General features: G+C 33.0%; 113 protein-coding genes, 1 tRNA gene and 1 other RNA gene (1 of these 115 running past the window's edge). 66 read left to right on the top strand and 49 right to left on the bottom strand.

The window, feature by feature from the left end:
- Positions 1-768, bottom strand: the start of a protein-coding gene (locus tag IWX84_RS11095; protein ID WP_196850821.1) for an LTA synthase family protein. Its footprint begins 1,332 nt before the window's first position; 768 of the gene's 2,100 nt are visible here — the first part of the coding sequence; the start codon lies at positions 766-768; its stop codon lies off the left edge, out of view.
- A 176-nt stretch (positions 769-944) separates the two neighbouring features.
- Here IWX84_RS11095 and IWX84_RS11090 point away from each other — a divergent pair, with 176 nt between their 5' ends.
- The 22 genes from IWX84_RS11090 to IWX84_RS10985 all read left to right on the top strand — a co-directional run bounded on the left by IWX84_RS11090 (position 945) and on the right by IWX84_RS10985 (position 22,459).
- A complete protein-coding gene (locus IWX84_RS11090) occupies positions 945-1,376 on the top strand; it encodes a ubiquinol-cytochrome c reductase iron-sulfur subunit (protein WP_196850820.1) in 432 nt (143 codons plus the stop codon).
- 20 nt (positions 1,377-1,396) lie between these two features.
- Positions 1,397-1,831 (top strand): thioredoxin family protein, encoded by a 435-nt coding sequence (locus tag IWX84_RS11085; protein WP_196850819.1) that lies wholly within the window; start codon positions 1,397-1,399, stop codon positions 1,829-1,831.
- 5 nt (positions 1,832-1,836) lie between these two features.
- A complete protein-coding gene (locus tag IWX84_RS11080; RefSeq protein WP_231385471.1) occupies positions 1,837-2,826 on the top strand; it encodes an FAD:protein FMN transferase in 990 nt (329 codons plus the stop codon).
- A complete protein-coding gene (locus IWX84_RS11075; RefSeq protein ID WP_196850817.1) occupies positions 2,819-3,028 on the top strand; it encodes a DUF4266 domain-containing protein in 210 nt (69 codons plus the stop codon). Before IWX84_RS11080 ends, IWX84_RS11075 begins: the two co-directional genes overlap by 8 nt.
- An 8-nt stretch (positions 3,029-3,036) precedes the next feature.
- Positions 3,037-4,479 carry a DUF3570 domain-containing protein gene (locus IWX84_RS11070; RefSeq protein ID WP_196850816.1) on the top strand — a complete coding sequence of 481 codons (1,443 nt, stop codon included), beginning with the start codon at positions 3,037-3,039 and terminating at the stop codon, positions 4,477-4,479.
- Between the two features lie 3 nt (positions 4,480-4,482).
- A complete protein-coding gene (locus IWX84_RS11065) occupies positions 4,483-5,151 on the top strand; it encodes a response regulator transcription factor (protein ID WP_196850815.1) in 669 nt (222 codons plus the stop codon).
- Positions 5,152-5,209: 58 nt separating this feature from the next.
- On the top strand, positions 5,210-6,535 hold the full coding sequence (locus IWX84_RS11060) for a sensor histidine kinase (RefSeq protein WP_231385470.1): 1,326 nt from the start codon (positions 5,210-5,212) through the stop codon (positions 6,533-6,535).
- A gap of 194 nt (positions 6,536-6,729) precedes the next feature.
- Positions 6,730-7,848 (top strand): VIT1/CCC1 transporter family protein, encoded by a 1,119-nt coding sequence (locus IWX84_RS11055; protein WP_196850813.1) that lies wholly within the window; start codon positions 6,730-6,732, stop codon positions 7,846-7,848.
- An 82-nt stretch (positions 7,849-7,930) separates the two neighbouring features.
- Positions 7,931-8,443, top strand: a complete 513-nt coding sequence (locus IWX84_RS11050; RefSeq protein WP_196850812.1) for a hypothetical protein — start codon at positions 7,931-7,933, stop codon at positions 8,441-8,443.
- 275 nt (positions 8,444-8,718) lie between these two features.
- Entirely contained in the window at positions 8,719-9,576 is an 858-nt protein-coding gene (gene hisG, locus IWX84_RS11045; RefSeq protein WP_196850811.1) for an ATP phosphoribosyltransferase, read from the top strand.
- Positions 9,577-9,662: 86 nt separating this feature from the next.
- Complete coding sequence (gene hisD, locus IWX84_RS11040; RefSeq protein WP_196850810.1) at positions 9,663-10,955, top strand: histidinol dehydrogenase; 1,293 nt, start codon at positions 9,663-9,665, stop codon at positions 10,953-10,955.
- A complete protein-coding gene (hisC, locus tag IWX84_RS11035; RefSeq protein ID WP_196850809.1) occupies positions 10,945-11,994 on the top strand; it encodes a histidinol-phosphate transaminase in 1,050 nt (349 codons plus the stop codon). The genes hisD and hisC overlap by 11 nt, the downstream gene beginning before the upstream one ends.
- Positions 11,995-12,171: 177 nt before the next feature.
- Complete coding sequence (gene hisB / locus IWX84_RS11030; protein WP_196850808.1) at positions 12,172-13,308, top strand: bifunctional histidinol-phosphatase/imidazoleglycerol-phosphate dehydratase HisB; 1,137 nt, start codon at positions 12,172-12,174, stop codon at positions 13,306-13,308.
- Between the two features lie 78 nt (positions 13,309-13,386).
- Positions 13,387-13,974: an imidazole glycerol phosphate synthase subunit HisH gene (gene hisH, locus IWX84_RS11025; protein ID WP_196850807.1), complete on the top strand. Its 588-nt coding sequence runs from the start codon at positions 13,387-13,389 to the stop codon at positions 13,972-13,974.
- A gap of 95 nt (positions 13,975-14,069) precedes the next feature.
- Positions 14,070-14,801: a 1-(5-phosphoribosyl)-5-[(5-phosphoribosylamino)methylideneamino]imidazole-4-carboxamide isomerase gene (gene hisA / locus IWX84_RS11020; RefSeq protein ID WP_196850806.1), complete on the top strand. Its 732-nt coding sequence runs from the start codon at positions 14,070-14,072 to the stop codon at positions 14,799-14,801.
- A 17-nt stretch (positions 14,802-14,818) separates the two neighbouring features.
- Positions 14,819-15,178, top strand: coding sequence for a four helix bundle protein (locus IWX84_RS11015; protein ID WP_196850805.1), 360 nt, complete (start codon positions 14,819-14,821; stop codon positions 15,176-15,178).
- A gap of 33 nt (positions 15,179-15,211) precedes the next feature.
- The gene (hisF, locus tag IWX84_RS11010) at positions 15,212-15,967 is read left to right on the top strand and encodes an imidazole glycerol phosphate synthase subunit HisF (RefSeq protein ID WP_196850804.1); all 756 of its coding nucleotides are present in this window, start codon (positions 15,212-15,214) and stop codon (positions 15,965-15,967) included.
- A gap of 35 nt (positions 15,968-16,002) precedes the next feature.
- A complete protein-coding gene (gene hisIE / locus IWX84_RS11005; protein WP_196850803.1) occupies positions 16,003-16,602 on the top strand; it encodes a bifunctional phosphoribosyl-AMP cyclohydrolase/phosphoribosyl-ATP diphosphatase HisIE in 600 nt (199 codons plus the stop codon).
- 138 nt (positions 16,603-16,740) lie between these two features.
- Entirely contained in the window at positions 16,741-17,871 is a 1,131-nt protein-coding gene (locus IWX84_RS11000) for an alpha/beta hydrolase (protein ID WP_196850802.1), read from the top strand.
- 60 nt (positions 17,872-17,931) lie between these two features.
- Positions 17,932-19,365 carry a leucyl aminopeptidase family protein gene (locus IWX84_RS10995; protein ID WP_196850801.1) on the top strand — a complete coding sequence of 478 codons (1,434 nt, stop codon included), beginning with the start codon at positions 17,932-17,934 and terminating at the stop codon, positions 19,363-19,365.
- A gap of 3 nt (positions 19,366-19,368) precedes the next feature.
- Positions 19,369-20,583: an acetyl-CoA carboxylase biotin carboxylase subunit family protein gene (locus tag IWX84_RS10990; protein ID WP_196850800.1), complete on the top strand. Its 1,215-nt coding sequence runs from the start codon at positions 19,369-19,371 to the stop codon at positions 20,581-20,583.
- A gap of 220 nt (positions 20,584-20,803) precedes the next feature.
- Positions 20,804-22,459, top strand: coding sequence for a M1 family metallopeptidase (locus tag IWX84_RS10985; protein WP_196850799.1), 1,656 nt, complete (start codon positions 20,804-20,806; stop codon positions 22,457-22,459).
- Positions 22,460-22,525: 66 nt separating this feature from the next.
- On the opposite strand, the gene IWX84_RS10980 is transcribed toward IWX84_RS10985, so the two are convergent.
- The 9 genes from IWX84_RS10980 to IWX84_RS10940 all read right to left on the bottom strand — a co-directional run bounded on the left by IWX84_RS10980 (position 22,526) and on the right by IWX84_RS10940 (position 30,114).
- Positions 22,526-23,716: a hypothetical protein gene (locus IWX84_RS10980; RefSeq protein WP_196850798.1), complete on the bottom strand. Its 1,191-nt coding sequence runs from the start codon at positions 23,714-23,716 to the stop codon at positions 22,526-22,528.
- 15 nt (positions 23,717-23,731) lie between these two features.
- Positions 23,732-24,562 carry a type 1 glutamine amidotransferase gene (locus tag IWX84_RS10975; protein WP_196850797.1) on the bottom strand — a complete coding sequence of 277 codons (831 nt, stop codon included), beginning with the start codon at positions 24,560-24,562 and terminating at the stop codon, positions 23,732-23,734.
- 42 nt (positions 24,563-24,604) lie between these two features.
- A complete protein-coding gene (locus IWX84_RS10970) occupies positions 24,605-25,714 on the bottom strand; it encodes a carboxylate-amine ligase (RefSeq protein WP_196850796.1) in 1,110 nt (369 codons plus the stop codon).
- Positions 25,715-25,782: 68 nt separating this feature from the next.
- Positions 25,783-26,724 (bottom strand): RimK family alpha-L-glutamate ligase, encoded by a 942-nt coding sequence (locus tag IWX84_RS10965; protein ID WP_196850795.1) that lies wholly within the window; start codon positions 26,722-26,724, stop codon positions 25,783-25,785.
- Positions 26,725-26,773: 49 nt separating this feature from the next.
- Entirely contained in the window at positions 26,774-27,487 is a 714-nt protein-coding gene (locus IWX84_RS10960) for an esterase family protein (protein ID WP_196850794.1), read from the bottom strand.
- A gap of 299 nt (positions 27,488-27,786) precedes the next feature.
- Positions 27,787-28,191, bottom strand: coding sequence for a glyoxalase (locus tag IWX84_RS10955; protein WP_196850793.1), 405 nt, complete (start codon positions 28,189-28,191; stop codon positions 27,787-27,789).
- Positions 28,192-28,302: 111 nt separating this feature from the next.
- The gene (locus tag IWX84_RS10950; protein ID WP_196850792.1) at positions 28,303-28,542 is read right to left on the bottom strand and encodes a CBU_0592 family membrane protein; all 240 of its coding nucleotides are present in this window, start codon (positions 28,540-28,542) and stop codon (positions 28,303-28,305) included.
- The gene (locus IWX84_RS10945) at positions 28,542-29,837 is read right to left on the bottom strand and encodes a mechanosensitive ion channel family protein (RefSeq protein WP_196850791.1); all 1,296 of its coding nucleotides are present in this window, start codon (positions 29,835-29,837) and stop codon (positions 28,542-28,544) included. Before IWX84_RS10945 ends, IWX84_RS10950 begins: the two co-directional genes overlap by 1 nt.
- The gene (locus IWX84_RS10940) at positions 29,830-30,114 is read right to left on the bottom strand and encodes a DUF3817 domain-containing protein (RefSeq protein ID WP_196850790.1); all 285 of its coding nucleotides are present in this window, start codon (positions 30,112-30,114) and stop codon (positions 29,830-29,832) included. Before IWX84_RS10940 ends, IWX84_RS10945 begins: the two co-directional genes overlap by 8 nt.
- A 102-nt stretch (positions 30,115-30,216) precedes the next feature.
- On the opposite strand from IWX84_RS10940, the gene IWX84_RS10935 reads away from it, so the two are divergent.
- From IWX84_RS10935 to IWX84_RS10885, 11 genes are all read left to right on the top strand, one after another.
- Complete coding sequence (locus tag IWX84_RS10935; RefSeq protein ID WP_196850789.1) at positions 30,217-30,744, top strand: DUF6155 family protein; 528 nt, start codon at positions 30,217-30,219, stop codon at positions 30,742-30,744.
- Positions 30,745-31,113: 369 nt separating this feature from the next.
- Positions 31,114-32,658: a DEAD/DEAH box helicase gene (locus IWX84_RS10930; protein WP_196850788.1), complete on the top strand. Its 1,545-nt coding sequence runs from the start codon at positions 31,114-31,116 to the stop codon at positions 32,656-32,658.
- A 222-nt stretch (positions 32,659-32,880) separates the two neighbouring features.
- The gene (locus IWX84_RS10925) at positions 32,881-34,218 is read left to right on the top strand and encodes a DEAD/DEAH box helicase (protein WP_196850787.1); all 1,338 of its coding nucleotides are present in this window, start codon (positions 32,881-32,883) and stop codon (positions 34,216-34,218) included.
- 222 nt (positions 34,219-34,440) lie between these two features.
- Positions 34,441-35,085: a hypothetical protein gene (locus tag IWX84_RS10920; RefSeq protein WP_196850786.1), complete on the top strand. Its 645-nt coding sequence runs from the start codon at positions 34,441-34,443 to the stop codon at positions 35,083-35,085.
- Positions 35,086-35,153: 68 nt separating this feature from the next.
- Positions 35,154-35,948 carry a hypothetical protein gene (locus IWX84_RS10915; protein ID WP_231385469.1) on the top strand — a complete coding sequence of 265 codons (795 nt, stop codon included), beginning with the start codon at positions 35,154-35,156 and terminating at the stop codon, positions 35,946-35,948.
- A 183-nt stretch (positions 35,949-36,131) separates the two neighbouring features.
- Complete coding sequence (locus IWX84_RS10910) at positions 36,132-36,992, top strand: RES domain-containing protein (protein WP_196850784.1); 861 nt, start codon at positions 36,132-36,134, stop codon at positions 36,990-36,992.
- A 330-nt stretch (positions 36,993-37,322) separates the two neighbouring features.
- Positions 37,323-37,877 (top strand): REP-associated tyrosine transposase, encoded by a 555-nt coding sequence (locus IWX84_RS10905; RefSeq protein WP_196850783.1) that lies wholly within the window; start codon positions 37,323-37,325, stop codon positions 37,875-37,877.
- Positions 37,878-38,294: 417 nt separating this feature from the next.
- Positions 38,295-38,633: a type II toxin-antitoxin system RelE/ParE family toxin gene (locus tag IWX84_RS10900; RefSeq protein WP_196850782.1), complete on the top strand. Its 339-nt coding sequence runs from the start codon at positions 38,295-38,297 to the stop codon at positions 38,631-38,633.
- The gene (locus tag IWX84_RS10895; protein ID WP_196850781.1) at positions 38,617-38,922 is read left to right on the top strand and encodes a helix-turn-helix domain-containing protein; all 306 of its coding nucleotides are present in this window, start codon (positions 38,617-38,619) and stop codon (positions 38,920-38,922) included. Before IWX84_RS10900 ends, IWX84_RS10895 begins: the two co-directional genes overlap by 17 nt.
- Before the next feature lie 71 nt (positions 38,923-38,993).
- A complete protein-coding gene (locus IWX84_RS10890) occupies positions 38,994-39,359 on the top strand; it encodes a glyoxalase (protein ID WP_196850780.1) in 366 nt (121 codons plus the stop codon).
- Positions 39,360-39,499: 140 nt separating this feature from the next.
- A complete protein-coding gene (locus IWX84_RS10885) occupies positions 39,500-40,756 on the top strand; it encodes an NAD(P)/FAD-dependent oxidoreductase (RefSeq protein WP_196850779.1) in 1,257 nt (418 codons plus the stop codon).
- Between the two features lie 8 nt (positions 40,757-40,764).
- On the opposite strand, the gene IWX84_RS10880 is transcribed toward IWX84_RS10885, so the two are convergent.
- Positions 40,765-41,994: a multidrug effflux MFS transporter gene (locus IWX84_RS10880; RefSeq protein ID WP_196850842.1), complete on the bottom strand. Its 1,230-nt coding sequence runs from the start codon at positions 41,992-41,994 to the stop codon at positions 40,765-40,767.
- Positions 41,995-42,111: 117 nt separating this feature from the next.
- Entirely contained in the window at positions 42,112-42,831 is a 720-nt protein-coding gene (locus IWX84_RS10875) for a sulfite exporter TauE/SafE family protein (protein ID WP_196850778.1), read from the bottom strand.
- A 105-nt stretch (positions 42,832-42,936) separates the two neighbouring features.
- On the opposite strand from IWX84_RS10875, the gene IWX84_RS10870 reads away from it, so the two are divergent.
- From IWX84_RS10870 to IWX84_RS10850, 5 genes are all read left to right on the top strand, one after another.
- Positions 42,937-43,359: an Lrp/AsnC family transcriptional regulator gene (locus IWX84_RS10870; protein ID WP_196850777.1), complete on the top strand. Its 423-nt coding sequence runs from the start codon at positions 42,937-42,939 to the stop codon at positions 43,357-43,359.
- A gap of 253 nt (positions 43,360-43,612) precedes the next feature.
- Entirely contained in the window at positions 43,613-44,980 is a 1,368-nt protein-coding gene (locus IWX84_RS10865; RefSeq protein ID WP_196850776.1) for an NAD-dependent succinate-semialdehyde dehydrogenase, read from the top strand.
- A gap of 101 nt (positions 44,981-45,081) precedes the next feature.
- On the top strand, positions 45,082-46,137 hold the full coding sequence (locus IWX84_RS10860) for an NAD(P)-dependent alcohol dehydrogenase (protein WP_196850775.1): 1,056 nt from the start codon (positions 45,082-45,084) through the stop codon (positions 46,135-46,137).
- Between the two features lie 357 nt (positions 46,138-46,494).
- On the top strand, positions 46,495-48,411 hold the full coding sequence (locus tag IWX84_RS10855) for a DUF294 nucleotidyltransferase-like domain-containing protein (protein WP_196850774.1): 1,917 nt from the start codon (positions 46,495-46,497) through the stop codon (positions 48,409-48,411).
- Between the two features lies 1 nt (position 48,412).
- On the top strand, positions 48,413-49,009 hold the full coding sequence (locus IWX84_RS10850; RefSeq protein ID WP_196850773.1) for a PolC-type DNA polymerase III: 597 nt from the start codon (positions 48,413-48,415) through the stop codon (positions 49,007-49,009).
- Positions 49,010-49,025: 16 nt separating this feature from the next.
- On the opposite strand, the gene IWX84_RS10845 is transcribed toward IWX84_RS10850, so the two are convergent.
- The 14 genes from IWX84_RS10845 to IWX84_RS10780 all read right to left on the bottom strand — a co-directional run bounded on the left by IWX84_RS10845 (position 49,026) and on the right by IWX84_RS10780 (position 65,340).
- Complete coding sequence (locus IWX84_RS10845; RefSeq protein ID WP_196850772.1) at positions 49,026-49,511, bottom strand: 4'-phosphopantetheinyl transferase superfamily protein; 486 nt, start codon at positions 49,509-49,511, stop codon at positions 49,026-49,028.
- A 91-nt stretch (positions 49,512-49,602) separates the two neighbouring features.
- Positions 49,603-49,869 carry an acyl carrier protein gene (locus IWX84_RS10840; protein ID WP_196850771.1) on the bottom strand — a complete coding sequence of 89 codons (267 nt, stop codon included), beginning with the start codon at positions 49,867-49,869 and terminating at the stop codon, positions 49,603-49,605.
- A 22-nt stretch (positions 49,870-49,891) separates the two neighbouring features.
- On the bottom strand, positions 49,892-51,241 hold the full coding sequence (locus IWX84_RS10835; protein ID WP_196850770.1) for a beta-ketoacyl-[acyl-carrier-protein] synthase family protein: 1,350 nt from the start codon (positions 51,239-51,241) through the stop codon (positions 49,892-49,894).
- A 39-nt stretch (positions 51,242-51,280) separates the two neighbouring features.
- Positions 51,281-51,727: a 3-hydroxyacyl-ACP dehydratase FabZ family protein gene (locus tag IWX84_RS10830; RefSeq protein ID WP_196850769.1), complete on the bottom strand. Its 447-nt coding sequence runs from the start codon at positions 51,725-51,727 to the stop codon at positions 51,281-51,283.
- Positions 51,728-52,780 carry a type III polyketide synthase gene (locus tag IWX84_RS10825; protein ID WP_196850841.1) on the bottom strand — a complete coding sequence of 351 codons (1,053 nt, stop codon included), beginning with the start codon at positions 52,778-52,780 and terminating at the stop codon, positions 51,728-51,730.
- Positions 52,777-53,490 (bottom strand): methyltransferase domain-containing protein, encoded by a 714-nt coding sequence (locus IWX84_RS10820; RefSeq protein ID WP_196850768.1) that lies wholly within the window; start codon positions 53,488-53,490, stop codon positions 52,777-52,779. The genes IWX84_RS10825 and IWX84_RS10820 overlap by 4 nt, the downstream gene beginning before the upstream one ends.
- Entirely contained in the window at positions 53,491-54,621 is a 1,131-nt protein-coding gene (locus IWX84_RS10815) for an NAD(P)/FAD-dependent oxidoreductase (RefSeq protein WP_196850767.1), read from the bottom strand. It lies immediately after the preceding gene.
- A gap of 206 nt (positions 54,622-54,827) precedes the next feature.
- Positions 54,828-56,735, bottom strand: a complete 1,908-nt coding sequence (gene acs, locus IWX84_RS10810) for an acetate--CoA ligase (RefSeq protein WP_196850766.1) — start codon at positions 56,733-56,735, stop codon at positions 54,828-54,830.
- Positions 56,736-57,278: 543 nt separating this feature from the next.
- Complete coding sequence (gene ilvC / locus IWX84_RS10805) at positions 57,279-58,748, bottom strand: ketol-acid reductoisomerase (protein ID WP_196850765.1); 1,470 nt, start codon at positions 58,746-58,748, stop codon at positions 57,279-57,281.
- Positions 58,749-58,846: 98 nt separating this feature from the next.
- Positions 58,847-59,371 carry an acetolactate synthase small subunit gene (gene ilvN, locus IWX84_RS10800; RefSeq protein ID WP_196850764.1) on the bottom strand — a complete coding sequence of 175 codons (525 nt, stop codon included), beginning with the start codon at positions 59,369-59,371 and terminating at the stop codon, positions 58,847-58,849.
- A gap of 108 nt (positions 59,372-59,479) precedes the next feature.
- Complete coding sequence (ilvB, locus tag IWX84_RS10795) at positions 59,480-61,177, bottom strand: biosynthetic-type acetolactate synthase large subunit (RefSeq protein WP_196850763.1); 1,698 nt, start codon at positions 61,175-61,177, stop codon at positions 59,480-59,482.
- Positions 61,178-61,267: 90 nt separating this feature from the next.
- Entirely contained in the window at positions 61,268-62,941 is a 1,674-nt protein-coding gene (gene ilvD, locus IWX84_RS10790) for a dihydroxy-acid dehydratase (protein ID WP_196850762.1), read from the bottom strand.
- A gap of 53 nt (positions 62,942-62,994) precedes the next feature.
- Positions 62,995-64,110: a 3-isopropylmalate dehydrogenase gene (gene leuB, locus IWX84_RS10785; RefSeq protein WP_196850761.1), complete on the bottom strand. Its 1,116-nt coding sequence runs from the start codon at positions 64,108-64,110 to the stop codon at positions 62,995-62,997.
- A 54-nt stretch (positions 64,111-64,164) separates the two neighbouring features.
- Entirely contained in the window at positions 64,165-65,340 is a 1,176-nt protein-coding gene (locus IWX84_RS10780; RefSeq protein WP_196850760.1) for a 2-isopropylmalate synthase, read from the bottom strand.
- 155 nt (positions 65,341-65,495) lie between these two features.
- On the opposite strand from IWX84_RS10780, the gene IWX84_RS10775 reads away from it, so the two are divergent.
- From IWX84_RS10775 to IWX84_RS10765, 3 genes are all read left to right on the top strand, one after another.
- Complete coding sequence (locus tag IWX84_RS10775; RefSeq protein ID WP_196850759.1) at positions 65,496-67,040, top strand: hypothetical protein; 1,545 nt, start codon at positions 65,496-65,498, stop codon at positions 67,038-67,040.
- Between the two features lie 596 nt (positions 67,041-67,636).
- On the top strand, positions 67,637-67,942 hold the full coding sequence (locus tag IWX84_RS10770; RefSeq protein WP_196850758.1) for a DUF4160 domain-containing protein: 306 nt from the start codon (positions 67,637-67,639) through the stop codon (positions 67,940-67,942).
- Positions 67,939-68,223, top strand: a complete 285-nt coding sequence (locus IWX84_RS10765; protein ID WP_196850757.1) for a DUF2442 domain-containing protein — start codon at positions 67,939-67,941, stop codon at positions 68,221-68,223. The genes IWX84_RS10770 and IWX84_RS10765 overlap by 4 nt, the downstream gene beginning before the upstream one ends.
- A 113-nt stretch (positions 68,224-68,336) precedes the next feature.
- On the opposite strand, the gene IWX84_RS10760 is transcribed toward IWX84_RS10765, so the two are convergent.
- Complete coding sequence (locus tag IWX84_RS10760) at positions 68,337-70,313, bottom strand: thiamine pyrophosphate-dependent enzyme (RefSeq protein WP_196850756.1); 1,977 nt, start codon at positions 70,311-70,313, stop codon at positions 68,337-68,339.
- 167 nt (positions 70,314-70,480) lie between these two features.
- Here IWX84_RS10760 and IWX84_RS10755 point away from each other — a divergent pair, with 167 nt between their 5' ends.
- From IWX84_RS10755 to IWX84_RS10745, 3 genes are all read left to right on the top strand, one after another.
- Complete coding sequence (locus IWX84_RS10755; protein WP_196850755.1) at positions 70,481-71,431, top strand: isopenicillin N synthase family dioxygenase; 951 nt, start codon at positions 70,481-70,483, stop codon at positions 71,429-71,431.
- A gap of 129 nt (positions 71,432-71,560) precedes the next feature.
- Positions 71,561-71,890, top strand: coding sequence for a translation initiation factor (locus IWX84_RS10750; protein ID WP_196850754.1), 330 nt, complete (start codon positions 71,561-71,563; stop codon positions 71,888-71,890).
- Between the two features lie 73 nt (positions 71,891-71,963).
- Positions 71,964-72,833, top strand: a complete 870-nt coding sequence (locus tag IWX84_RS10745) for a nucleoside phosphorylase (protein WP_196850753.1) — start codon at positions 71,964-71,966, stop codon at positions 72,831-72,833.
- Here the strand turns inward: IWX84_RS10745 and IWX84_RS15455 are convergent.
- A complete protein-coding gene (locus IWX84_RS15455; RefSeq protein WP_255549321.1) occupies positions 72,823-72,954 on the bottom strand; it encodes a hypothetical protein in 132 nt (43 codons plus the stop codon). The genes IWX84_RS10745 and IWX84_RS15455 overlap by 11 nt on opposite strands.
- Here IWX84_RS15455 and IWX84_RS10740 point away from each other — a divergent pair.
- The 3 genes from IWX84_RS10740 to IWX84_RS10730 are packed head-to-tail and all read left to right on the top strand — an operon-like array spanning position 72,953 to position 75,313.
- Complete coding sequence (locus tag IWX84_RS10740) at positions 72,953-73,471, top strand: GNAT family N-acetyltransferase (RefSeq protein ID WP_196850752.1); 519 nt, start codon at positions 72,953-72,955, stop codon at positions 73,469-73,471. The genes IWX84_RS15455 and IWX84_RS10740 overlap by 2 nt on opposite strands.
- 35 nt (positions 73,472-73,506) lie before the next feature.
- Positions 73,507-74,358: a substrate-binding domain-containing protein gene (locus IWX84_RS10735; RefSeq protein WP_196850751.1), complete on the top strand. Its 852-nt coding sequence runs from the start codon at positions 73,507-73,509 to the stop codon at positions 74,356-74,358.
- A gap of 22 nt (positions 74,359-74,380) precedes the next feature.
- Positions 74,381-75,313: a transglutaminase gene (locus tag IWX84_RS10730; protein ID WP_196850750.1), complete on the top strand. Its 933-nt coding sequence runs from the start codon at positions 74,381-74,383 to the stop codon at positions 75,311-75,313.
- Positions 75,314-75,329: 16 nt separating this feature from the next.
- On the opposite strand, the gene IWX84_RS10725 is transcribed toward IWX84_RS10730, so the two are convergent.
- Positions 75,330-76,331 (bottom strand): LLM class flavin-dependent oxidoreductase, encoded by a 1,002-nt coding sequence (locus IWX84_RS10725; RefSeq protein WP_196850749.1) that lies wholly within the window; start codon positions 76,329-76,331, stop codon positions 75,330-75,332.
- Between the two features lie 220 nt (positions 76,332-76,551).
- Here IWX84_RS10725 and IWX84_RS10720 point away from each other — a divergent pair, with 220 nt between their 5' ends.
- Complete coding sequence (locus IWX84_RS10720) at positions 76,552-78,810, top strand: acyl-CoA dehydrogenase (RefSeq protein ID WP_196850748.1); 2,259 nt, start codon at positions 76,552-76,554, stop codon at positions 78,808-78,810.
- Between the two features lie 48 nt (positions 78,811-78,858).
- Here the strand turns inward: IWX84_RS10720 and IWX84_RS10715 are convergent, their stop codons facing one another.
- Positions 78,859-79,776, bottom strand: coding sequence for a bestrophin family protein (locus IWX84_RS10715; RefSeq protein WP_196850747.1), 918 nt, complete (start codon positions 79,774-79,776; stop codon positions 78,859-78,861).
- A gap of 590 nt (positions 79,777-80,366) precedes the next feature.
- Here IWX84_RS10715 and IWX84_RS10710 point away from each other — a divergent pair.
- Entirely contained in the window at positions 80,367-81,824 is a 1,458-nt protein-coding gene (locus tag IWX84_RS10710; protein ID WP_196850746.1) for an FAD-dependent oxidoreductase, read from the top strand.
- Positions 81,825-82,081: 257 nt separating this feature from the next.
- Here IWX84_RS10710 and IWX84_RS10705 read toward each other — a convergent pair.
- Positions 82,082-82,156: transfer RNA gene (locus IWX84_RS10705), tRNA-Val, on the bottom strand.
- Positions 82,157-82,369: 213 nt separating this feature from the next.
- On the opposite strand from IWX84_RS10705, the gene IWX84_RS10700 reads away from it, so the two are divergent.
- Entirely contained in the window at positions 82,370-84,154 is a 1,785-nt protein-coding gene (locus IWX84_RS10700) for an ABC transporter ATP-binding protein (RefSeq protein WP_196850745.1), read from the top strand.
- Between the two features lie 104 nt (positions 84,155-84,258).
- Here the strand turns inward: IWX84_RS10700 and IWX84_RS10695 are convergent, their stop codons facing one another.
- Positions 84,259-85,428, bottom strand: coding sequence for a proline dehydrogenase family protein (locus IWX84_RS10695; protein ID WP_196850744.1), 1,170 nt, complete (start codon positions 85,426-85,428; stop codon positions 84,259-84,261).
- Between the two features lie 174 nt (positions 85,429-85,602).
- On the opposite strand from IWX84_RS10695, the gene IWX84_RS10690 reads away from it, so the two are divergent.
- The 8 genes from IWX84_RS10690 to IWX84_RS10655 all read left to right on the top strand — a co-directional run bounded on the left by IWX84_RS10690 (position 85,603) and on the right by IWX84_RS10655 (position 95,057).
- Complete coding sequence (locus IWX84_RS10690) at positions 85,603-87,921, top strand: O-antigen ligase family protein (RefSeq protein ID WP_196850743.1); 2,319 nt, start codon at positions 85,603-85,605, stop codon at positions 87,919-87,921.
- Positions 87,922-88,142: 221 nt separating this feature from the next.
- A complete protein-coding gene (gene aroB, locus IWX84_RS10685) occupies positions 88,143-89,210 on the top strand; it encodes a 3-dehydroquinate synthase (protein WP_196850840.1) in 1,068 nt (355 codons plus the stop codon).
- Positions 89,211-89,268: 58 nt separating this feature from the next.
- Positions 89,269-89,448: a hypothetical protein gene (locus IWX84_RS10680; protein ID WP_196850742.1), complete on the top strand. Its 180-nt coding sequence runs from the start codon at positions 89,269-89,271 to the stop codon at positions 89,446-89,448.
- A gap of 54 nt (positions 89,449-89,502) precedes the next feature.
- On the top strand, positions 89,503-90,903 hold the full coding sequence (locus tag IWX84_RS10675) for an arginine decarboxylase (protein ID WP_196850741.1): 1,401 nt from the start codon (positions 89,503-89,505) through the stop codon (positions 90,901-90,903).
- A gap of 92 nt (positions 90,904-90,995) precedes the next feature.
- Positions 90,996-91,967 carry a deoxyhypusine synthase family protein gene (locus IWX84_RS10670; RefSeq protein ID WP_196850740.1) on the top strand — a complete coding sequence of 324 codons (972 nt, stop codon included), beginning with the start codon at positions 90,996-90,998 and terminating at the stop codon, positions 91,965-91,967.
- Positions 91,968-91,976: 9 nt separating this feature from the next.
- On the top strand, positions 91,977-92,384 hold the full coding sequence (locus IWX84_RS10665; protein ID WP_196850739.1) for a DNA primase: 408 nt from the start codon (positions 91,977-91,979) through the stop codon (positions 92,382-92,384).
- 80 nt (positions 92,385-92,464) lie between these two features.
- Entirely contained in the window at positions 92,465-94,579 is a 2,115-nt protein-coding gene (recQ, locus tag IWX84_RS10660) for a DNA helicase RecQ (RefSeq protein ID WP_196850738.1), read from the top strand.
- Between the two features lies 1 nt (position 94,580).
- Positions 94,581-95,057, top strand: a complete 477-nt coding sequence (locus tag IWX84_RS10655) for a DNA-deoxyinosine glycosylase (RefSeq protein ID WP_196850737.1) — start codon at positions 94,581-94,583, stop codon at positions 95,055-95,057.
- A 1-nt stretch (position 95,058) separates the two neighbouring features.
- On the opposite strand, the gene IWX84_RS10650 is transcribed toward IWX84_RS10655, so the two are convergent.
- The 4 genes from IWX84_RS10650 to IWX84_RS10635 all read right to left on the bottom strand — a co-directional run bounded on the left by IWX84_RS10650 (position 95,059) and on the right by IWX84_RS10635 (position 99,980).
- Positions 95,059-95,574: a DinB family protein gene (locus IWX84_RS10650; RefSeq protein WP_196850736.1), complete on the bottom strand. Its 516-nt coding sequence runs from the start codon at positions 95,572-95,574 to the stop codon at positions 95,059-95,061.
- Between the two features lie 11 nt (positions 95,575-95,585).
- A complete protein-coding gene (locus IWX84_RS10645) occupies positions 95,586-98,171 on the bottom strand; it encodes a phosphoenolpyruvate carboxylase (RefSeq protein ID WP_196850735.1) in 2,586 nt (861 codons plus the stop codon).
- Between the two features lie 97 nt (positions 98,172-98,268).
- Positions 98,269-98,748: an Lrp/AsnC family transcriptional regulator gene (locus IWX84_RS10640; RefSeq protein WP_066082003.1), complete on the bottom strand. Its 480-nt coding sequence runs from the start codon at positions 98,746-98,748 to the stop codon at positions 98,269-98,271.
- Positions 98,749-98,825: 77 nt separating this feature from the next.
- The gene (locus IWX84_RS10635; protein WP_196850734.1) at positions 98,826-99,980 is read right to left on the bottom strand and encodes a M14 metallopeptidase family protein; all 1,155 of its coding nucleotides are present in this window, start codon (positions 99,978-99,980) and stop codon (positions 98,826-98,828) included.
- A 311-nt stretch (positions 99,981-100,291) separates the two neighbouring features.
- Between IWX84_RS10635 and IWX84_RS10630 the strand changes: the two genes are divergently transcribed.
- Positions 100,292-100,768 carry a helix-turn-helix domain-containing protein gene (locus tag IWX84_RS10630; RefSeq protein ID WP_196850733.1) on the top strand — a complete coding sequence of 159 codons (477 nt, stop codon included), beginning with the start codon at positions 100,292-100,294 and terminating at the stop codon, positions 100,766-100,768.
- Between the two features lie 45 nt (positions 100,769-100,813).
- Here the strand turns inward: IWX84_RS10630 and IWX84_RS10625 are convergent, their stop codons facing one another.
- A complete protein-coding gene (locus tag IWX84_RS10625; RefSeq protein WP_196850732.1) occupies positions 100,814-101,365 on the bottom strand; it encodes a 1-acyl-sn-glycerol-3-phosphate acyltransferase in 552 nt (183 codons plus the stop codon).
- Between the two features lie 64 nt (positions 101,366-101,429).
- On the opposite strand from IWX84_RS10625, the gene IWX84_RS10620 reads away from it, so the two are divergent.
- Complete coding sequence (locus IWX84_RS10620; protein ID WP_196850731.1) at positions 101,430-102,095, top strand: spermidine synthase; 666 nt, start codon at positions 101,430-101,432, stop codon at positions 102,093-102,095.
- 118 nt (positions 102,096-102,213) lie between these two features.
- A complete protein-coding gene (locus IWX84_RS10615) occupies positions 102,214-102,924 on the top strand; it encodes a potassium channel family protein (protein ID WP_196850730.1) in 711 nt (236 codons plus the stop codon).
- Position 102,925: 1 nt separating this feature from the next.
- On the opposite strand, the gene kdsB is transcribed toward IWX84_RS10615, so the two are convergent.
- The 5 genes from kdsB to IWX84_RS10590 form a co-directional block, all read right to left on the bottom strand.
- On the bottom strand, positions 102,926-103,651 hold the full coding sequence (gene kdsB, locus IWX84_RS10610) for a 3-deoxy-manno-octulosonate cytidylyltransferase (RefSeq protein ID WP_196850729.1): 726 nt from the start codon (positions 103,649-103,651) through the stop codon (positions 102,926-102,928).
- A gap of 48 nt (positions 103,652-103,699) precedes the next feature.
- Positions 103,700-104,173: a hypothetical protein gene (locus IWX84_RS10605; RefSeq protein ID WP_196850728.1), complete on the bottom strand. Its 474-nt coding sequence runs from the start codon at positions 104,171-104,173 to the stop codon at positions 103,700-103,702.
- Between the two features lie 72 nt (positions 104,174-104,245).
- Positions 104,246-105,076, bottom strand: a complete 831-nt coding sequence (gene ygiD, locus IWX84_RS10600; protein WP_196850727.1) for a 4,5-DOPA dioxygenase extradiol — start codon at positions 105,074-105,076, stop codon at positions 104,246-104,248.
- A gap of 16 nt (positions 105,077-105,092) precedes the next feature.
- On the bottom strand, positions 105,093-105,494 hold the full coding sequence (locus IWX84_RS10595; RefSeq protein WP_196850726.1) for a VOC family protein: 402 nt from the start codon (positions 105,492-105,494) through the stop codon (positions 105,093-105,095).
- A gap of 12 nt (positions 105,495-105,506) precedes the next feature.
- Complete coding sequence (locus IWX84_RS10590; RefSeq protein ID WP_196850725.1) at positions 105,507-106,928, bottom strand: ATP-dependent RecD-like DNA helicase; 1,422 nt, start codon at positions 106,926-106,928, stop codon at positions 105,507-105,509.
- 153 nt (positions 106,929-107,081) lie between these two features.
- On the opposite strand from IWX84_RS10590, the gene IWX84_RS10585 reads away from it, so the two are divergent.
- Together IWX84_RS10585 and IWX84_RS10580 are read left to right on the top strand one after the other, a co-directional pair.
- Positions 107,082-107,903 (top strand): DUF3822 family protein, encoded by an 822-nt coding sequence (locus IWX84_RS10585; RefSeq protein WP_196850724.1) that lies wholly within the window; start codon positions 107,082-107,084, stop codon positions 107,901-107,903.
- The gene (locus IWX84_RS10580; RefSeq protein ID WP_196850723.1) at positions 107,900-108,490 is read left to right on the top strand and encodes an RsmD family RNA methyltransferase; all 591 of its coding nucleotides are present in this window, start codon (positions 107,900-107,902) and stop codon (positions 108,488-108,490) included. Before IWX84_RS10585 ends, IWX84_RS10580 begins: the two co-directional genes overlap by 4 nt.
- 15 nt (positions 108,491-108,505) lie before the next feature.
- On the opposite strand, the gene IWX84_RS10575 is transcribed toward IWX84_RS10580, so the two are convergent.
- The 4 genes from IWX84_RS10575 to rnpB all read right to left on the bottom strand — a co-directional run bounded on the left by IWX84_RS10575 (position 108,506) and on the right by rnpB (position 110,397).
- Positions 108,506-109,438, bottom strand: coding sequence for a ketopantoate reductase family protein (locus IWX84_RS10575; RefSeq protein ID WP_196850722.1), 933 nt, complete (start codon positions 109,436-109,438; stop codon positions 108,506-108,508).
- A gap of 56 nt (positions 109,439-109,494) precedes the next feature.
- The gene (locus IWX84_RS10570; RefSeq protein ID WP_196850721.1) at positions 109,495-109,806 is read right to left on the bottom strand and encodes a type II toxin-antitoxin system RelE/ParE family toxin; all 312 of its coding nucleotides are present in this window, start codon (positions 109,804-109,806) and stop codon (positions 109,495-109,497) included.
- On the bottom strand, positions 109,806-110,024 hold the full coding sequence (locus IWX84_RS10565) for a hypothetical protein (protein ID WP_196850720.1): 219 nt from the start codon (positions 110,022-110,024) through the stop codon (positions 109,806-109,808). Before IWX84_RS10565 ends, IWX84_RS10570 begins: the two co-directional genes overlap by 1 nt.
- 43 nt (positions 110,025-110,067) lie before the next feature.
- Positions 110,068-110,397, bottom strand: an RNA gene (rnpB, locus tag IWX84_RS10560) — RNase P RNA component class A.
- 188 nt (positions 110,398-110,585) lie between these two features.
- Between rnpB and IWX84_RS10555 the strand changes: the two genes are divergently transcribed.
- The 3 genes from IWX84_RS10555 to IWX84_RS10545 all read left to right on the top strand — a co-directional run bounded on the left by IWX84_RS10555 (position 110,586) and on the right by IWX84_RS10545 (position 112,449).
- Positions 110,586-110,894 carry a hypothetical protein gene (locus tag IWX84_RS10555; protein WP_196850719.1) on the top strand — a complete coding sequence of 103 codons (309 nt, stop codon included), beginning with the start codon at positions 110,586-110,588 and terminating at the stop codon, positions 110,892-110,894.
- A 44-nt stretch (positions 110,895-110,938) separates the two neighbouring features.
- Positions 110,939-111,238, top strand: coding sequence for a hypothetical protein (locus tag IWX84_RS10550; protein WP_196850718.1), 300 nt, complete (start codon positions 110,939-110,941; stop codon positions 111,236-111,238).
- 95 nt (positions 111,239-111,333) lie between these two features.
- Complete coding sequence (locus IWX84_RS10545) at positions 111,334-112,449, top strand: class I SAM-dependent methyltransferase (protein WP_196850717.1); 1,116 nt, start codon at positions 111,334-111,336, stop codon at positions 112,447-112,449.
- A 592-nt stretch (positions 112,450-113,041) separates the two neighbouring features.
- Here IWX84_RS10545 and IWX84_RS10540 read toward each other — a convergent pair.
- The 3 genes from IWX84_RS10540 to IWX84_RS10530 all read right to left on the bottom strand — a co-directional run bounded on the left by IWX84_RS10540 (position 113,042) and on the right by IWX84_RS10530 (position 115,248).
- Positions 113,042-113,524, bottom strand: coding sequence for a GyrI-like domain-containing protein (locus tag IWX84_RS10540; RefSeq protein ID WP_196850716.1), 483 nt, complete (start codon positions 113,522-113,524; stop codon positions 113,042-113,044).
- Positions 113,525-113,618: 94 nt separating this feature from the next.
- The gene (locus tag IWX84_RS10535) at positions 113,619-113,786 is read right to left on the bottom strand and encodes a FeoB-associated Cys-rich membrane protein (RefSeq protein WP_196850715.1); all 168 of its coding nucleotides are present in this window, start codon (positions 113,784-113,786) and stop codon (positions 113,619-113,621) included.
- 337 nt (positions 113,787-114,123) lie between these two features.
- Positions 114,124-115,248: a hypothetical protein gene (locus IWX84_RS10530; protein ID WP_196850714.1), complete on the bottom strand. Its 1,125-nt coding sequence runs from the start codon at positions 115,246-115,248 to the stop codon at positions 114,124-114,126.
- Positions 115,249-115,343: the final 95 nt, after the last annotated feature.

Below are 115,343 nucleotides of genomic sequence, written 5' to 3'. Positions count from 1 at the left end.
TTCTCTGGTAGCTAAAAAAGGAATTGCCAAGAAAGAAAGACCAAAAAGCGTAAGGTAAATTCCGGAGATTTTAATTTTATCAACAAATGCCGGAATACTTTCAATATAATTTTTTGATCTTTTTACGATAAGATATGTTACCAAAGCCGCAATAATAAACAATCCTGAAAACAATGGAATAACTGGATAAGATTGCATAATATTCCCGATTACTTCATTGGTGTAAACCAAATAATTGACCGCTATGAAATTATATTTTACGCCAAATTCGTTCCAAAAAAAGTATTCGCTGATACTATTTTGCAAAATGAGAATTACATAAAGGAAGATAACAAAAGTGAACAACCAGAAACGGATTTTATTTCTATATTTTGGTAGAAAAAGCAATAAACCAAATAAAATAGTTTTAATAGCGATAAAAGTTATTCCTATGGCAGGTAAAGCACCGCCGTATTCATTAAGAATGGTGTTTCCGAGAGAAACGTACAATAACAAAGCCACTAACAATCCGAAAATAATATATCCGGTTGGATTTAGATATTTGGAATTGGAAATAAAAATAAGATACAGCCAAAGAAAACCACTGACAAGAACGAAAACAAAAAAATCCGAAAGTAATCCTAACGTGAATATTTTTACGATATCAATAAAAACAAATGAACTTTGAGTGATGGGATGAAATACTAAAAAAATCCTTAAAACTATACTGACAATAATGTAAAAAATTAAAAGGTTGTAAAAAGGAGAAAATTTTTTCGAAAGCGTCATTGTCTATTATTTTTTTGCAAAAATAAGTAAATTGTAACAATAAAAACAGGAACTTTAAACGGTATTGCAATCTTAATTTTGGCTTAAGAAGATTAAATTTTAACAATATTAGGTTATATTTAGAGTTAATTTGTACAAGTGCAATACTTTTAACGAAATATTCAAAAAAAATAAATATGAATAGGAAAGATTTTTTTGCAAAAGTAGGTTTTGGAGCTGCAGCCGCATTGTTGCCTGCTTGTATAGCTGGTATTGCCTCAAGTTGTTCGAGTGATAGTTCTTCTACTTCCACACCAGTTCCTGCTCCAGCTAGCGTAGATTTTATACTTGATGTGAGTACAGGTTCCTTAAATGCAAATGGGGGTTTTCTAGTTACAAATGGCATCGTCGTTGCCAGAACAAATTTGGGAACTTTTATAGCTGTATCCGCTTCTTGCACACATGAAGGGACTAACGTAAATTATAATGTTTCAAATAATAATTTTGTTTGTCCAAATCATAACGCAAAATTTAGTAGCACTGGTGTCGTTACGCAAGGCCCAGCAAGCACTAATTTAAAACAATACAACACTTCTTTAACGGGAAATACTCTTAGAGTATATTCATAATCAACAAACGATTAGTAAACATGAAAAAGACAATGTTATTGATGTTACTTTTTACAGTAGCACTGGGTTATTCACAAGACTGGAAAACCAATTTTGACGTTTCAAAAAAAGAAGCTACAAATGAGAATAAGAATATTTTACTCGTTTTTTCAGGTTCTGATTGGTGCGGACCTTGTATTAAATTAGAACGAGATATATGGAAATCTGGAGAGTTTATTGAGTATGCAAAAAACAATTTGATTTTAGAGCGCGCTGATTTTCCGAAGAAAAAACAAAATCAACTGGCTGTGGAAATAAAAAAACAAAACCAAAGCCTTGCTGAAAAATATAATAAAGATGGTATGTTTCCATTAGTTTTACTTCTCGATAAAAACGGGAAAGTACTTGGAAAATTGGGTTATAAAAACGTGTCTTCAAAGGAATATATTGGCTTGCTTCAATCATTTGTAAAATGAAATCAATGAGATTATTTATTTTCATCCCTTTCTTTTTTACAGTTGCATTAGCTTCAGCTCAGGTAACCCAAAAAAGAACTTTATCGATGTTAGGAAGTCCTTTTGAGATGACTGTGGTTGCTAAAGATATTCCTGAAGCCGATTTATATATTGATATGTCCGTCGCTGAAGTATCTCGTATTGAAAATCTAATATCCGATTGGATTCCTACGACTCCCATTTCACAGGTAAATAAATATGCTGGAATAAAGCCTGTTGAAGTTCCTCAGGAGGTTTTGGATTTAGTAGAACGTTCGATAAGAATATCCGAATTAACATCCGGTGCTTTTGATATCAGCTACGCTTCTATGGACAAAATTTGGAAATTTGACGGAAGTATGACTCAAATGCCAACTCAAGAAGCAATTAAGAATTCTGTTTCGAAAGTTGGATACAAAAATATAATTATAGACAAAAAGAACAGCACCATTTTTCTGAAAAACGAAGGAATGAAATTAGGTTTGGGAGGAATTGGGCAAGGATTTATAGCAGATAAAATTAAAGCTTTACTCACTTCCAAAGGTGTTGTAGCCGGAATTGTAAACATATCTGGAGACATTAACACTTGGGGAAAACAGACTAATGGTGAAAAATGGAAAGTGGGTATTAAAAATCCATTGAATAAGAACAAGATATTTGCTACATTTCCTTTGGTAGATAGTGCTGTAGAAACCTCGGGGAGTTATGAAAAATATGTAACTTTCAATGGAAAAAGATATTCGCATATTATAGACACGAGAACCGGCTATCCTGCTTCGGGTGTTATAAGTGTTTCGGTTTTTGCAAAGACCACGGAATTTGCTGATGCCTTGGCAACGGGTATTTTTGTAATGGGAGTTGATGTTGGCTTAGATTTAGTGAATCAATTGCCAGGAATTGGATGTATTTATGTTGACGAAAACGGAAAAATATTTGCCTCAAAGAATATAGATTTAAAAAAATACAAAGATGAATAAAATAGTGCTTTTTGTAATTCTAATTGTTGTGATGCAATCTTGTGTAGCGGTAAAAGAATATGATAAACAATTTATCAATGATCCAGACATGAAATTAAGTGCAAAAACGGCAGAACGATATGAAACAACATTTCAAGTTTATCGTGAGGCTGCCGCTGGAGCAAATGGAGGAAAAACTGGTGGTGGATGTGGTTGTAATTAATGAAGGACATGAAAAAAGTACTATATACGATTGTTTTATTAATAAATGTTGTAGCCAATGCTCAAACACAAGATACTACAACAACTTTTAAGAAAAGAGTCTTAGAAAATACGGAAGTTGATTTTTTATTCAGTTATTATAAACAAGATGGTGTACATTCTGCCGTAGGTGGTGGTTTAGGTTCTGAAAAACTAACTGATATTGCTTCGAATATAGTTGTAGCTGTGCCCTTAAACGAAGATGATGTTTTGACTTTTGATGTTGGGATTTCCGCCTACACTTCTGCATCATCAAGTAATATCAATCCGTTTAATGCTAGCGGAGCATCAGGTGGCGGTGGAGATGATAAACAATGGAACAATAAAGCAACGGCAGCATCTGGACCTTATGGAACTCCATGGCAAGCTTCATCTGGCGCTTCAGGAAATGATGAATTAGCTTCAATAGTTACAAATTATAGCCATAGTTCAGATAACAGAAATACGATTTGGACTGCTGATGTTTCATTTTCAAATGAATATGATTATACTTCGGTTGGTATCGGCGGTGGATTGAACAAATTATTAAATGAAAAAAATACTGAAATTGGTGTCAAGGTCAAAGCTTATTTAGATCAGTGGAGACCAATTTATCCAACAGAATTGCATGAATATTCAAAATATGGCAGTAATTTCCAGAATCAAGGGTATTTTTCAGGTGTAACTGTTTTAGATCAAAATGGAAATCCATCTAATGGGTATTTACCTTCGGCTTTTACAATTTATAATGCAAAAAACAGAAATTCCTATTCTGCTTCGTTATCCTTCTCGCAAATTCTTTCGAAAAGAATCCAAATGTCAGTATTTATGGATGTTCTTAAGCAAGAAGGTTTGTTAGGCACTCCTTACCAAAGAATTTATTTTGCAGATAAATCAAATTATTACATAGGACAAGCGCAATATATTCCTGTCTATGAAACTGCAGAAAACAAAGGGGTTTATAGACTTGCGGATGATATTGAGCGTTTACCAACTACGCATTTTAAAATTCCAATAGGTGCCAGAGTAAATTTCTACATAAATGAATATATCGTTGCCAAAACCTATTATCGCTATTATGAGGATAATTGGGGGATTCGCGCGCACACCGCCTCGATTGAAGTACCAATAAAAATTAGTCAAAAATTGACAGCTTACCCAATGTATAGATACTATATACAGACTGCCTCTGATTATTTTGCGCCTTTTGAAAAGCATATTTCTACGGAGAAATATTACACTTCTGATTATGATTTGTCTGCATTCAATGCCAATCAATATGGTGTTGGCGTAAGCTATTTAGATATATTGACCGGTTCTAAAATATGGAAATTTGGATTAAAAAATATTGATTTCAGATACAATCATTATGTAAGAAGTGATGGCTTGAATGCTACTATTTTATCTTTAGGTTTTAAATTTGTGATGCAATAAATCATGCATATATTAATTGTAGAAGATGAGGAAGGTATCGTACAATTCCTAAAACAGGGATTGGAAGAGGAGGGTTATAAAATTACTTGCGCAACAGATGGTTTGCAAGGATTTGAATTGATTCAAAAGGAAAAATTTGATTTGATATTATTGGATTGGATGCTTCCAAAGATGACCGGATTAGAACTTTGCAAAGCAGTTCGACTGAAAGATAACAGTACACCAATTATTTTTCTGACGGCAAAAGATACGATTCAGGAAACGATAGAAGGGCTGAAAGCCGGTGCCAATGACTATATAAAAAAACCGTTTAGTTTTGACGAATTAACGGAGCGAATTAAAATTCATTTTAGAAATCAAAAAGAACAAGAAATCCTAAAGCTTGGTACGATTGAAATTAATGTTTCTCAACATCGTGTTTTGGCGAATGGCAACGAAGTGCCCTTGACTCACCGGGAATATGAATTATTGTGCTATTTGGTGAAAAATAGAGGGAAAGTTTGTACTCGAACCCAAATTATTGAAGATGCTTGGGATATTCATTATGATTATGATACAGGAGTAATCGATGTTTTTATGAATGCTATACGCAAAAAATTAAATTTAAAAATAGAAGAAGACTACATAAAAACAGTTCGTGGAGTAGGCTATATAGCTAATGATATTAATTAAGATGCTAAAATTATCTTTAAAAAACAGGATTGCTTTTTATTATATAATATCAACAGCAATGTTAATATTTATAGTCTTTATTTCAATCTATTTATTGATTTCGTTTACCGTTTATGAAAAAGTAAATGAACATATCAATTATGAAATTAATGAGTACAGTAAAAAGATTGAAATTGTAAATAATAATGTTCGATTAATTGACAAAAATGAATGGGAGGAAAGGGAACATAATGAGGTTTCTGTTGATCCAGTATTTCTAGAAATAACGAATAGTAATGGTCAAATCATTGAAAAATCAGAAAATTTAAAAAGCGCCAATTTATATTTTTCCAGAAAATTACTTAAAAGCAAGATCACGGATATTAAATTGTCAGGACAATTGATTCGCCAAATTCAATTTCCTTTGTACAATAAAACTAAAATAGGCGGTTACTTATTGGTTGCAGTTTCTTTAGAAGAAGCTACATCAGTTTTGGATAATCTAAGAACTATACTTTTAATCTCATTTCCGATAGTATTAATGCTTTTGTTTTTTGTTGCTCGTTTAATTGCAGGCCGAAGTATAAAACCAATAAATGCAATAATAAATACTGCGGAAGCAATTACAAGAGAGAATTTGAAATCTCGTATCATTCTTCCAAATAACAAGGATGAACTTTATACTTTGTCTGTAACGATTAACAGTTTGTTAGATCGAATTGAAAACACGATTGAAAGAGAAAAACAATTTACATCAGATGCATCTCATGAACTAAGAACACCCCTAGCAGTAATTAAAGGAACATTAGAAGTGTTGATTAGAAAACCTAGAAGTACAGATGAATATCAGCAGAAAATTACTTTTTGTATCTATGAGGTGGATCGAATAAATAATCTAGTAGATCAATTATTGCTTTTGGCCCGATTTGAAAATCAAAAATTAGCAGTAAAAATTGAAAAGATCAATCTTAACCAGATTGTAAACGAGATATTAAATCGTTTTGCTCTAAAAATAAAGAATAAAAATATAAATATTATAAAAGATTTAGAAGATGATTATTATGTAGAATCTGATTTATATTTACTTTCTATTGTTTTAAATAATTTGATTTCAAATGCTTTAAAATATTCCAATGATAATAGTTCGATAACTATTTCATTCAAAAATCTAGATTCAAAAACTTTTTTTGAAATTTCCGATACCGGTATTGGAATTTCAGAAAATGAGATTGGCAAGGTATTTCATTCCTTTTTTAGAACAACAAATTCGACCAATATTCCAGAAATTAAAGGAACAGGTTTAGGTCTGTCAATCGCAAAAAGGATTTGTGATATTTTAAATATATCTATTGAAATATCAAGCCAAGAAAGAATTGGTACACAAGTAAAATTAAGTGTTAACTAATATAATTCACAATAATCAATTAGTCAGTTTTTGATAAAATCATATTAGTTTAAAAAAATATATTTTTGTATTTTTATAAGAATATTCAAGAGATTTCACACAAAAAACGGTCAAACAATTACGGTTAAAATTGATTTATTCTATTGATAACGCTCCAAAAAAATATTTTTATTTAATGCAATTAAAAAATAATCATGGATTTAAATAAACTAAAAGGTCAATTACAGACAGAAGTAGATACGGCATTTTTATATGATAGTATTGCTGCCATTCAATCTGACGATAATCTGACAAGAGTATTAAAAAGTTTATCCGATATTGAAAAGGGCCACGCACAACATATGCTGAATAAAGTATTAACATATGATTCCAATTATCATATGCCTTTGCCTTCATCAAGAGCAAAATTGCAACTGAAGTTGGGGAAATTATTTGGATATAATTCCATCATTAGTAGTCTTTCAAGCATAGAAAAACAATTTGCAGTAAATGCAATCAAAAATAAAATTGAAAGTGGAGAAAAGCCAACAGGTTTTGAACACAATCATCTAAAAATTATCGAAGCTGTCAATAATAATGCAGCACTCAATGTCTCAGGTGGTTTTTTATCAAAATTCGAAAGCCGACATAAATCCGTGGGAGGAAATGCATTGCGTGCAGCAGTTTTGGGTTCTAATGATGGTTTGGTTTCTAATATGAGTTTGGTAATGGGAGTTGCTGGAGCCGCAGTTTCTAATAATACGATATTGTTAACTGGAATTGCAGGACTTTTGGCTGGAGCAATTTCTATGGCTTTAGGCGAATGGCTTTCGGTACAAAGTTCAAGAGAATTAAATCAACGCCAAATTGATTTAGAAACAGAAGAACTGGAAGCTTCACCCGAAGAAGAGAAAAAAGAATTGGTTTTGCTGTACCAAGCCAAAGGAATGAATATAATTGAAGCGCAAAAACTAGCGGACAAAGCATTCGAAAATCCTGAAACTGCGATTGATGCTATAATAATTGAAGAATTGGGGATCGATAAAGTAGAATTGGGAGGTTCAGCATGGGAGGCTGCCATTGCATCATTTGTTCTTTTTTCTATTGGAGCCATAATTCCTCTTTATCCCTTTATGTTTTTAGATGGGAAAAACGCAATTTTATTAAGTGTAGGAAGCAGCGTAGTTGGTCTTTTCGGAATAGGAGCCGCAATCACTTTACTAACAGGAAAAAACGTTATGTTTTCAGGATTTAGACAAGTGTTTTTTGGATTAACAGCTGCGGCAATAACATATGGAATTGGTTCTTTAATTGGCGTTTCATTAGCTGGATAATTATTGCTAGCACAACTTTAATCATTTTTTTCTTTCAAATAAATACAATTTTACAACAGAAACCTTAAACAAAATAATAATTATGAATGATGCTCACTTACATTTGGTTCTTAACCATTTTCCTATAATAGGAAGTATTTTCGGACTTGTAATATTAATCGCTGGATTGATTTTAAAGAATAATTCGGTAAAAAACACCGCTTATATTTTATTTATGGTTTCGGCAATTTTTGCCGCCTTTAGTATTGGAACTGGAGAAGGTGCGGAGGAAATGGTAGAGGACATGCCTAACATTGGTAAACAAATAATTCACGAGCATGAAGAAATAGCTGAGAAATTCGCACTTGTATTGTATTTAATGGCCGCAGTTTCTCTCGCTGGATTAATTATGAACCTAAAAAATTATTCTAAAGCTAAATTTGTTTCTTATGTGGCAGTTGTCATAGCAATTATAGCTGTTGTAGTATCTACACAAGTTGGTACTTCGGGTGGAGAAATTCGTCATACTGAAATTAGAGATGATAGCGTTAATACTAAAGTTCTTCCTGAGGGTTCAATTTCAAAAGAACAAACAAAAGAAGACGACGAAAAGTAATCTTTAACAATAAAGTATATTAAAGTTTAAATAAAAATTGCTTTGTAAATGATTTATCACTTATATTTGCACAATAATTAAAATTCAGCACAAAAAAAATGTTTACAAATCAATTGCATCATCATCATTTTCATTATTGCTCTCAAGCGATGTGTTAATGGTATGTGTGTAAATCATCATATTCTAAAACCCGTTTGAGTACATCAAACGGGTTTTTTATTGCCCTGTACTTGTACTCAATCAAAATATTCAAAACAAAAACAAAAAACAAAAAAATGAGTACATTAAAAATTGCCATTCAAAAATCAGGTCGTTTAAACGAAGACAGTATCCAAATTCTAAAAGATGCTGGTATTTCAATCGATAATGGAATCGATCAGTTAAAAGCCGAAGCATCAAATTTTCCGTTGGAGGTTTTATATTTAAGAAATTCAGATATTCCTCAATATCTAATTGATGGAGTTGTAGATATCGCTATAGTAGGCGATAATCTACTAGTTGAAAAAGGAAACAATATTGAAGTAATTCAAAAATTAGGTTTTTCAAAATGTAAAGTATCCGTTGCTGTACCTAAAGCATTTGATTACAAATCGGTTCAAGATTTAAATGGGATGCGTATTGCCACTTCTTACCCTAAAACAGTACTTGATTTTTTTAATTCTAAAGGAGTTACAGTCGATATTCACCAGATATCAGGTTCAGTAGAAATAGCGCCAAACATTGGATTAGCGGATGCTATTGTTGATATTGTATCTAGCGGAAGTACTTTATTTAAGAATAATTTAAAAGAGGTCGAGGTTATTTTCAAAAGTGAAGCTGTTTTAGCGGTTTCTCCTAAAGTAAGTCCCGAGTCTCAAAAAATAATCGATACCTTAAAATTTAGAATTGAATCCGTTTTGAGAGCAAGAAAATCAAAATATATCTTGATGAATGTTCCCAATGACAAAATTGATGCTGTTGGAAAAATTCTTCCTGTATTGAGAAGTTTAACTGTTTTGCCTCTGGCACAAGAAGGTTGGAGTAGCGTACACTCTGTAATCGATAAAGATACTTTCTGGGATGTTATCGATCAATTGAAAGAAGCTGGAGCCGAAGGGATTTTAGTTTGCCCAATTGAAAAAATGGTACTTTAAGAATTTTAAATTATAAGTTATGAATTATGAGTTAAAAAGCGGAGTAATTCAATTTTTGAATCATTTAATCTTTGAATACAATTAAAATGAATAAAATATACAATCCAAAACCTGAAACTTGGTCCACTATTTTAGAAAGGCCAACAAAAACGGTAGATGACATTGAAGCGACAGTAAAAGAAATTTTTAAGGAAGTACAGAAAAAAGGAGATAGCGCTGTTGCAAAATATACTTCGCTTTTTGACGGTGTTGCCGTTGCAAATATTGAAGTATCCAAATCAGAAATTGACACTGCAGTTGCATCTATTTCTAATGAACTTAAAGAAGCTATTCAATTAGCAAAATCTAATATTAAAAAATTTCACACTGCTCAAAAAACAGAAAGAGTGGAAGTAGAAACGATTGAAGGAGTAAATTGTTGGCAAGAAAAAAGACCGATTCAAAAAATAGGTTTATATATTCCTGGAGGAACCGCTCCTTTATTTTCTACGGTATTAATGCTCGCTGTACCGGCAGAAATAGCCGGTTGTAACGAAATTGTATTGTGTTCTCCTCCAGATAAAAACGGAAATATAAATCCGGCGATTTTATACGCTGCGAATTTATGTGGCGTAACTAAAATTCTAAAAGTAGGAGGAATTCAAGCTATTGCAGGGATGACTTTTGGAACGGAAACGATTCCTAAAGTGTATAAAATATTTGGTCCCGGAAATCAATTTGTTACGGTGGCTAAACAGTTAGCAACCCAATTTGGCGTGGCAATCGATATGCCAGCGGGTCCTTCGGAACTATTGATTGTTGCTGATGATACTGCGGTTCCGGCTTTTGTCGCATCTGATTTATTATCACAGGCAGAACACGGAACGGACAGTCAAGTTATTTTAGTTTCCACGTCAAAAAAATTAATTGATGCGGTAGAAACAGAAATCCAAAATCAAATGGAGGTTCTACCTAGAAAAGCTATAGCAGAAAAAGCCATCGCCAATTCTAAATTGATTTTTGTTGAAAACGATAAAATAGCTTTAGAATTAATCAATGAATATGGACCGGAACACTTTATAATTTGTTCTGAATATGATGATTTTTACAGCAATGGAATTTATAATGCAGGATCTGTTTTTATTGGTAATTTTACTCCGGAAAGTGCGGGAGATTACGCTTCAGGAACGAATCATACGTTGCCAACTAACGGTTATGCCAAGAATTATAGTGGCGTAAATCTGGATAGTTTCACTAAAGCGATGACTTTCCAAAAAATATCTGAAAAAGGAATTCAAAATATTGGAAAAGCTATTGAGATTATGGCCGAAGCCGAGGGATTACAAGCGCACAAAAATGCAGTTACATTACGATTAAAAGCGATTGAAGATGGGAAATAGTTTTGATATAAATAATTTAGTTCGGGAGAATGTAAAAACAATGAAGCCGTATTCATCTGCTCGCGATGAATTTGAGGATTTTGATACTGCGGACATGATTTTTTTGGATGCCAATGAAAATCCGTTTGAGAATGGAGTGAATCGCTATCCAGATCCACAACAAATGACCGTAAAAGCAGTTTTAGCAAAACAAAGAAATGTTAAAACGAATCAAATTTTGCTTGGAAATGGAAGTGATGAAGTATTGGATTTGTTATTCAGAGCTTTTTGTGAACCAAAAACGGATAATGTAATTACTTTACCGCCAACCTACGGAATGTACGGTGTTTTGGCGAATATCAATGCCGTTGAAAATAAAGAAGTATTGCTTTCAGAAGATTTTCAACCGCAAATTGAGAAAATAATGAAAGCCATTGATGAAAACACTAAAATGATCTTTTTGTGTTCACCAAACAACCCAACTGGAAATTCATTTTCGGATGAAAGTGTAGCCTATCTTTTGCAAAATTTTAAAGGTTTAGTTGTAATTGACGAAGCCTATATTGACTTTTCTAAAAAGGACAGTTGGATTAATGAACTTGATGAATATCCAAATTTGGTGATTACCCAAACATTATCAAAAGCGTATGGTTTAGCAGGAATTAGATTGGGAATTTGTTATGCCTCTGCTGAAGTAATTTCGGTTTTAAATAAAATTAAACCACCGTATAATGTGAATGAATTGACTCAAAAAAGAGCTTTGGAAAGATTGAGTGATCCAGAAAAGATTAAATCTGAAATTACTTCTATTATTGTGCAAAGAGAAGAATTACTTAAAGTATTAGTTGATGTGAAATTTGTTGAAAAAGTATATCCAACAGAAGCTAATTTCATCTTGATTAAAGTAGATAATGCCAATAAAAGATATGACGAATTGATTGCCAAAGGAATTGTAATTCGCAATAGAACAACACAACCTTTATGCGATAATTGTTTGCGTTTGACCGTTGGAACTGAATTGGAAAATAAAAAATTAATAGAAGCTTTAAAAGCGATTTAAAACACAGATTTCACAGATTAGCACTGATTTTTAGAACTCTTTCTTTGAAAAGCAGTTCTTAGAAAAAGTAATATTTTTGGAAGATATGTAGAAAAATAAAATTCAAAATAAATAGAATTTCACTGATTTCTAATTTGTATAAATTTATGAAATTTGTGTTTAGTAAAATTACAATAAATGAAAAAAATACTTTTTATAGATCGCGACGGAACAATGGTTTTGGAGCCAAATGACTATCAATTAGACAGTTTTGAAAAGCTGGAATTTTATCCAAAAGCTTTTCAATATCTGGGAAAAATTGCTGCCGAATTGGATTTCGAATTGGTAATGGTAACAAATCAGGATGGTCTGGGAACTGATTCTCATCCAGAAATTAACTTTTGGCCCGTACATAATTTAATTATGAAAGCTTTTGAAAATGAAGGTGTTGTTTTCAAGGAAGTGTTTATCGACAAAACTTTTCCTTACCAAAATGCACCAACTCGCAAGCCAGGTACAGCTATGTTGACACAATATATTGACAATCCTGAATATGATTTGGAAAATTCATTCGTGATTGGAGACAGAATAACCGATGTAGAATTAGCAAAAAACTTGGGTTCAAAAGCGATATTCATTAATAGAGATGAAGCTTTGGGAGGTGATGAAATATCCTCTAAAAGACACGAATTAGATTCGGTTATTGCTTTACAAACTACTGATTGGAAAGTAATTTATGAGTTTTTGAAATTAGAAGAGCGTTCGGCTTCCATTGAAAGAAAAACGAATGAAACGGATATTTACATTAATTTAAACCTTGACGGAACCGGGAAAAGCAAAATTGAAACCGGAATTGCCTTTTTTGACCACATGCTCGACCAAATTGCGCGTCACGGACAAATGGACTTAGAAATACTTGTAAAAGGTGATTTAGAAGTCGATGAACATCACACGATTGAAGATACAGCCATTGCTTTAGGAGAAGTTTTTGCAAAAGCTTTAGGAAATAAATTAGGAATTGAGCGTTATGGTTTTTGTTTGCCAATGGATGATTGTTTGGCACAAGTAGTGATTGATTTTGGAGGAAGAAACTGGCTGGTTTGGGAAACCGAATTCAAACGGGAGATGGTAGGAAAAATGCCAACAGAGATGTTTTTCCATTTCTTCAAATCTTTTTCGGATGGAGCCAAAGCAAATATCAACATCAAAGCGGAAGGAACTAATGAACATCACAAAATTGAAGCAATTTTTAAAGCTTTTGCAAAAGCAATAAAAGTAGCAGTAAAACGCGATACGGAAAAGATGATTTTGCCAAGTACGAAAGGAATGCTTTAAAAAATTATGAATTATAAATTATGAATTATTAAGGTGTTAAATCCTTAATGAAACTTAATTTCTTAATGGTTAAAAAGAATGAAAATAGTAATCATAAATTACGGAGCAGGTAATATTCAGAGCATTATGTTTGCCATCGAAAGATTGGGATTCAAAGCCGTTTTGAGTAATAATCCAGACGAAATAAAGGCAGCCGATAAAGTTATTTTTCCAGGTGTAGGTGAAGCAAGTTCAGCAATGAAAATGCTTTTAGAAAGTGGTTTGGACACTTTGATTCCAACCTTGAAACAACCTGTTTTAGGGATTTGCTTGGGAATGCAATTGATGTGCAATAAATCGGAAGAAGGGAATACAAAAGGTTTGGGGATTTTTGATGTGGATGTCATTAAATTCACGCCAAAAGTAAAAGTTCCACAAATGGGTTGGAACCAAATTTATAATTTGAAATCACCTTTATTCAGTGGCATTAATGAAAACGAATACATGTATTTGGTCCATAGTTTTTATGCTCCAGATTGCGCAGAAAGTATCGCAACAACTAATTATGAAGTAGAATATGCTTCGGCTTTACAGAAGGATAATTTCTACGGAACTCAATTTCACCCTGAAAAAAGCGGTGATGTTGGAGAACAAATTTTGGCTAATTTCTTGAATATAGCCCGCTAACCCCCGAAGGGGGAATTTGAGCAACATTATTAATATAAATTAAATCCTATTTACCCCTAATAGGAATTCCCCCTTTGGGGGTTAGGGGGCTTTTTATGAGAATAATACCAGCAATAGATATCATCGACGGAAAATGTGTTCGCTTATCAAAAGGCGATTATAATACGAAGATAATTTACAATGAAAACCCGCTTGAAGTGGCGAAATCATTTGAGGCACACGGAATAGAATATTTGCATTTAGTGGATTTAGACGGAGCAAAGTCAAGCCAAATTGTCAATTATAAAATACTCGAACAAATCGCTACTCAAACTAAATTGAAAATAGATTTTGGTGGCGGATTAAAATCGGATGCTGACCTGAAAATCGCTTTTGAAAGTGGCGCTAATCAAATTACCGGAGGTAGTATTGCTGTTAAAAATAGAGAATTATTCGAAAAATGGATTCAAGAATACGGTTCGGATAAAATCATTTTGGGAGCAGATGCTAATAATGAAAAAGTGGCAGTTTCTGGTTGGTTAGAGGATTCTAACGAAGACTTGATTCCGTTTATACAAGACTATCAAAACAAAGGGATTCAGTATGTAATTTGTACAGATATTGCCAAAGACGGCATGCTAGAAGGACCTAGTTTTGATTTATACGCTAAAATTTTGGCGCAAGCCAAAGGAATAAAATTGATTGCTTCGGGAGGAATTTCTACTTTTGCTGAATTGCCTAAATTAGCTGAATTAGGTTGCGAAGGAACAATAATTGGAAAAGCAATTTATGAAGGAAGGATTTCGTTGAAACAATTGGAAAACTACATTTTAAGTAGTAAGTCATAAGGATTAAGTTATAAGGTATGAGCGAAGATATAATCAAAGTTAAAAGTTTTTCATTTGCGATTCGAATAGTGAATCTATACAAAACGTTAGTTTCTAGAAATGAATATGTAATGAGTAAGCAGGTTTTACGTTCTGGAACTTCTGTAGGAGCAAATATTAGAGAAGCTAAAAATGCAGAAAGTAGAGCTGATTTTATTCATAAAATGGGGATTGCCCAAAAAGAAGCTGATGAAACTTTATATTGGATGGAACTTTTACAAGCAACCAAATACCTTTCTATTGAAGAATTCGAAAGTTTAAATAACGATGGTGTTGAAGTTTTAAAATTGATAAAAAGCATTATTATATCTGCTAAAAATAATCAAAAGAAAACTTAATACTTCATCCTTACTAATTAATACTTAAATAGCATGTTAACAAAAAGAATAATCCCCTGTCTAGATATAAAAAACGGAAGAACCGTAAAAGGTGTTAATTTTGTAGACTTGCGTGATGCAGGAGATCCTGTGGAATTAGCCAAAATATATTCGGATGAAGGTGCTGATGAATTGGTTTTTTTGGATATTTCGGCAACGGAAGAAAGAAGAAAAACCTTAGTTGATTTAGTTCGTAAAGTTGCCTCAACGATTAATATTCCGTTTACAGTTGGTGGTGGAATTTCATCGGTGAAAGATGTTGAAGTATTGTTGCAAAACGGTGCGGATAAAGTTTCTATTAATTCGTCGGCTGTGAAAAACCCGCAGATAATCAATGATTTGGCACAGAAATTTGGAAGTCAATGTGTTGTTGTCGCAATTGATGCAAAACAAATTAATGGTCAATGGATCGTGCATTTAGTAGGAGGAAAAGTCCCAACCGAATTGAATTTATTTGATTGGGCAAAGGAAGTGGAACAAAGAGGTGCAGGTGAAATCTTATTCACGTCAATGGATAATGATGGAACTAAAAATGGATTTGCCAATGAAGCTTTGGCTACACTTTCAAAATTAGTTAATATTCCTATAATAGCTTCTGGCGGAGCTGGAAATATTCAGCATTTTGTTGATACATTTCAAGTAGGAAAAGCAGATGCAGCATTAGCCGCAAGTGTCTTTCATTTTAAAGAAATTGAAATCAAAACATTAAAAAAAGCGCTTAAAAATAATAATATCGAAGTTAGGGTTTAAAATCCTAAATCGAAAATCTTAAATCCTAAATTGAAATGAACATAGATTTCTCAAAAAATACAGATGGATTAATTCCAGCCATAATTCAAGACAGCGAAACCAAAACAGTTTTGATGTTGGGCTTCATGAATGCCGAAGCGTATCAAAAAACGATTGACACTAAAAAAGTTACTTTTTATAGTAGAACGAAACAAAGACTTTGGACAAAAGGAGAGGAAAGTGGGAACTTTTTGAATCTAATTGATATCAAAAATGACTGCGATAATGATACTTTATTAATCCAAGTAAAACCTGAAGGACCTACTTGCCACAAAGGGACAGATACGTGCTGGGCGGAAGAAAACAAACAAGATTATGGTTTTATTTCTCATTTAGAAAACACAATTAAAGTACGCAGAGAAAACGCTGATTCTGAAAAAAGTTACGTAGCTTCCTTATATAAATTAGGAATTAACAAAATCGCTCAAAAAGTAGGTGAGGAGGCGATAGAAGTGGTTATTGAAGCCAAAGATGATAACGATGATTTGTTTCTGAGTGAAAGCGCTGATTTACTATTTCATTATCTTATTTTATTGCAAGCCAAAGGATTTCAGTTAAATGATGTTGTGGAGGTTCTTAAAAGTCGCCAAAAATAAAATAGTTTTAACTAATTTTCATCAATAAAAATCCAATAGCCAACTCAATTGCTATTGGATTTTCTTTTTTCTTTTATTTCAAAAAGCAATCCACTATATTTACTATTTATTTAAAATACCAGAATAACAATGCAAGTGATGAATTCAGACAATACCACCTTTACCCAAGAATTAAATAGTACTATAATAAATACTGGTTTGTATATAATCCTAACTACCGACGAAGATGATGATCGTCCTGTTTATATTTCAGGGAACTTCAATAATTGGCGTACCCAGGACAAAGAGTTTTTGATGGAGAAAATTGGAAACAGTCTATATCATTATAAATTCTCACATGATTTTGATTATCCGTTCGAGCTTTTATATAAATTTACGAAAGGCGATTGGAGTGAAGTAGAGATAGATGCGGAAGGTAATCGTACTGAAAATCGTTCCACAGTCAGTCATGCAGGTATACAAAAAGAGCATGTGGCGAGATGGCGAAAAAACTGGCTGCCATTTAAGCAATCGTTTTTACCCCAGGTTTTGCTGATTTCGGATGAATTTGAAATTCCGCAACTTAATAAAACCAGAAAAATATGGGCATTGCTGCCACATGATTATGATACTTCAGATGAAAGATATCCTGTGATGTATTTGCAAGATGCTCAAAATTTATTCAATGAAGGATCCGGAATGGGTAATTGGGAAATTGACAAAAAACTGGCTGTTATGTCGGAATATAAAATTGGAAAAATCATAATTATAGCCATAGAACATGCTGAAGAAGATCGAATAAAAGAATACAACGTTGGAAAAACAGTTTTAGGAAAAGGACAAGGGAAAAAATATATTCGTTTTGTAACTGATACGCTGAAACCATTTGTGGATACTAATTTTCGAACCAAAAAAGAACGAGAATTTACTGGAATAGGAGGTAGCTCGATGGGCGGATTAGTTAGTGTTTTCAGTGGATTGCGAAATCCGGAGGTATATGGAAAACTGATGATTTTTTCGCCATCGCTTTGGGTGATACCTGATTTAAAAATAAAACCTAAAAAAGCTAATTTAGCGGATACCAAGATTTATTTGTATGCTGGCGGAGACGAAAGTTCAACCATGATTGAGCATATAAAAAAGTTTAAGGAGAATTTAATTGCCAGTAAATTTATAATAGACAAATCGAAGATTAATTTAAGCATTAATAGACAAGGAAAACACAGTGAAACCTATTGGAGTGACGAATTTCCAAAAGCAATTGAATGGTTGTTTTTTCAGACGAAGTAAAAATCTTTCTTGCATGGTGAAACGATTTATTATGCTAATAAAGAATTAAAAAAAAAATAAATGAAAACAAACACAATTCAAAACCTAACAAATTTTTCAGGAACAATTATAATTCCAGTTTTTGAAACTTATGAAAAAAATATTGTTCCAATTGCGTTTGATGGATTAGAGATTCCTGCAAAAGTATTTTTCGGCAAAAAAGACACGCATTATTTAGCCGAAATAAAGGATAATCTACATTTATTTGTTGGTTTAGGAAAAACGGTAGATTATAAAACTTTAAAAACTACTTTTCGTCGCATTGCGGCTAAGCAAAAAGAGCATTTAAGCGCGAATGTGGCTTTAGTTTTACCGGAACAATTTACGGATGATCAAGTGGAAGCGATGATTTCAGGTTTGCTTTTAGGAACTTATGATTTGGGTCATTTTAAAGCAGATAAAAAAGCACATCCTTTTCTAGATTCTGATTTTACTTTGAATTTAGTTTCCGAAAAAGATCATTTGGCGACAGCCAATAAAGCAATAAAAATTGCAAAAGCACAATTAGGTGTTTATAACTTAGTAGATCTACCCCCGAATACCGTTACACCAAAATACTTATCAACTTGGGCTAAAGAGACGGGAGAAAAATATGGATTTGAGGTAAAAGTTCTAGGATACGATGCTTCAAAAATTGCGGGTCTTGGCGCTTTCTTGGCAGTAGGAAAAGGAAGTGAAAATGAGCCACAATTTATCATTATGAATTACACTCCAAAACAAAAAGTGAAATCCATGAAGCATGTTGGTCTGGTTGGAAAAGGAATAACCTTTGATACCGGAGGCCTAAACATAAAAACGGCAGGGATGGTTCATATGAAGTGCGATATGGCGGGAGGTGGCGCCGTTCTTGGAGCGATGCAACTCATAGCCGATTTGCAATTGCATGTAAAAGTTACCGCTATAGTTCCTTGCGCAGAAAATTCGGTCGATGCCAAATCATTTTTACCAAGTGATGTCATACACAGTTACAGTGGACATTCGATAGAAATCATTGATACAGATGCTGAAGGCCGACTGGTTTTAGCCGATGGATTATCGTATTTAATTAAAAATTTCAAACCAGAATATATCGTAGACATTGCCACTCTCACAGGAAGCAGTGTTGGTACTTTTGGGTATGAATGTGCCGCCTTGTTTACTAATAATGTAGAAATGGCTAAGAAATTGCAAGATTCCGGAGATGCAGTAGGAGAGCGACTGTGGCCTTTACCGCTATGGGATGTTTACAAACAAGATATTGAAAGTGATATTGCCGATGTAAAAAACTACAGCGGAAAACCAGTAGCTGGAGCAATAAGCGCTGCTAAATTTTTAGAATATTTTACGCAGGAACATACCGCTTGGGCGCATCTTGATGTTGCTGGTGTAGCATTTGGAGATGACGAATTTGCAAAAAGCAAACACGCAACCGCTTATGGAGTTCATTTATTAACTAAATTCATTGAAAATTTATAACGTATGGAAAATTCTAAAACCTTCATCTGCATTTCTAATTATTTCAAGGGTTCCGATTTTTTAATTCAATTAAAAAAATTAGGCAACAAAGTTTATCTTGTAACCAGCGAAAAGTTAAGAAAAAGTCCATGGCCAAATGAGTACATTGATGAGATATTTTATATGGAGGGCCAAGATATTGACTGGAATTTAGAGCATCTTCTATTGGGTGTGGGTAATTTAATGAAGTCAACTAAAATAGATGCTATAGTAGCTCTCGATGATTATGATGTAGAAAAAGCCACTTATCTTAGAGAAAATCTTAGAATTGATGGGATGGGACAAACCACGGGACGTTATTTTAGATATAAATTAGCGATGCGCATGAGAGCAAAAAGTTGTGGTATTTCCATACCTGCTTTTTGTTCGTTATTTAATGACCCTGATATCAATACTTTTGCAGATACTATTCCCGCACCATGGGTTTTGAAACCACGTTCTGAGGCTTCGGCAACAGGGATTATAAAAGTGTTTGACAAAGAAAGTTTGTGGATTCATATCAACGAAATGGGGAATAACAGATTCAAATATTTATTGGAACAATTCAAACCAGGCGATGTATATCATTGTGACAGTTTGATTGTAGACAGTAAAGTAATATTTAGTTTAACTTCTAAATATTTGGCTACGCCAATGGAAATTTCGCAAGGTGGCGGTGTTTTTCGTTCGGCAAATATTCCATATGGTTCAGAAGATGACAAAGCAATAAAAAAAGTTAATGAACAAGTGATGAAAGGTTTTGGATTGAAACACGGTGCCTCTCATACTGAATTTATAAAATCGAAAGATGATGGAAAAATTTATTTTCTGGAAACATCGTCTCGCGTTGGTGGAGCTCATCTAGCCGAAATGGTTGCAGAAGCTTCCAACATTAACTTATGGAAAGAATGGGCGACTATAGAAGATGCATTAGTTAAAGGAACGAAATATGTTTTGCCAAAAGTAAAAAAAGGATATGCCGGTATTGTATTGACTTTGTCTAAATTTCAGCATCCTAATTTATCCTCTTTTACAGATCCTGAAGTTTGTTTCAAAGTTCCATTAGATTATCATGCAGGACTAATTGTAAAATCAAATAAACACGAACGAATTCTTGAATTATTAGATGATTATGCTGATCAATTAGTAGCTAATTTTACGGCAGTTGTAGAACAAAATAAAGTGGCGAAATTGCATTGATTATCAGTCCAAACGCACCATATTATTTTTACCGCATAGAATCGTAGACTAATGGTTGATAAATATGTTTTATAGAAATAGTTTTTCCATCCCGACAACTTTGGGACTATGCTTTCTAGTTTTAATGCACTATCTTTTAATTAAAACAGTATAAATCTATGCTTGTATGTGGTAAATTTTTACCTAAACCAAATCTAAAATTCAAAAAAATTTTAATTTCATGAACATATATTTTCGCTTTATTTTTATTTCCCTTTTTATTTCTAACGCTGCAAACGCCCAAGGACTTCTTGGAAAATCACAACAAGTCTTTACCAAACAAGATTCGTTACGAGGAAGTATAACCAAAGAAAGAGCTTGGTGGGATGTAAAACAATATCATCTTGACATTAAAGTAAATCCAACGGAGCAAACGATTACTGGTTCCAATACTATAAAATATCAAGTACTGCAGGAATACAATCGCATGCAAATAGATTTACAAAATCCAATGGAAATCTTTAAGGTGATTCAAGACGGAAAAGAATTAAAATATACAAGGGATGGAAATGTATTTATTATAGAATTAGTTGCTCCTCAAAGAACCGGAACAGTAAAAGAACTCACTGTGTTTTATGGAGGTAAACCAAAGATAGCCGTAAATCCGCCATGGGATGGAGGAATTACTTGGAAAAAAGATTCTAATGGTAATCCGTTTATAGCGTCATCTTGTCAAGGATTGGGAGCCAGTGTTTGGTGGCCCAATAAAGATCATATGTATGACGAAGTGGAAAGTATGCTAATCAGTGTAAATGTTCCAAAAAATTTGATGGATGTCTCCAATGGTCGTTTGCAAAGTGTAACCGAGTTGAAAGACGGCACAAAAACATATAATTGGCTGGTATCAAATCCCATCAACAATTACGGTGTGAACATCAACATTGGCGATTATGTTTCTTTTTCGGAGAAATACAAAGGGCAAAAAGGAAATTTAGATTGTAATTATTATGTTTTAAGAGATAATTTAGCCAAAGCAAAAATCCAATTCAAAGATGCGCCTCGAATGCTGAAGGCTTTCGAGCATTGGTTTGGACCGTATCCTTTTTATGAAGACAGTTACAAACTCGTTGAAGCACCATATTTAGGGATGGAACATCAAAGTAGTGTCACCTATGGGAATGGTTTCAAAAATGGATATTTAGGAAGAGATTTAAGTGGTACCGGCTGGGGTTTAAAGTTTGACTATATTATTATTCATGAATCTGGACACGAATGGTTTGCCAATAATATCACTTACAAAGATATTGCTGATATGTGGATTCATGAAAGTTTCACCGATTATTCTGAAAGTCTTTTCCTTGAATATTATTACGGAAAAGAGGCAGCTTACACTTATGTTAGAGGTTTGCGAAAAAATATTCAAAATGATAAACCTATAATTGGCTACTATGATGTAAATAATGAAGGTTCAAGCGATATGTATTACAAAGGGGCCAATATGTTGCATACGTTGCGTCAAATTGTAAATGATGACGAAAAATGGAGAACTATTTTAAGAGGATTAAACAGTACTTTTTATCATCAAACGGTTACAACAAAACAAATTGAAGATTATTTGAGTAAATCCACAGAAATGGATCTATCTGCTTTTTTCAATCAATATTTGAGAGATATTAGAATTCCTACTTTAGAATATTTTTTCAAAAACGATAAATTAGGATACCGATGGACAAATTGTGTTCCGGGATTTAATATGCCAATAAAAATAACGGTAAATGGAACTGGAAAATTACTGAAACCAACAACAGGTTGGGATTCGATTTCTGTTAAGAGCGAAAATGCCAAGCTGGAAATTGATAAGAATTTTTATGTAGCAGGTTTTAATATCTCGGAATAATTTTTATATAATAGAAATAACAAAAAAGACCAATTTACAGATTGGTCTTTTTTATGCGAATATTTTTTATCTCTCAAACAATCCCAAAGTACCGCCAACCCAATCTTTATCTTTATTGAATTTTACACCAATCATTTCGCCACGGCTCAATCGAACTAGGTTACAAAGCAGAGTGGGAGATTCAGCTTCTTCTTTCCAAACGCAAAGTACACGAACTTCGGCTTTTACTTTTCCGTCGGGAGATTGTACTATAGGTATGTAGTTTACTTTTTTCTGAAGGATATAGAGTTCTTTTTCAACTACTGCTTCAATATCTTCTTTTTTTACATGGAAAATTACGCCAGTACCTGAGAAAGAAAATAAGGGTTTCAGCACATAATTTTCTAAATCTTCCGGAATTACTTCCAGCTCACTTAATAAAGTAGTTTCAATAAAATATTTTCCTTTTAACAAAGGCAAAATAAATTTACTGATTCTGAAAAACCAGTTGGGATGCCCTGCCCATTCAACATCAAGATCATCAGAGAAATTGAAATTTAGTTTTAAATCGGTTCGTAAATCCAATTCATCAAAAATAACTCGATTATAAATTCGTTTTGCAAGAATTTCATCTCCTGCTGCATTTTTATAAAAAAGTCGTTTCCCTTTTTTTATCAGCTCGGTAACACAAACTATTGGAATACCAATATCTCTGCTGCAATAATAAAAATCAATTTTTGTGTTTTGCTTCTCCGGTTCAATTTCAAGCAGAATAACATTTTCTTTTGGATGCTTGTTACAAATTACTTCTTCAAGAATATCAAGATATACTTGTGGTTCAATATCATTTATAAAAGGAGTTAATTCAGCAAGAAAAGGATAATGATTCTTAAATTTCTCATACAAGTTAAACTGATAATTGTATAACGAGGGAAAGCCTTGCACTTCAATTAGTTTAGGAATAACCGCACCATCTTCTACGCAAATACCGAAATCAATGGCTAAAAAAGAAGTGTGTTCGTCCTCGTTTGGAACTTTATTATTTAATTCTAATGCCTTGTCAGTAAGTACTTTAAAGTTTTTTTGTTTAATTAAAGCTATAACTTCATTACATCCTTCAATTAATTGTGCTTTTAACTCATTTGAAATAAAAAATGGAGTTTCGGCTAATCTAAAAGTCGGTAAATAATTAAAATCGGAAGCAATATCGTCTTTAAATTCTTGATATTTTTTGTCTGTAAATTGAGTATTAAATAACTCCCGATATTTTGAAATCATACACTATAAAATTTATTAATTAGATAACATTTTTTTAGTTTTCATCAAGTCATTTATGGCAATTCGCAGGAAATTTGGAATTAAAGTTTCATTGGTTCTGTATATTTTATCATCGTCCAATAAGTCTTCAAGCATGTTTCTAAACTTCTTTTTGCCTTTCATACTCTTGATTTTTTCCTTTGCCTCTTTATTTCTCAAATGCGAGACAAAGCTTATGGGATCAGCTTCCGGATGAAACTGCGTCCCTACAAAATAATCCGTGAAACGAACGGCCATAATAGCGCGTTCATATTGTACGTGATCTCTAATTTTTTCCAAAGAAATAATTTTGGCTCCTTTTTTAGTAAAAATACTCAGTTTAGGCTGTACAACCTGATAATCGCGAGAATCAATGGCGTAAAAAGGGTCTGACAATCCTTCAAAAAGGGGATCCGTCAATCCTTCTTTTGTTTTGTGAATCGTCATCACGCCAAAAGAGGTGTCATTTCGTTTGGTTACAGTTGCCAATCCAAAATGCAGGCAAGCCATCTGAAACGAATGACAAATAAACAAAACATGTTTTTTAACCGCGTTTTCGTTATTCCACTTTGTTAAGGAGTCGATAAATTCGTAATACTTTTTATCCCATTCTCCGTCTCCTACCATTGGATTTCCTGGACCGCCAGTGGAAATATAAATATCAAACTTGTTAATTTCAGGTAATTCACACTTTACGCGCACATCAAATATTTCGAAACTTACAACAGGACTAAACCGGTTAATGACATCAATAATACAACGCATTCCCTGATTTGGCATACCATTGTACATATCTAATAAGGCAATCTTTATAATTCTATTGGACATACGTTTATTTTAAAAAATCAATCGGCAAAGTTAATTTTTAATTTACAATCCTTTTGTAAATTCACCAGTAATAAAATCAACCACTCTGGAAAGATTGCCCGTTTCTTCAAAAATAGCCAACTGTTTGTCCGCTCCAGTTCCGTTTTTCAAAATCTTATGAACATAATTAATATCGTCTCGACTTCCCAATTCATCGACTACATCGTCAATGAAATCAAGTAGTTCCAGAATTAGTATCTTTGTTTCCACCTCTTTTTGCAAACCAAAATCAATCATGTTATTTTCAATTCCGTAACGGGCTGCACGAAATTTATTTTCTTTTATCAGGGCTAGTCTATAAATATTAAAACTAGTATTATTCATGTTAAGTTTATAAAGTTTGGCCACAATTGCTTGAATAATAGCCACAATACATATGGTTTCATCCACTGTTAAACACATATCGCAAATCCGGAATTCAATCGTATTGTAAAAAGGATGCAAGCGTAAATCCCACCAAATCTTTTTAGGATTATCTATACAATTGGTTTTAACTAACGTATCCAAATAATTTTGATAGGCAGCAACCGAATCAAAATATTCCGGCAACCCTGTTCTTGGAAATTTATCAAAAACCTTTGTTCTAAAGGATTTATAACCCGTTTTTCGTCCTTCCCAAAAAGGAGAATTCGTAGAAAGCGCAAAAATATGAGGCAAAAAGTAGGTCGCTTGATTCATCAATTGCAATCCAATTTCCCGATTTTCAATTCCTACATGGCAATGCATCCCAAAAATTAAATTGGATCGCGCCGCATCTTGCAATTCATTCACAATATCGTGATATCTGGGATCATCAGTGATGGGCTGGTCTTGCCATTTAGAAAACGGATGCGTTCCAGCACCACCAACGATTAAATCTTGTTTATCGGCTAATTCTACAATTTTAGACCTCAAAAATTTAATTTCACACTTAGCTTCAGCAACACTTTTACAAATATTGGTTCCCACTTCGACCACAGATTGGTGCATTTCTGACTTCACCTGCTCGTTTAATATTATTTTAGCACCATCCACAATTTTAGACAAATGCGATCGCAAATCTCTTGTCTCAGGATCAATAATTTGATATTCTTCTTCGACACCTAGCGTAAAAACTGGTAATTTCTTTGACATAATTATTTTTTTAGTGTTCAGTCGCAGTCGCAGTTTTCAGTCTGTTTACTGAATACTGTGACTGAAAACTATTTTGCTGCGTCTTTAATAAATGTACCCCAAGTAAGATTCATTTTTCCAGGTTTTTGTTTTTTCGCGGCAGCGATTGCCATCTTAGAAGCTTCTTCAACAACCCATTCAAAATTTTCAGCACCAACTGATGTTAATTCAGCATCTGGAGCCGGATTTCCAAAATCAATAGCGTAAGGGATTCCATCTCTTACAGCAAATTCAACTGTATTAAAATCATAACCCAATCCTTTACAAAGTCTTAAAGTATAATCTTTTATCGTTGCCAATAATTTTTTATCCGTTGGCGGTCCATCAATTACATAACGCAAATGATGTGGATTTCTTGGTTCATATTGCATGATTCGGACTGCTTTACATCCCAAACAATACACTCTGAAATATTCCGTGAAAACAATTTCTTCCTGAAGCATCATCACTAATTGTCCTGTTTCCTGATGTTTCTCCCAAAACTCTTCCTTGTTTTCTAAACGATAAACATTTTTCCAACCGCCACCTGCATACGGTTTCATGTACGCTGGAAAACCAATATAATCGAAAATTCCTTGCCAATCCATTGGGTACTTTAAATTCCTGAAAGATTTTCCGGTTGTATCCGTAGGATGTTCCGCTGAAGGTAGGATTACGGTATTGGGTAACGGAACTCCAAGAGTATCTGCTAACGCATTATTGAAAAATTTATCATCGGCACTCCACCAGAAAGGATTGTTAATAACATTCGTTCCTGTTAAAGCTGCATTTTTTAAATAAGCACGATAAAAAGGAACATCTTGTGAAATTCTATCGATAATTACAGCATATTCACCACCTTGATTTTGAACGACTTTATCAATGGAAACTGCTTCTGCAATAATTCCTTTTTCGTTTTTCGAATTCACTCTGTCTATAAACGCTTGTGGAAATGTATCTTCCATTCCAAATAAAATTCCAATTTTTTTCATCTCTTTCTATTTTAATTACTTGATACCTGATTCTGTTGATTATATTGTTTTAAAAAAATTTAATTCTTGATAAATAGTGCGGAAACATTTCTTTCCACATTGGCCAGTCATGATTTTTATCCTGACGAATATCGAGCCAGTGATGGATGTTTCTTTCGCTTAAAACCTTGCTTAATTTTAGATTGGCATCGAAACAAATATCCCAATTAGAAGTTCCTAAAACGATATCCATATTCCACAATTCAGGATCATTAAGACCGTGTAAATAATCTTCCGGACTGTTATAAAATACATCGTCGTTATGAAAACCATCCATGAAATTCTTAATGTTAAAAGCGCCACTCATAGAAAATAGATGACTAACATATCCAGGATGACGAAAAGCAAAATTAGATGCATGATATCCGCCAAAGCTGCAACCCGCCATAATCACTTTCCCTGAAGCAGTATTGTTTTTTACTTTTTCGACAATTTCATGACAAATCATTTTGTCATATTTAACGTGATTTTCTATACGATGGACAGGATGGATATTTTTATTGTAAAAACTGTCTTTATCAATGCTGTCAGGACAAAAAACCTGAATTAAACCTTGCTCAATATACCATTTGGCCGATTCAATCAATCCCATGTCTTTATTTTCATGATAACTTCCCATAGAGGTAGGAAAAAGAATTACAGGAAATCCCGTATGTCCAAAAACCAACATTTCGATATCTCTATTTAGATTGGGGGAATACCATTTGAAATATTCTTCCTTCATAGCTTTATTTTTAACAATTATAATGAAAAAAAACGAGCAAAGAAAGATAATTGATCAAGCTTAACTAATAATTATCACAAAAAGCAATAAAGATTATTAACTAGTAATGAAATTATGATTTTTATATTAATTAGCCCATATTTTTTAAATTATAATCAAAAACAAATGGTTTTTAATACATCAACTTTTTTTAATACAACGATGGAAGCGGCTAGAAACCGACTATTTACTCGAAAAATTCATGAAGCAATTACCAATATATGGTACAAAGTTTTTAAATAGTCGCTTGTTTTAAAGAATTATGAATCAGCATTTACCTCAAATAACTGTACTTGACTTTTTAATCTTTCGACAAGCATCGTCATCATTCTTTTGTTTAGGCTGGAAGAATTTTTAATGTATTGAGCGTATTCATTCGATGTAAATAAACCGATAATCATTCCCTTCAAGGCATTTCTAAATTTGATGTCTTTTTGGATTGCGTTTTCGATCATCGACAATTTTTTTTCAGTAGTTTGCGAATAAAAATCAGTTTTATTCTTGTCGATATAATTGATGAACGACGCTACAAACAAATCGTTTTGTAATTTTAAAATAGGTCGAAGAACTTCATTTTGAAAGGATTCATCAGATGAAGATTGAGAGGTAACAGTACCGATAGTTTGTCCTCTGAATTGTTTTAAAAAAGTATCGCGTTGGTCCATTTTTTTCTTTAAAATTATGAAAAAAAGAAATAGAAACCACTTGATTTTATGTTATGAAAAGAATATTTTTCGTTTTGATTTCATAAAATGGAAAAAAAGCCATTTTATATTTTATTTTTTTCGAAAATAGGTAAATATCCCATAAGCGGAAACCAATGTCCAAGAGCCTTCCAAAATAATGAAAGGTAAATAATTTAGCAAAACGGATGCAAAACAAGCTATTCCGGCGCCTATAAAATTCAAAAAAAGATAGATTAAACTCTCTTTTTTTATAGTGTCATTTAAGTTTAAAAAGTAGGCAACCAAAAGAATGGTCACCCCTATAAATCCAATCCAATCTGTTACTGACATTATATTATTTTTTTTGTTTTTAATTTTGGTAAGTCACTATCAGCAACGAAACTACCTTGTGAAGGCAATTCAAAAATTTCTAAATCGAAATACGGAACTGATGCGATAATGTGGTCAAAAACATCGGCCATTATATATTCGTAATTTTCAAATCCTTTGTCTTTAGAAAAAGCATAAACTTCGAGTGGAACTCCATGTGAAGTCGATTGCAACTGGCGGCAAAGCATCAGCATATCTTGATTCAGTTCTGGATAATTAAAAAGATATTCCGTAATATATTTTCGAAACAAACCCAAATTTGTCAAATTTCTACCATTAATAGCCAACGATTTATCAATTTGATTCGTCAAGTTATAGTCATCAATTTCAGCTTTTCGAGTGTCAATATAATCGCTGATTAGATTGATTCTCTTCAAATCATTTAATTCAGCTTCCTCTAGAAATCGGATGCTGCTGGTTTTTATAAGAATGTGTCTTTTGATCCTTCGCCCATCAGAATTGAGCATACCGCGCCAGTTTTGGAAAGAATCAGAACTTAAACTGTATGTTGGAATAGTGGTCGTGGTATTGTCAAAATTTCGAACCTTTACTGTGGCTAGATTTATCTCGATTACATCACCATCGGCGCCAAATTTATCCATTGTAATCCAATCCCCAATACGAACCATATCGTTAATGGATACTTGTACACTGGAAACAAACCCTAAAATAGTATCTCTGAAAATTAAAATAATTACCGCCGAAACAGCTCCTAAAATGGTTAAAAGTTCTTTCTGATCAATATCAAATAATTTTGAAATAATCACGGTAATCCCTACCACCCAAAGGATAATCATTATCACCTGAATAAAACTGTCAATAGGTTTATCGCTATATCTTGGTTTTAGTTTTAAATAATCTCGTAAAGCATTAAAAATGGTGCGAATAATCCAAAGCACCAATATGACGATGTAGATTCCCACCAATTTCCCAAAAACACCTTCCCAATATTCATAGCGATCTAAAATTATGGGTACTGATTTGTATATAAAAAGTAATGGAATCAAGTGAGCAATGTATTTGGCTGTTTTATTGGTAACCAATAAATCATCAAATTTGGTTTTGGTTTTTTGGGCTATAAAAACCATAACCGTTACCAAAATAAGCCTGAATACTACATAAATAGTAAATGCCAGTAAGCATAATACAGCAATATTTATAATCAAACTCAAATAAGAAGCTATACTGCTCCCTAATCCCCATTTCCTAAATATTGGATATAAAAAAGTGAATAGTTTCTCTATAAATTTATACATTTTTCAGGTATTTTTTGTCCACATAGAAAGTACCCAAAGGAATTAAAGAGGCAATTAAAATTATTCCAAAGTTTTTAAGATCCCATTTTTGAGATTTTTTCAGTAAAATGGCCAATACAATATAGCCAATAAATAGGATTCCATGACTCATCCCAATAGGGTAAAGCAATGTTTTATAGAGTACTGGATTTGTAGGCTTGATGAAAAGCATATTCGAAAATAAAACCAGGTATGATATTCCTTCCAGAATTGCTGTAATCTTGAAAATCTTGAGCATTTACTATATTTTGATTGATAATTGACAAAAATAAGTATTATCATTGATTTTTAATCTATTGATTCCTAAAGTAATTTACTTTTGTATTCTTAAACTTTGATAATGAGCAAGCGCGATTTAAAAAAATATCTGGCAGAACTGAATAAAGAACAACTCGAAGAACAAATTATCGAATTGTACGAAAAATTTAGCGCGGTAAAAGTCTATTATAATTTTGTTTTCAATCCAAAGGAAGAAACGCTTTTGCAGGAATGCAAACTGAAAATCTCCAACGAATATTATCCTGCAAAAAAACCGGGAAGAAGAAGCAAACCAAAAATGAGGCGTTCCGTTGCTCAAAAATATATTAAGCATTTTGTCCTTTTGGGAGTAGATCCCTTTATAATTGCCGATGTAATGCTCTACAATATTGAAATTGCCCAAACGTTCTCCTCTGAGAATGTTATAAAACAAGAATTGTTTTTCAAAAGTATGTTCAATTCCTTTGAACAAGCGGTAGTATTTTTGATTGCAAATGGAATCCTAAATGATTTTAAGACTAGAATACTAGCCATTCACAATCAAACTATTAAACAAAAATGGCACAATGAACCCGAGTTTAATGCAGTAATAGAGAGATTTGAGTATTAAAGTCTGCACTGTTAAAATTTTACCACAAATTACACAAATTTTCACAAATTAATTCGTGCTAATTTGTGCTAGAAAACAGTTGCAGAACATAAAACTAAATGCATTAAAGCACCTATTTTTAGCTGTTTTTGTGGCCAATAAATTTTAAAATTTTACTACATAGAATCATAGATTTTTAATTTTTCAACAAAACTCTTTTTTTGCCACTTTTCTATGTCTTTATGTGGTAAAATAGCTTACGTTTTCTCTTTTTCAGTATTAAGCTGCTGTATAATTCTATTTTATTTAATCACTCCTCTTTATTTTTAATTAAAATTGACAATAAAACTGTTTTTTAGGCGTATTTTTGCAAAAATCCAACAATAAGCAATGTCGCAAAACACTTTAGAAATCGAAATCGAAGACAAAAAAGAACTTTATGCCTACCAAAAAGGGGACATAGATGCTATCTTTGAACGTATCGATAATGGACCTCGTCAACATCATTTGTTATATCAATTACCCACTGGTGGAGGAAAGACAGTAGTTTTTTCTGAAATCGTGCGCCGTTATTTGTCAAAACACGACAAAAAAGTAGTGGTTTTAACACACCGAATTGAACTTTGCAAACAAACTTCAAAAATGTTGAAGGGTTTTGATGTAAAAAACAAAATCATCAACAGCAAAGTAAAAGAACTTCCAGACCAAAACGATTATTCTTGTTTTGTGGCGATGGTAGAGACTTTAAAAAACCGTATTAATGATGAAAAATTGCATTTGGACAATATTGGTTTAGTAATTATTGATGAGGCGCATTACAACTCCTTCCGAAAATTATTAAGCTCTTTTAAAAATGCTTTTATATTAGGAGTTACAGCAACGCCTTTGAGTTCGAATATTAAGTTGCCAATGCATGAAAGTTATGATGAATTAATTGTAGGAGATACCATTAGTTCATTGATTGACAAAGGCTTTTTGGCGAAAGCAATCACCTATAGTTATGACGTGGGTTTGACCTCGTTGAAAGTAGGTATAAATGGAGATTACACCGTAAAATCATCGGATGATTTATATACGAATATGGCCATGCAGGAAAAATTATTGCATGCCTACACCGAGAAATCTTTAGGAAAGAAAACCTTGATTTTCAACAATGGTATCAATACCTCATTGTATGTTTATGAAACTTTCAGAGAAGCAGGTTACGAAATCCGCCATCTGGACAACACCAGCAATAACGAGGAACGAAAAGATATTTTACATTGGTTCAAGCACACACCAGATGCCATTTTAACCTCCGTTGGAATCCTTACCACAGGTTTTGATGAACCTACAGTAGAGACTATTATTTTGAATCGCGCGACAAAATCATTGACACTTTACTATCAAATGATTGGACGTGGTTCGAGAAAACTGCCAAATAAAGATGTATTTAACGTGATCGATTTAGGAAATAATGCAGCCCGATTTGGGTTGTGGAGTGAGCCGGTAAACTGGCAACATATTTTTAAATCACCAGAGTTTTATCTGGAAAATTTACGTGATGATACGGAAATCGAATTGTATTTCAAATATTCCATGCCTCCGGAATTACGCGCTAAATTCAGCAAAACGGAAGTGGTAACTTTTGATGTTGATGAGGAACACAAGCAAATCATTGCATTAAATTTACGTTCCAAAGAAGTACTCGATAAATCCTTGGAGCAACACGCTGCTATGTGTGTTGATAATTCAGAGACGTTACAGGAAGCTAAAGCATTAGGAAAACTGTTAGAAGATGATATCGATTGTCGCATCAAACGCTATTCAAAATGTTTGAGTCAATGCAGTAAAAATTACCGCGAGTGGCTTGTTGACGATTACAAATTGAAACTGATATTGTTAACCGGGAAAAAATATCGTGAAAAGATAATGAATGAACCGGACGAAGATTAATACTACCGCTCAGGTTTAATTATCAATAACGTCAGTTCGAGTGTTTTTTGTGTAGCGAAGCAAAACAAAAAATGTATTGAGAACCGTTTTCAGGAGCTAATCCCGCTATTCGTCACAATCTTTTATTTTTAAAGAAAAAATAAAAGGATTTTCACTGCTATCGGGGCTAAAAATTACCGTTACACAACAACTATTTTTTATAAAAATATAAAATTCAAAAAAATGCCAAAACAATTCTCTGATTTAGGAATTTCAGCACCCATATTAAAAGCGATTACCGAATTGAAAATTGTTGTACCAACAGAGATTCAGCAAAAAACAATTCCGTTACTTTTATCCAACACTACGGATTTGGTTGGACTGGCTAAAACCGGTACAGGAAAAACGGCTGCTTTTGGATTGCCAATTTTACAATTAATTGACACTGATTTACCGGTAGTACAAGCTGTTATTTTGGTTCCAACGCGTGAATTAGGACATCAGATTTTTAGAAACTTAGAAGATTTTTCAAAATATTTACCTCAAGTTTCTATTGCAGCAACTTGTGGAGGAATTCCAATAAAGCCACAAATAGAACGCTTGGCAACGCCTACGCACATCGTTGTGGCAACACCGGGACGTTTAATAGATTTGATTCAGCGCAAAGCCATAAACCTGAAAGAAACCAAATTCCTCGTGCTTGATGAAGCCGATGAAATGGTGACTATCTTGAAAGAGAGTTTAGATGAAATTGTTGCCGAATTGCCTAAGGAACACAAAACATTATTGTTTTCGGCAACCATGCCGGGAACTATAAAACAGCTAATCCAGAATTATTTAAATAAAAATGTAGTAGAAGTTAGTGCCAACATGGAAACGGTAGGAAATCAAGGAATTGACCATGAATATATTGTGGTGGATCCCATTGAAAAACTGGATGTTTTGATGCATTTCTTAAATTCGAAAGAAGGCGAACGCGGAATCATTTTTTGTAAAACCAAAGCTGCGGTCAATAAATTAGCTAAAAACCTAGCCATCAACCGCTTTTCATCAGGAGCCTTGCACGGAAGTTTATCTCAGGGAATCCGCGACCGAATCATGGAACAATTCCGTGAAGGACATATTAATATTTTAGTGGCAACTGACCTTGCTGCAAGAGGAATTGACGTAAAGGAAATCTCGTATGTGGTCAATTACCATTTACCTGATGTTTATGAAGCTTACGTACACCGTAGCGGAAGAACCGCAAGGGCAGGAGCAAAGGGCCTTTCTCTAACGGTACTGCAAGAAGAAGAAGTAAAGGAAATCGCCGATTTTGAAAAAGAACTTGGAATTAAATTCATCGAATTTAAAAAACCAAGTGCGCTAAGCATTGAAGAAAACAACGCCCTTTTATGGGCCAAACAAATATTCAAAACCAAACCCAACCACGAGGTTGATGCGGAATTGAAAACCAAAATAAAAACCGTTTTTCATCATTTGACCAAAGATGAATTGATAGAAAAACTGTTGGCTAATTATTTGCTACAAAACAAAAACGAACCAGCAGAAAAACCGGTGAAAAGACAAAAAATGAAATAGTAATTTTTCTATTTTATAATTGAAAAACCATTGCAATGCTTGATAAAGCGATGCAATGGTTTTTTTGTTTTCATGTGGTAAAAGGAATTCTTACATTTAGAAAACTGAATAAAATGAAAGAAAAAGATTAAATTTTTATTAAAGAAACACCAAAAAGATGTATATATTTGATGGTTTATACAAGTTGGGCGTCACTTTAACGAAAAATACCGATTATAGTAAATGAAAAAAATAATAGATGGGAAAATAAATCCTACTGAATACGATAATGCATCGTGTAAAATTTTATGGATTTTAAAAGAAGCAAACGTTTCTGCAGAAGACAAAGAAAAGGAATTAAATATATGTGAAGGATTTGATAATGATTGGCATAAAAAAAATGCTTTATCTGTCCCAACATTTCGAAAAATGATTTATGCTACATTTGGTATTTTAAATCCAAATATCGAATGGGCAAATATACCATATGCAAATCAAGAAGCTTATAAAGTAGTAAAACAAATTGCATATATCAACATAAACAAGTTTCCTGCGGATTCTTCCTCAAATGATAAGGAAATTAAAGAAGCATATAATGAAGGAAAAGTTGAACTTTTAAAACAAATAGAGTATTTAAATCCCAATATTATTATATTCGGAAACACACTCAAATATTTTGAATATGAAGATTTATCCAAAATAAATTGGGATATTTCAAAAACCGAAAAAAAATATGCCGATAAAAACACTAATAATACAGCATTTTATATAATTTCTCCTGATAAATTATGTATTAACGCATATCATCCTTCATATCCCAAAATAGCTGACAAAACTTATTGGAATGAAATCAAAAACACATTTATCTTTTGGAAATCAAATAAATAACATAAAAAATGAAAGTATTAAAAATTACAATTGTTAGTTTACTAATTACATTATGCTCTTGTTCCAAAATGGACACTAATACTGGAAGTGGTAAAGTTAAAATGATTAAGGAATTTAACAATTGGATTGTTGACAAAACAACATCAGAACCTAATTTGGATGAAAAAATTGAATTAAAATTAGATTCAATCACTTCTCAGGTGAAAAAAGTTTCATTATATCCAGATGAATTAGAAATGGAAGTTATTAAAACAACAAATATTGACGTAAATAAAGTTGTTAATGAATGTTGGATACTACGACCATCAGGTCATTCACTGGAGCGTTTAAGTGAAAAAGAAAAAACTACAGTATTCACTAAATTTAAAACTGACAACATAAGTTTTAGAGTATTATCTTTAAGATTTAGAAATAGAATAAATGATAATCAAATTCAATTTGAATACTTGAATGTATTATTTGACCAAGATGGAGATTACTCACTCCTTGCGGACCATACAAATGTCAATGATGTTTCAGTCAATGCTGAATCAAGTGCAACTTATGTAATTGAAGGTATTGTTAAAGATATTTTAAAGGAAATGGATAGCGAACCTGTTATTGAAAAATCTAAAACTGATAACAATAAAACTCTTTATATGACAAAAGAAGAGTTTGCTAATATTATGCCATCGGGAAGAAAAGATTTTATGGAGCATAATCTTGAATGGATAGAAAAAACACACAAAGAAGATTTCGAGAATATTAAAAATGATCAGTCTTTAAGTTCAACAGATAAAGCAGAATCTCTTAAAGAAATTGAAACCGAATATGCTAAAAGAATTGAAGATGTAAAAAGAGACGGAGAATGCAGATTTAAGTAAAAAAGAAAAAAAAAGCGAACGCCCAATCGCCGTTTTGATAAAGTGTGTGATTTAGTGGGATTAGCATTTCGCATCATATTCTCGTTCATCCGTAAAATTAGTGGTTACGAAGCACAAACCATCTCAAAGCGATCTAACGTTGTGTGCAATAGTAGAACCAAAAATCAGAATATCAAATTATTAATGAAAAAGTTCCCGTTAAAGAAAGAAGTTTTAGAGTCTTTAAATAGATTTAAATCAATGGATACGAAAACAGCAACAATTGATGAACTTGAAAAAGAATTTATGAAACTTGTTACTAATTTTTCATTTGTACTCATTTCGTTCCCAAAAGGTATAAAGTCACACAGAATTAGAATCAACGAGGGACAAAAAGATTTTTCACAATTAAGTGAGCTATGGTATCCACCAAAAAAAGCAATAAGAAAAATTGGTAGATGTAATGATGTAGAAGAACAAATATTATATTTAGCAGGTGGCGGACATACAGCTTTAAAAGAAACTAACCCACCTGTTGGCTCATTAATAACTTGCATAGAATGTGAAACTATTAAAAAAATAGAATTGATAGATATAGGTGCTATAAAATATATTGATAGAGAACAATACTTGAAGCAATATTCAACTATACATAAAAATATATTAGAAAATCATTATCAAGACAACGAACTATTTGATTTAGACAATATGTTAAAAGAATTTATTATTGAAGAGTTTACGCGCAAAGTTGATGAAAATAATGAACATTTGTACAAAAAGTCAATTGCAATTTCAAAATTCTTTTTTAAGGCACCAGGTGTTAATGGTATCCTTTATCCCAGTATCAAATCAGATTTGAAAGAACTTAACTATGCCATTCCTGCCGTCGATGCAGATAAATATTTTAAACCTATTAGAGTTGATGTCTTTAAAATGGTGTATGTTGAAGAACTAGAAAAAATTGGACTCACTTTAACTAAAGGAAGTTATGATGAATTGAATTTTGAAAAACCAATTAAATATAGCGCCGCTAAACCAATAGAAAATTGGGCGAAACTTAACTAGAGAAACAAAGAACTACTGCACACAATTGCAGTTTCACAATATACAAGACTTGAGACTTATCGTTTTGCAATGATGTTCACGTTGAGCCGAAATTACTCGGATCGTAGAATAGCTCGTATATATCAACGCGAAAATTGCGGAATTGCATTCCCGATAGCTCGGCTACAGACCCCACTGGCGCTCGTTTGTCCACGTTCTCTGGTGCTCGTCTGCGACGAGTGCCTACTTAAATTGAAAGACAAATCGTAGCGTTTGCAACGCGGATAGCTAAAACCGGAGTGCTTTTAAACAAGTATTCTAGAATTCCTTAAATTCAATATTTGATAAAAAATGTCTGAGAAATACAAGGTTATCGATAGTAACGTACCAACTTTTATTACTATAACAGTTGTAGACTGGGTGGATTTATTTGTACGACCTAATTATTGTGCTATTTTGGATGAATCCCTAAATTATTGCATCAAGGAAAAAGGATTGAGTGTGCATGCTTATGTATATATGACAAGTCATATTCATTTAATTGTAACAGCATTTGATGGAGAGTTACAAAATGTTATCCGGGATTTTAAAAAATTCACATCAAAAAAACTGATAGAAGCCATCAAAGAACATCCTGAGAGCAGGCGAGAATGGCTTTTACGGAAATTTAGTTATGAAGCTCAAAAATCAGGAAGAGCTAAAAATTATAAAGTATGGCAAGATGGTTTTCATCCGGTTATATTGGATACTTTAGAAAAAATAGAGCAACGTGTAAATTACATACATTATAATCCCGTTGAAGCAGAAATCGTTTTTCATGAAAGAGATTATGTAAACAGTAGTTATAGGAATTATGAAGAAGACAATACTGTTTTTTATACTGTAAATGCTGCACCTTTGTGGTAATCTGTTTGTAATAGCCGCGTTGCAAACGCTTTATTTAGTTCACACGAGTAAGTCGGTACTCGTCGCAGACGAGCACCAGAGGAGAGATTAATGATCGTGCTATTAATTTTTTATTTGTATTTTAGTTCTGCTGCGACATCCCAACTGGCGCTCGTTTGTCCACGTTCTCTGGTGCTCGTCTGCGACGAGTGCATACTTAAATTGAAAGACAAATCGTAGCGTTTGCAACGCGGATAGCTAAAACCGGAGTGCTTTTAAACAAGTATTCTAGGATTTCCTAAAAAAACCAGATCGCGTGGATATATCAACGCGAAAATAGCATAGAAAACCAAAGGTGATTTCAATGCAAAAAACAAAATATATTTAAAATTCAAGTTTAAAAGTTTCACTTTGGTACAACTTTTGTATCTTTGTGTAATGAGTAAGAAACGAACAATAATTTTTTATAAAGATTACTTTGAAGAATTCTTTATAAAGCAACGTGAAAAAGTCAAGGCAAAAATTATTTGGACGTTAGAATTAATAGAAGAATTAGAGCGAATTCCAGAAACGTATCTTAAACATATTGAAAATACTGACGGACTTTTTGAGATAAGAATTCAGCAACGAAGCGATATTTTCAGAATCTTTTGTTTTTTTGATGAGGGTCAATTAATAATCCTAACAAATGGATTTCAAAAAAAGACGCAAAAGACACCGAAGAATGAAATTGAAAAAGCAATTAAAATAAAAAAGGAGTATGAAAACGAAAAATAATAATATCAAAACACTCGACCAATTTAAAGCTAAACATTACGGAGAAATAGGAACGGAAAAACGTGATGAACTTGATGCAGGCTTTAAAAACTTTAAAATTGGTGCAATGATTCATGATGCAAGACTTCAAAAAGGTTTAACTCAGGAAGAGCTTGCGGATAAAGTTGGAACTACAAAGTCTTATATTTCGAAAATTGAGAATAATGTAAAAGAAGCTAGATTTTCAACTTTACAAAAAATCGTTGAATTAGGTTTAGGTGGGCATTTGGAATTATCCATTAAACTATAGCAAATAAAGAGCGCCACTTGCTCCCAAAATGCTACATTTCCCGAAAAATATAAATAAATATTACAATCATTATGATGACTAAAGCTAAATCGATTCGTGCTTTTATTGGTGCCAAAGACTATGAAGTGTCTAGAAAGTTTTATAGTGAATTGGGTTTTGAAGAAACTATTTTGAGTCCAAATTTATCAGTATTCAAAATGGATGGATTGGCCTTTTATTTACAAGATGCATTTGTAAAAGATTGGATAGATAACACGATGCTTTTCTTAGAAGTGGAAGATGTCGATCAATTTTGGAAAAGCCTTCTGGAACTAAATTTGACCACCAAATACAAAGCAGTAAAACTGGTTCCAATCACGGAAAATGACTGGGGAAAAGAATGTTTTATACACGACCCATCTGGAATTCTATGGCATATTGGTGAATTTTATAGTTAAAGAAAAGAGACGATTCTATTTAAATATCAATAGTAAAGTAATACTACCATAGTTTTTTACTATTTGGAAATTAAATAGTCTCCCAATATATGAAGTATCTTTATCGTATATTTTTTTATTAAAACTATAAATAATAGCTTATGAATATTGTAATCATTGGAGGCGGTTTTGCAGGAATCAATCTAGCCAAAGAACTTTTAAATCAAAAAGGGATTCAGGTAACACTCGTTGATAAAAACAATTATAATTTCTTTCCGCCGCTTATTTATCAGGTTGCGACCGCTTTTCTGGAACCCTCCAGCATCAGTTATCCTTTTCGTAAATTCTTTGCAGGCAAAAAAAATCTACAATTTCGCCTTGGAGAACTGCTAAAAGTGGTGCCATTGGAAAACAAAATTATACTGAATAACGGAGAGTTAAGTTACGATCAATTGGTTTTTGCCACTGGAGCTGAAACGAGTTATTTTGGAATGGAAAACGTACAGAAAAATGCCATTCCAATGAAAACCTTGAATGATGCCATTGAAATGCGCAATATCATATTAAAAAATCTGGAGAAAGCTGCTATTTGCAAAGACATTCGAAAACGCCGCAAACTTTTAACGATTGTCGTTGCCGGCGGTGGGCCTACAGGAGTGGAACTTTCAGGTATGTTTGCCGAAATGAGAAAAAGCATATTCCATAAAGAATACCCGGAACTTGGGACTTCGGCTAGTAATATCTATTTGGTTGATGGCGCAGACGCTATTTTGGCTCCAATGAGTAAAGCCTCACAAGACGACACATTCAAAGCCCTGACCGAATTAGGAGTTGTTATAAAATTAAATACTCGCGTGGTTGACTATGTTGATGATACCGTGTATTTTTCAAATGGAGAAACCATTCAAACTAAAAATTTGATTTGGGCTGCAGGTGTTTCTGCCAAAGCATTTGAAGGAATTCCTATGGAAAGTTATGGTCGTGGAAAAAGAATGGCAACCGATGCTTTTAATAAAGTAAACGCTACCCAAAACATTTACGCCATTGGTGACACTTGCCTTCAACTTACCGATAAACATTTTCCGGAAGGACATCCACAAGTCGCCCAAGTCGCCATTCAACAAGGGATTAATTTGGCTGACAATTTTAAATTAATGGTTAAAAATAAACCGCTACTTCCTTTTAAATATAATGACAAAGGTTCTATGGCAATTATTGGAAAAAACAAGGCTGTAGTTGATCTGCCAAAACCTAAATTGCATTTCAATGGGTTTTTTGCTTGGTTGATTTGGCTGTTTATCCACCTAATTTCATTGATTTCTTATCGCAATAGAGTAAAAACATTTTACAACTGGATGATTGCCTATTTTTCAAGCAACCAATCGCTAAGAATGATTATCCGACCGGGAAAAAACTAAAAAACTAATTAATGAACTAGTGCAATTCCCTCATCGTGAGAAGTGGGAATTGCTTTTTTTATGGTTCGTCTTCCAATAAGCAAAATCACTAATGCCAAAAGTGTGGTAACAGTCATGATGACAACCATTGGAACTGCAGAATTTTTGACAAAAACACCAACTGCAAACGATGCCAAAGCGCCTAATCCCAACTGAATAGCGCCCATCAAAGCAGAGGCGCTTCCTGCATTTCTTGAAAAAGGAGCAAGCGTAAGTCCCGCCGTATTTGGATTAGATATTCCTAAACAGGCCAAGAATAAAAACAACATAGTAATCGTTCCGTACAAGCCTAATAAACCATTCATTGAAAGTATAAGAAACAAAATTACAATAACGGATTGTGTAATTAAAGCGCCAAAAATCATTTGCTCACTTTTAAATCTATTCAACAATACCGAATTTAGCTGACTGGCACTGATAAAACTCAAAGACATAAAAGCAAATATCCAACCGTAAACTTTTGCCTCTACTTTGAAAATATCCATAAATAAAATAGGGGAGGCCGCCACATAAGTAAATAATCCGGAGAAAGCTACAGCTCCTGTAAAAGCATAGGTATAAAACTGAGGTTCTTTTACAATATTTATAAAATTTGTAATAATAGGTTTTGGTTTTAATGAAATCGAAGTGTCCGGTTTATAAGTATTTGGCAAACCAATTTGTGCTGCCAAAAGAATCAAAATTCCCAAACACATTAATATAAAAAAGACGGTATGCCAACCATAATCAGCCGTAACATAACCACCAATTGTTGGCGCTAACATTGGCGAAAGCCCAACCACCAGCATCAATAGGGAGAATACTTTTGGAATATCTTTCACAGGAAATAAATCTCGAACCATTGACACAGAAGCCACAGTCGCAGCACAACTTCCCACAGCCTGAATGAAACGTAAACCAATAAAAGTATCGATATCTTTAACAAAAACACAACCTAAAGAAGCTAAAATATAAACCAACAAGCCTATAAATAAAGGTTTTTTTCTTCCAAAACGATCCAATAACGGTCCATAAAGCAATTGACCCGCAGAAATTCCTATAAAATAACTCGACAAAGTCATAGAAACATTGGCAACCGAAGTATTCAAATCTTTAGCAATTCCAGCAAAACCTGGCAAATACATATCGATCGAAAACGGACCAAGTGCGGTTAAAGAGCCCAGAATTACAATTAATTGGATATATTTTGTTCTTGTTATAGTAGTATTTGTAATCAAAACAGCTTTTTTAAATTTTTTGCAAAGGTAAATTAATTAAGGATGCCAATTAAACTTAAAAGCGGTACCCTTAAATAAATTATAAATACCAAATTTCTATTAATTTTTGAACAATAAAACTGCGCCAGACACAAAAAGCAGTGCTAAAATAAATTTTTTCAGAAACTCCTCATTTAATTTTGAGTACACTATTTTTCCCAATACTAATGCTACTATAAAAAAAGGCAAAACATACATTGAATTATACAATTCAGTAGTTGTTAAAACTCCTTCAAATACTAAAACGGATATTCGCATCACGGAAACTAATCCCAAAATTCCAAACATTGTAGCGCGAAAAGTTTTTATATCAGCCGTTTCATTTTTGATAACCATTACATATAAAGGACCGCCGGTCGAGAAAACACCCGAAAAGAATCCTCCCAAAATCCCAAAAAGTGATTTCATTTTGAATCCGAGTTGCTTTTCATTTTTATTAATTAAACTGTTTAAAACAAATAAAACAATAAATAAACCAAGTGCTTTTTTTAGGATTTGAGGTTGCCCATATAATAAAACTACGGAACCAATAAGTATTCCAATAAATGACGTTATAGCTAATTTTTTCAGTAAGTCTTTGTCCATATTTTTCCATTCCTTGTAAAAATATATGGGTGTTGATAAAAAATAGAAAATTGAGATATAAGTAACCGCTTCAGCAATAGGCATCACAAAAAGCAAAAAAGGCAGTGCAACCAAAGCACCTGCAAAACCGCTAATAGTTTGAATAAAAAATCCTGAGAAAATCCCAATTATAAGCAATACTAACATCATATCCATATGACAAAATTAGTGCAACGGGTAATTATACTAAAATTTTATCAACGGATTTTTTGGCATTTTTCCATTATAAAAAGTAATTTTACGGTAATAAAAACTTTATTTATGGTAGATGTAATAGATTTAAAAATAATTGATAAACTTAAAATCAATTCAAGGGCTTCTTTTGTTGAAATTGGTAAACAAATAGGACTTAGTCCATCGTCCGTGAGGGAACGTGTTCAAAAATTAGAGGAGACCGAAGTTATCAAAGGTTATGGAGTTCAACTAAATAACAAAAAGCTTGGTTTTGGTTTAGAAGTCTTTATTATGTTTAAGTTATTTAGCGGAAAATTAATTCTATTCTGTGATCAATTAGACCAATTTCCTGAAATCTATGAAGTGTATCGAATTACTGGAACGCATAATATTTTTATGAAAGTAGTATTAATAGACCAATTGCATTTACAGCAGTTTATAGATAGGCTATTGCTGTATGGAGAACCTACAACACATTTAATCTTATCTGATTTAAGAAGTTCTAAGTAAAAGCAGCTTTTATTCGAGTGTTTTTTTAGTAATTTGATTTGGCATTAAATATTCACCTACTCTTTAAAAGTTAGTGTGTTATAAGCAATCACCTTAATAGAGATTTGCGAATATTATTTTTTCCAACTTTGGTAAGAAAATCAGCTTAACACTTTGCCAAATTAAACCAAAAGTGTCTAAATTTCCGTCTCCTTTTTAGTACTTTTATACTTTACGGTGATAAAACACCAGTAGAGACTTAAAAATACAACTAATGGCAAAGACTATAGGCATCAATCCTGCAACGGGAGAAAAAATAAGTGAATACGATCGAATTACTGGTAGTCAAGCACTCGAAATAATAGCGGCATCAAAAAAGGAATTTCATCATTGGAAAGAAAAAACATTTGCCGAACGAGCCACGTTAATGTATGCACTAGCCGATGTTCTTGACGAAAACAAGGAAGAATACGCGCAACTGGCGACCAGGGAAATGGGTAAAGTAATTGGTCAAGCTCGCAAAGAGGTTGAAAAATGTGCTTGGATCTGCCGCTATTACGCAGAACATGCAAATACATTGTTAGCCAATGAAACTGTTAAAACGGAGGCTACAAAAAGTTATGTTACTTTTCAGCCCATTGGGGTAATTCTAGCGGTAATGCCGTGGAACTTTCCTTTCTATCAGGCGATTCGGTTTGCTATTCCGGCATTAATGGCAGGTAATACCGGAGTTTTAAAACACGCTACAAATGTTCAAGGATGTGCTTTTGCTATTGAAGAGGCGTTCATCAAGGCAGGATTTCCTAAAGGCGTATTTATGAATTTGAATGTGGATGCCAAAGAGGTAAAAATACTGATTGAAGACAAAAATATTGCCGCCATTACGCTTACAGGAAGCGATGCTGCTGGTCGTTCGATTGCATCAATCGCAGGACAAAACTTAAAGAAAACAGTGATGGAATTGGGTGGTAGTGATGCCTATATTATTTTGGATGATGTGGATTTGGAAGAAGCAACTGATTTGGCTACTTTGGGAAGATTGCAAAACAATGGACAAACTTGTATTGCAGCCAAAAGATTTATTGTTCATGATGCAATCTATGATGCGTTTTTGGCTTTATTCACAAAAAAAATGAAAGCAGCCAAAATGGGCGATCCAACCAGCGAAGATTCCTATTATGGGCCAATGGCAAGGTTAGATTTAAGAGATGAATTGCACGCACAAGTAGAGAAAACTATAAAACAAGGGGGACGTTTAGTTCTTGGAGGAGTCATTCCCGAGGGAAAGGGCGCCTATTATCCTGCAAGCATACTTGTTGATTTGAAACCAGGAATGGAAGCATTTGATAACGAACTTTTTGGTCCTGTAGCCTCAGTGATACGTGCAAAAGATGACAATCACGCAATTGAATTGGCAAATAATTCGCAATTTGGTTTAGGTTCTGGAGTATTCACAAAAAATAGAGAACGCGGAGAAAAATTAGCTTTACGGCTGGAAGCAGGAAGCAGTTTTGTAAATAAATTGGTGGTTTCTGATCCAAGATTACCTTTTGGAGGAATTAAAAACAGTGGATACGGACGAGAACTCGCTGCTTACGGAATTCGGGAATTTGTCAATACAAAAACAATTTGGATTGATTAATATACAGAAGTTTCAGAAATACAATATTCTGTGATCGAAGCTTATAAATAACATCGTAAGAAAACAATTGAATTAAAAATAATTTTAAAAAAACCATAATTATGGCAACTACAACAGTAAAAGCATATGGTGCAACGGCATCAACAGCAGATTTAAAACCTTTGGATATAGAAAGAAGAGCTGTAGGAAAGGACGATGTAAAAATTGATATTACCTTTTGCGGTGTGTGTCATAGTGACATTCATACAGTAAGAAACGAATGGAATGGCTCAACTTATCCAGTAGTGCCGGGACATGAGATTATTGGTCGAGTAGTGGAGGTTGGAAATGGTGTCAAGACTCATAAAGTAGGGGACTTAGTAGGAGTAGGTTGTATGGTAGACTCTTGCCAAACATGTTCCTCTTGCAAGCAAGATTTAGAACAATTTTGCGAAAATGGAGCAACCTTTACTTATAACAGTCCAGACAAACATATTGCCGACAAACAGACTTATGGAGGTTATTCAACTTCAGTAATTGTTGATGAAAAATTCGTATTACGTATCCCAGAAAATTTAGACGAAGCAGCAGCTGCACCTTTATTATGTGCTGGAATTACAACCTGGTCGCCTTTAAGTCATTGGAAAGTGAAAAAAGGAGATAAAGTGGGCGTGATAGGTTTAGGAGGATTAGGTCATATGGGCGTTAAATTTGCCAATGCATTAGGTGCTCATGTAGTTATGATTACAACATCACCAAGTAAAGGGAAAGATGCTAAACGTCTAGGTGCTCATGAAGTTTTAGTATCTAAAGATGAAGAAGAGATGAAAAAACACCAAAACAGTTTCGATTTCATTTTAAATACCATTCCTGTAGGTCATGAAATGGATCCATATTTGGGATTACTTAAAATTGATGCAACAATGGTATTAGTTGGTGCTGTAGAACCTTTAAAACCATTTCACGGAGGAAATATAATTATGGGACGCAAGGGTATTGCAGGTTCTCTAATTGGCGGTATTAAAGAAACACAAGAAATGTTAGATTTTTGTGGAAAACATAATATTACTAGTGACATCGAGCTTATCAATATACAAAATATAAATGCAGCTTATGATCGTGTTATAAGTAACGATGTTAAATATAGATTTGTAATTGATATGAAATCACTTAAATAAAAATAGTTTTTTTATATAGTTTTAAAAAAAAGCAGCATCTAAAGTAATTTTAGATGCTGCTTTTTTGTTGAAGTAGACCAATAAGTTAATTAGTAGTTTAAATTATGTGTCAATACTCTTAAATTAGCTCATCTAGAACTAAATACAATTGTGAACTATAATTTATATTATGTAAAATAGACTTTTCTTATATCTATGAAGAACTTACAGTTTTACGTCTTTTACGACCGTTCTTTTTATAATTAGAAGACAAACTTATATTATTATAGAAATCATTAATATTCCTTTCCTTATCGTTTCGTTGTAAATATTTAATTTGTTATTTTTACAAACAATACTTTATCTATTTTTAGAACTATGAATTCAATTGCTGAGCACATCGCTGATTTCTTAAAGGAATATCCACCATTTAATCATTTGACTTTTCAAGAATTATCTGAAATTGCTACAAGTATTCGTGTTGTAAATTTAGAAAAACATAAAACATTATTCCAAATTAATGATGTTTTACATGACAGCTTTTATGTTGTAGCTTCTGGAGTTATCAATTTATCCGTGATAGCTGATGCCGAAGAAACATTACTAAACAAATGTCATGAAGGAGATATTTTTGGCTTACGTCCATTTTTTGCCAAAAACAATTACATGATGACAGCCAAAGCTAGAGAAGAAAGTATCGTTTATGCTATTCCTATTGCCACTTTCCGCCCTTTTGTTGCCAATAATTCAGAAGTTTTGAATTTTTTGCTCGAGAGTTTTGCAACAAATACGCCTAATCCCAAAGATAAAGAAAATTTAAGAGGAAAGCTTATTTCAGATAATGTTTACTATTCTGATCAACAATCTGAAATGCAATATTTTCAATCTCTGAACTATAATAATTCTCCAATAAAAACAACAGTAAGTACTGCGGTCAAAGAAATTGCTCAACTCATGACCGAGACGCTAATGAATAATGCCATTGTTTGCGAGAATACTTTCCCTATTGGTATCGTTACCGACAGCGATATGCGTTCAAAAATTGCAACCGGTCGATTCCCTGTAACTGCATCAGTAGACCAAATAATGTCTTCACCAGTGATAACGGTTCAAGAGAATGTGTCCCTAGCGGAAGCTCAATTGCTTATGCTAAAACATAACATGACTCATTTGTGTGTGACTCAGGATGGTACAAACAAATCTGCTGTAAAAGGAATTATTTCCGAAAGAGATTTGGTTATTGCGCAAGCAAGTAATCCAGGTGTTTTAATAAAAGAAATTAAACGTTCCCAAACTTCAAAAGATTTAAAGCAAATACGAGAACGTTTGTCTGATATTATTCAAAATTCGATTCATAAAAATATCCCGCTTTCTCATATTAGTAATATTGCCAGCGAAATTAACATGGCTATTATTAAACGTTCAGTAGAACTCTCGATTTTAGATTTAGGTTCCCCTCCTGCTCGTTTTGCTTGGTTAAGTATAGGAAGTCAAGGAAGAAAAGAACAATTACTATTGACGGATCAAGATAGTATTTTAATTTTTGAGGATGTTTCACCGGATAAATATAGAGACGTAAAAGACTATTTCTTAAAATTGGGAAGAAAAACTACAGCAACACTAGAAAAAGTAGGATACGAACTTTGTCCAAACGGTCATATGGGAAGCAATATGCTTTGGTGTAAATCATTGACAGACTGGACTAAACAATACAACAGCTGGATGAATACTCCAGGTGAAAACAGCAATGATTTAAGTAGTATTTTCTTTGATTATGAAATTGCCTTTGGAGAACAAAAAATTGAAGAATCAATAACTACGACTGTTTTTAAAAACGCTAAAAATAACACTTTATTCTTTGATTTTTTAGGAAATGACGCCTTAAGAAAAAACTCTCCTTTGAGTTTTTTCAAAAATTTCAATGTCGAAGAAGAAGGACCAAACAAAAATAAATTTGATATAAAAACGCGTGCTTTGATGCCATTAATTGATGGAGCTCGTTTATTTGTATTGAATTATGACATAAAAGGAATTAACAACACTTACCTTAGATTCAAACAATTAGCGATAACTGATGCAAAACATGCAGAGATTTATCTTAATTGTGCCGAAGCTTTTTTAATTTTGTCGAAAATTAGAACATTAGAAGGTTTGAAAAATGATGATTCAGGACAATTTATAAATTTGAATGAATTATCAAAAATTGATAAGGATAAATTAAAAGCTGCGTTGGCACCAATGAAAGAATTGGAAGAATTGATTAAAAGTAAATTTCAACTCACCCAATTTTCTTAATATGTTAGACTGGCTTAAAAATATAAATAAAGAACATCCTGAATTCTGGAAAGAATACCTTTCTAAATTTGATAAGAAATCAAAACGATTTGTCATTTTGTCAACTGAAACTTCTGGTTTAAATTCTGTAAAAGATGTCATATTATCAATTGGTTCTTTTGCCGTAATTGATAATAGTGTAATTATTGGAGATAACTTTGAGGCGGTTCTGTTACAATACAAATTTCTTCATGAACATGGACTTTCAAACGAGTTTATCGTAGAAAGTAAAATGAAAAAATTGGGGGAACTTGAGGCTATAAAATTGTTTGTCGATTATATTGGCAATGCAGTACTGGTAGGACATCACATTGATTTTGACGTAGAAATGATTAATGCGGCACTGGAAAGGTTAGATTGCGGCCGTCTAAAAAACGAAGCTTTGGATATTGATGTAATGTACCGTAAACTCGAAGACATTAATAATAAACAATTCTCATTAGACGAATTAAGCGGCATATATAATCTACCAAAAAGTGATCGAAATTCTTCCTCAGAAGATGCTTATAGAATTGCTTTATTATTCTTAAAATTAAAATCTAGATTGGGTATTAAATAAAATAATTATTTGAAAATCAAATTGTAATTCCCATCCAAAAACGCCCGTGATGAGAAATCGAAACGGGCCTTGAAAGTTTAGTCAATTCGTCCCTTATAAATGGAATTCCATTCCTTTTAATGATTTTAGTTTCCGAATCTAAATTTATAATTTGATTCAAATAGTCTTTTTCGGTTACTGCAATGGTATAAATACAATCAACTGAAATTTTAGTTTGCGTGTAATAGGTGTTTCCATTACAAGAAACGATACCCAGATTTTCACTTTCGTAAAAACAATCTAATTGAATAGGAAAATATCCACGAATACCGGTCTGGCGATTGTAGATTTTATACGCGGCTTCTTTCCTTGTCCATAAATTCCAAACCATAATTTCTGGATTTTTGGAATTAGAAATAAGCAATTGTTCTTTTTTGGTAAAAATTTTATCCAAAAATCCTTTCCGTTGCCAATTGCTTTCTTTTCGGGCTAAAGCCAAATCTACAATGTCATTTCCTATCACTTAATTACTATTTTTAATCTGAAATATATTCATTAGAATTAAATTCTATTTAGAATCGACTTGTAATTACCGCTAGTTAGAGAAGATGCCACTAAGAATCACTTTCTTTTTCTAACAATTTATTCTCAATAATTTCCATTGCGGCTTTTACATTAATCATTCGTTCCATTGACTCATTGTCAATTATTATATTATATTTTTCTTCTATATCTAAAATTACATCAACAAGGTTAGCAGAATTTATTTTTAAATCATTAATGAAATCCGTACTTTCCGTAAGAGATTTAAAGGCTTCTTCATCTTGTATATAAGGCTTAACAATTACTTTTAATTGCTCAATTATTTCTTCTTTTTCCATAGTTATTTTAATATTTCTGCTACTAAAGTATATTATAATTTTTAATTATTTCAACCTTGTTTTCTTTCTCCTCTTCTTTCTTACTTAGTTCTTCGACTCCATCTTTAAATTTCTTAAAAATTACGCACCCATTGACATCGCCAAAACCAAAACTAGCTTTTGCGATTACATTTAATTCTTTTTCAACTAGTTGTTTCGGAATTCTGGACTCATCAATAATAGCTGTAATTTCAGGATTTGTATCTTCACAATTAATATTTGGAAAAACAAATCCATGATGCAATTGCAGCACCGAAGCCACACTTTCAATACTTCCAGCGCCACTCAAGCAATGTCCTACCATTGATTTCAAAGAGTTGATATAAGGAAAGTCCAATCCTTTTCTTCCTAAAGCTTCACTCCAATTTTGAATTTCTAAACTATCTTTGGATGTTGCGGTCAAATGTCCGTTAATAGCATCAATTTCTGTTGGATCAATTCCTGCATTTTCAACAGCATCTTTAATGCATTTCTGAACCGCAACTGGGTTTGGTGCTGTCATTGTTCCTAATCCGCGTTGTCCACCAGAATTTACATTTCCTCCCAAAACTTCTGCATAAATTTTTGCACCTCGAGCTAAAGCCGTTTCTAAATCTTCTAAAACCAAAGCTCCTGCTCCACTTCCCGGAACAAACCCCGAAGCGCTTGCACTCATAGGTCTTGAACCTTCTTCTGGTGAATCATTATGTTTAAAAGTGCAAACACGCATCGCATCAAATCCACCCCAAATATAAGGTCCGGAATCGCTAGTGCTTCCTGCTAAAATACGTTTGGCCTGACCTAATATAATACGTTCATAAGCCATCAATATACTTTCGGTTCCTGTCGTACAAGCGGAAGAATTGGTAGTTACTTGGTTTCCCAAACCTAATTTTCCACCTAAATACGCACTCACGCCACTATTCATGGTTTGAGCCACGGCAGTACTTCCCAAACGTCTAGTTTGAAAATCATCAATTTTATAAATGCTTTCCCGAAATTTATCGATTCCAGATGTTCCTGTTCCAAAAATAGTTCCGCTTTCCCAATCAGGGTTTTCATTGATTTCCAATGTTAATCCTGCGTCTTTCCAGGCATCAATTCCCGCAATTACGCCATATAAAATACCACTTGAGTTAAAATTTCGAAGTTCTAATTCGGAGAAATATTGCAATGCTAATTCAGAAGAAACGGCAGGCTTTCCAGAAATCTGACACGAAAATTGCAATCTTTCTAATTCCGCATCGTGCTTAATTCCTGAAATTCCATTTTTTATAGCATTTGTAAACGCATCGAGTCCTACTCCATTTGGAGCAACCACGCCTAATCCTGTTATTACAACTCTTTTTTGCATACAAAGAATATTTTTTAAACCATTAAGGCATTAAGAATTTTAAGTTACTTCACTCTTTGAAACTATCATTCCTGCAATTGTTCCTACTGAAACTATTTCCTCTTTTTCATTAATCATTTTTACTTTACATTTTAATTTTCCAAATCTAAAATATATTTTTTCCGAAATTACGGTTACTTTTTCTTTAGGAAAAACAGGCTTTAAAAATTCCATTTCACTTGACGTTAAAGCAATTGAAGTACTTGAACTAAATATATCATCCAATAAAAATATCCCCAGACAAACCAATCCAATTTGGGCCATCACTTCCGTGAGAATTACTCCGGGAGTAACTGGCATATACTTGAAATGTCCTTTATAAAAATCTAGATTTTCATCAAAAGTGTAATTACCTTCTACTCCATTTTCATTGATACGGATTATTTCATCCACGAACAGAAAGGGCTCGGAATAAGGTAATTTGGATATGATTTCTTTATTTTTCATTTAAAACTGCAATAAAACTCTTTGTGCTGAAAACCCAGGTCCAAAACTCAGCATCAATCCCTTTGATCCTTTCTCTGGATTATCATCCATAATTCGTTCCAAAACATACAAAACAGTAGCACTCGACATATTTCCATAGGAACGCAAAACCTCTTTAGTATCGTTTATATTTTTACCTAAATCTGAAAATAAAGCTTCTACCGTTTGAACAATTTTTTTACCACCGGGATGAAAAATCAAATGATCTATATCTTTCATTTCTAGATTATTTTTTTCTAAAAAAGGATGAATAATATCCGGAAAATGGGAAGCTATTTTTTGTGGAACTTCAATGTCTAAAACCATTTGCAATCCTGAATTGGTAAGCTTAAACCCCATCATGTGAATGTTATCGTAAAAATGATACATTTCCTCCGCTAGAATTTCGGGTCCTTCATCGTCTTCATGGGAAGAAAGTAAAACACAAGCCGCTCCATCACCAAAAATTGCCGCACTTACTATATTTGCCATCGAAAAATCGTCTAATTGAAATGTTGCCGTCGGACTTTCTACCGCTATTACAGCAGCTCGTTTCCCAGGATTGGCCTGCAGGAAATTTTTAGCATAAATAATTCCCGAAATTCCCGCTGCACAACCCATTTCAGTTACTGGAAGTCGCACAATATCCTGACGTAATTTCAATTTATTTATTAAGTAAGCGTCCAGTGATGGAATCATAATACCGGTGCAACTTACAGTTATAATGTAATCTAAATCTTCTGGATTCCAATTGGCTTTTTCAAGTGCTTTTTCGAGGACCTTTTCGCCTAAATCAATTACTTCACGAATATAAATATCATTTCTTTCCTCAAAAGAAGTTTTTGTAAAAACCTCGATAGGATCCATGATAGAATACCGTTTGTCTACAGCTGCCCCTTCAAAAATCTTTTTTACTTTTCTTATGAAACGTTCATCTTGACCTTCGAGCCAAGCATCAAGAAATGGAATTATTTCGTCAGTATTCCGTGAATATTTGGGTAATTGTTTGCTTACCGCTTTGATTTTTACACTCATATTTTTGAAATTATCCATTGGTAACGAAAAGCCCATTTCCATTGGATTTTATAGTTTATAAAATTTAATTTTTCTGAAAAACGAACCAATTCCTCCTTTTTAAACCCTCTTAAAATAGAAACTAATCCATCTTCTCTTGACATATCATTCAATCGAAATACGAAACATAATGCCTGAAACAATCGATACGCTATGATATTTCGATGCAAGTCATTAATAACAATCCCCACTTTTGAATTGGTCTTAAAAATAGTTAAAAGCTCAATAATTTCATCTTTTTTAAAATGATGTAACGTCAATGTGCATAGCACTATATCATATTTTAATTCAGCAAAAGGTTTATCAAATATATCCTCGCATTGGTAACTTATATTTGGATAATTTTTGGATAAGTGTCGTGCATGATTGACCGTAAAATTGTTTGCATCAATACCAATTAATTGAAAGTTCAAATTATTTTTTAATCCATAATCGGCCAAGGTTCGCAACATATCACCATTCCCGCAACCCACATCTACTATTGTAATTGGCGTTGATTTAGCAACTGTCCCAATCAATTCCTGAACACCTCGTAAAGTTAGCTGGTTTCCTCCTAAGAGCTGATTGATTTGAGCGATTTTATCCAATGCATCACGTAAGACTTCTCCTTCCATGGCAAAATCGTCCATAGTTTCAGGTCTATCGGTTCTGTTTTTAGTATTTATAACCATTTATGAATTTATATTTATGGGTTTTCCATGAGTTTTTTTAATAATAATTGGTAATACAAATGGAAAATAAACTAATATTCGCAACAGTACCTTCGACATTTTTTGCTTTTGCAAAAGAAGGGCTAGTGATTGTCCCATTTTCAACCTGTTTTTGAAATTAAAATCCCATTCTTGCTTATATTTATTTTCTAACTCCGTTCTGGATTTTATCTCTTTATTACAGAACTTCTCAATTAATTCTGAAACAATTTTAGCACTATGAATAGCCATTGCCATTCCGTTTCCACATAAAGGATGAATTAATCCCGCTGTGTCTCCAATCATTAAAATATGGTTTTCGACTGTATTTTTTTTCTCAAAACAAATTTGGCTAATCGTTAATGGCTTTTCAAAAAGCAGCTTGCACTTTGATAAAATTGCTTTTAAATGTGGATTCTCAGAAACTACTTTTTCTTGATATTCATCAATGTTTTTGTAGTGCTTGAAGGTTTCATAATCAGCTAGATAGCAAATGTTGATTGTGTTATTTTCTACTTTAGACACCCCACAATAACCTCCTTTAAAATTATGCAAACCAACTAAATCATTTGGAAAATTCCCAGCATAATGGGCTTTCACGGCCAGCCAAGGAGATTTTTTCTGAATGAAATTACGATTTAATTTTTGATCGATATTTGACCTTTTACCGAAAGCACCAATTACAATCTCCGATTTTAAAATGGTCTTATCGGAAGTGGTTACGGTAAATTCTTCGGCATCAAAAACTATTGCGTCTACGGTGTCTCGAATTATTTTACAACCATTAGCAATTGCTTTCTTGTATAAATATTCATCGAGTGTATATCGACTAATTCCAAAACCTCCAAGAGGTAAAATACTTTTAATTATTTTTCCGGAAACCGTTGAAAATTCTAGATGAGTAATATGTGTTGGATGTAAACTTGAAATGTCCAAATCAAGCCAATTCAGATAGGGCAATACTTCATTTGAAATATATTCACCGCAAACTTTATGTTTTGGATATTCATTTTTTTCAATCAAAATTACTTGCAATCCATTTTTTGACAAATGTATAGCTGCAGTTAAGCCTGCTAAACCTCCACCGATAATTAGGACTTCTTTGTTTTTCATGAAAAGTAAAAATAATAAATTGTTTGATATAGTTGAGGACTAATTTAATATAAAACTTACATAATTGCTACTTTATTTGTAGCATATAATCAATCGTTTTTGTTATCATTAAATTGATTTTTTTTTAGAATCTGTAAAAGCTAAAATACTGACTTTATATTTTTATCCAAAAAAAAACTGCTTGATTACAAGCAGTTTTAATTCATTTACAATTTTCCTTCTTTTATTTCATCAATAATTTCAGGATTTAATAAAGTTGATGTGTCGCCAAGATTTGAATAATCACCTTCCACAATTTTACGCAGAATTCTACGCATAATTTTTCCAGAACGTGTTTTTGGCAACCCCGAAACAAACTGAATTTTATCCAGTTTTGCAATTGGTCCAATGTGATCGGCTATGTGCTGATTAATTTCTTTGCTAAGATTTTCTTTATTTCGATATTCTCCTGTTTCTTTTAGAATAACAAAACCATACAATGCATTTCCTTTTATATCATGAGGAAAACCGACAATCGCTGATTCTGCAACAGCTGGATGCTCATTGATTGCATCCTCAATAGGCGCTGTTCCCAGATTATGTCCTGAAACAATAACTACATCATCTACTCGGCCTGTAATTCTGTAATAGCCCACTTCATCTCTCAAAGCACCGTCTCCAGTGAAATATTTACCTGGAAATGTAGAGAAATAAGTGTCTTTATATCGTTGATGATCGCCCCAAATGGTGCGGGCAATTCCTGGCCAAGGAAATTTAATGCACAAACTTCCCACCACTTGGTTTCCTTCAATTTCATTGCGCTTTTCGTCCATTAAAACAGGTTGGATTCCCGGTAATGGTAAGGTCGCATATGTTGGTTTTGTTGGCGTTACAAAGGCAATTGGTGAAATCATAATACCACCTGTTTCAGTTTGCCACCAAGTATCAACTACTGGACATCTTTTATTTCCAACATGATCATTATACCAGTGCCAAGCTTCTTCATTAATTGGTTCGCCAACAGATCCAATCACTTTTAAAGACTTGAGCGGATATTTTTGGACATACTCCACACTTTCTTTTGCCAAAGCACGAATAGCGGTTGGTGCAGTATAAAATTGTGTAACCTTATGTTTTTCGATTACCTCCCAAAAACGACTAAAATCAGGATAAGATGGAACGCCTTCAAATATTACAGTTGTTGCTCCGTTCAATAACGGTCCATATAAAATATAAGAATGACCGGTTATCCAACCAATATCAGCGGTACACCAAAAAACATCATTTTCTTCGTAATTGAATACATTTTTGAAAGTATAAGCCGTATAAACCATGTATCCCGCAGTAGTATGTACCATTCCTTTTGGTTTTCCTGTTGAACCAGAAGTATATAGAATGAATAATGGATCTTCTGCATCCATAATTTCGGCAACATTATTATCAGAAGCTTCGTCTAAAAGTGGCTGTAGCCATTGGTCGCGTCCCGCTTTCATGGTAATTTCTGAATGTATTCTTTTGGCGACAAGCACTTTTTCTACTCTAGGGCAGTTGGTCAATGCATCGTCAATTATTCCTTTTAAATCAATAGTTTTATTTCCTCTGTATCCACCATCTGAAGTGATGACCATCTTGCAATCGCTATCATTTATTCTGGTTGCTACCGCCGATGCAGAAAAACCAGCAAAAACAACAGAATGTATGGCACCAATTCTGGCACAAGCCAAAGTAGTAATGGCTAATTCAGGGATCATTGGTAAATAAATACAAACTCGATCGCCTTTCTTTATACCTTGTTCCCGTAGTACGTTTGCCATTTTACAAACGCGTTGATGTAACTCATTATAGGTAATATGTAATGCTTTTTCATTAGGATCATTAGGCTCAAATATAATAGCTGTCTTATCCCCTCTTTTATTAAGATGTCTGTCAATACAATTTTTAGTAATATTCAATTTTGCTTCAGTAAACCATTTTATTTCGGCGTCGGCCATATTGAAATCGACAACTTTATCCCATTGCTGGTACCACGTAAAATTTTCTTCTGCTATTTTTCCCCAAAATTTTCTAGGTTCTCGAACTGATTTGTTATAGTGTTTAAAATACTGTTCTAAATTTTCAATTTTGTAATAGCTCATGTTTTAAATTTTTCATAAAAGTATCAAATCTCCCGCTATTCCTAAAATTATTTAAAATATTAATTTCTATAAAAAAACTACTATCACATAAAAAAAATAGCTTTTTAATGAATATTTGTTGTTTTTTTATTGTTTTAGAGAAAAATGTTTGAAACCAAAAAAGCGAGATAGATTTTTTCTACCCCGCCTTTTGTCTCAACAAAATTTAACAACAAATAATTTAGTAATAATGAGCCGAATTTTCTAAATATACTAACCAAAATAATTTAGACTTTATAACAAAATACTTATTACTAAAACCGCCAATTGCAATATCATTTCAAATTATTTAAAAATCAAAATGGGTAATACAATGATATTTTTCAAAAGCTTTTAGGGATTACTCCACTTAACTTTCAGGCGAACCCGAAGTTAAGTGAATGTAATATGCTTTATATCTTTTGCGTTTTTTAATAAAAGTAACTAATTCAAAATATTTTAAAAACAAGATGATATAATGCAGATCCCAACACACCCTCCTGTGTGGTAATACTTATTTTTTTACTATCCAATTTTTTTCATAGCGGTCATTGATTCTCTCAACCACGCTCCTACTTCTTCAATAGGATGTTGACGAATACTACTATTTACTGCAATAAGCACCGCGTTTTCTGCTCCATTCGATGTAGAAAAAGGTTTTCCAATTACATTAGTTTCGATTGTTTTCATGAAATCAGCCAATAACGGTTTACAGGCATGATCAAATAAATAACATCCGTATTCCGCTGTATCCGAAATAATTCTGTTCATTTCGTATAATTTTTTTCTTGCTACTGTATTAGCAATCAAAGGCAATTCATGCAATGATTCGTAATAAGCTGATTCTTCAATGATGCCCGTTTGTGTCATAGTTTCGAATGCTAACTCTACTCCTGCTTTTACCATGGCAATCATCAATACGCCATTGTCAAAATATTCCTGTTCTGATATATGAGCTGCTGTTGGTGCTGTTTTTTCAAAATTGGTTTCTGCTGTAGCCGCTCTCCAAGTCAATAAATTGATGTCATCATTGGCCCAGTCAATCATCATGTTTTTTGAAAACTCCCCAGAAATAATGTCATCCATATGTTTTTGGAATAACGGACGCATGATGTCTTTTAATTCATCAGCTAATTCGTAAGCCTCAATTTTTGCAGGATTTGAAAGACGGTCCATCATATTTGTAATTCCGCCATGTTTCAAAGCTTCCGTTACTGTTTCCCAACCGTATTGAATTAATTTTGAAGCATAAGCAGGTTCGATTCCTTTTTCAACCATTTTGTCAAAACATAAAATAGAACCGGTTTGTAACATTCCGCAAAGAATAGTTTGCTCTCCCATTAAATCCGATTTTACTTCCGCAACAAATGAAGAGTTTAAAACTCCTGCTTTGTGACCTCCAGTAGCAACCGCATACGCTTTTGCTTGCTCAAAACCTTCTCCATTTGGATTATTTTCGGGGTGAACTGCAATTAAGGTTGGTACTCCAAAACCTCTTTTATATTCTTCACGAACTTCAGAACCAGGGCATTTTGGAGCACACATAATTACAGTAATGTCTTTACGAATTTGCATTCCTTCTTCGACGATATTGAAACCGTGAGAATATGCCAATGTGGAGCCATTTTTCATTAATGGCATAATCGCTGTAACTACAGCTGTATGTTGTTTATCCGGTGTAAGGTTACAAACCAAATCAGCCGTTGGAATTAATTCTTCATAAGTTCCCACCTTGAAACCATTATCAGTAGCGTTCTTGAAAGATGCTCTTTTTTCAGCAATTGCATCAGCACGTAAAGCATAAGAAATATCTAAACCTGAATCTCTCATATTTAATCCTTGGTTCAAACCTTGAGCTCCGCAACCTACAATGACTACTTTTTTTCCTTTTAAAGCTTCGATTCCATTTTTAAATTCAGATTGATCCATGAATTCGCAAACGCCTAATTGTTCTAGTTGTAGTCTAAGTGGTAATGAATTGAAATAATTTGCCATTGTTTATTTTTTAATGATTGTAAAATTTTATACTTAATGCTAATCAAATTGCCATTCCTCCTTCGTCGGAATGACAAACTAAAGTGACTGAACACTGATTACTGTTTTAGTTCTTCTAATAAAGTTGATATTTCCATTTTTTCTTTAGAAACTGATATTCTTCCGGAACGCACAAACTGCATGATTCCGAAAGGTTTTAATTTTTCATATAATTCTTCGATTTCGGAACGTTTTCCGGACTTTGAAATCACGAAAAAGTCTCTTGAAACCGTAACAATTTCAGAGTGACTTTCTTTTATGATATTCTGAATTACTCTTTCATCGAATAGCAAGCTAGACTGTATTTTGAAAAGTGCATTTTCTAAAAAAATGGTTTCTTCATCAACGTGATAAAAAGCTTTAATAACTTCTATTTGTTTTTCGATTTGGCCTACAATATTTTGCACCCATTTTTCGGTTGTGTCCACTACAATGATGAATCTGGAAACATTTTCTATTTCTGATTCGGATACATTTAGACTCAAAATATTAATATGACGTTTCAGGAATATGCCAGATATTCTGTTTAATAAGCCAACGTTGTTTTCTGAATAAACAGAAATGGTGAATGTTTTATTTTCCATTTTTTTTGTTTAAAGTTTTTTTGTTTAAAGTTTAAAGTTGAGCAACTTTCTTGTTTTACTGCCAGTGTTTTCATACCAACAACTTTTAAACCTTAAACTTTAAACTATTTAAGACAAACGAATGTCTGAAACCGATGCTCCTGTTGGAATCATCGGGAATACGTTGTTCTCTTTTTCTACCATAACTTCAAGGAAATAGGATTCTTTTGAAGCCATCATTTCGGCAACAGCTGCATCTAAATCTTCTCGTTTAGTAACTTTTTTTGCTTTAATGTAATACCCCTCGGCAATAGCGGTAAAGTTTGGATTTATCATTTCAGTAGAAGCATATCTTTTGTCAAAAAACAATTGTTGCCATTGACGCACCATTCCTAAAAACTCGTTGTTGAGTACTACAATTTTCAAAGGAATTTTGGTTTGAAAAATAGTTCCCAATTCCTGAATTGTCATTTGAAAACCACCGTCACCAATAATAGCAACCACTTCACGTTCTGGCATTCCCATTTTGGCACCAATTGCAGCAGGCAAAGCAAATCCCATGGTTCCTAAACCTCCTGAAGTCACATTACTTTTTGTCGAATTGAATTTAGCATACCTACAAGCAAACATTTGATGTTGCCCCACATCCGAAACCATTATCGCGTCACCTTTAGAATGTTTGTTGATCATTTCAATAGTTTCTCCCATCGAAATTCCTTTGTTATTGGTAGGTTTTAATTCCTCATTGATAACAGATTCCAATTCAATTTTATATAATTCTTTGAATTCGTTGTGCCAAGATTCATGAGTTTTACTTTCGATTAGAGGAAGTAAAGCAGTCAGTGATTCTTTTACATCGGCCAAAACTGCAACGGTAGTCTTTACATTTTTGTCTATTTCAGATGGATCAATTTCAAAGTGAATTACTTTGGCTTGTTTGGCATAAGTAGCCAAATTTCCTGTAACGCGATCATCGAAACGCATTCCGAGTGCAATCAAAACATCGCATTCATTGGTCAATACATTTGGACCATAATTGCCATGCATACCTAACATTCCTACGTTTAATGGATGATCTGTAGGTAGCGCAGAAAGTCCTAAAATTGTCCAGGCCGCTGGAATTCCTGACTTTTCAACCAACGATTTTAATTGTTCTTCGGCTTCGCCAAGGATAATTCCCTGACCAAAAATAATATATGGTTTTTTGGCATTATTGATTAATTCCGCTGCTTCCTTAACTTTTTCAAGATTTAAAGTCGGTTTTGGATTGTAACTTCTAATGCTGGTACATTTTTTATAGCTGAATTCGATTTCGTCAAACTGAGCATTTTTTGTAATATCAATTAATACTGGACCTGGTCGCCCAGATCTCGCAATATAAAAAGCTTTAGCCATGATCTCAGGGATTTCATGTGCCTCTGTAATCTGATAATTCCATTTGGTTACCGGAGTCGAAATTCCAATAATATCTGTTTCCTGAAAAGCATCGGAACCCAATAAATGCTTACCAACCTGACCTGTAATACAAACCATTGGAGTAGAATCAATTTGAGCATCGGCAATTCCAGTAACTAAATTTGTTGCTCCAGGACCTGAAGTAGCTATCGCGACACCCACTTTTCCTGTTGCTCTTGCAAACCCTTGAGCCGCATGCGTTGCCCCTTGCTCGTGACGGACTAAAACGTGATGCAATTGATCTTTAAATTTATATAATTCGTCATAGACCGGCATGATTGCTCCGCCTGGATAACCATAAACCAGGTCTACTCCTTCTTCTAATAAGCATCGAATAACGGCCTCTGCGCCTGATATTTTATTTGTTCCCATGGGTACGTTTATTATTTTTTAATTTGAAATAGCAATTATAAATCTCATTTTAAAAATGCTATGAATTTTTCAAATTTTTTTTTTGATAAATTATTTATCAGTTACGCAACCTGTTGAGGCGCTTGAAACTGATCTTATATACTTTAACAATACTCCTTTATTCACTTTTAATGCTGGTTGAATCCATTCTGACTTTCTGGTTGCGAATTCTTCATCCGATATTTTCAGGTTAATGGTATTGTTTACAGCATCAATTGTAATAATATCTCCATTCTTGACCAGTGCAATTCCACCACCGTCAAAGGCTTCAGGAGTAATATGTCCCACTACAAAACCGTGCGAACCACCAGAAAATCTTCCATCTGTAATAAGAGCCACTGATTTTCCTAGTCCAGCACCCATAATTGCAGAAGTTGGTTTAAGCATTTCTGGCATTCCTGGTCCTCCTTTAGGGCCACAATACCTTATGACGACGACATTTCCGGGTTTTACGTTTCCGTTTCTGACCCCTGTGATGACATCAAATTCATTTTCGAAAACTATCGCTTCACCTTCAAAAAAATCTCCTTCGTTACCGCTCATTTTTGCAACGCAACCTTCTTCAGCAAGATTTCCGTACAATATTTGTATGTTTCCAGTGGCTTTCAAGGCTTTTTGGATTTCATGAATTACGTCTTGTCCATCATTTAAATCAGGAAACGCGGATAAGTTTTCTGCTATTGTTTTTCCTGTAACAGTCAAACAATCTCCATGAAGCAATCCCACTTTTAATAAATATTTCATGACAGCTGGAACACCACCAACTTCATGTAAGTCTTCCATTAAATATTTACCACTTGGTTTCAAATCCGCAAGCAAAGGTGTTTTATCACTAATAGCTTGAAAATCATCTAAAGTAATTTCGATATCAACTGAATGCGCCATCGCAATTAAATGCATTACTGCATTTGTAGAACCTCCAAGAACAGCAACTATAGTAATCGCATTTTCAAATGCTTTACGAGTCATAATATCTTTTGGTTTTATATCTTTTTCCAATAATATTCTGATGGCTTTTCCGGCATCAATACATTCTTGTTTTTTTTCGTCACTCAAAGCAGGATTAGAAGAACTGTAAGGCAAGCTCATTCCTAAAGCTTCAATTGCTGATGACATCGTATTTGCAGTGTACATTCCACCACAAGCACCTGCACCGGGACAAGCATTTTTTATAACACCTTTAAAATCTTCAGGAGTAATCGTATTACTGAATTTTTTTCCTAAAGCTTCAAAAGCCGAAACAATATTCAATTTTTCATTTTTCCAACGCCCTGAGTGAATTGAACCTCCGTAAACCATTATTGAAGGGCGATTTAATCTTCCCATTGCAATTACAGATCCAGGCATATTTTTATCACAACCAGGAATTGCAATTAATCCATCATACCATTGCGCTCCCATTACCGTTTCGATTGAATCGGCAATTACGTCACGCGAAACCAAAGAATAACGCATTCCATCCGTTCCATTCGAAATACCGTCACTAACCCCTATTGTATTAAAAATCAGCCCGACTAAATCGGCATCCCAAACTCCTTTTTTGACCTCTTTGGCTAAATCATTTAAATGCATATTACAAGTATTTCCATCATAACCCATACTTACAATTCCAACTTGTGCTTTCTTCAAATCGTCTTCAGTTAAACCAATTCCGTATAGCATCGCTTGTGCTGCAGGCTGCGTTTCGTCTTGAGTTATGGTCTTGCTATATTTATTTAATTCCATTATTTGTTAATTTGTGTATGTATTTTTGTTAGAACTGAGAAATTACGTTTCTCTTAAACAATTGTTGATTGTCCTATTTTGATATTATCAATTTTAAAGTATAAGTCATCTTTATTTAAAATAAAATTTGAAATAAAATCTCCAACTTCATTGGTTCCAAATTTTGAATCCGAGTTTAAATCAACTGTTACTGCACTATATTCGATAGCGATTTCTACCGCTTCATGTACTTTTTTAGCTTCTTTATGAAGTCCAAAATGTTCTAATAATAGTGCCGCTGATAATATGGAAGCAATAGGATTAGCTGTATTTTTTCCAGCAGCTTGCGGGTAAGAACCATGAATAGGTTCGAAAAGTGCGTTTGTTTTCCCGAAAGATGCAGAAGCTAATAATCCTATAGATCCTGTAATTACACTCGCTTCATCAGATAAGATATCCCCAAATAAATTCTCGGTTAAAATCACATCAAATTGTCTTGGATTAAGAATAATTTGCATCGCGGCATTATCAACAAAAAGAAAATCTAAAGCTACATCTGGATACCCTTCACTTACTTTTTTGACTACTTTTCGCCATAATCTAGAAGTTTCAAGCACATTGGCTTTATCGACCATAGTTACTTTTTTTCGTCTGTTTTGAGCGCTTTTAAATGCTAAATGAGTAATTCTGGTAATTTCTTCCTCTGAATATTCGCATAAATCAGAGGCTACAGTTTCGGTCTCGTTCAATTTTTTTTCACCAAAATATACACCACCAGTTAGCTCTCTAAAAATAATAAAATCAACACCTTCGATTATTTCTTTTTTCAATGGAGAAGAATTCAATAATGCTGAATATGGTTTTATAGGTCTAATATTGGCATAAAGACCCAACTCTTTTCTTAATTTTAATAAACCCTGCTCTGGACGTAACTTTGACTCCGGATTAGTATCGTATTTTAAAGCACCAATGGCACCAAATAAAACGGCATCGGTGTTGCGACAAAGATTCAGGGTTTGTTCTGGAAGTGGATTCCCAGTTTTTTCAAATGCAATAGCTCCAACAAAGGCATCTTCAAAAACAAACTCATGGTCATAAACTAAACCAATTGCATATAATGCTTTCTTTGCCTGTAAGATTACTTCTGGTCCTATTCCATCGCCTGCTAGTACTGCTATTTTTAAGTTCATGGGCTATATTTTTTTAATTGGATGCTACATTTTTTTTAAATTCTGAAACCAGTATTAACTTCTAATTAATTCACTTTGTATTTTACAGACTTCAATAATTTGATGAATATCATCATCCAATACTTCTTTTTTGATATCTGCGAATCTTAAAAACTCTCCATAGACAATATCCAATTGCACTTTTGTAAGTTCATAACCCACCTTTTTTGCTCTGTAAGCCAATGCCGCTCTACCGCTTCTGGCTGTAAGGACTATTGACGACTCATTGACACCAACGTCCAAAGGGTCCATAATTTCATAAGTGGATCTGTTTTTTATAACACCATCCTGATGAATTCCTGAGCTGTGTGCAAAAGCATTAGCCCCTACAATCGCTTTATTAGGTTGCACTATCATTCCCATACTTTCGGAAACCAATCGACTCATTTCGTTCAATTGTTTCGAATCAATATCAGTATATAAATTTAAGTAAGGATGTTGTTTGAAAATCATCACTACCTCCTCAAGTGCTGTATTTCCAGCTCTTTCCCCTATACCATTAATCGTACATTCTATTTGTCTGGCTCCGTTTACTGCACCTGAAATGGAATTGGCAGTAGCCATCCCTAAATCATTATGACAATGACAAGAAAGAATTACATTTTCTATTCCCTTTACGTTTTCTCTTAGATATTTTATTTTTGCTCCGTATTCTTCAGGCAAGCAATAGCCAGTCGTATCAGGAATATTTAGTACCGTAGCACCTGATTTTATTGCTTCTTCGCATACTTTTGCCAAGAAATCATTATCGGTTCTACCTGCATCTTCTGCATAAAATTCTACATCTTCTACATAAGATTTAGCATGTGATACAGCAAATTTTGCTCTGGCAATAACGTCTTCTCTAGTTGTGTTTAATTTGTGTATAATATGAGAATTTGAAGTCCCAATACCAGTATGAATACGGGGTCTTTTGGCATATTTTAAAGCGGCTGCAGCAACATCAATATCATTTTTCACTGCTCTAGTCAAACCACAAACTGTGGCATTTTTTACAATCTTGCTTATTTCTGTAACAGACAAAAAGTCTCCAGGACTAGAAACAGGAAATCCAGCTTCGATAATGTCAACGCCCATCTCGTCTAATCTATTTGCTATAACAAGCTTTTGATTGGTATCCAATTTACATCCTGGGACTTGTTCCCCGTCACGTAAAGTGGTATCAAAAATTTGGACTTTCTCTCTATTCATTTTCATTTATTTAATGTAATTTCACATCTTCATAACAAAAATAGATTTCAACACTTTAAATATAAAATTCATTTTAACCAAATATACTGCTTATAAAGCAATCAATAAGAGCATAATCTCTTTATTTGCAGTGTGTTACACTTCTTTATTTTACAATGGCTAACCATCAAAAAGATTTTTTATTTGTATTAATAAAATCCCTTTCAAAGTCTGAAAAGAGACAATTTAAGATTTTTGCAAGTAGACTGGAGACCAGTTCAAATACAAAATTCATCGAATTATTCAACATTTTAGACAAGTCGGAAGTGTATGATGAGAAACTTATTTTGAAAAGTGGTATTATAAAAAAAGTGCAATTATCCAACCTTAAGTCGTATTTATATAAACAAATATTAGTCAGTATCCGGTTGAATATTCCCAGTCAAAATATTCGGTATCAATTGCGGGAACAAATTGATTTTGCCGCTATTTTATACAACAAAGGTTTATACAAGCAAAGTTTAAAAATCTTGGATAAAACAAAAATTTCAGCTTTAGAAAATGACGAAAAACTGATGGCTTACGAAATTGTAGAATTTGAAAAGCTTATTGAATCACAATACATCACCCGAAGTATTCAAGGTCGTGCCGATGAATTAGTTGTTCAAGCCAAAGAGTTAAACTATCGCAATACAATTTCCAGTAAATTATCCAATTTATCCTTGCAATTGTATGGGATAATGCTGAAAACAGGTTATGTAAAAAGTGACGAAGAGTACAAATACATTGATGATTATTTCCACAAACACATTGCCAAATTAGATGAGAAAAAATTTGGTTTTCGAGAGAAATATTGGTTTTACAATGCTAATCTTTGGCGTAGTTTTTTAGTTCAGGACTTTTTAGGAAGTTACAAATATGCGTATAAATGGGTCACTCTTTTTTATGATAATCCAAGTATGATTTATCTAAATCCAGTATTCTTTTTAAAAGGGAATCATTATTTACTGGAGTCTTTATTCATGCTTAAATACAAATCAAAATTCAAAAAATATTTGTTGTTATTAGAAGAAACAATTCACGATCCGAGGTTTCCAATAAATGACAATATTGCTTCGTTATCGTTCTTATATTTGTATAATAATAAACTGAATTATCATATTCTGGAAGGTACTTTTGCTGAAAGTGAATATCTAATTCCAGAAATTTTAAATAAATTAAAATTACATAGTGAGCATCTTGATGAACATCACGAAATGTTGTTTTACTACAAAATAGCTTCTATCTATTTTGGTAACGAAAAATACGTTGAATCGATATTCTATTTAGAGAAAATCATAAACAACAAAAATCTTTCCATGCGGGAAGATTTAATGTGTTTTGCACGATTACTAAGTTTAATTGCTCATTATGAATTGGGCAACGATTATTATTTAGAAAATCAACTGAAAAACACGTATAAATTCTTGCTGAAAATGAACGATTTGCATGAAGTGCAAAAAGAGATCATCAAGTTTTTGAAAAACTTAAACTCTATTTATCCCGGAGATATCAAAAAGGAGTTTATAAAAATGAGGGCACGTTTTGTCGAATTAGAAAAAAACACTTACGAAAAAAGGGCGTTCCTTTATCTCGATATTATTTCATGGTTAGAAAGCAAAATCCAAAACCGAAAAATAAGTGATATTATCAAAGAAAAAGCAAAATTGAGTAATCGATAAACAAAAAAATTATAAACTCTAGCTATCTTTTTTATAGTAACATTCCAAGACTGTTATTAAAATAAGCATCTATTTTTTGTCATTGATTTTATTTTTGGAATTAAAATAAAAACTATCAGAATACTATTTTATTATTACCTTTATAAAAACATTTAAAATCAATAAATATGAATGGATTTTTCAAAACATTAATTGCAGGTTACGGGGCAAAAAAGCTAGGTGGTGGTTGCTTTGGAACAATTATACTATTCATAATTATCTACTGGATATTAGGTCGTTTTTAGGTTGTAAAATTCTAAAAACGACCTAAATAAATTGATATCGATAGTTAGTGTTATAACATTTCTTGCAAAGCCTTTTCAAATCTGCCTTTTGGCAAATATTGATCTTCCTAGGCTTTTGCAAAAGGAATTGGACTATCTAAACTCGCTACATGCTTAAACGGCGCATCAAGATATTCGAAACAATTTTCCATAATCACCGCCTAAATATTACTCCTTAAACCAAATATACTATGAGTCAACTTTTTTATTAAAAAATATACTATTAGTATATCAAGTTGTTAAATTTTGTAATTTTGAATTAAATAGGTACTTATGCCAAAATTGTATGAATATTTAGGAATTCTTTTTTATTTTTATTCAAATGAACATGAACCAATTCATGTGCATGAAAAAAAACCGGAATTTGAAAGTAAAGCAGAATTTTACATCGTTAACGGGATTATTTCTGAAATTAAAATTGTTGGTGTAAAAGGAAAAAAACCTCTTATTGGGAATGAACTTAAAAATTTTCAATCTTTCTTAGGACAATATGCTTCTGAAATTGTGGTAAAATGGATTGATTATTTTGTATATCACAAAGAAATTCCATTTGAAAAAATTACAAAAAAAATAAAATGAAAATAGCAGTTAATTATAGCAATCAAAGTGAAACAGAAGCAATAAATGTTGTTGCTGCGACTTATGTTAATGGTTACGTTATTAAAGTAACCTTTACCGATGCGTCAGAAAAAAACGTTGATTTTGAACTCTTTTTATCAAAATCACAACATCCTTCCATTTCAAAATATTTAGATTTAAATAATTTCAAAAACTTCACTATTGTATATGGAAATTTAAATTGGAATGATTATGATATGATTTTCCCCATTTGGGATTTATATGAAGGTAAAATAAGTTAAAAAATTTTCTACTAATAGTACGATGAATAAAAAACACGAATTTCAAAAATTACACTAATTAGTTTGTGTTAATTCATGAAATTCGTAATTAATTTAGGAAACCGATTCCTTACTTAGTAAGCCATAATTTCCAATAATTCCTTTTCAAATCTTCCTTTCGGCAAATATTGATCTTCCAACGCCTTTGTAAAAGGAATTGGACTGTCTAAACTTGCAACACGCTTAACAGGCGCATCAAGATATTCGAAACAGTTTTCCATAATCATCGCCGAAATATCACTGGCCAAACCACCAAACATACTGTCTTCCTGATAAATAATCACTCTTCCTGTTTTCTTTACCGATGCAAAAATAGCTTCGGTATCCAAAGGCTGCAAGGTTCTTAAATCCAATAAATCAGCTGAAATCGCTGGGTTTTTAGCCAAAGTATCTAATGCCCAATGTACTGCTGCTCCAAACGAAATAATAGTGATATCGGTTCCTTCTTTCAATAAAGCGGCTTTTCCTAATGGAATAGTATAATACTCTTTTGGCACATCTTGGTAAACGCTTCTGTACAATTGCTTGTGCTCAAAGAACATCACAGGATTTGGATCGTTAATTGAAGTGTTCAATAAACCTTTAGCATCGTATGGAAATGCTGGGTAAACCACTTTCAAACCTGGTGTTTTGGTAAACCAAGCTTCATTAGTTTGGGAGTGAAAAGGTCCTGCTTGAGTTCCGCCACCGCAAGGCATACGAACTACAACATCGGCATTTTCCATCCAACGGTAATGTGATTTGGCCAACAAATTCACAATTGGATTGAATCCGGTCGACACAAAATCGGCAAACTGCATTTCTACAATCGCTTTGTATCCATTGATAGACAATCCCATTCCTGCCGAAACTACTGCGCTCTCGCAAATTGGTGTATTGATCACACGTTCTTTACCAAACTGCGCTACGAAACCATCAGTGATTTTGAAAGCACCACCATATTCAGCAATGTCCTGACCCATTATTACTGAATTTGGGTGTCGTTCCATCGATTCACGCAAACTGTTTGAAATGGCATCAATAAAACGAATATTCTCTTTTTCGGAAGATGGATTAACCGCCTCAAATTGATAGGGTTTATACACATCATTTAATTCTTCGTTGTAAGAAGCTTCGATTTCTGGTTCTGCATTGGCAAGAGCCAAACTATCGTCTATTTCCTTTTTGATTTCACTTCTTAAAGCCGAATCGAATTCTTCGGAAAGAATTCCGTTTTCAGATAAAAATTTTCTATAATTATCAACAGGATCTTTAATAGCCCACATATCCATTAATTCTTGTGGAACATATTTTGTCCCACTCGCTTCTTCGTGTCCACGCATTCTAAAGGTTTTGAATTCCAATAAAACGGGGCGCGGTTTTTCAATCATCGAAGCTTTCAATTCTGATAAAAGATTAAATACTTCAAGAATATTATTTCCATCTATAATGTGACTTTCAATTCCGTAACCTATCCCTTTATCGGCGAGATTTTCACAACGATATTGCTCATTGGTGGGAGTTGATAACCCGTAACCATTATTTTCGATTACAAACATCACAGGTAATTCCCAAACCGAAGCAATATTCAATGCTTCATGAAAATCTCCTTCGCTGGTAGCTCCTTCACCGGTAAATACGGCTGTTATTTTACCATTCTTTTTGAGTTTATTGGCCAAAGCAATTCCGTCAGCCACACCTAATTGCGGTCCTAAATGCGAAATCATGCCTATAATCTTGTATTGTTGGGTTCCAAAGTGAAAACTTCTATCGCGACCTTTTGTAAAACCATTGGCTTTTCCTTGCCATTGTGAAAAAAGACGGTACAAAGGAATATTTCTCCCTGTAAAAACGCCAAGATTTCTGTGCATTGGCAATATGTATTCATCAGTATCTAAAACTGCCGTAACTCCAACAGAAATAGCCTCTTGACCAATTCCTGAAAACCATTTTGATACTTTTCCTTGGCGAATAAGTATCAACATTTTTTCTTCTATTAATCTTGGTTTTAATATTCTTTTATATAAATCTAATAATTGGTCGTTGCTAAGATTTTTTCTGTCAAAGGTCATTTTCTTTCTTTTTAATGTGGTTCAAAGATAAAAAAATATAACAGTTTTGATTTAATTTGTTATATTTTTTTATTTTAATGATGAATTTTAAAATTTGGAATTAAAATTATTCTTTATCTTTGTATCTGCAAGATTTATACCTTGTAATTTTAAAAAATATTTAAAGTATGCAAAACATTCCTAGTGTTGACTTGCGTGATTTCCTTTCGGACGACCCGAAACGTAAACAAAAATTTGTAAATGAAATCGGAAGTGCATTTGAAGATATTGGCTTCGTAGCACTCAAAGGGCATTTTTTAGACGACCAACTGGTTGATGAATTGTACCGCGAAATTAGAAAATTTTTCGCTTTACCATTAGAAACAAAACACAACTATGAGATTCCTGGAATTGGCGGACAAAGAGGTTATGTTTCTTTTGGAACTGAACATGCCAAAGGCCGAAAAGAGGGAGATTTAAAAGAATTTTGGCATTTTGGACAATATGTATCCAAAGATTCGAAATACGCTTCAGAATACCCTGAAAATGTTGAAGTAAAAGAATTACCTCGTTTTAATGTTGTGGGTAAAGAAGCTTATCAAATGCTAGAAAAAACAGGCGTTTATGTTCTGAGAGCTTTAGCAATTCACCTTGGTTTAGATGAATTTTATTTTGATAATTATGCGAAAGACGGAAATTCAATTCTAAGACCTATTCATTATCCACCTATTACCTCAGAACCTGCTAATGCAATTCGTGCCGCAGCGCATGGCGATATCAATTTGATTACCTTATTGATGGGAGCTCAAGGAAAAGGTTTACAAGTGCAAAACCACGATGGAGAATGGATTGATGCAATCGCTGAGCCGGATGAATTAGTAATTAATGTGGGTGACATGTTATCTCGCCACACGAATAACAAATTGAAATCTACCATTCATCAAGTGGTGAATCCACCAAGAGAATTGTGGGGAACTTCACGTTATTCTATTCCGTTTTTTATGCACCCGGTAAGTGATATGCCATTAAATTGTTTAGAAAACTGCATTGATGCAGAAAACCCTAAACAGTTCGAAGACATTACCGCTGGAGAATATTTATACGAACGTTTAGTAGATTTAGGGCTTATTAAAAAATAATAGCCCCCTAGTCCCCGAAGGGGGAAAATAAAATACAATAGATAAAAATTCCAAATTCCAAAAAGTTGTTTTTTAAAACCGCAATTTTGGGATTTGGGATTTGTTTTTTGGAATTTAAATTAATAAAATATGGACTTGCAAGACCAATTAAAAAACCTTTTTCCAGATCACGAACCATCGCCTGAGGAGACAATTGAAGAAGTGGCACACGAATTATACGTTCAAAAAGAACCGATGATTTGCAAATTCGAAAAACGAAAAGGAAAAGCGACCACTATAATTGAAGGGTATGAAGGTACTGACGAGGATTTTAAAATTTTAGCCAAAGAAATAAAAACAAAATTGAGCGTTGGCGGAACTTTCAAAGACGATTCCATTATCATTCAAGGCGATTATCGCGACAAAATCATGACTATTTTAAAAGCTAAAGGTTTTAAAGTAAAACGTGTTGGTGGCTAGAAAAAGTATTCAGTGCTCAGTAATTAGTATTCAGTTGAGCAACTTGAAACCTTAAACATTAAACAAAAAAACAATGATACAATCATCAGAATTAATACTCAATCCAGACGGAAGCGTTTATCATTTGAATTTAAAACCAGAACACATTGCTCACGACATCATTTTTGTGGGGGATCAAAATCGGGTAGAAAAAATAACTCAATTCTTTGACAGCATTGAATTTTCGACACAAAAAAGAGAATTCAAAACCCAAACCGGAATGTTCAAAGGCAAACGAATTACCGTTATGTCAACAGGAATTGGTCCTGATAATATTGACATCGTTATCAACGAATTAGATGCGTTGGTCAATATCGATTTAAAAACCAGAGAGCCAAAAGATAAATTAACTTCATTAAATATTATCCGTGTCGGAACATCGGGTTCTTTACAAGCCGATATTCCTGTGGATAGTTTTGTAATGTCAAAATTTGGTTTGGGATTAGACAACATGCTTCGCTCCTATTTGATTGATGAAGTATCTAATATCGACATGGAAGATGCTTTTGTAAAACATACCAATTGGGATTTGCGAAAAGGAAAACCATACGTGATTGCTTGTTCCGAAAAATTGGAAAAATTGATAGAAAGCGATAAAATGCACAAAGGAATCACGGCAACAGCCGGCGGTTTTTATGGACCTCAAGGGCGTGTGTTGCGTTTGAATATCCAAGATGAAAATCTAAATTCAAAAATGGATAATTTCACATTTGAAGAGAATCGCATCACTAATCTCGAAATGGAAACTGCAGCTATCTATGGTCTTTCGGCTCTTTTGGGGCACAACGCACTTTCTTTGAATGCCATTATTGCCAATCGCGCTTCGGGAACTTTTAGCGAAGATCCATACAAAGCAGTTGATGAATTGATTGCATATACGTTGAAGAAATTGGCTAATCAATAATAGAACATTCATTTTTATTTGGAGCTATTTCCTGCTCTACACTGTATCCCTGCCAAAAAGCGGGGGATGCCGTTTCGATCAGGGCTAATTCTTCACCATCAACTTTTTTTGTAAATATCATGAATCTTATTTTAGAAACCGAACGCCTTATTCTCAGAGAAATGCTGCCTTCAGATGCTGAAGCTTTATTTGAAATGGACAGTAATCCCAATGTACACAAATATCTTTGGAACAAACCATTGACTTCGATCGATGGAGTATACCAATATATAGAAATGGTTAGGAAACAATATTTGGAAAACAATATTGGAAGATTTGTTGTTATTTTGAAAGAAACCAATGAATTAATTGGTTGGTCCGGATTAAAATACAATACCGAAAGGGTAAATAATAAGATTGATTTTTATGATATTGGTTATCGTCTAAGCGAAAATTTTTGGGGAAAGGGATACGCCAGTGAAGCTAGTTTTGCTTGGTTGGACTATGGTTTCAAAATCTTGAAAATAGAAACGATGATGGCGGCAGCACATACTGAAAATATTGCTTCTAATAGAATTTTGCAAAAAATAGGCATGCAAATGACCGAACAATATCTCGAAGATGGCGTTTCTTGGAATTGGTACGAAATGAAAATATAATGACAAGTTGCGACTTTTTACAAAATGAAAACAAAATGAAAACAATAAAAATAGCCGGAGTTCCAGAACATTTCAATTTACCTTGGCATTTATCCATAGAAAACGGAGATTTCGAAAAAGAAAACATCGATCTACAGTGGACTGATGTTCCCGAAGGAACAGGAAAAATGTGTCAAATGCTTCGTGATGGAGAAACTGATATAGCCGTAATCCTAACTGAAGGAATTGTCAAAGATATCGTTGGTGGAAATCCTAGTAAAATTGTTCAAATTTATGTCGAAAGTCCCTTAATTTGGGGAATTCATGTTTCAGCCAATTCTAATTTCAAAACATTATCCGATTTAGAAAATAAGAAAGTAGCTATTTCCAGATTGGGTTCAGGTTCCCAATTAATGGCGTATGTAAATGCCAATAATGAAGGTTGGAAAACCGATGATCTACAATTTGAAATTGTGAATACTATTGACGGCGCTGTCGAAGCATTGACTAAAGGGAATGCTGATTATTTTATGTGGGAACGTTTTATGACTAAACCTTTAGTTGATAAAGGCATTTTTAGAAGAATAGGAGATTGTCCTACGCCATGGCCTTGCTTTGTAATTGCAGTACGAAACGAAATATTGGAAAATGAACCAGAAATAATTGGTAAAATTTTAGAAATCATCAATATAAAAACCAAAGAATTCAAGAAAATTCCAAACATCGATAAAATTCTGTCGGAGAACTTTCATCAAAAAATTGAAGATATTCAACAATGGCTGACTTTAACGGACTGGTCTCAAAATAAACTATCTGAAAAAATGTTAAACAATGTTCAAAATCAACTTTTTCAACTAAAAATCATAGATAAAAAAGGTACTTTTGATGCAATTGTAAAAGCAGACTAGATTCCTGCTTTTATTGTTACTTATGATAAAAATAAAAAATATTACTTTTCAAGGTATTAAACAAACATTTCAGGTCAAGAAACCCTGGGACGACGTTATTATTTTTGTTTTAAATATTTTAATTGCTATTCCAGTATTTTTAATTGTCCATCAAAATTTTTTCAATCCAAACTGGTTTTTTAATCTTGACAGAATCCTACTGTTTATCGTAATTGTTGTAATTATTCAGTTAATTTTACGATTCTTGAGAACTATAATTCTTATTTGTATTGCTCTTTATTTATTAGTTTTAATTTACGGTCAAGTTTTAGGTAATTATGGTTTTAACAGCGTTTTTGAAGATTACAATTCAATGATGTATTCTATGTCGGAAACCCCTTTTCCCCAAGATATAATTATTGCCAAATTACTGCCTTTTCCTAATAAATCAAAAATTGTTAATGCGATCGAATATCAAAATCCTAAAATAAGGAATTTTGCAGTTATGGCAACTTCTAAGTATTTCAAAAATGTAAAAGGCTATTCGGATTATCGAACACTGATTCAATGTTTTGCCGTTTTTAAAGAAATAAATCGTCGTTGGAACTATGTAAGCGACCCTAAAGATGGCGATTATATTGCGTCGGCTAGTGAATCATTACTCTATTTTTCTGGGGATTGTGATGACCATTCTATTTTGATGGCGGCAAGTGTTAAAGCAATTGGAGGAACACCCAGATTGATTCATACCAAAGGACACATTTATCCAGAAATATTAATTGGTTCCCCAAACGATTTAGAACAAGTAAATTTTCTTATTAAAAATGTTTTATTTGAAAAGGAAAGTTTTGAAAAACAGCTTTATTATCATATTGATGAGCACGGACAAATTTGGCTTAACCTTGATTATACCGCTAATTATCCTGGAGGTCCTTTCCTATCTGAGGAAATTCTTGGTGCTTTAACATTGGAATAAAAAAAAATTGCCAGAATTAACTATTTTTTAAATTTCCAATGATTTCATAGGAATGAAGTCTCGCTGTATGTTCGTAAACAGCCGTTGCAATCATAAGTTCATCTACTTGAGTTTTATCTAGAAAATAGTCCAATTCTTTTTTTACTTTTTCCGGTCCACCAATAAAGGAATAGGCAATCATTTGTTGCAATGCAGCCTCTTCCATGGGATCCATAAAATTATCTGGGCTTACAGGCGGCTTTAATTGTTGTCGGTTTCCCGTAATAATTCCAAGAAATAATCTCTTAAAGGAAGTTGCTAATCGGGCTGCTTCATCATCGGAATCCGCTGCAATAACATTAACACAAGCTATGACATAAGATTCTTTGAGGTCCTCTGAAGGTTGAAAATTATTACGGTAGATTGCTATTGCGGTAAGTAGTTGCGCAGGAGCAAAATGACTCGCAAAAGCATAAGGTAATCCTAAAGAAGCAGCTAAATAAGCACTATCGGTGCTGGAACCTAAAATCCATATTGGAATATCTAATCCTTCTCCCGGTATAGCACGAACACGTCCGTTTTTATTCCCTTCTGACAAATACATTTGTAATTCCTGAACATTAGCAGGAAATTCCATGGCTGCATGGTCATCGCGGCGCAAGGCTGCTGCAGTAAACTGATCTGTTCCTGGGGCGCGACCTAAACCCAAATCAATTCGATGAGGGAAAAGTGTGGCTAGTGTCCCAAATTGTTCGGCAATCATTAAGGGTGCATGATTGGGCAGCATTACTCCCCCCGACCCTACTCTTAAAGTTGAAGTGCCTGATGCAATGTGTCCAATTAAAATAGAAGGTGAGCTACTGGCTATTCCTTGCATATTGTGATGCTCCGCTAACCAAAACCGATTATAACCCCATTTTTCAACATGCTGGGCAAGATCTAAACTATTTTTAAACGTGTCTGATGCGGTCCCGCCTTCTCTAACTATTGCAAGATCAAGAACTGATATTTTTGTTTGGGATATATTTTTTTTGGTCATGAATTACTTTTCTTATTGATTTAGCAAAAGTAAGGATTGTATTATCGGTTTTAGCACAAAGAGATATTAAGACAAAGTTAAAAAGGAACCTTCTACTGAACAAGAAATAAATTCTTGAACTTTAACTTTTTGAAGGGACTTATTTTCTATTTGGTTTTCTTTTTCAATAGTTAAATTTCGTTATCTTAACCAAGTTTAAAAAACTTATTTCAATTTTGTTATGGAAAATTCAAAACTCAAAGCCTTTATACCCCTTTTCTATCTTGTATGGTCCGATGATCTTTTAAGCCAAAAAGAATTCTTGACTTTACAAGAGTTTATACTTTCCCAGAGCTGGCTTTCCGAAAAGGAACAGAATTTACTTCTTGCAAAAGTTGTTACTTCATCGCCGCCATCTAGAGAAGTGGTGGCTAATTGGAAATCTGAAATCGAGACTATTCTTCAGGAAAATCAGTCGGTAAGGTCCATTTTTGGCATTTCAATTTTACTTTCTGAAAATGATAAAATCATCAACAATCTCAGACCTGCTTTTGTAAAACTCGAAAATGATTTAGGGATTTCAGGCGAGGAAGCTATGGGGGAATTCAAAACACTTGGAAAGACCTTTACTGCAGATTATCAAACTAACACTCGGTTTGAAATAGAAAAACTGACTCAAATTCTGGACGGAAAACAAGCCGAAATTATAAAAAAAGTAAAATCTGTCATTAGTCGACCTGAATTTGCCTATGAAACTTCGACAGACACTGTTGTATATCGTGAAAAAGTCTATGAGTGGTGTAAAATCCTCGCAGAAGAAAATTTGGGAAATATGGCCTATCCAAAACAATATGGCGGTGGAGGAAACATAGCAGATTATTTTGCAATAATGGAAACATTGAGTTACCACGATTTAAGCTTAGTGATCAAATTTGGTGTACAATTTGGACTTTGGGGAATGAGCGTTCAATCCCTTGGCACAGAAAAACATTATAATAAGTACTTAAAAGATATTGGCTCGCTTAAACTCCCAGGCTGTTTTGCAATGACCGAAACTAATCACGGTTCGAATGTGAAAGGAATGGAAACAACGGCAACCTATAATCATATAAACAAAACTTTTACGATTCATACACCGCATGAAAAGGCACAAAAAGAATATATTGGTAACGCTGCTGCACACGGACAAATGGCTACAGTTTTTGCTAAATTAATTATTGGCGAAACAGATTATGGGGTTAATGCATTTATCGTTCCGCTTCGTGATACCAACAGTACAATTCTTAAAGGAATTACTATTGGTGATTGCGGACTTAAAATGGGACTGAATGGCGTTGACAATGGAACTATTCGTTTTGACAATGTAGATATTCCAAAAGAAAACATGCTAGACCGCTTTGCCTCGATAAATGAAAAAGGGGAATTTGAAAGTCCAATCCCAAGTGATAATAGACGCTTTTTTACGATGCTAGGAACTTTGGTTGGAGGCAGAATTGGGATTCCAAGATCAGCATTGTCCGCAGCCAAATCTGGCTTAACAATTGCAATTAAATATAGCGACAAGCGCAGACAATTTGGACCTGAAGGTGGCTCAGAAGTTCCCATATTAAATTACCGCATCCATCAACGTAGACTCCTTCCGTTGCTCGCAAAAACATATGCAATCCATTTTGCTTTACAATACGTTACGAAGCGTTTCATTGATAAGAGTGAATCTGAAATGCAGGAAATTGAATCCCTCGCTGCCGGCATGAAAGCCTACTCTACTTGGAATACCACTGCTGTTTTGCAAGAATGTCGTGAGGCTTGTGGCGGCAAAGGTTATTTATCCGAAAATCGTATTGATGCATTAAAAAATGATACCGAAATCTATACCACCTTTGAAGGTGACAATACTGTCTTGATGCAATTAGTTGCCAAAAACCGTTTATCAGAATTCCGAAAATCTTTTGGCAAAATGGATGCTATGGGAATGATCAATTATGTTTATGAAAATGCCAAAACCGCAATTTCTGAAAAGAATCCAATTGCAACGAGGAAAACGGATGATTCGCATTTAATTGATGAAGAATTCCATTTGGAGGCTTTTCAATACAGAGAAAAAACGACTTTGGCGTCTGCAGCAAAGCGAATAAAAAAACTAATTGACAGCGGACTAGATCCTTATGATGCATTTAATATTGTACAGCATCAAATGATTGATGTTGCTCAGGCTTATCTAGAGCGAATTGTATTGCAGCAATTTCAAGATGCCATAAAAACTATTGAAGATAAAAATAGCAAGGAAGTTATGTTGAAATTATATCAACTCTATGCCCTTTCGCAAATTGAAAAAAACAAAGGATGGTATCTCGAGGATGGTTATATGGAAGCGGTAAAAACAAAAGCCATTCGCAAAATGGTCAATCAGCTTTGCTGGGAAATTAGGCCGGATGCTGTTTCTTTGGTACAAGCATTTAACATTCCTGACAGTTGTCTTGCTGCGCCAATTGCATTCTAAGAGCCAAGAAATTAAATTAATCCATCATATTTTTTCATGCTATAAAATCTAAGTGATATAGTAATATTTGGATTTTTTAATCGGTTCAATATATTGATTATCGATCTCCGAAAGAGTACTTTCAATCATTGCAGACATCGCATCTAAGGCTAAATCATTGGGTTGAATACCAAATGGATCTTCTAACTCATCAGCAATTGCTTCAAGAGCCACAAAAGTATAGGCAATAAAAACAACTACAAAAGGCAAAGTCCACAACATACTTTCCCCAAAACCAAAAGGAAGTAAAAAGCAATAAATATATACCGTACGATGTAATAAAATACTGTAAGTATATGGTATGGGAGTGCTGGCAATCCGTTCGCAACCTCCTATAATATCTGATAATTTATTTAAATTTTCGTCAAAAGCAACCTGTGTAATACTGTCTAATTTCCCATCACTTTTTGCTTTACTCACCCATATTGCCAACTCTTTTAAAATAATAATAGGTTTAAAAATAGCTGATTGTAGTTTTTGATTATAAGAATTTGCTAATAATCGTTCCATATCAGCATCAGGATTCGTTTCTCTTAATTGGTGCTTTAAAGCATGAACCAAAGCCGTGAGCATCATTATGAAATGAGTTTGCTGTTTTTGATAATCCGCCCCGTCTACTAGTGTGTGCGACTGACGAGCAAGTGATCGGGTATCATTTAACAGAGCTCCCCAAAGCTTTCTACCTTCCCAAAATCGATCGTAACTGACAGTATTTCTAAATCCCAGAAAAATAGCTAAGGCAATTCCAAAAAGAGTGAAAATTGCCGGGTTGATATAAAGGTGGTATTGGAGTAAATAATCTCTAAAAAAGACAATAGCAGTTGTATATAGGAAAAGTATAAATAAGCGCGGTAATAATTGAGGAAGGACTGAACCGTTCCATTCAAACAGCATTCTAAACCAGTTTGTTTTTTTCTTTATAATCATATCACAAACTTAGTATTTTGTCCCCACTTCCTTGCTAAGTTTAACTTTGATTTATTTAATCTAAAAAGAACTTCTCAATTTCTTGCGAAGCTTTGTGGTACTTAATAAACTATTTAACAAGGCACTTTTTGATGAATTTGAAGAAACTTTCTATAGAGGATTACTAATTTTAAAGAATGATAATAGCGCTGCATATTATAGACATTTCTAATATTCCTACGATAAAATTACCACCACATCGCTGATTACTTCAACAAATTAGTTAACAGTTTTGTTCTCCGGTATTTCCTTAAATTATGATTTTATTGCAAAAGTAAAAACGAAATGCGATTATGCTGCAAAATATTCGGGCAGGTTGATTTTCGGGTTTTCTTCGGAAATTCTAAAGTAGTTTTGCACTCGTAGTCTTTTGTCTTAAATTTGCGCAATTGCCACAAGCGAAAAAACGCTGAAAAATATAAATTTCTACCGTTAAATTATTTAAAAGTAGTGAAAATCATATTCACTATTTTCTATTTATTTCAGCATTAATTGTCTAGGTAAATTTTTTTACTTTATCGGGAATTCAAGAGTTAGTTAAATAAAGGGAAGTGAAAAAAGTGGGAAATAAAGAAACAAGTTGGACTATTTGTCAAGAATGTCAGGGACGCGGCAAAAAAAGTCGAGGGCTTAGCGATAAAGCGCGACGCAACTACCAGATAGCATTCGATCAATTTGAAAAAAAGAAAGGCGAAGGAACGGCTCCAGTTCCTCCTAAGGGCCACCTATATACATGTTTAAACTGCAGCGGATCCGGGCTGCTTCATACTGAAAGTCCCCCTATAGCGGATAAAGAAAATTATCCACACCTTGCTATTATTGGTGGTGGTATCGGCGGAGTGGCTCTGGCTGTAGCTTGTTTGCATCGAGGAATTCCTTTTACACTTTATGAGCGCGATAACAACTTCGATGCTCGATCTCAGGGCTACGGACTCACTTTACAGCAAGCTAGTAAAGCGATCGAGGGATTGGGTATTTTCTCGTTAGAAGATGGAGTAATTTCAACAAGACATGTGGTTCAAACTACGGAAGGAAAAGTGATTGGTGAATGGGGAATCAGAAAGCGGATACAGTCTGATGCGCAACCGTTTCAGAAACGTACCAATGTGCATATCGCACGCCAGTCTTTGCGCTTAGCGCTACTTGAACAACTCGGAGGAGATGATATGGTACAGTGGGGACACCAATTAATAGATTTTAAAGAATTTGAGGGTGAAGGCGTTGAATTAAGATTTCAAGTGAACGGCGAGATGAAAAGCCTCAAAGCGGACCTTGTAGTGGGCGCTGATGGTATTCGTAGTGCCGTGCGAAAGATACTGATTGGTGACGAAGTTACCCCTTTGCGTTACCTCGATTGTATTGTGATATTAGGTATTTGTCCTTTGGCGGCTCTCAAAGGTTTTGAAAGTTCATTGTTAGACTCGGCCACGGTATTTCAAACTGCCAATGGTAATGAGCGAATTTACATCATGCCTTACGATTCAGAGTCGGTGATGTGGCAACTTAGCTTCCCAATGCCTGAAGATGAGGCTAAGGCGTTAAGTGCTCAAGGACCTCAAGCACTCAAGGAGGAAGCGTGTCGCAGAACACAGTGGCACGATCCTATTCCACAGATTGTAGTCGCAACCCTCGAAGCTCAAATTTCGGGATATCCCGTGTATGACCGAGAATTACTCCAGTCAGAATTATTGGACAAAGGCGGACAAGTAACTCTGATTGGAGATGCGGCTCACCCAATGAGTCCATTCAAAGGACAAGGGGCGAATCAGGCGCTGCTGGATGCGCTTACTCTGGCTCGGGCAATCTCAAAGGGATGTAGACCTTTATCGCAATGGAGAAAAGTTGGCATCCGAGAAAGTGTATTAAAGGTCTTTGAATCGGAAATGTTAGAACGAAGTGCTACCAAAGTGAAAGATTCAGCCGCTGCCGCACAGTTTCTGCATTCTGAAATTGTGCTTCATGAAGGTGATGAGCCTAGAGGCCGTTCTCTAAAGAAAAAAGACGCGTAACAAGTTTTAAATAGTACCCTTTACAGCCGTTAGAAATACCTTAACTTGCTAGAAGCAATAATTCCGGCTAATTTAGTTTCCAATTTAGAGGAGTAAGGAATATTGAGTTTTTCCTTTTTAGACTAACTAATATTTATGCCTAATTTTTACTAATCCACAGGTTTTAGACTTGATCCTTAAATACTTCATATAAATAAAGTTCTGAAGAAACCAAAAGGCATAAAAAAACTCCATTATGTCTAATGGAGTTTATCTTGTGGGCGATGAGGGGTTCGAACCCCCGACCCCCTCGGTGTAAACGAGGTGCTCTGAACCAGCTGAGCTAATCGCCCTTCTACAATTTAGTAACTTTCGTTTCCGTTATTGCGTGTGCAAATATACACTTAGAATCCGTATCTACAAGCACTTTTTTAAAATAAATTATTAAAATTTCCTTTAAATCTGCTTTAGCGCTCTTTAACAGCATTTTAAATAAAGGATGAAACTAGATGATTTTTTTGTATTGACTTCTTATAGTCTTACATTTGCTCTATAAATAATAAACAATGGCAAGATTCAAAGAAAATGATTTACCAAAATCAAAAATTACGGCTACTTCACTCAATAAAGCAATAATTATATTTAAATATGCTGGAAATCATAAATGGAAATTTTATGTTGGTTTAATTTTTCTACTCTTTACTGGCGCAACAGCTTTAGCTTTCCCCAAATTAATGGGAATGCTTATTGACTGTGTAAAAAACAAGGAAAATTCTCAGGCAAATACAATCGCTTTAGGTTTGATTGCTATACTTTTTTTACAATCTATTTTTTCCTTTTTCAGATTGTATTTATTCGTCAATTTTACGGAACATACATTGGCAAATCTTAGGTTATCGTTGTACAGTAATTTAGTGAAGTTGCCAATGTCGTTCTTTTCGCAAAAAAGGGTTGGGGAATTAAACAGCCGAATCAGTTCAGATATAACGCAAATTCAAGACACCTTAACCTCTACAATTGCGGAGTTTTTGAGACAATTCATTTTAATTATTGGTGGTGTTTTATTATTGGCAAATGAAAGTATCAAATTAACGTTGTTGATGCTATCCGTTGTTCCGCTGGTTGCTGTTGCAGCAGTTATTTTTGGGCGATTTATTAGAAAATATTCAAAAAATGTTCAAGATAAAGTTGCCGAAAGTCAGGTGATTGTTGAAGAAACGATGCAAGGAATTACTATTGTTAAGGCTTTCGCCAATGAATGGTACGAAATTGCGCGCTACAATGGAAAAATTAAAGAGGTGGTTAAAATAGCCATCAAAGGTGGAAAATACAGAGGATACTTCGCTTCATTCATTATTTTTTGCCTTTTTGGAGCTATTGTTGCCGTAGTTTGGTTTGGAGTTCGTTTAAGTATTAGTGGAGAGATGAGTGTGGGACAATTAATCTCATTTGTATTGTATTCTACTTTTGTAGGAGCTTCTTTTGGCGGAATTGCTGAACTTTATGCCCAAATTCAAAAAGCAATTGGTGCAACCGAACGTGTTTTTGAATTATTAGATGAAACTCCTGAAAAAATTAATTCAACTCAAAATGCTACAACCCAAAAGATAAAAGGGAACGTAACTTTCAATAATGTAGCTTTCAGTTATCATTCTAGGAAAGAAATTAAAGTTTTAAAAGATGTTAGTTTTACCGCTAATTATGGTCAAAAAATAGCTATCGTTGGTCCAAGTGGAACAGGGAAATCAACTATTGCTTCGCTGTTATTACGTTTTTACAATATTGATAGCGGAGAAATATTGGTTGACGGAAAAAATATTTACGATTATGACCTGGAAAATCTGAGAGGAAATATGAGTATTGTTCCACAAGATGTAATATTATTTGGAGGAACCATTAAAGAAAATATTGCTTACGGAAAACCAAACGCTACCGAAGAAGAAATTATTGTAGCTGCACAACAAGCAAACGCTTTGAACTTTATTGAAAGTTTTCCAGAAAAATTTGAGACTATTGTAGGTGAAAGAGGAATTAAATTGTCTGGAGGACAAAGACAACGCATTGCAATAGCTCGTGCCCTTCTTAAAAATCCAAGTATCTTGATTCTTGATGAAGCCACATCATCATTAGACAGTGAAAGCGAAAAACTTGTTCAAGAAGCGTTGGAAATTTTGATGGAAGGAAGAACCAGTATCATTATTGCACACCGTTTATCCACCATTCGAAGTGCGGATCAAATTTTAGTGCTCGATAATGGAAAAATCACAGAGCAGGGAACACATCAGGAATTAATTGCTTTAGAAAATGGAATGTATAAAAACTTAAGCAATCTGCAGTTTAGCAATTCTTAATCCTCTCCCCAACCCTCTCCAAAGGAGAGGGAGCTATAAAGATATTTATACAAAAAGCTCCAATTTTGACAATTGGAGCTTTTTTTATGACTGAAATTGGAGAACTATTTCCCTTTTCTTCTTTTTCTTTCTGCTTTAATCATCGATAGTTCACGGCTTGTTTGTCCCGCTACTGAAGTATTTTCTTCGGCACGACGAATCAAGTATGGCATCACATCTTTCACAGGACCAAAAGGCAAATATTTAGCCACATTATAACCATTAGCTGCCAAATTATAACTGATATTATCACTCATTCCATACAATTGACCAAACCAAATTCTATCATCATTGGTTTTAACGCCTTTTTCCTGCATCAATTCCATCAATTTGTACGTACTTAATTCATTATGCGTTCCCGCAAAAACGGACATGGTGTCAATATGGTCAACCATATAGCGCACGGTTTCGTCATAATTTTCATCTGTAGCTTCTTTTGTAGCACATATTGGAGATGGATATCCTTTCTCTCCCGCACGTGCAATTTCTTTTTCCATGTAAGCACCACGAACCAATTTCATCCCAATAAAGAAACCTTCTTTTTTGGCTTGTTCGTGTAGTTTTTTCAAGTAATCCAAACGATCCCAGCGATACATTTGTAACGTATTGAAAACAATTGGCTTTTCTTTATTGTATTTACGCATCATATCAGTAACTAAATCATCAGCTGCATCTTGCATCCAACTTTCTTCACCATCTATAAGTAATGCCACATTTTTTTTATGAGCTTCACTACAAACTAAATCAAAACGTGCCACTACTCTATTCCATTCTGCTTGCTCGTCAACCGTTAACATATGTTTATCCCCTAATTTTTCATACAAAGCAAAACGTCCAAAACCGGTTGGTTTAAAAACAGCAAAAGGAATTGCTTGACGTTCTCTGGCAAATTCAATCGTTTTTAATGTCATTTCAAGAGCAGCATCAAACTGTTCCTCTTCTTCTTTTCCTTCCACAGAATAATCCAGAACAGAGGAAACGCCTTTGGTATACATTTTATCAACCACAGAAAGACAATCATTTTCATTTACTCCTCCGCAAAAATGATCAAAAACGGTAGCGCGAATCAATCCTTCAACCGGAAGATTAGCTTTTAAAGCAAAATTAGTAACCGCAGTTCCTATTCGAACAAGAGGTTGATTGTCAATCATTTTAAAAAGAAAATAAGCTCTATCGAGTTCTGTATCACTTTTTAACGCAAATGCAACTTGAGTATTATCAAATATTTTTTCCATTCCTGTGGTTTTTTGTGCAAATATAGACAGATTTTGAAAAATATTTAAAAAAACGATAGTTAAATAGTGAAATACGCAATCAAAATTATTTTCAACAGCTTAATAAAATATTCATTGAAATTGATTAAATTTCCTATTAATATTTTTAAAATACTATTTTAATATAAATAAGATATGAAAGCTAAATTAGTAACCGACAAATTAAACACTCAAGAGCCTACATCAGACACTAATTATTTTGATTTAATAACATTATTTTTCATCATTGGTTTTCTAATTATTGATTTTTTACCACAATTTAGGAGTATTGAAATTATTGCTCCCCAATATTTATACTTATCAATACTAAATATAAGTATAGGAGTTTTTATATATTATAATCCTGCCATTCTTACTCAAAATTTAATTTCCATCTATAAAAAAAGCCATATAGTTAAAGCCTGCTTGCTGTTTATTGTATTTTCTGGTGTTTCTTTATTCGCAGCTAGAAATCTATCTTTAGGCATAGTCAATCTAATAAGAATCGTCATTGTTTTTTGTACATTAATTAACTTATCAATTTTATTAAATAACCGACTACACCTAATTTACAAAATTACGTTTCTTATTGGTATCAGCATTTTTATTCAATCATTTCAAGCGTTTTACGATTTTGTTCAATTTTCAAAAACAGATTCGATTTTACATGCTTTAGCTAATTTAAAAGGAAACACTGGAAATATCAATATATTTTCGGCCAGTTTAAGTATCAAAATCCCTTTCTTACTCATAGGAATAGTTCATTTTACAAAATGGAAAAAATGGTTTTTGGTTTTTGTATTATTATTGGCGACAGTTCTTATTTTTTTAACAGGATCAAGAGCAGCATTTTTAAGTTTATTCTTTGAAACACTTATATTTATTCTATTGTATCTAAAGATAAATCCACTGAATAAAATAAATATTTTAACTGTTTCCTACATTATTGTTCCCCTTATCATTTCATTTTTTACAGCCAATCTAATTTTCGAAAAAGGAAAAGGAACAGGTCGATATGAATCTGTTTCAAGTAGAGTAACACAAGTTGGTAATGTAAAAGATGCTTCCATACATGAAAGATTATTGTATTGGAACAACGCATTAAAAATGATTAAAAATAAACCCTTACTGGGCATAGGATTAGGGAACTGGCAAATAGAATCCATTCCTTATGAGAGAAAAACAAATAATGATCATACTATTTCAGCCAATACACACAATGATTTTCTTGAAATCACCGCTGAAACAGGTATTTTAAATGGTTTACTTTATTTGTATATATTTATTATTGCTTTCTGTTTAAATTTAAAAATATTTTTTAAATCGGAAAATCGTGAGCTAACAATAATTGCAATACTTTCTACTTTGCTTTTATTATCTTACGGTATCGATGCTACCTTCAATTTTCCCATGTATAGACCAACAATGCAATTATGGTTTTCATTTTTTCTCGCTTTATCAATTATTAATACTTCATCATCCGAAGAGTTCTTAAAAAGTTATTCTGCTACTAGAACTTCTACTTTTATAATAATCATTTCCCTTTTTACTCTTTATTTTTCTTTTAAAACTTTTAAAGCATATCAGTTGGAAAATGATATTAAAGCTAATTTTCAAACCAACAAATTTACTTTAAGGGCTGATGAAATTGCCCATAATTTACCGCAATATCCTAATGTATTTAGTACTAGTGAACCTTTCGCGACCTATGCTGGAAAATATTATATTGAAGAAAAAAATTATAAACAGGCTTCAAAATATTTGAATATTGGCAATAAAATAAATCCATATCTTGGACGAACAGAGCTTTACAAACATCTCATTGCAACAGGAGAGGGTAGAAATGATAGTGCCTATTTTTACGCCAAAAAAGCTTTAGATATTAGACCTCGAAATAGAGATTATTACATAGCTGCAATTAACTCGGGAATGAATTTAAAAGATACTACAGGAATAATTAAAATTCACAATATCTATACACAGTATAACAATTATCCGGAAGTATGGATAAATACTTCCAGTGCGCTAAATCAATCAGGATATAATAATAAAAAACTGATTTCTTTTATTGACAAAGGATTAAAAACATTTCCTGGCGACAGTCTTTTAAGTGAAAGAAAAAAAATATTTGAAAAGAACATTTTTGAAAATCAAGCGATGCTATTTTTTAATAATTTAAAGTACGACAAAGCTTTAGACTCCTATAAAAAAGCGTTAAATAAAGATCCCAATAATGTTTTCCTCATGCAAAATATTGGAATATGTTTTTATAACTTAAAACAATATTTGAATGCCATTTCTTACTTGAAAAAATCATTAATTTCTGCAGATTTAAAAGATGGAAAAGCAGAATATCTATTGGGTATGAGTTACTTTTTTATAAAAAACAAAGAAAATTGCTGTAAATATTTAAATTTAGCGAAAAATAAAAATTATGGCAATGCCCAAGAAATTATGGCCGAAGAATGCAAATGATCTATTTTTCATTTCTTAAAACTATAATCTTGATTATTTTAAAAAAAATGGATTTAAAAGCTAATTAAAACTCAAGAAAGCTTTATTCATAAAAAAAACATCTTGTGTTTTTTTAAATATATTTTTTATTAATTGTGATATTTTTGTCTAATTATTGAGCAATTTTTAAATACTATTCAGCAAAAATTCCCTTATTTTGCGCTTTCAATTAATCAACAATGATGCAAACGATTCAAGCCAATAATTACCCAATCTATTTCAATGAAAAAGGATATGAAGCACTCAACCTTTATCTAAAAGAAAACAAGTATTCGAATCTATTTATTATTGTAGATAGTAATACCAATGAGTTTTGTTTGCCTAATTTTCTTCCTTATCTGGAAACGGGTCTTACGATTGAAATCATCGAATTTGAAGCAGGAGAACAAAATAAGAATATTGAAACTTGTGTTCAAATATGGAATGTACTCACTGAGCTTGGTGCTGACCGAAAAAGTCTTGTGATTAATTTAGGTGGTGGAGTTGTAACTGATTTAGGAGGTTTTGTCGCTTCAACATTCAAGAGAGGTATTGATTTTATTCATATTCCTACTACTCTACTATCTATGGTTGATGCTTCCGTAGGTGGCAAAAATGGCGTCGATTTAGGAAATTTAAAAAACCAAATCGGTGTTATCAATGTACCTCAAATGGTACTTATTGATACACAATATCTGGATACTTTACCAAAAAATGAAATGCGCTCCGGACTTGCCGAAATGCTGAAACATGGATTGATCTATGACAAGGGATATTGGGAGCAATTTTTAGATTTAAAAGCCATAGATTTTGCAGACTTTGATGAATTAATATACCGATCAGTCGAAATAAAAAACGAAATTGTTTTGCAAGATCCAACAGAGAAAAACATTCGAAAATCATTAAATTTTGGGCATACATTGGGTCACGCCATCGAAAGTTATTTTTTGGAAAATGAAAACAAGACTACTTTATTGCATGGAGAAGCTATAGCCGTTGGAATGATATTGGAAAGTTATATCTCTTTGGATAAAAAACTAATCAATCAAGAGGAGTATATCGAAATAAAATCAGCGATAAAGGGCATTTATGAAGATATTCTATTTGATGAAAATGACATAGAACCCATCTTGGAACTTCTTATTCATGACAAAAAAAATGAATACGGAAACATCCAGTTTGCGTTAATTGAAGGAATAGGAAAAATAAAAATTAATCAATCTGTTGAAAATGAATTAATTCTTAGAGCCTTCCAAGATTATAAATCATAATTTTATTTTTAATAAAAAGGATTGCTTTACGTATATAATATTTTTTACATTTGCCACGATGAAAAAAAGTCAAAACAAAAGAAATTATAGTTCGAATAAAAACAGAAACAACATGTCTTTTCTAAGAATGTTGAAGCGTTTTAATTCCATTAAAGGGAACTTTAGTTTTGATATTTTCCAATATCTGAAAGCAGATCATGAAAAGCTTCAAATTATTTATGCTAATATTCGAGTTTGAATTTTAGATTAGTTTATTTTTACATTAAATTCAATCTAAAACATTAAAAACCAAATGAATACAAAATATTCTGACTTAATAAATCAAACTTATTATTTCCCCCAAGAAGAATTTACATTAAACAAAGATAATCTTCTGTTTCACAATATCGATTTGATGAAACTTGTTGAAAAATACGGTACGCCGTTAAAATTTACCTATTTACCTCAAATTTCCAATAATATTAACAAAGCCAAAAGCTGGTTTCGTAAATCAATGGAGAAAAATAAGTACGAGGCAAAATATTATTATTGCTATTGTACAAAAAGCTCTCATTTTGAATTTATAATGAATGAAGCTTTCAAAAATAATATTCACATTGAAACTTCTTCTGCTTTTGATATTAATATTGTTGAAAATCTATTGGCAAACGGTAAAATCAACAAAAGCACCTACATAATATGCAATGGTTTCAAAAGAGATCAGTATGTGGAAAACATTGCTCGATTAGTCAATAATGGGCATAAAAATGCCATTCCAATTATTGATAATTTTGAAGAGCTTGATTTGCTTCAAGGGCAAATTAAAGGGAAATTCAAAATAGGAATCCGTATTGCCGCTGAAGAAGAACCTAAATTTGAGTTTTATACTTCTCGTTTAGGAATTGGATATAAAAACATTGTTCCTTTTTATAAAAAAGAAATCAAAGAAAATAAGAATTTGGAACTTAAAATGTTGCACTTTTTTATCAATACCGGTATCAATGACAATGCTTATTACTGGAATGAACTAGTAAAATGTATCAAAGTGTATGTGGCACTGAAGAAAGAATGTCCTAGCTTAGATGGTTTGAATATTGGTGGAGGTTTTCCTATCAAAAATTCATTGGCATTTGAATATGACTATCAATATATGATTGACGAAATTATCAATCAGATAAAAATCGCTTGTGATGAAGCTGAAGTTGATGTTCCAAATATTTTTACAGAATTTGGTTCTTTTACGGTAGGTGAAAGTGGTGGCGCAATTTATCAGATATTATATCAAAAACAACAAAATGACAGGGAAAAATGGAACATGATTGATTCTTCTTTCATTACCACACTTCCTGACACTTGGGCAATCAATAAGCGTTTTATTATGTTGGCTGTCAATCGCTGGAATGAAACTTACGAACGGGTTTTACTGGGCGGACTGACTTGTGACAGCGATGATTATTACAATTCAGAGCAAAATATGAATGCCATATATTTACCAAAATACAATAAAGAAAAACCATTATATATTGGATTTTTCAACACAGGAGCGTATCAGGAAACTATAGGTGGATACGGCGGATTACATCACTGCTTGATTCCACAACCAAAACATATCTTAATTGATCGTGATGAAAATGGAATTTTGGCAACCGAAGTATTTTCAGAACAACAAACATCACAGGACGTTTTAAAAATTTTAGGTTACGATAGAAAATAAATAATCAAATACACAATTAGTCAATTTAAAAATTATTATATTTGAGTGTAACCATTCAATGAATTGATTTTTAAATCTTTAAATCCAATAAAATGAGTAAAGGACCTATCAGTCAGTTTATTGAAAAGCATTATTTGCATTTCAATTCTGCATCTTTAGTTGATGCTGCCAAGGCATACGAACAACAATTAGCAAATGGTGCCAAAATGATGGTGAGCATGGCTGGTGCGATGAGTACCGCAGAAATTGGAAAGATTTTTTCAGAAATTATTCGTCAGGATAAAGTTCATATTATTTCTTGTACGGGCGCAAATCTTGAAGAAGATATTATGAATCTCGTGGCACATTCTCATTATGAAAGAGTTCCAAATTATAGAGATTTGACTCCACAAGATGAATGGGATTTATTAGAAAGAGGATTAAATCGAGTAACTGATACTTGTATTCCAGAGCATGAAGCATTCCGTCGTTTGCAAAAACATATTTTCAAGATATGGAAAGATGCAGATGATAAAGGAGAAAGATATTTTCCACATGAATTTATGTACAAAATGTTGCTTTCAGGGGTTCTTGAAGAATATTACGAAATTGATTTAAAAGACAGTTGGATGTATGCAGCTGCTGAGAAGAACTTACCTATTATTGTACCAGGATGGGAAGACAGTACTATGGGAAACATTTTTGCTTCGTATGTAATTAAAGGAGAACTGAAAGCTTCCACAATGAAATCAGGTATTGAATATATGGTTTTCTTATCAGACTGGTATCCGAAAAATAGTGCCAATGGTGTAGGTTTCTTTCAAATTGGCGGTGGAATTGCAGGTGATTTCCCAATCTGCGTGGTTCCAATGTTATACCAAGATATGGAAATGCATGACATTCCTTTCTGGAGTTATTTTTGTCAGATTTCAGATTCAACGACCAGTTATGGTTCGTATTCTGGAGCGGTACCGAATGAAAAAATTACTTGGGGTAAATTAGATATAAAAACGCCAAAGTTTATTATTGAGTCCGATGCTACAATTGTGGCACCTTTAATTTTTGCTTATTTATTAGATTTATAGAATAACTATATGAAAAGAGTAATTGTAGATTACGCAAAACTTACCAATGAAATTTTGAATCTTTTGGTGGAAAGATTTCCTGATGGATATGATGATTCTAACATCATTCGTTTTAGAAATGCTAAAAACGAATTAATTGAAGCTGTAGAAGTTCGTACTGAAGATACTATTTATTTAGTAAAAGTCAGTACAAAACTTGCTGACAGAATTGAAAATTACGATGAAGATGATGAAATTGATAATGTTGTAGAACCAATAAGCGGAATCGAGCTTGATGATGACGATGCAATTGAAGATGATGACGAAGATGAAAATCTTGACAAGCCGGATTCTGATTCAGAAGACGGGGATGATGATGACGATGATAAAGAAGAAAAAGTACTTTCTGACGAATACGACGACGAAGACGAGGATTAATACTATTCTGGCTATAAACATAAAAGGAACTCGTGGAGAGTTCCTTTTTTTATTCCCTTTGATTCAAAATATAAGCCTAAATGACAACATCTATTTTACATGCCTCGCTCAAAGAAAACTTTGGTTTTGAAAAATTCAGACCCAATCAGGAAGATATTATAAACTGTATTCTTAGTGGCCAAGATACGTTGGCAATTATGCCAACAGGTGGAGGAAAATCAATCTGTTTTCAACTCCCAGCATTGCTTTTACCCGGAATTACAATCGTAATCTCTCCATTAATTGCTTTAATGAAAGACCAAGTCGATAGTTTAAAAGCGAATGGTATTCCCGCCTGTTTTATCAATAGCAGTCAAACTGAAGCGGAACAGCAATTTTATATGGAGAGCTTAAAATCGAATGTAATCAAGTTGGTTTATATAGCTCCTGAAAGTTTGTCATATCTCGATGGTATTTTCAATCAACTTACGGTAAGCCTTATTGCCATTGACGAAGCGCATTGTATTTCGGCTTGGGGGCATGACTTTCGTCCTGCATATACCAATTTAGGTTATTTAAAAAAACGCTTCCCTTCTACTCCAATCTTAGCTTTAACTGCCACTGCGGATAAAGCAACACGTAAGGATATTAGTGATCAATTAAACCTGATAAATCCTAGAACTTTTGTCGCTTCTTTTGATAGAAAAAATTTAAGTCTAGAAGTCCGTCCCGCTTTAGATCGAGTAAAACAAATTATAGATTTCATCAAAGAAAAGCCAAATGAGTCTGGTATTGTTTATTGCTTAAGCCGCAAAACCACGGAAGAACTTGCCGAAAAATTGCAGAAAATTGGCATCAATGCAAAAGCCTATCATGCAGGTTTAGATAATAAAATCCGCTCAAAAACCCAAGATGAATTTATCAATGATGATTGCCAAGTCGTTTGCGCTACTATTGCTTTTGGGATGGGAATTGATAAATCAAATGTTCGCTGGGTAATTCATTATAATTTGCCAAAAAATATAGAAGGATACTATCAAGAAATTGGTCGTGCCGGTCGGGATGGATTACCTTCTGAAACGGTATTGTTCGAAAGTTACGGCGATGTAATTCAATTGCAAAAATTTGCTTCTCAAGGTTTGAACGCCGAAGTGCAATTGGCAAAATTAGAAAGAATGAAGCAATATGCTGATGCTTTGAGTTGCCGAAGAAAAATATTGCTTTCTTATTTTGGGGAATTGGTTACGGAAAATTGTGGGAATTGCGATATTTGTAAAAATCCACCTGCGTTCTTCGATGGAACTATAATCGCTCAAAAAGCATTATCCGCGATTATTCGTTTAAAGGAAACCGAACCTTTACCAGTAATCATTGACTTTTTACGTGGATCGAAAAACGCCTATATTTTCGAAAAAGAATATCAAAATCTGAAAACGTATGGCGTGGGTAGCGATATCTCTTGGTACGATTGGAATCAATACATTATTCAGCTAATAAATCAAGGGATTTGCGAAATCGCTTTCCACCAACAAAATAAAATCCGACTAACATCCTTAGCCGCTGAAGTTCTATTTGAAGGAGAAAAAGTACAATTGACAACGGTTCAGAAAATCAATATTGATAAATCCGATATTAAAGAAGTTAAAACTAAAGCTGCTGCTAATTCTCTTTTTGAAACACTTAGAAAACTACGTTACGAAATTTCAAAAAAAGAAAATGTTCCTGCCTATGTCATTTTTAGTGATGCGGCTTTACGCCAAATGGAAACCGAAAGACCTATGAGCGATGAGGAATTAATAGCGATTGATGGTGTTGGGAAAGCAAAACTTGAAAAATATGGAGATGCTTTTATAAAAGCTATTATTGATTTTCAGCAATCTAAAAATAGTAAAAAAAAGAAAGAAGCAACTACATATAAAGAAACTCTAATTTTATTCCAAGACGGTCTTTCTGCCGAAGAAATTTCTGTTAAAAGAAAATTAGGTCTTGCAACAATCATTTCTCACTTAGCTAAATTATATGTTGATGGACATCAAATTGATTTAAGTGAATTTGCATCGAAAGGTGAAGTTTCAAAAATTAGAGCAGCACAAATCGAACTGGAATTCCCTACTACATTAAAACCCTATTTTGATTTTTTTGAAGAACAAATTACCTATGATAAAATAAGAATTGGTTTGGCAATAATTGAAAAAGAAAAAAGTATTTTAAAATAACATGATAAACTCGTTCCCTGCTTTTGTAAATTCTTCGACTGAAATTTTAATTTTGGGAACTATGCCTGGAGTCGCGTCACTAACCAAGCAAGAATATTATGCACACCCAAGAAATCATTTTTGGAAAATAATCTATACGATTTTAAGTAATTCAACAATTTCGCCAATTTTCGAAGAAAAAATAGAACTGCTACAAACTAATAAAATTGGAATATGGGACGTACTGGAAAATTGTGAAAGAAAAGGAAGTTTGGACATTCATATTAAAAATCAAAAAGAAAATGATTTTGACGCTTTACTCAAAGAATTTCCATCGATAAAAAAAATAGTTTTCAACGGAAAAGAAAGTCATAGATTTTTTTTGAAAAAATTTGGACAAATAGAAGGCATTACTTATTATGTAATGCCTTCAACCAGTCCTGCTAATACAATGTCTTTTGAAAATAAATTGAAAATTTGGTCTGCATTTTTAGACTAAATTATAAATATCTCTCTTGAAAAACTTTTTGATGATGTTTTTGATGCCCAATGATAATAAAACCAATCGCACGAACAGAAACCTCTGCATTTGAAGCAACTCCAATTCTTCCAAACTGTTCTTCTGAAAAACTTTTAAAAAGTAATAAGGTAGATTGTCTTACCGCAGAAAGCTCCATCAATAAATCCTGAATGCTTCTACCATTAGCATTTGTATTTTCAACATAATCATTCTCTTCAAAACCCGGTAAAGGCGTTTTGTCATTTCGAGAAATTCTCATCGCACGATAAATAAAAACTCTTTCAGCGTCAATTAGGTGCTGAATAATATCTTTGATAGTCCATTTTCCTTCGGCATAACGAAAATCAAATTTGTCCATAGGGATGTTTTGTACAAATCTGATGAAATCATGTAAGCAAATTTCTAACTCTTCTATCAATTCTACATTTTGTAAAGCGTTAATATATGGAGAATAAAATTTGGCATATTCGTTTACTGGCAATTGATTTGAATTCATATTTTTTATTTTTAGGCTGAATTTCGACTTGCATTAGTATTTCCAAAAAGTGAACGTGTAACAATTTTCTCATACACTTTTATTAAATTCTCATCAGGGTTTTTGTCCTTATTAAGTTCATTAATTTTCAATAAAGCATATTGTTGTATTGTCAACAATGGCAATACAATACGCTCTCTTATCGCTATTGAAGCTTTACCATCAGGATAATTTTCCATGAGCTCTTTATGACCCGCTATTTTCAATAATAACCTTTTGCTTTCTAAAAATTCATCATAGATAATCTGCCAAAACTCCCCAAATTCAGGATCTTTTTTCATGTAAGCAGTCAATGGGAAAAATGATTTAGCCAATGACATCATACTGTTTTCAAGCAGCGTTTTAAAAAATAACGAGTTGTCATATAAATCTTGTACTTTATCCCATTGATTGGTTTCCTCAAAATACTTCAACGCAGTTCCCACTCCAAAAAAACCAGGCACGTTCTGTTTTAGCTGACTCCAAGATCCTACAAAAGGAATTGCACGCAAATCAGCAAAATCTAAACTTTCAGATTTACTTCGTTTTGAAGGTCGGCTTCCTATATTTGTTTTAGCATAATATTTTAAAGTACTCATTTGTTCCAAATATGGAATAAATTTAGGGTGATTCTTGAAACTTAAATATTTCTCATAGCCTAAACCAGCTAATTTATCTAAAATATCTTTTTCATTAATTGTCAATTCATTTTGACCTTTATTAAAAACCTGATTCGTAACACCGGCGCTTAATAAATTCTCGAGGTTATATCTACACGAATCCAAAGTTCCAAAATTTGAACTTATCGTTTGTCCTTGAACGGTAATTTGAATCTCGTTATTTTCTATATTAGGACCTAGTGAAGCATAAAATTTATGCGTTTTTCCGCCTCCACGAGCTGGAGGGCCGCCACGTCCATCGAAGAATATAGCTTTTACACCATATTTTCTCGAAATTTCAGTCAGCTCTTCTTTGGCTTTGTAAATACTCCAATTAGCCATTAAATACCCACCATCTTTTGTACCATCAGAAAAACCAAGCATGATTGTTTGCTTCATCGATCTATTTGCCAAATGCTCCGAGTAAGCAGGATTAGTATACAATTTCTCCATTATGGCATGTGCATTTTGCAAATCATCAACTGATTCAAAAAGCGGAATAATATCAACCGATGGATTTTCCCAATTACTCAATCGGAAAAGCGCCAAAGTTTCCATTACATTAAGTGCGCTTTCATTATTACTAATTATATAGCGATTAGCACCGTATTCACCATTTTGCTCCTGTATCGTTTTTATCGCTTGAATAGATTCGATAGTAGATTTAGTAATTTCATTTTCAAATACAGTAGGATCAAGATTAGCTGTTGTATTAGACAACACAACAAACTTTTCTTCTTCCTTTAAATCAAAATAATTTTCAGGAAAAACAGACGAATTGGATTGTAAAAAATATTTTACAACATCTTCAAAAACACTATCGTGAATTTTACTGTTTTGGCGAATGTCTAAAGAAGCAAAATGAAAACCAAACAAATTCACTTTAATAAGAAGCGCATCAACTTCATCTAAGTATAATGATTGATGTTGATCTATTATAATCTGTTTTATTTTATTTAATTGTGCTTTAAATTCATTCAAAGTAAGATAAATTTCACCTCGGGAATAAAAAACAGACCTATAAAGTTTATATTCAAGTTCGGAAACCAAAATATCTACACCTGAGAAAGTTAGTTTTCTTTTTAAATTTCTAATTTCAATATAATAGCATTTTAATATTGAAGTTCTCAAACGCTCCGCGACTTTCAAAGTAATCTTGGTAGTTACAAATGGATTACCATCACGATCACCACCTGGCCAAAATCCAAGTTTAATTAATGGGTTATTAATTGATTTTCCTTCAAAAATATTCTTTTGAAGGTATTGCACCATTTCTCCAGAAGTTTGATAAAATACATTTTCAAGATACCAAATCAAGCTGACCGCTTCATCAAAAGGATTCGGTTTTTCGTTCTTAATAAAAGGAGTTTTGCCTAACTGAGCTAATAATTGCTTAATATCAAACAAGTTATTTTGTCGAATAGCATCCGTTAAATCATTGATAATACCCAAAACTGCTCCAGGATAAAACTGAGTTGGATGCGCAGTTAAAACCGTTCTTACATTGAAGTTTTCTAAAAAATGAATCAACTCATCCTCTTTGTCTTTATCATCTAATTTTTCTTTAATATCTCTCAAAGACCCCCTTCCTTCCATATTGTTTACGACAGGAAAAGCGGCATCTTCAATGGCATCAAATAAAACAATTTGACGCTCGATATATTGAATAAAACGAAACATTAAATCAATTTTTTCTTCTTCAGAAGCGCTATTCAAATATTTTTCCGCAAAAAAATCAAGTATTTCTTTTGGTGTTTCTTGTTTTTTAAAACCGACGTCACAAATGTCTGTAAATAAGGGAAGTAAAACACCTGTATTACCTATAGAATCAAAAGGCAACGTTATAAAAACACTGTTATAAATGTGATATTTTGATAGAACGTCTTGGTTGAAACGTTCAATTTTTGGTAGTGTATACATAATCTAGTTGTAGTTGGTTTAATAGAAAAATTTGTGATAAAAAAAACCCCAAGAATTAACTTGAGGTTATATTTTAAAATATAGCATTCAAGATTAATTACATATTTTTAAAAATAGTATGCATTAACCGCTTCTTATCATTGATACTTTCTTCAAGCGAAATCATAGTCTCCGTTCTGTAAACACCGTCAATATCATCAATCATAAAGATTACATCTTTAGCATGCTTAGTATCTTTAGCTCTAATTTTACAGAAAATGTTGAATTTACCTGTTGTTACAGAGGCTACAGTCACATAAGGAATTTCATTAATTCTTTCTAAAACAAACTTCGTTTGAGATGTATTATTAAGAAAAACACCAACGTAGGCGATAAATGAATACCCTAATTTATCATAATCAAGAACTAAAGAAGATCCCATAATAATTCCTGCATCTTCCATTTTTTTAACTCTGACATGAACAGTTCCCGCAGAAATCAACAATTTTTTTGCAATATCTGTAAATGGAACTCTTGTATTATCTATCAACATATCTAATATCTGGTGATCTACTTCATCTAAACGAAACTTACTCATAATTCTTTAATTTATATTTATAATCACTATAACAAAGTATAAAAATATACATAAAAAACAACAAATCGATACTAAAATTATCTTTTTATCATTCCGTTAACAAATTTTATGTTATTATCTAAATAAAAATCAGCTTTTTGATTTAATTTCGGAATGTCATCAAGATCATCTCTATATAGCGCTCCGTTAGCATCATATTCAAAATGACCAAAATAATTTTCCAAATTGCCTATTTGTGTTATGTAGGCATTAAAACTAATCTGATTTTCAATTAATTCCTCTTTGTATTGTGCTGCAAAATTGGTGATTATTTCATTACCATCATAATTTATCTTGATGTTTTTGTATATAAAATCATAAAAAACCACTTTATTTTGAGGAATATTCAAATATTTGTTAATTCCATTAACAACTATAACGTTTTCGCAAAGTGTCATAAATCCGGAAATTAACGCCATGAAAACATATTTTCGTGTTTCTTCTCTCTGATAATCATTTGGAAAATGCCCTGCTTCAAATAATAAAGTGGGCACTCCTAAATATTGAAAGGTATCTCCAATGCAATTAATGTTAAACGAATCATCAAAACGCCCAATCTGATTTGGTAAATATTCCTGAAGAACTTCATTTATCGCAGCAATTAAGTTAATCGCCTTCAATCTGGAGTCATTTATTTCCCGTTCTTCATTATAAGAAGGGGCCAAAAAAGATAATGTAGCCGGCATCCCAATATCGCTTACGCCAAAGATAGTTCGCTGATCATGAAGATTAAAGCAGTAATGAGGTTGGAATTCTTCAAAAACCGCTCTCAATAACTTACTTTCAGGCTGAGACAGGATTTGAGAATCTCTATTCAAATCTACTTTATTAGCATTTTCCCGAGTATATAACTTCGCTCCATCAGGATTTAACATTGGAATACAGCAAAAAGTAAATGCGTTCAGCATTTTCTTTGCCAGTTCTGAATCACTTTTCAATACGCTTACAAAATCAAAAAGCGCTTTAGTTGTCGTACTTTCATTTCCATGCATTTGTGACCAAAGAAAAATTCTGGTTTTCCCAACGCCAATTTGATACGTATAAATCGGCTTCTTGAGTACCGATTCACCAATAATTTTGAGTTCGTTATTGGTGTTTAATTTGTGTAATAAAGGTTCAATTGAATCTAAAGAAAGGTAACGACCTTGAATAGATTCTTCTTTATATTCTATAAATAACTCTTCTAAATTCATACCCTATTATTTGATTTACAAAAGTAAACATCTTTATATTTACATTTGTAAACACTTTTGTTATGGAATATTTTAGAGATGTAAACATCTTTATTGGTTTTATTAGGCTGATTAGATTGGTTATTATTAACAATTGTTATTTACTTATAAATATGAATGCTAACATTTAATTATCAATAATTTACGATATTTTAATTAAATTAAAACTTTACGTTTTTTATCTAAAAAACATGTATTTACACTTGTAATTTTGGTTATTCTATTTGATTTGATTACATTTGTAAATAGATAGCTTTTAAATATAATTTACAATGGTAAACATAGAGGATTTCATAAAAAGATTAGAAATTATACTAGATTATTACAGTCTGAACGCATCGTCATTTGCCGATAAAATTGGCGTACAGCGTTCTAGTTTGTCTCACCTCCTTTCGGGAAGAAACAAACCAAGCTTAGATTTTATTCTTAAAATTTTAGAGGTTTTTCCAGAAGTGGATTTGTATTGGATTTTAAATGGTAAAGGAACATTTCCAAAAAATACTATTGCTGTTGAAAAAAGAGAAAACCAAGTGGAGGACGTTTCAAAGCAAAATAGCTCCACTACTTCAAAAGAAGAATCAATTCCGGAAAATTTATTTTCGGAAATACAGCATCCAATAAATTTAAATTCATCGGAAACAAAAAAAGTAGAAAATCAAAATTCTATAATAAATTCCACTTCAAGCGAAGTGGAAAAAATTGTATTCTTTTATAAAAATGGAACTTTTAAAGTTTTTAATCCAAATTAAAATAGACTAGAGAAAAAATCAATGAATGAGTAGAAAATACTCTATTTACAGCATGTACCCTTTTTCAGCGTCTTTACCAAGTACTCCGATAAAATGATTTTTCAAAATAATTAAATCAGCTTCTATATTTCCGCTGGGAATTAATGGTTGACCAAAATTGACTTCTTTTTTACCAAAATCAAAAGCTACGGGAATTATTGGAACATTTGCTTTCAAAGCAATATAATAAAATCCAGTTTTAAGTTCAGTTACTTTTTTACGAGTTCCCTCTGGCGCTACTGCAAGTCGAAATGTACTTCTTCGGTTAAAAATTTCTGCGATCGAATCTACTTTATTTAACCCTCCCGCTCTATCTAAGGGTTCGCCTCCCATGTACCTGAAATAAAAACCTAAAGGAAAGCGGAATAATTCTTTTTTACCCACCCAATTCATCTCTAAACCTGTAATTCCTCTGGTAAAAATACCCAAATAAAAATCGTGCGCACTCGTGTGAGGCATTACCATCATTACACATTTCTTGATAGCTGGATCTATTGAGCCTTCAATTTTCCAACCCATAAGTCTGAAAAATATCCATTCGTACAATTGTTTCTTCATTCTTATAATTATTTTAATACAAAATAAATAATTTAAATCTTATTTTTGAGGAAAACTGCCACTTATGATTAAAAAACTTTTCAGTTACCTTATTCCTATAAAAATATATCAGGCAAAATCAGCGGTAAGTAAATCTATTGAAGTTACTTGGGCAAATGGTGAGTTGGTCTTAGATTCGGAAAATGCTAATTATTCCTATGGGAGTTTGCAACGTATTTTACGCATTGGTTTAAAAAAAATCGGTTTTGAAAAGATTGTAGCCATGGATTCAATTTTAATTCTTGGCGTTGCCGGCGGAAGCGTTATAAAAACATTGGTAGATGAAATTAAATTTGAAGGGCAAATCACTGGAGTCGAAATTGACCCTGAAATAATCAAAGTAGCAAATAAATATTTTAAGCTTGAGGAAATTAAGAACCTAGAAATTGTTATTGAAGATGCTTTTGAATTTGTTTTAAAAACCAAAGAAAAATACGATTTGATAATTATAGATATTTTTCAGGATACTACTATGCCAAACTTTTTATTTGAAACGTTTTTCATCAATCGTATCTGTTTTCATTTAAAAAATAAAGGGTTCGTCCTTTTCAACACTATGATTTTGAATGAAAATCAAAATCAAAGAAATAAAAAATATGTGTCTGAATTTTATGCGCATCAATTCAAAATTAAAACTATTCCTAGAATTGAAATTCATAATGAATTGATAGTAATTGAAAAACTGGTGTGATAAAAACTCACCTTGTCATTCCGAATTTCACGAAGTATCTGCTGGAAATGGCTTTTTCCTTTTATAGTTCTGTAAATTATTTTGTATATTAGAGTGGGATTACCCAAATGAAAATTAAATGAAAAAAATTATAAAAAAACTTTTCTTAGGAAATATTTCTAAGGTTCCAAAACCCGAGTTTAATCCTATTCAGAAGCGAATACAAAATATTAAAGCGATTTGGAATAACGACCATCAAGATGATAATGGTATAGAAAAAATGGTGCGTTTGTTTCTTTCCTCCTCTCAATTACTTTTTCCTGGAATATATATCAAATATTTTGCTTTTAAGAAGGGAATCGAATACGAGGATTTAGCGGTGGATTTTTATGTTTTGTTAAAAGTTGTATTTCCTTTAATTATCCTGGTAAACGGTGTAGAAAACAACCACTTCCTTATTGCCCTACTAGTTTATGTACTGCTAGAAACAATATTGTATATTCCCACCTTAATTTTTGCTTCTGATTTGTTTTCTAAACCACGTTCCTATAAAAGATCGATGTTATTACTTTTCTTTAATTATATGGAAATTGTTTTTGCTTATGCCGTACTTTATTCTTGCGACAGTTATTTGAATAAACCTTTCATTAATTGGTTTGACGCCGTCTATTTTAGTATAATAACTTCTTCCTCTATTGGATATGGCGATTTTTATCCGGTAACTACCGAAGGTAAATTCCTAGTCAGCACTCAAGCCTTGTTATTTTTATTTTTTGTCGTCTTATTTTTAAATTTTTTCTCTACCAAAATAAAATCAAAAGGGTATTTTGAGCAGGAAAACGAAAACTAACTTACAACATCAATCTTGCTTTTTGCAAATCTTCTAGTGTGTCAATTCCAATTCCCACATGAGTAGTTTCGACCATTTTGATGCGTTTTCCAAATTCCAAATAACGCAATTGCTCCAGTTTTTCGGATGCCTCCAATGATTTCATAGGTAAACTGTAAAAATCTAATAACGCCTGTTTTCTAAAAGCATAAATGCCAATATGTTGAAAATATCGAACACCCACATTTTTCTCTCTCGGATACGGAATTACTGAACGAGAAAAGTACAATGCAAATCCGTTTTGATCCACCACTACTTTTACATTGTTAGGATTATTGATTTCTTCTTCGTCTTTGATTTCACGCATCAAGGAAGCTAAATCTACCTCTTTTGCCAAATCTTTTCTGAAAATCTCAATCAATTCCAGCAACGGTTCGGTATTAATAAAAGGTTCATCTCCCTGCACATTTACCACAATTTCAACGTCAAGATTTGCAACGGCTTCAGCAATGCGGTCGCTTCCTGATTCGTGTTCTTTGATACTCATAATGGCTTTTCCGCCATTAGAAACAATTTCATCATAAATCAAATCCGAATCAGTCACCACAAAAACATCATCGAACAATTGCGTGTTTATGGCGGCTTCGTACGTTCTTAAAATCACGGTTTTACCTCCTAAATCCTGTATCAGTTTTGCTGGAAATCGTGTAGAAGCGTATCGTGCGGGTATGACTGCTATTATTTTCATTTTGTTTTTTATTTCTGTTGAAACAATTGTTTGTAATTTGGTCTTAGATTACTTTTTCAATATTTGCCAAATTAGTAAACCAATATTTATAAGTCCAATACCAATATTAATACGAGTGAATAATTGGTTTTGCCTATCATTTTTTATATTTTGTTTGGCAATTTTCTTACTGAGTTTGTTGGCTTTTATATTAGATATTGCAAGTTTATTTTCAAGCTCTTCCTTTTGAAGATGATTTTCCTCTTTATTTCTCTCAGTTTTTTCAAGTTCTTTAAAACCGCCTTTTTCCAAAAATAACTTTGTGCTAATATTCGGAATAATTAATGAAGCATCATTTGTCAAAATAAATTCCAAAACAGAATTAGAATGATCTTGCATCTCCTTAAAAATATGTTCTATTTCTTCCTCTGATTTGTTGGGCAATAGATTCTTTGAAATCTCATATGCAGAAGAAGGTTCGCCAAAACCTTTTGATAAACTATACTCTAAAATTTTGTCCTTTATTTCGATATTGTTCATCATTTAATGCACTATTTTTAATGTTGTTTCTCCTAATTTTTAATCAAATATAAGCTTTATTCCCACAAAACCACCCTACATAATCTTCACCGAAGTCATACTCAAAGAACCACCCAATAATTTATCATTAAACAAACTCAGTTCTTCGGTTTTCCCTTTTAATCCCAAAGTATAAATCAAAGGTAAATAATGTTCTGCCGTTGGAATCGCAAGTTGTAACGCTTTGCTTTGTTTTTCAAAATCAATTAGAGGCTGAAAATTCCCGTCTGTTAAATAATCATTTATTGTTGCTTTGGCTTCAATCGCCCAATCGTAACCGTAATTGTCTTTGTCAAAATTACGATAATCAACCAATCCCAAATTATGAACGATGTTCCCGCTGCCAATAATTAGGATTCCTTTGGTACGCAAGGCACTTAATTTTTTAGCCAAATCAAAATGATATTGCGCCGGTTTTGTATAATCAATACTCAACTGAATTACAGGAACATTGGCTTCGGGATATAAATGCTTGATTACACTCCAAGCTCCGTGATCTAAACCCCAATGTTCGTCTAGTTCGACTTCCGTTGGCAACAATAATTCCTTGGTTTCTAAGGCTAATTCCGGACTTCCTTTTGCAGGATATTGAACATCAAACAAGGCTTGTGGAAAACCTCCGAAATCATGAATCGTTCGGGGCATTTCCATAGTGGTTACTTTGGTTCCATTAGTAAACCAATGCGCCGAAATACACAAAATTGCATTCGGTTGTGGTAAAGTTTTGGCTAAGTTCCGAAAACCCGTTACAAACTGATTTTCCTCAATCGCATTCATCGGACTTCCGTGTCCCAGGAATAAAACAGGCATTTTTTCGGTATTCGAAAAAGTGCTTGAAATTTTATGTAAATCGTTTAAGGTGTTCATGCTGAATAGAATTTGTTTATTCTTGATTATCCGTTCTTTCTATTAAATCCCAAAGATTACCATAAATATCAGAAAAAACAGCGACTTTTCCGTACGGTTCCACAATTGGCTCTTTAATAATTTCAATCTGATTATCCAATAAATTTTGGTAATCTCTTTCAAAATTATCGGTTTCTAAAAATAGAAAAACGCGACCACCAGTTTGATTACCTACTCTAGTTAACTGTTCTACATTTATCGCTTTTGCAAGAAGCAAACTGAACCCCAGCGCGCCTTTTGGTGCAACTAAAACCCAACGCTTTGCACTATCTAAAACGCTATCTTCGATTAAGTCAAAATGCAATTTTTGGGTATAAAAAGCAATTGCTTCATCATAATCAGCAACAACCAAAGCAATATGCGCTATTCTTTGTTTCATTATTTATATAATTTACTCTTCAAAACTTTCGTCCTTAAACCCTATCAAATATAATTTATTCTTGGCTCTGGTCATTGCAGTGTACAACCAGCGAATATAATCTCGATTTATTCCATCTGGCAAATAGGGCTGTTCTATAAAAACCGTATTCCATTGACCACCTTGTGACTTATGACAGGTTATTGCATACGAAAATTTAACTTGAAGTCCATTAAAATATTCGTTTGCTTTTACTTTTTGAAACTGATTGTATTTGGTTTCGCCTTCATAATCCTTCAACACTTCTTGGTATAATCTATTCGATTCTTCGTAAGTGAGCGAAGGTGATTCGCTTTTTATAGTGTCCAATAATAGAACCGTTTCAAACGGAATCTGACTCGGATAATCGATCATTCGTATTTTTACTTTGGCAAACTTAAAACCGTATAATTCTTTGATATTGAAAATTTCCAACACTTCAATAATATCACCGTTGGCAATAAACCCAGCTTCATCAGAATCTTTTAACCAAAAATAATTGTTCTTCACCACCATCAAAAAATCGCCTGTGGAAAGTTCGCTTTCTTTATCTAAGATTTTTGTTCTGATTTGTTCATTATATTGATTCGCTCTTTTATTCGAACGAACAATAAACGCGGTATCTTCGATACTATAATTGCTGTAAGCAGAATTAATCGCATCCTGAATATCGTATCCATCAGTTAGTCGAACGATATCTTTAAATTTCTTGACATTAAACTTGAATTCACTAATAAAAGAATCTTTCAGTAATTCCCGAAGTTCTGTCGCATTATGCAAAATCCCAGAATTTTCTTCCTGTCGCATGACTTCATCAAGTTCGATATGCTCCACTTCTTTGTTGTAATTCATTCCCAAAGTACGAATATCCAATGCGGGACTGATGTCTAAATTTACTGGTGGCAATTGAGCCGTATCTCCCAATAAAATCATCTTACAATTAGTTCCTGAATACACATACGAAATCAAATCATCCAATAAAGAACCGTTTTCGTACAATTTAGAATCGGAATTCGTGTCCGAAATCATCGAAGCTTCATCGACTATAAAAATCGTGTTTTTATGTTTGTTTTGCTGTAAAGTAAATGAAACTCCACCTCCGGAGGATTTCTTTGGAAAATAGATTTTTTTATGAATCGTAAAAGCGGGTTTGTTAGAATAATTGGCAATTACTTTTGCCGCACGACCTGTTGGAGCCAGCAAAACATATTTTTTATTGATGTCCAATAAACTATTGACAATCGTAGAAATCACAGTCGTTTTTCCGGTTCCTGCGTATCCTTTTAATACAAAAATGGTATCATTATTAGGTTCTGTCAAAAAAATGGCTATTTTTTGAAAAAAAATATCCTGTTTGTAGGTGGGTCGAAATGGGAATTTTTTTTGTAAAAGGCTATAAAACAGGGAGGAATTCATGTGCAATTGATTACTGTAAAATGAACTTCAAATATAAGTATGAAATTCGAGGGAAACACATAATTCGACATTAGAATCAAAAAAAATTGTAAGTTTGCGAACTCATTTAATTCTTTCTAAATTCGAATACAGAAATGGATTATAAATCAAAATATGTCAACACAAAATACTAACATAACCGAAAAGGTCTATAAAAAGCTTTCCATTCAAGTTTCCTTGACTGGTCTTTCTTTTTGTTGTTTTGATACGCTGAACGATACCGTTATATCCTTCAATAAAGTAAATTTTAACACTTTTCATAAAGCGACAAAAATTGAAGATTTATTTGCCGATGCTTTTAACAATCATCCGGAATTAAAGGAATCGTATGATGAGATTTTGGTAATTCATAATAACAATCTTTCTACGTTTGTTCCTGAAGCTCTTTTTGATGAGAACTTTCTGGGGAGTTATTTGCAATACAATACTAAGGTTTTCAAAACTGATTTTTATGCTTTTGATGAAATCGCAAATTATCAGATGAATGCGGTTTACATTCCATATGTAAATATCAATAATTTTTTTATTGACCAATTTGGATCTTTCGATTACAAACATGCCAATAGTATTTTGGTATCCAAATTATTGATTGCCTCCAAAAATAAGGATGACAAAAAAATGTTTGTACACATCAATTCCGGGCATTTTGAAATCGTCGTGGTTCAGAACCAAAAGCTATTACTTTTTAATTCTTTCGATTACAATACGCCAGAAGATTTTATTTATTACATATTATTTACTGCCGAACAATTGAATTTGAATCCCGAAAATTTTCCGTTGGAATTAATCGGGAATATTAATACTGAAAGCGACTATTTCAAAATCGCTTACAAATACATTCGCAACGTTTCCCTTATTGACGTAAACGATTTGCGATGGAACAATTATTTTTCTGAGGCCGAAAACAGAAATCATTTTATACTTTTCAACTCATGAGAATCATTTCAGGAAAATACAAAGGAAGAAGAATTTTTCCACCAAAAGGTCTTCCCGTTCGCCCCACTACCGATATGTCTAAAGAAGCATTATTTAATGTTTTGAATAATCATTTCAGTTTTGAAGGATTGAAAATACTGGATTTATTCGCCGGAACAGGAAATATCAGTTTCGAATTTGCTTCACGAGGAAGTACGCCAATCACGTCAGTAGATGGAGATTTTGGATGTGTAAAATTCATCAAGCAAGTGGCAACCGAATATGATTTTAATATTGCTGCCACAAAAAGTGATGTTTTTACTTATTTGGAAAGATGCAAAACGTCTTACGACATTATTTTTGCAGATCCTCCGTATGCTTTGGACCAAGCCACATTTGAAAAAATTGTGTTATTAATTTTCGAAAAAGAATTACTTAACCAAGATGGGATGATGGTAATTGAACATTCTAAATACACCAAACTGGATCACATGATGAACTTCTCATTCAAGAAAAGTTATGGTGGTTCTATTTTCAGTTTCTTCGAAATAGGTAAAGGTGAAGAAGAAGTTGATGAATTCTTGGAAAACGAAAACGAGGAAGAATAGTCCTTACATTATTAATTAGGAAGTTGAAACATTTGACAATTTATCCAATACCATTTGATAAGTTGGTGTTTCAATTTCATATTTGGTACCTTCATTTACAACAAATTCAGTCAAAGAGGCCAGTTCGATTTTACGTCCTCCCATTAAATCCCTGTGCATAGACGAAGTAGCATCATGCGGTGTTTTTTCTAATTTTAGTATGGTTTGCATGATAATATCTGGAGGTAAATTCAGTCCTTTTACTGCAGCAATCATTGTAATTTCATTTAATAAGGAAACATACACTGCTCTACTTGATTGACTTTCTAAAATTTCGCCAATATTTTGATTCAAATAGGAAGTAGCTGAAGCTAATGCCGAAATAAAAATGAATTTTTCCCAAACTGTTTCTTCGATATCATCAACCAGATAGCTTTCGATACCTGCTTTTTTGAAAATCTTTTGCAATTTATTTAATGCAGCAATTGGAGCCGTTCTGGAACCAAAAAAGAGTTTTTCGAACGCTCCTATTTTTTTAATTACTCCTAAAGAAACAATCATCGAAACTATGTAAACACAGCCTTGCAGAACTTCATTATCAGGAAATAAGTCTCTGATACGTTCTGGTGCATCGACACCATTATATAGAGGAAGAATAACCGTGTTCTTATTGATGCATTTTTTTATAGAGAGAAGGCTCTCTTCAATGTCATAGGTTTTGGTGGCGCAAATAAGAAAATCAAGTTTCCCAATTACGTCAGGATCATTAGAAACTACAGTAGGAAAAACGGTTGTTTCATTTTCATCTGTAACAATTTTTAGTCCGTTTTGTGCAATTATTTTTTGAGTTTCGCCTCTAGCAATAAATACGATTTCAATAGAGTCAGATTTAGCATAAGCTTTGGCCAATAATCCGCCAAAGTAGCCACCTACTCCACCCATTCCTAAAATTCCAATTCTTGTTTGCATAGCGAAAAGAGTGTTCGAAACATTACAAAAACAAATCTATAAGTCAACTATTTAACTTACTTTCGCTTTAATTGTTTATTTAATTTTTTTGAATTTTGTCTTGAATCAAATAAAGTTATGATTTCAATTTCATTTGTATCCGAAAGTATTCTGTAATAAAATGTAATTTGTTTCGTAACAACACATTTATAAATTCCATTAAATACATTCGATTGAATACAGCTTTTTGGATGTGTCGAAATTTGACTAATTTTTTCTGAAAGTGCAAATATGAAATTATCTCTTACTTTTACATTCCACTTATCTAATAAATAATCATTGAGTTGTAAAAGTTTAATTTGTGCTTGCTCGGATAAAAAAACTTTCATCAAGAAATCTTTTTTAGAAATTCGGAATATTCAATTCTCAAACCATTATCTAAATCTTGAATTCCTTTTTTGATTTCTGATTGTTCTTCTAATGATAATTCATTCCAAAAATCAGCATTTTCTTTGTTTATAAAATCAGTCACTTTTTGAATAACATCAATATTATCAATATTTAAAATCTTTTTAACTAATTCTATTTTTGAAGATTGAATATCCATAACAATATTTTTTATCAAATTTATAAAAATATTTTGATATTTTAAAAAAAACAGACCTATAAGCCGGATTCTGTATCCACCCGAAGATGAACCCTTATCATTTATCTAGATCCCACATTACTGTGGGACTCAAGCTATCTACCCTTCAACAACGGACGAGAAGCCCTTAAATGCTGATATACTTGATATTTCACCGCATAGAGTTTACCTGGTTTCACTACAGCATTACCTGTACATACTTTCTGTTGCACTTGTCCTAATCTCATCCTTTCAGACAAAACCGACGGGTATTACCCGCTATGCTTCCCTATGGTGTCCGGACTTTCCTCCCTCTCGTGCCAAAAGACGAGACGACGATAAGGCGGTCTGTGCCGCAAAAATAGGGATTTTAGATGGAAGATTGACCATTGATGATTGCAGATTTAAAATATTTTATATTGCTTTTTGAAATTTAAATTGAAATTGATTTGCAGCTATTGTATTGTTCACTTTAACAGCCATTTTACAAAGACTTAAAGATAAATTAGTTATCTTTAAATACTATTTTAAATCCATCTAATTATGAAACCGATCTACCATTATTCGACCGTTTCTGAAGCCTTAAACGAACTTAATGGAAAGGGTTTTGCGTATGATTTTAATCTGCATGAAGAAGATATTAAAAAAAATCCCCATCAATATCAAATCGAACATGTATACCGGTATGAAGGAGATTCTGATCCCGGAGATGAAGCAGTTGTTTATGGAATAAATTCAACATCTGGTCAAAAAGGTGTTTTTGTAGCTGGGTTTTCAGCAAATTCAGATAGTGATGCCGCACGCATTTTAGCGAAGTTATGCATTGACGATAGCGGACAATGTGAAATTTAGGCCTTTTAAACATTTACTAAATCTATAATAAATCTAAAAAAACTATGAAAAACAATTATCATTATGCCTCTGTAGCCGAAGCCTTAGATGAACTGAATGAAAACGGTTTTACATATGATTTTAACCTTCACGAAGATGATATAGAAAAAAATCCTCATAGCTTTGAAATTGTGCACATATACCGTTATGAAGGAAATTCAAATCCTGATGATGAATCAATAGTTTTTGGTATTAAATCAAAATCTGGGAAAAAAGGAGTTTTTGTCGCCGGTTTTGCAGCTAATTCAACTAGTAAAGCTGCCGAAATTCTAATTAAACTCAATATTGCAGGTAGAAATAAGTAAAATGAATCTCTCTGTTTTTACCTACTGAATTTTATTTCGCAGTTCTCAATATTCCTATTGAGTAAAATTAAACTTGAAGTAAATTTAATTAAAAAATGATTTTACTTTCCGAAATAATAATTGAACGCATCCAAAGTAAAGGTCCATTATCTTTTCGAGATTTTATGGAAATGGCTTTGTATTATCCTAATTTGGGATATTATAATTCTAAAAAAGATAAAATTGGAGCGGAAGGCGATTTTTACACTAGTGCAAATCTGACTGCGGCATTTGGAGCTATGATAGGTCGTCAAATGGAAGAAATGTGGCTGAATTTAGAAAAAAAACCTTTTACGATTGTCGAATATGGAGCCGGAACAGGTTTGTTATGTCATGATATTCTCGATTATTTGCGACATAATGCTCCGTTGTACAAAAGCTTGACTTACTGTATCATCGAAAAAAGTCCTTCCATGCGAGAAATACAAAAGAAACATTTGCTTGAAAAAGTAAGTTGGTATAATTCAATTCAAGAAATTCCTGTAATTAATGGCTGTGTTTTGTCAAACGAATTGATTGATAATTTTTCGGTGCATCAAGTAGTAATGCAAGATCAACTCATGGAAGTTTTTGTTGATTATACAGATCATTTTTTAGAAGTTTTGAAACCAGCCAAAAAAGAGCTCACCGATTATTTTATTGAATTAAAGGTACAATTACCAATAGGATTTCGCACAGAAGTCAATCTGGAAGGCAGAAAATGGATGAGAAAAATTTCAAATTCCTTACATAAAGGATATGTGATTACCATAGATTACGGTTCCGCTTCTTCTGAATTATACAATATGCATAGGAGTTGCGGCACCCTATTGTGTTATTATAAACATCATAAAAATGACAATCCTTATCAGTTTATAGGAGCGCAGGACATCACCACACATATCAACTTTTCCGCCTTATCGCTTTGGGGTTCACGATACGGACTTGAATCTTGTGGATTAGTGAATCAGGCGCAATTTTTACTGGATCTTGGCATAAAAGAATATCAAAATACTGTCTTAGCTAACCATCCAAATAATTTAGCAATGGCAATGCAGGAATCAATCATCAATTATAGATTGTTGATTGATATGGGAATGAAATTTAAAGTATTAATACAACAAAAAGGAGTTCCAAATTATCCGCTTTCCGGAATGAAATTTTTAAATTCTTCACGAACCATTTTTAGCTGAAAATTGTATCCATCCTGATTTCGACAAAATTTTTATTTGCCATTTTCTTAGGAGCTATTTCCAGCTATCCATTACAATCTTTTCTTGTCTCGTTCTAAAAAACGAGACAAGAAAAGGATTTCCATTGCTATCTGGGCTAAGGAATTTGGTGATGAAAAGCTAATTTTTTCCAAAGACAAACCTTCCTATTGTTATAAATAGTATAAATAAGAAATACCTTTATATTAAAATTAATCCGTTTGGTATTATTAGTTTTTGATGATAATTTTTTGCCATTTCGAGTGATTTTCTCCTGAAGCCTCGGGAAGAAAATTGTATCGAGAACAAGAAAAATTGTTGTTAAAAACGATTCTCGATACATTTTTTGTTTCATTTCATCATACAAAAAACACTGGAACGGACGTTTTTAATTAGTACACCCAACGGGTTACTATTAGTTTATGGTTTGATACTGCTAATTGTTGTGATTATCTTAGTATGAGGAAAGTAAAAACGATTGCAATAGGATTGAAATCATATATGTAGCTTCCTCCACTACTTAAAAAAGATTTTATTCTAACAAATGATTTTGTAAAAAAGTCACAGACAAAACTTATTTTTTTAATTGGATTGGTATCCAAATTTCCTCTTCCGAAGTTGGGTCATTATTTTTATATTTTTCTCCTAAAATTTCAAAGTGTGGTCTGTTATCCAAAAGGTAATCTGAATTGGGCAACCAATTTGTAAAAATATATTCAAAGGTTTTTGGTGCCATGCTAGCATCTCCTTTATGGGTGAAAACAGCATAAAGTCCGCTTGGCACAGTAACAGTTTCCAGTTCAGCGGGAACGATATCAAAGTCCGTGACTTCAATGGTTGCCCATTTTTCAAATTCCGTCTTGGGATCAAAATTGTTAAAGTACAACGAATCATATATTTGCATGGAATAGAGATTGGTGCCAATATAATTTTGAATTTCTTTGCGCCTCGGCATAAAGTTTTGCCATAATTCCCTCGTTTTATTGTTGGATAAAGACATCGTCATTCTTTGACCCATTAATTTTTTTTCAGGAAGTGTTTCTATTCTTGGATTCATTCAACCTTGTTTTTTTTTAGTAACGTTTCCTATGTTTTTTTTAAACTATCTGGTGATTTAGGTCCCAAATTGGGATTGCAGTTGGAAATTTCAATCAATAATCCTCGTCTTCATCCAGTTCAGATTCCTTTTTAATGGTGGTATCCGTATTAAAAAACTGCGTTACGTCTTTTTTATCTTTTTGATTCTTTTTAATCAAAAACACAATTAAAACAATAATTCCAACCAAAACTAAAGCGATTATAATCCAATTTGTTTCCATTTTCTTTGTTTTTAATAAGTTATAAAATGATTAAATATTAAGGCAATCATCTCCTTGAGATAACCATGATATTTAAATTTAGTTATTAACTGTTTTTCTTTAAATATCGATAAAGTACTTTTCCAAACTTAAAAGTAAGAAAGGCCACAAACAATATTAAAATGACTATCAACAACTGCCAAATAAATAAGCTTGAACTGAAATTATTTATTTCTTTTTGCATAATGTATTTATATTTAACTAAAGGTTCTTAAGTTCAGGTTTGCATGCAAACACAACGATAGCATTGACTACCATTCCTCGTAATCGTTACGTAAGTATATCCGAGTTATCTAGATTATATTTCCTCAATTATAAAAGAGTCATCATCTTCGATTTGATAATAAATATCATTTTCTATTATATCTAATAACTTCTTAATTATGTTTGTTTCTTTTAAATTTTTATTTTCTAATTCAGCATTTTCGTTTTTTATTATTTCTTCTTTTAATCTTAAATAAGCATATGCTTTTAAAAACAAATTATTAAATCTATAAAGATTTGAGTTTTCATCATAAATTAATATTTCACTTCTTATCGGCAAACACAATTCTGAAAGAGATTTTGTAAAATTTGATTCATTTATTGAGTTGTTTTTTATTCGGTTAAAAATTTCCAAATGTGAAAATTCATCTTTATTTAATTCTAAACAATTTTCTAAAATGATTTTTGGAATATTAATTTTTACTCCGTTAATAACTTTTATAGATTTATCAAAATCGGCTTTTAAAGTATCTGATTTTTCTTCTACGAATTTTGATATTGCTTCATCCAAATCATCAAGATTAATAGAAACTTTAGATTTTACGGTTTCATTAATTTTTTTATTGAAGCAAATATTTAAACAGAGTTGATGACAGATTGCAGGTAAACCGCAAGAATATTTTATTATTTTTGCCTTAACATCTTTTGAAAAAATTATATTTAAAAGTTTTTCACCTGTATTTATAATATTTTCTATCTCTTGTGGTTTCATGTACGGAATAAATATCTCCGCTACACGATTATTCATTTCTACGTCATATTCTATAACTTGTCTTGCAGTTCCAACTGCTCCTAATGCAATAATCTTTAAGTTTTCAAACTCCTCTGACATATCCATAAAAACTTTCATTAATTGCGAAGTTTTAATTCTATCCACACCTTTTATTTTATGAAAGTCCTCTAATACCCAACACGAGTTTGACGCACCATAAAATTTTGCTAATCTTTGAGGTGTGAGTTGTGGTGGAAGAATATGTTTTTGAATTTCAGATTTCTGTTTTGTATAATCTCCGAATTTTATGCTTGCTTTAATATCACAATAACTTAAATTCAATTCTGGTGCTATTTTGAAAGTTTTAGTTGAACTTTTTTCTGTATAAACCGACGAAAGTTGGTCAAAACCATCTAATAAAATATTTTCAAAAGTCATTCCTTCCATTGGTTTAGCCCCCTAATAATCGGACTTTAACATTTTAAGTTTTACAAACATACGCAATTAGTCAATATCTTTGTCTTGCAAGGAACAAACGAAGG

Source organism: Flavobacterium sp. CG_9.10, from assembly GCF_015752245.1.
GTDB lineage: Bacteria > Bacteroidota > Bacteroidia > Flavobacteriales > Flavobacteriaceae > Flavobacterium.
This window is presented reverse-complemented; position numbering and strand designations above follow the sequence as displayed.

Bases quoted from the DNA above. Each gene is read 5' to 3' on its own strand.
- IWX84_RS11090 (WP_196850820.1), top strand. From the start codon at position 945: ATGAATAGGAAAGATTTTTTTGCAAAAGTAGGTTTTGGAGCTGCAGCC.
- IWX84_RS11085 (WP_196850819.1), top strand. From the start codon at position 1,397: ATGAAAAAGACAATGTTATTGATGTTACTTTTTACAGTAGCACTGGGT.
- IWX84_RS11080 (WP_231385471.1), top strand. From the start codon at position 1,837: ATGAGATTATTTATTTTCATCCCTTTCTTTTTTACAGTTGCATTAGCT.
- IWX84_RS11075 (WP_196850817.1), top strand. From the start codon at position 2,819: ATGAATAAAATAGTGCTTTTTGTAATTCTAATTGTTGTGATGCAATCT.
- IWX84_RS11070 (WP_196850816.1), top strand. From the start codon at position 3,037: ATGAAAAAAGTACTATATACGATTGTTTTATTAATAAATGTTGTAGCC.
- IWX84_RS11065 (WP_196850815.1), top strand. From the start codon at position 4,483: ATGCATATATTAATTGTAGAAGATGAGGAAGGTATCGTACAATTCCTA.
- IWX84_RS11060 (WP_231385470.1), top strand. From the start codon at position 5,210: ATGTTAATATTTATAGTCTTTATTTCAATCTATTTATTGATTTCGTTT.
- IWX84_RS11055 (WP_196850813.1), top strand. From the start codon at position 6,730: ATGGATTTAAATAAACTAAAAGGTCAATTACAGACAGAAGTAGATACG.
- IWX84_RS11050 (WP_196850812.1), top strand. From the start codon at position 7,931: ATGAATGATGCTCACTTACATTTGGTTCTTAACCATTTTCCTATAATA.
- hisG (WP_196850811.1), top strand. From the start codon at position 8,719: ATGAGTACATTAAAAATTGCCATTCAAAAATCAGGTCGTTTAAACGAA.
- hisD (WP_196850810.1), top strand. From the start codon at position 9,663: ATGAATAAAATATACAATCCAAAACCTGAAACTTGGTCCACTATTTTA.
- hisC (WP_196850809.1), top strand. From the start codon at position 10,945: ATGGGAAATAGTTTTGATATAAATAATTTAGTTCGGGAGAATGTAAAA.
- hisB (WP_196850808.1), top strand. From the start codon at position 12,172: ATGAAAAAAATACTTTTTATAGATCGCGACGGAACAATGGTTTTGGAG.
- hisH (WP_196850807.1), top strand. From the start codon at position 13,387: ATGAAAATAGTAATCATAAATTACGGAGCAGGTAATATTCAGAGCATT.
- hisA (WP_196850806.1), top strand. From the start codon at position 14,070: ATGAGAATAATACCAGCAATAGATATCATCGACGGAAAATGTGTTCGC.
- IWX84_RS11015 (WP_196850805.1), top strand. From the start codon at position 14,819: ATGAGCGAAGATATAATCAAAGTTAAAAGTTTTTCATTTGCGATTCGA.
- hisF (WP_196850804.1), top strand. From the start codon at position 15,212: ATGTTAACAAAAAGAATAATCCCCTGTCTAGATATAAAAAACGGAAGA.
- hisIE (WP_196850803.1), top strand. From the start codon at position 16,003: ATGAACATAGATTTCTCAAAAAATACAGATGGATTAATTCCAGCCATA.
- IWX84_RS11000 (WP_196850802.1), top strand. From the start codon at position 16,741: ATGAATTCAGACAATACCACCTTTACCCAAGAATTAAATAGTACTATA.
- IWX84_RS10995 (WP_196850801.1), top strand. From the start codon at position 17,932: ATGAAAACAAACACAATTCAAAACCTAACAAATTTTTCAGGAACAATT.
- IWX84_RS10990 (WP_196850800.1), top strand. From the start codon at position 19,369: ATGGAAAATTCTAAAACCTTCATCTGCATTTCTAATTATTTCAAGGGT.
- IWX84_RS10985 (WP_196850799.1), top strand. From the start codon at position 20,804: ATGAACATATATTTTCGCTTTATTTTTATTTCCCTTTTTATTTCTAAC.
- IWX84_RS10980 (WP_196850798.1), bottom strand. From the start codon at position 23,716: ATGATTTCAAAATATCGGGAGTTATTTAATACTCAATTTACAGACAAA.
- IWX84_RS10975 (WP_196850797.1), bottom strand. From the start codon at position 24,562: ATGTCCAATAGAATTATAAAGATTGCCTTATTAGATATGTACAATGGT.
- IWX84_RS10970 (WP_196850796.1), bottom strand. From the start codon at position 25,714: ATGTCAAAGAAATTACCAGTTTTTACGCTAGGTGTCGAAGAAGAATAT.
- IWX84_RS10965 (WP_196850795.1), bottom strand. From the start codon at position 26,724: ATGAAAAAAATTGGAATTTTATTTGGAATGGAAGATACATTTCCACAA.
- IWX84_RS10960 (WP_196850794.1), bottom strand. From the start codon at position 27,487: ATGAAGGAAGAATATTTCAAATGGTATTCCCCCAATCTAAATAGAGAT.
- IWX84_RS10955 (WP_196850793.1), bottom strand. From the start codon at position 28,191: ATGGACCAACGCGATACTTTTTTAAAACAATTCAGAGGACAAACTATC.
- IWX84_RS10950 (WP_196850792.1), bottom strand. From the start codon at position 28,542: ATGTCAGTAACAGATTGGATTGGATTTATAGGGGTGACCATTCTTTTG.
- IWX84_RS10945 (WP_196850791.1), bottom strand. From the start codon at position 29,837: ATGTATAAATTTATAGAGAAACTATTCACTTTTTTATATCCAATATTT.
- IWX84_RS10940 (WP_196850790.1), bottom strand. From the start codon at position 30,114: ATGCTCAAGATTTTCAAGATTACAGCAATTCTGGAAGGAATATCATAC.
- IWX84_RS10935 (WP_196850789.1), top strand. From the start codon at position 30,217: ATGAGCAAGCGCGATTTAAAAAAATATCTGGCAGAACTGAATAAAGAA.
- IWX84_RS10930 (WP_196850788.1), top strand. From the start codon at position 31,114: ATGTCGCAAAACACTTTAGAAATCGAAATCGAAGACAAAAAAGAACTT.
- IWX84_RS10925 (WP_196850787.1), top strand. From the start codon at position 32,881: ATGCCAAAACAATTCTCTGATTTAGGAATTTCAGCACCCATATTAAAA.
- IWX84_RS10920 (WP_196850786.1), top strand. From the start codon at position 34,441: ATGAAAAAAATAATAGATGGGAAAATAAATCCTACTGAATACGATAAT.
- IWX84_RS10915 (WP_231385469.1), top strand. From the start codon at position 35,154: ATGGACACTAATACTGGAAGTGGTAAAGTTAAAATGATTAAGGAATTT.
- IWX84_RS10910 (WP_196850784.1), top strand. From the start codon at position 36,132: ATGAAAAAGTTCCCGTTAAAGAAAGAAGTTTTAGAGTCTTTAAATAGA.
- IWX84_RS10905 (WP_196850783.1), top strand. From the start codon at position 37,323: ATGTCTGAGAAATACAAGGTTATCGATAGTAACGTACCAACTTTTATT.
- IWX84_RS10900 (WP_196850782.1), top strand. From the start codon at position 38,295: ATGAGTAAGAAACGAACAATAATTTTTTATAAAGATTACTTTGAAGAA.
- IWX84_RS10895 (WP_196850781.1), top strand. From the start codon at position 38,617: ATGAAAACGAAAAATAATAATATCAAAACACTCGACCAATTTAAAGCT.
- IWX84_RS10890 (WP_196850780.1), top strand. From the start codon at position 38,994: ATGATGACTAAAGCTAAATCGATTCGTGCTTTTATTGGTGCCAAAGAC.
- IWX84_RS10885 (WP_196850779.1), top strand. From the start codon at position 39,500: ATGAATATTGTAATCATTGGAGGCGGTTTTGCAGGAATCAATCTAGCC.
- IWX84_RS10875 (WP_196850778.1), bottom strand. From the start codon at position 42,831: ATGGATATGATGTTAGTATTGCTTATAATTGGGATTTTCTCAGGATTT.
- IWX84_RS10870 (WP_196850777.1), top strand. From the start codon at position 42,937: ATGGTAGATGTAATAGATTTAAAAATAATTGATAAACTTAAAATCAAT.
- IWX84_RS10865 (WP_196850776.1), top strand. From the start codon at position 43,613: ATGGCAAAGACTATAGGCATCAATCCTGCAACGGGAGAAAAAATAAGT.
- IWX84_RS10860 (WP_196850775.1), top strand. From the start codon at position 45,082: ATGGCAACTACAACAGTAAAAGCATATGGTGCAACGGCATCAACAGCA.
- IWX84_RS10855 (WP_196850774.1), top strand. From the start codon at position 46,495: ATGAATTCAATTGCTGAGCACATCGCTGATTTCTTAAAGGAATATCCA.
- IWX84_RS10850 (WP_196850773.1), top strand. From the start codon at position 48,413: ATGTTAGACTGGCTTAAAAATATAAATAAAGAACATCCTGAATTCTGG.
- IWX84_RS10840 (WP_196850771.1), bottom strand. From the start codon at position 49,869: ATGGAAAAAGAAGAAATAATTGAGCAATTAAAAGTAATTGTTAAGCCT.
- IWX84_RS10835 (WP_196850770.1), bottom strand. From the start codon at position 51,241: ATGCAAAAAAGAGTTGTAATAACAGGATTAGGCGTGGTTGCTCCAAAT.
- IWX84_RS10830 (WP_196850769.1), bottom strand. From the start codon at position 51,727: ATGAAAAATAAAGAAATCATATCCAAATTACCTTATTCCGAGCCCTTT.
- IWX84_RS10825 (WP_196850841.1), bottom strand. From the start codon at position 52,780: ATGAGTGTAAAAATCAAAGCGGTAAGCAAACAATTACCCAAATATTCA.
- IWX84_RS10820 (WP_196850768.1), bottom strand. From the start codon at position 53,490: ATGGTTATAAATACTAAAAACAGAACCGATAGACCTGAAACTATGGAC.
- IWX84_RS10815 (WP_196850767.1), bottom strand. From the start codon at position 54,621: ATGAAAAACAAAGAAGTCCTAATTATCGGTGGAGGTTTAGCAGGCTTA.
- acs (WP_196850766.1), bottom strand. From the start codon at position 56,735: ATGAGCTATTACAAAATTGAAAATTTAGAACAGTATTTTAAACACTAT.
- ilvC (WP_196850765.1), bottom strand. From the start codon at position 58,748: ATGGCAAATTATTTCAATTCATTACCACTTAGACTACAACTAGAACAA.
- ilvN (WP_196850764.1), bottom strand. From the start codon at position 59,371: ATGGAAAATAAAACATTCACCATTTCTGTTTATTCAGAAAACAACGTT.
- ilvB (WP_196850763.1), bottom strand. From the start codon at position 61,177: ATGGGAACAAATAAAATATCAGGCGCAGAGGCCGTTATTCGATGCTTA.
- ilvD (WP_196850762.1), bottom strand. From the start codon at position 62,941: ATGGAATTAAATAAATATAGCAAGACCATAACTCAAGACGAAACGCAG.
- leuB (WP_196850761.1), bottom strand. From the start codon at position 64,110: ATGAACTTAAAAATAGCAGTACTAGCAGGCGATGGAATAGGACCAGAA.
- IWX84_RS10780 (WP_196850760.1), bottom strand. From the start codon at position 65,340: ATGAATAGAGAGAAAGTCCAAATTTTTGATACCACTTTACGTGACGGG.
- IWX84_RS10775 (WP_196850759.1), top strand. From the start codon at position 65,496: ATGGCTAACCATCAAAAAGATTTTTTATTTGTATTAATAAAATCCCTT.
- IWX84_RS10770 (WP_196850758.1), top strand. From the start codon at position 67,637: ATGCCAAAATTGTATGAATATTTAGGAATTCTTTTTTATTTTTATTCA.
- IWX84_RS10765 (WP_196850757.1), top strand. From the start codon at position 67,939: ATGAAAATAGCAGTTAATTATAGCAATCAAAGTGAAACAGAAGCAATA.
- IWX84_RS10760 (WP_196850756.1), bottom strand. From the start codon at position 70,313: ATGACCTTTGACAGAAAAAATCTTAGCAACGACCAATTATTAGATTTA.
- IWX84_RS10755 (WP_196850755.1), top strand. From the start codon at position 70,481: ATGCAAAACATTCCTAGTGTTGACTTGCGTGATTTCCTTTCGGACGAC.
- IWX84_RS10750 (WP_196850754.1), top strand. From the start codon at position 71,561: ATGGACTTGCAAGACCAATTAAAAAACCTTTTTCCAGATCACGAACCA.
- IWX84_RS10745 (WP_196850753.1), top strand. From the start codon at position 71,964: ATGATACAATCATCAGAATTAATACTCAATCCAGACGGAAGCGTTTAT.
- IWX84_RS10740 (WP_196850752.1), top strand. From the start codon at position 72,953: ATGAATCTTATTTTAGAAACCGAACGCCTTATTCTCAGAGAAATGCTG.
- IWX84_RS15455 (WP_255549321.1), bottom strand. From the start codon at position 72,954: ATGATATTTACAAAAAAAGTTGATGGTGAAGAATTAGCCCTGATCGAA.
- IWX84_RS10735 (WP_196850751.1), top strand. From the start codon at position 73,507: ATGAAAACAATAAAAATAGCCGGAGTTCCAGAACATTTCAATTTACCT.
- IWX84_RS10730 (WP_196850750.1), top strand. From the start codon at position 74,381: ATGATAAAAATAAAAAATATTACTTTTCAAGGTATTAAACAAACATTT.
- IWX84_RS10725 (WP_196850749.1), bottom strand. From the start codon at position 76,331: ATGACCAAAAAAAATATATCCCAAACAAAAATATCAGTTCTTGATCTT.
- IWX84_RS10720 (WP_196850748.1), top strand. From the start codon at position 76,552: ATGGAAAATTCAAAACTCAAAGCCTTTATACCCCTTTTCTATCTTGTA.
- IWX84_RS10715 (WP_196850747.1), bottom strand. From the start codon at position 79,776: ATGATTATAAAGAAAAAAACAAACTGGTTTAGAATGCTGTTTGAATGG.
- IWX84_RS10700 (WP_196850745.1), top strand. From the start codon at position 82,370: ATGGCAAGATTCAAAGAAAATGATTTACCAAAATCAAAAATTACGGCT.
- IWX84_RS10695 (WP_196850744.1), bottom strand. From the start codon at position 85,428: ATGGAAAAAATATTTGATAATACTCAAGTTGCATTTGCGTTAAAAAGT.
- IWX84_RS10690 (WP_196850743.1), top strand. From the start codon at position 85,603: ATGAAAGCTAAATTAGTAACCGACAAATTAAACACTCAAGAGCCTACA.
- aroB (WP_196850840.1), top strand. From the start codon at position 88,143: ATGCAAACGATTCAAGCCAATAATTACCCAATCTATTTCAATGAAAAA.
- IWX84_RS10680 (WP_196850742.1), top strand. From the start codon at position 89,269: ATGAAAAAAAGTCAAAACAAAAGAAATTATAGTTCGAATAAAAACAGA.
- IWX84_RS10675 (WP_196850741.1), top strand. From the start codon at position 89,503: ATGAATACAAAATATTCTGACTTAATAAATCAAACTTATTATTTCCCC.
- IWX84_RS10670 (WP_196850740.1), top strand. From the start codon at position 90,996: ATGAGTAAAGGACCTATCAGTCAGTTTATTGAAAAGCATTATTTGCAT.
- IWX84_RS10665 (WP_196850739.1), top strand. From the start codon at position 91,977: ATGAAAAGAGTAATTGTAGATTACGCAAAACTTACCAATGAAATTTTG.
- recQ (WP_196850738.1), top strand. From the start codon at position 92,465: ATGACAACATCTATTTTACATGCCTCGCTCAAAGAAAACTTTGGTTTT.
- IWX84_RS10655 (WP_196850737.1), top strand. From the start codon at position 94,581: ATGATAAACTCGTTCCCTGCTTTTGTAAATTCTTCGACTGAAATTTTA.
- IWX84_RS10650 (WP_196850736.1), bottom strand. From the start codon at position 95,574: ATGAATTCAAATCAATTGCCAGTAAACGAATATGCCAAATTTTATTCT.
- IWX84_RS10645 (WP_196850735.1), bottom strand. From the start codon at position 98,171: ATGTATACACTACCAAAAATTGAACGTTTCAACCAAGACGTTCTATCA.
- IWX84_RS10640 (WP_066082003.1), bottom strand. From the start codon at position 98,748: ATGAGTAAGTTTCGTTTAGATGAAGTAGATCACCAGATATTAGATATG.
- IWX84_RS10635 (WP_196850734.1), bottom strand. From the start codon at position 99,980: ATGAATTTAGAAGAGTTATTTATAGAATATAAAGAAGAATCTATTCAA.
- IWX84_RS10630 (WP_196850733.1), top strand. From the start codon at position 100,292: ATGGTAAACATAGAGGATTTCATAAAAAGATTAGAAATTATACTAGAT.
- IWX84_RS10625 (WP_196850732.1), bottom strand. From the start codon at position 101,365: ATGAAGAAACAATTGTACGAATGGATATTTTTCAGACTTATGGGTTGG.
- IWX84_RS10620 (WP_196850731.1), top strand. From the start codon at position 101,430: ATGATTAAAAAACTTTTCAGTTACCTTATTCCTATAAAAATATATCAG.
- IWX84_RS10615 (WP_196850730.1), top strand. From the start codon at position 102,214: ATGAAAAAAATTATAAAAAAACTTTTCTTAGGAAATATTTCTAAGGTT.
- kdsB (WP_196850729.1), bottom strand. From the start codon at position 103,651: ATGAAAATAATAGCAGTCATACCCGCACGATACGCTTCTACACGATTT.
- IWX84_RS10605 (WP_196850728.1), bottom strand. From the start codon at position 104,173: ATGATGAACAATATCGAAATAAAGGACAAAATTTTAGAGTATAGTTTA.
- ygiD (WP_196850727.1), bottom strand. From the start codon at position 105,076: ATGAACACCTTAAACGATTTACATAAAATTTCAAGCACTTTTTCGAAT.
- IWX84_RS10595 (WP_196850726.1), bottom strand. From the start codon at position 105,494: ATGAAACAAAGAATAGCGCATATTGCTTTGGTTGTTGCTGATTATGAT.
- IWX84_RS10590 (WP_196850725.1), bottom strand. From the start codon at position 106,928: ATGAATTCCTCCCTGTTTTATAGCCTTTTACAAAAAAAATTCCCATTT.
- IWX84_RS10585 (WP_196850724.1), top strand. From the start codon at position 107,082: ATGTCAACACAAAATACTAACATAACCGAAAAGGTCTATAAAAAGCTT.
- IWX84_RS10580 (WP_196850723.1), top strand. From the start codon at position 107,900: ATGAGAATCATTTCAGGAAAATACAAAGGAAGAAGAATTTTTCCACCA.
- IWX84_RS10575 (WP_196850722.1), bottom strand. From the start codon at position 109,438: ATGCAAACAAGAATTGGAATTTTAGGAATGGGTGGAGTAGGTGGCTAC.
- IWX84_RS10570 (WP_196850721.1), bottom strand. From the start codon at position 109,806: ATGAAAGTTTTTTTATCCGAGCAAGCACAAATTAAACTTTTACAACTC.
- IWX84_RS10565 (WP_196850720.1), bottom strand. From the start codon at position 110,024: ATGGATATTCAATCTTCAAAAATAGAATTAGTTAAAAAGATTTTAAAT.
- IWX84_RS10555 (WP_196850719.1), top strand. From the start codon at position 110,586: ATGAAACCGATCTACCATTATTCGACCGTTTCTGAAGCCTTAAACGAA.
- IWX84_RS10550 (WP_196850718.1), top strand. From the start codon at position 110,939: ATGAAAAACAATTATCATTATGCCTCTGTAGCCGAAGCCTTAGATGAA.
- IWX84_RS10545 (WP_196850717.1), top strand. From the start codon at position 111,334: ATGATTTTACTTTCCGAAATAATAATTGAACGCATCCAAAGTAAAGGT.
- IWX84_RS10540 (WP_196850716.1), bottom strand. From the start codon at position 113,524: ATGAATCCAAGAATAGAAACACTTCCTGAAAAAAAATTAATGGGTCAA.
- IWX84_RS10535 (WP_196850715.1), bottom strand. From the start codon at position 113,786: ATGGAAACAAATTGGATTATAATCGCTTTAGTTTTGGTTGGAATTATT.
- IWX84_RS10530 (WP_196850714.1), bottom strand. From the start codon at position 115,248: ATGGAAGGAATGACTTTTGAAAATATTTTATTAGATGGTTTTGACCAA.